Source organism: Fredinandcohnia quinoae (genome assembly GCF_022427965.1).
Taxonomy (GTDB): domain Bacteria; phylum Bacillota; class Bacilli; order Bacillales; family Bacillaceae_L; genus Ferdinandcohnia; species Ferdinandcohnia quinoae.
Window position 1 is genome coordinate 114,510 of the sequence record NZ_JAKTTI010000003.1, and the last position, 102,319, is coordinate 216,828.

Annotated in this window: 89 protein-coding genes and 3 riboswitches (1 of these 92 running past the window's edge); of the genes, 24 read left to right on the top strand and 65 right to left on the bottom strand. The window is 36.5% G+C overall.

Features of this window, described 5'->3' with window-relative positions; translation table 11 throughout:
- Window positions 1-296 carry the 5' portion of a DUF6946 family protein gene (locus MJG50_RS03875; RefSeq protein ID WP_240252878.1) on the bottom strand. 400 nt of this gene lie to the left of the window's left edge, so only the first 296 of its 696 coding nucleotides appear in the window; it begins with the start codon at window positions 294-296; the stop codon falls past the left edge of the window.
- Window positions 297-557: 261 nt separating this feature from the next.
- Between MJG50_RS03875 and MJG50_RS03880 the strand changes: the two genes are divergently transcribed.
- Window positions 558-1,166, top strand: a complete 609-nt coding sequence (locus tag MJG50_RS03880; protein WP_240252880.1) for a hypothetical protein — start codon at window positions 558-560, stop codon at window positions 1,164-1,166.
- Window positions 1,153-1,344 (top strand): hypothetical protein, encoded by a 192-nt coding sequence (locus tag MJG50_RS03885; RefSeq protein ID WP_240252882.1) that lies wholly within the window; start codon window positions 1,153-1,155, stop codon window positions 1,342-1,344. Before MJG50_RS03880 ends, MJG50_RS03885 begins: the two co-directional genes overlap by 14 nt.
- A 146-nt stretch (window positions 1,345-1,490) precedes the next feature.
- Here the strand turns inward: MJG50_RS03885 and MJG50_RS03890 are convergent, their stop codons facing one another.
- Together MJG50_RS03890 and MJG50_RS22075 are read right to left on the bottom strand one after the other, a co-directional pair.
- Entirely contained in the window at window positions 1,491-2,108 is a 618-nt protein-coding gene (locus tag MJG50_RS03890; protein ID WP_240252884.1) for a hypothetical protein, read from the bottom strand.
- A 460-nt stretch (window positions 2,109-2,568) separates the two neighbouring features.
- Window positions 2,569-2,694 (bottom strand): hypothetical protein, encoded by a 126-nt coding sequence (locus MJG50_RS22075; RefSeq protein WP_275695497.1) that lies wholly within the window; start codon window positions 2,692-2,694, stop codon window positions 2,569-2,571.
- Window positions 2,695-2,839: 145 nt separating this feature from the next.
- Here MJG50_RS22075 and MJG50_RS03895 point away from each other — a divergent pair, with 145 nt between their 5' ends.
- Window positions 2,840-3,085, top strand: a complete 246-nt coding sequence (locus tag MJG50_RS03895) for a GlsB/YeaQ/YmgE family stress response membrane protein (protein ID WP_240252886.1) — start codon at window positions 2,840-2,842, stop codon at window positions 3,083-3,085.
- Window positions 3,086-3,150: 65 nt separating this feature from the next.
- Here MJG50_RS03895 and MJG50_RS03900 read toward each other — a convergent pair whose 3' ends face one another.
- The 3 genes from MJG50_RS03900 to MJG50_RS03910 form a co-directional block, all read right to left on the bottom strand.
- The gene (locus MJG50_RS03900) at window positions 3,151-3,549 is read right to left on the bottom strand and encodes a DUF2798 domain-containing protein (RefSeq protein ID WP_240252888.1); all 399 of its coding nucleotides are present in this window, start codon (window positions 3,547-3,549) and stop codon (window positions 3,151-3,153) included.
- A gap of 120 nt (window positions 3,550-3,669) precedes the next feature.
- Window positions 3,670-4,131 carry a glycine zipper domain-containing protein gene (locus MJG50_RS03905; protein ID WP_240252890.1) on the bottom strand — a complete coding sequence of 154 codons (462 nt, stop codon included), beginning with the start codon at window positions 4,129-4,131 and terminating at the stop codon, window positions 3,670-3,672.
- 144 nt (window positions 4,132-4,275) lie between these two features.
- Window positions 4,276-4,647, bottom strand: coding sequence for a winged helix-turn-helix transcriptional regulator (locus MJG50_RS03910; RefSeq protein ID WP_240252892.1), 372 nt, complete (start codon window positions 4,645-4,647; stop codon window positions 4,276-4,278).
- Between the two features lie 205 nt (window positions 4,648-4,852).
- Here MJG50_RS03910 and MJG50_RS03915 point away from each other — a divergent pair, with 205 nt between their 5' ends.
- A complete protein-coding gene (locus tag MJG50_RS03915) occupies window positions 4,853-6,049 on the top strand; it encodes an MFS transporter (RefSeq protein ID WP_240252894.1) in 1,197 nt (398 codons plus the stop codon).
- A 22-nt stretch (window positions 6,050-6,071) separates the two neighbouring features.
- Window positions 6,072-6,914, top strand: coding sequence for an aldo/keto reductase (locus tag MJG50_RS03920; protein ID WP_240253045.1), 843 nt, complete (start codon window positions 6,072-6,074; stop codon window positions 6,912-6,914).
- A 103-nt stretch (window positions 6,915-7,017) separates the two neighbouring features.
- Here MJG50_RS03920 and MJG50_RS03925 read toward each other — a convergent pair whose 3' ends face one another.
- On the bottom strand, window positions 7,018-7,950 hold the full coding sequence (locus tag MJG50_RS03925; protein ID WP_431307256.1) for an SDR family oxidoreductase: 933 nt from the start codon (window positions 7,948-7,950) through the stop codon (window positions 7,018-7,020).
- A gap of 491 nt (window positions 7,951-8,441) precedes the next feature.
- On the opposite strand from MJG50_RS03925, the gene MJG50_RS03930 reads away from it, so the two are divergent.
- Entirely contained in the window at window positions 8,442-9,338 is an 897-nt protein-coding gene (locus tag MJG50_RS03930; RefSeq protein ID WP_240252896.1) for a cation diffusion facilitator family transporter, read from the top strand.
- 146 nt (window positions 9,339-9,484) lie between these two features.
- On the top strand, window positions 9,485-9,979 hold the full coding sequence (locus MJG50_RS22285; protein ID WP_345893199.1) for a CBO0543 family protein: 495 nt from the start codon (window positions 9,485-9,487) through the stop codon (window positions 9,977-9,979).
- Window positions 9,980-10,155: 176 nt separating this feature from the next.
- On the opposite strand, the gene MJG50_RS22080 is transcribed toward MJG50_RS22285, so the two are convergent.
- Complete coding sequence (locus MJG50_RS22080) at window positions 10,156-10,281, bottom strand: hypothetical protein (protein ID WP_275695502.1); 126 nt, start codon at window positions 10,279-10,281, stop codon at window positions 10,156-10,158.
- A 379-nt stretch (window positions 10,282-10,660) separates the two neighbouring features.
- Between MJG50_RS22080 and MJG50_RS03935 the strand changes: the two genes are divergently transcribed.
- Window positions 10,661-11,719 (top strand): phosphotransferase enzyme family protein, encoded by a 1,059-nt coding sequence (locus tag MJG50_RS03935; RefSeq protein WP_240252898.1) that lies wholly within the window; start codon window positions 10,661-10,663, stop codon window positions 11,717-11,719.
- 475 nt (window positions 11,720-12,194) lie between these two features.
- On the opposite strand, the gene MJG50_RS03940 is transcribed toward MJG50_RS03935, so the two are convergent.
- From MJG50_RS03940 to MJG50_RS04030, 19 genes are all read right to left on the bottom strand, one after another.
- Complete coding sequence (locus MJG50_RS03940; protein WP_240252900.1) at window positions 12,195-12,821, bottom strand: hypothetical protein; 627 nt, start codon at window positions 12,819-12,821, stop codon at window positions 12,195-12,197.
- Between the two features lie 118 nt (window positions 12,822-12,939).
- Complete coding sequence (locus MJG50_RS03945) at window positions 12,940-13,809, bottom strand: DnaD domain protein (RefSeq protein WP_240252901.1); 870 nt, start codon at window positions 13,807-13,809, stop codon at window positions 12,940-12,942.
- 465 nt (window positions 13,810-14,274) lie between these two features.
- On the bottom strand, window positions 14,275-14,481 hold the full coding sequence (locus tag MJG50_RS03950; RefSeq protein ID WP_240252902.1) for a transcription initiation factor TFIIIB: 207 nt from the start codon (window positions 14,479-14,481) through the stop codon (window positions 14,275-14,277).
- Between the two features lie 252 nt (window positions 14,482-14,733).
- Window positions 14,734-15,438: a GNAT family N-acetyltransferase gene (locus MJG50_RS03955; RefSeq protein ID WP_240252903.1), complete on the bottom strand. Its 705-nt coding sequence runs from the start codon at window positions 15,436-15,438 to the stop codon at window positions 14,734-14,736.
- 248 nt (window positions 15,439-15,686) lie between these two features.
- Window positions 15,687-17,102, bottom strand: coding sequence for an OmpA family protein (locus MJG50_RS03960; protein ID WP_240252904.1), 1,416 nt, complete (start codon window positions 17,100-17,102; stop codon window positions 15,687-15,689).
- A gap of 93 nt (window positions 17,103-17,195) precedes the next feature.
- A complete protein-coding gene (locus tag MJG50_RS03965) occupies window positions 17,196-18,092 on the bottom strand; it encodes a Gfo/Idh/MocA family oxidoreductase (RefSeq protein ID WP_240252905.1) in 897 nt (298 codons plus the stop codon).
- A 39-nt stretch (window positions 18,093-18,131) separates the two neighbouring features.
- The gene (locus MJG50_RS03970) at window positions 18,132-19,148 is read right to left on the bottom strand and encodes an NAD-dependent epimerase/dehydratase family protein (RefSeq protein WP_240252906.1); all 1,017 of its coding nucleotides are present in this window, start codon (window positions 19,146-19,148) and stop codon (window positions 18,132-18,134) included.
- Window positions 19,149-19,271: 123 nt separating this feature from the next.
- The gene (locus MJG50_RS03975) at window positions 19,272-20,867 is read right to left on the bottom strand and encodes an extracellular solute-binding protein (protein ID WP_240252908.1); all 1,596 of its coding nucleotides are present in this window, start codon (window positions 20,865-20,867) and stop codon (window positions 19,272-19,274) included.
- 77 nt (window positions 20,868-20,944) lie between these two features.
- On the bottom strand, window positions 20,945-21,820 hold the full coding sequence (locus tag MJG50_RS03980) for a carbohydrate ABC transporter permease (RefSeq protein ID WP_240252917.1): 876 nt from the start codon (window positions 21,818-21,820) through the stop codon (window positions 20,945-20,947).
- Window positions 21,821-21,838: 18 nt separating this feature from the next.
- Window positions 21,839-22,750 (bottom strand): ABC transporter permease, encoded by a 912-nt coding sequence (locus MJG50_RS03985; protein ID WP_240253052.1) that lies wholly within the window; start codon window positions 22,748-22,750, stop codon window positions 21,839-21,841.
- 219 nt (window positions 22,751-22,969) lie between these two features.
- Window positions 22,970-23,590, bottom strand: coding sequence for a YesL family protein (locus tag MJG50_RS03990; RefSeq protein WP_240252919.1), 621 nt, complete (start codon window positions 23,588-23,590; stop codon window positions 22,970-22,972).
- A 57-nt stretch (window positions 23,591-23,647) separates the two neighbouring features.
- A complete protein-coding gene (locus tag MJG50_RS03995) occupies window positions 23,648-25,648 on the bottom strand; it encodes a heparinase II/III domain-containing protein (RefSeq protein WP_240252922.1) in 2,001 nt (666 codons plus the stop codon).
- A gap of 32 nt (window positions 25,649-25,680) precedes the next feature.
- Window positions 25,681-27,099 (bottom strand): extracellular solute-binding protein, encoded by a 1,419-nt coding sequence (locus MJG50_RS04000; protein ID WP_240252926.1) that lies wholly within the window; start codon window positions 27,097-27,099, stop codon window positions 25,681-25,683.
- Window positions 27,100-27,193: 94 nt separating this feature from the next.
- Window positions 27,194-28,258 carry an alpha/beta hydrolase family protein gene (locus tag MJG50_RS04005; RefSeq protein WP_240252928.1) on the bottom strand — a complete coding sequence of 355 codons (1,065 nt, stop codon included), beginning with the start codon at window positions 28,256-28,258 and terminating at the stop codon, window positions 27,194-27,196.
- A gap of 18 nt (window positions 28,259-28,276) precedes the next feature.
- A complete protein-coding gene (locus tag MJG50_RS04010) occupies window positions 28,277-30,100 on the bottom strand; it encodes a hypothetical protein (RefSeq protein WP_240252930.1) in 1,824 nt (607 codons plus the stop codon).
- Window positions 30,101-30,123: 23 nt separating this feature from the next.
- Window positions 30,124-31,359 (bottom strand): DegT/DnrJ/EryC1/StrS family aminotransferase, encoded by a 1,236-nt coding sequence (locus MJG50_RS04015; protein WP_240252931.1) that lies wholly within the window; start codon window positions 31,357-31,359, stop codon window positions 30,124-30,126.
- A gap of 1 nt (window position 31,360) precedes the next feature.
- Window positions 31,361-33,079, bottom strand: a complete 1,719-nt coding sequence (locus MJG50_RS04020; RefSeq protein ID WP_240252933.1) for a polysaccharide deacetylase family protein — start codon at window positions 33,077-33,079, stop codon at window positions 31,361-31,363.
- Window positions 33,080-33,433: 354 nt separating this feature from the next.
- Window positions 33,434-36,799: a carbohydrate binding domain-containing protein gene (locus MJG50_RS04025; RefSeq protein WP_240252934.1), complete on the bottom strand. Its 3,366-nt coding sequence runs from the start codon at window positions 36,797-36,799 to the stop codon at window positions 33,434-33,436.
- A gap of 269 nt (window positions 36,800-37,068) precedes the next feature.
- The gene (locus MJG50_RS04030) at window positions 37,069-37,818 is read right to left on the bottom strand and encodes a hypothetical protein (RefSeq protein WP_240252936.1); all 750 of its coding nucleotides are present in this window, start codon (window positions 37,816-37,818) and stop codon (window positions 37,069-37,071) included.
- 169 nt (window positions 37,819-37,987) lie between these two features.
- Window positions 37,988-38,088, top strand: a riboswitch (SAM riboswitch).
- Window positions 38,089-38,179: 91 nt separating this feature from the next.
- Here MJG50_RS04030 and MJG50_RS04035 point away from each other — a divergent pair.
- Window positions 38,180-38,932, top strand: a complete 753-nt coding sequence (locus MJG50_RS04035) for a cyclase family protein (RefSeq protein ID WP_240252937.1) — start codon at window positions 38,180-38,182, stop codon at window positions 38,930-38,932.
- 267 nt (window positions 38,933-39,199) lie between these two features.
- Window positions 39,200-39,850, top strand: coding sequence for a GGDEF domain-containing protein (locus MJG50_RS04040; RefSeq protein ID WP_240252938.1), 651 nt, complete (start codon window positions 39,200-39,202; stop codon window positions 39,848-39,850).
- 340 nt (window positions 39,851-40,190) lie between these two features.
- Here the strand turns inward: MJG50_RS04040 and MJG50_RS04045 are convergent, their stop codons facing one another.
- Together MJG50_RS04045 and MJG50_RS04050 are read right to left on the bottom strand one after the other, a co-directional pair.
- A complete protein-coding gene (locus MJG50_RS04045; RefSeq protein WP_431307257.1) occupies window positions 40,191-40,652 on the bottom strand; it encodes a hypothetical protein in 462 nt (153 codons plus the stop codon).
- A 139-nt stretch (window positions 40,653-40,791) separates the two neighbouring features.
- Complete coding sequence (locus MJG50_RS04050) at window positions 40,792-41,298, bottom strand: hemerythrin domain-containing protein (protein WP_240252939.1); 507 nt, start codon at window positions 41,296-41,298, stop codon at window positions 40,792-40,794.
- 345 nt (window positions 41,299-41,643) lie between these two features.
- Between MJG50_RS04050 and MJG50_RS04055 the strand changes: the two genes are divergently transcribed.
- The gene (locus tag MJG50_RS04055) at window positions 41,644-42,096 is read left to right on the top strand and encodes a DinB family protein (protein WP_240252940.1); all 453 of its coding nucleotides are present in this window, start codon (window positions 41,644-41,646) and stop codon (window positions 42,094-42,096) included.
- Between the two features lie 146 nt (window positions 42,097-42,242).
- Window positions 42,243-42,935, top strand: coding sequence for an AIM24 family protein (locus tag MJG50_RS04060; RefSeq protein WP_240252941.1), 693 nt, complete (start codon window positions 42,243-42,245; stop codon window positions 42,933-42,935).
- Window positions 42,936-43,056: 121 nt separating this feature from the next.
- Here MJG50_RS04060 and lepB read toward each other — a convergent pair whose 3' ends face one another.
- From lepB to MJG50_RS04080, 4 genes are all read right to left on the bottom strand, one after another.
- The gene (lepB, locus tag MJG50_RS04065) at window positions 43,057-43,602 is read right to left on the bottom strand and encodes a signal peptidase I (RefSeq protein WP_240252945.1); all 546 of its coding nucleotides are present in this window, start codon (window positions 43,600-43,602) and stop codon (window positions 43,057-43,059) included.
- Window positions 43,603-43,634: 32 nt separating this feature from the next.
- Entirely contained in the window at window positions 43,635-43,823 is a 189-nt protein-coding gene (locus tag MJG50_RS04070) for a histidine kinase (protein ID WP_240252946.1), read from the bottom strand.
- A gap of 328 nt (window positions 43,824-44,151) precedes the next feature.
- On the bottom strand, window positions 44,152-44,907 hold the full coding sequence (locus tag MJG50_RS04075; RefSeq protein WP_240252952.1) for a hypothetical protein: 756 nt from the start codon (window positions 44,905-44,907) through the stop codon (window positions 44,152-44,154).
- Window positions 44,904-48,686, bottom strand: coding sequence for a DEAD/DEAH box helicase (locus tag MJG50_RS04080; protein WP_240252953.1), 3,783 nt, complete (start codon window positions 48,684-48,686; stop codon window positions 44,904-44,906). The genes MJG50_RS04075 and MJG50_RS04080 overlap by 4 nt, the downstream gene beginning before the upstream one ends.
- Before the next feature lie 404 nt (window positions 48,687-49,090).
- Here MJG50_RS04080 and MJG50_RS04085 point away from each other — a divergent pair, with 404 nt between their 5' ends.
- Window positions 49,091-51,724 carry a tetratricopeptide repeat protein gene (locus MJG50_RS04085; RefSeq protein ID WP_240252955.1) on the top strand — a complete coding sequence of 878 codons (2,634 nt, stop codon included), beginning with the start codon at window positions 49,091-49,093 and terminating at the stop codon, window positions 51,722-51,724.
- Window positions 51,725-51,838: 114 nt separating this feature from the next.
- On the opposite strand, the gene MJG50_RS04090 is transcribed toward MJG50_RS04085, so the two are convergent.
- Both MJG50_RS04090 and MJG50_RS04095 read right to left on the bottom strand, forming a co-directional pair.
- Entirely contained in the window at window positions 51,839-53,764 is a 1,926-nt protein-coding gene (locus MJG50_RS04090; protein ID WP_240252957.1) for an ABC transporter permease, read from the bottom strand.
- A complete protein-coding gene (locus MJG50_RS04095) occupies window positions 53,751-54,518 on the bottom strand; it encodes an ABC transporter ATP-binding protein (protein ID WP_240252959.1) in 768 nt (255 codons plus the stop codon). Before MJG50_RS04095 ends, MJG50_RS04090 begins: the two co-directional genes overlap by 14 nt.
- A gap of 188 nt (window positions 54,519-54,706) precedes the next feature.
- Here MJG50_RS04095 and MJG50_RS04100 point away from each other — a divergent pair, with 188 nt between their 5' ends.
- Both MJG50_RS04100 and MJG50_RS04105 read left to right on the top strand, forming a co-directional pair.
- Window positions 54,707-55,378, top strand: coding sequence for a response regulator transcription factor (locus tag MJG50_RS04100; RefSeq protein WP_240252961.1), 672 nt, complete (start codon window positions 54,707-54,709; stop codon window positions 55,376-55,378).
- Window positions 55,375-56,400: a sensor histidine kinase gene (locus MJG50_RS04105; RefSeq protein WP_240252962.1), complete on the top strand. Its 1,026-nt coding sequence runs from the start codon at window positions 55,375-55,377 to the stop codon at window positions 56,398-56,400. The genes MJG50_RS04100 and MJG50_RS04105 overlap by 4 nt, the downstream gene beginning before the upstream one ends.
- Before the next feature lie 86 nt (window positions 56,401-56,486).
- Here the strand turns inward: MJG50_RS04105 and MJG50_RS04110 are convergent, their stop codons facing one another.
- The 14 genes from MJG50_RS04110 to MJG50_RS04175 all read right to left on the bottom strand — a co-directional run bounded on the left by MJG50_RS04110 (window position 56,487) and on the right by MJG50_RS04175 (window position 72,454).
- Window positions 56,487-57,836, bottom strand: coding sequence for a DUF5667 domain-containing protein (locus MJG50_RS04110; RefSeq protein ID WP_240252964.1), 1,350 nt, complete (start codon window positions 57,834-57,836; stop codon window positions 56,487-56,489).
- A gap of 85 nt (window positions 57,837-57,921) precedes the next feature.
- Window positions 57,922-58,005: riboswitch (cyclic di-GMP riboswitch) on the bottom strand.
- A gap of 176 nt (window positions 58,006-58,181) precedes the next feature.
- Window positions 58,182-60,059 (bottom strand): beta-N-acetylhexosaminidase, encoded by a 1,878-nt coding sequence (locus MJG50_RS04115; protein WP_240252965.1) that lies wholly within the window; start codon window positions 60,057-60,059, stop codon window positions 58,182-58,184.
- Window positions 60,060-60,173: 114 nt separating this feature from the next.
- Complete coding sequence (locus MJG50_RS04120) at window positions 60,174-60,887, bottom strand: alpha/beta hydrolase (RefSeq protein WP_240252969.1); 714 nt, start codon at window positions 60,885-60,887, stop codon at window positions 60,174-60,176.
- A 69-nt stretch (window positions 60,888-60,956) separates the two neighbouring features.
- Entirely contained in the window at window positions 60,957-61,838 is an 882-nt protein-coding gene (locus MJG50_RS04125) for an ROK family protein (protein WP_240252970.1), read from the bottom strand.
- A gap of 50 nt (window positions 61,839-61,888) precedes the next feature.
- Entirely contained in the window at window positions 61,889-62,581 is a 693-nt protein-coding gene (locus MJG50_RS04130) for an N-acetylmannosamine-6-phosphate 2-epimerase (RefSeq protein WP_240252971.1), read from the bottom strand.
- 34 nt (window positions 62,582-62,615) lie between these two features.
- Window positions 62,616-63,806: an alpha amylase family protein gene (locus MJG50_RS04135; protein ID WP_240252972.1), complete on the bottom strand. Its 1,191-nt coding sequence runs from the start codon at window positions 63,804-63,806 to the stop codon at window positions 62,616-62,618.
- 38 nt (window positions 63,807-63,844) lie between these two features.
- On the bottom strand, window positions 63,845-65,422 hold the full coding sequence (locus MJG50_RS04140) for an FAD-dependent oxidoreductase (RefSeq protein WP_240252973.1): 1,578 nt from the start codon (window positions 65,420-65,422) through the stop codon (window positions 63,845-63,847).
- Between the two features lie 59 nt (window positions 65,423-65,481).
- Entirely contained in the window at window positions 65,482-67,008 is a 1,527-nt protein-coding gene (locus MJG50_RS04145; RefSeq protein ID WP_240252974.1) for a DUF4127 family protein, read from the bottom strand.
- Between the two features lie 48 nt (window positions 67,009-67,056).
- Entirely contained in the window at window positions 67,057-67,890 is an 834-nt protein-coding gene (locus tag MJG50_RS04150; protein WP_240252975.1) for a carbohydrate ABC transporter permease, read from the bottom strand.
- 10 nt (window positions 67,891-67,900) lie between these two features.
- Complete coding sequence (locus tag MJG50_RS04155) at window positions 67,901-68,800, bottom strand: carbohydrate ABC transporter permease (protein WP_240252976.1); 900 nt, start codon at window positions 68,798-68,800, stop codon at window positions 67,901-67,903.
- Window positions 68,801-68,860: 60 nt separating this feature from the next.
- Complete coding sequence (locus MJG50_RS04160) at window positions 68,861-70,144, bottom strand: ABC transporter substrate-binding protein (protein ID WP_240252978.1); 1,284 nt, start codon at window positions 70,142-70,144, stop codon at window positions 68,861-68,863.
- 197 nt (window positions 70,145-70,341) lie between these two features.
- Window positions 70,342-70,938, bottom strand: coding sequence for a DUF624 domain-containing protein (locus tag MJG50_RS04165; RefSeq protein ID WP_240252980.1), 597 nt, complete (start codon window positions 70,936-70,938; stop codon window positions 70,342-70,344).
- 18 nt (window positions 70,939-70,956) lie between these two features.
- Window positions 70,957-71,814 carry a MurR/RpiR family transcriptional regulator gene (locus MJG50_RS04170; protein WP_240252982.1) on the bottom strand — a complete coding sequence of 286 codons (858 nt, stop codon included), beginning with the start codon at window positions 71,812-71,814 and terminating at the stop codon, window positions 70,957-70,959.
- Window positions 71,815-72,049: 235 nt separating this feature from the next.
- Window positions 72,050-72,454 (bottom strand): VOC family protein, encoded by a 405-nt coding sequence (locus MJG50_RS04175; protein ID WP_240252983.1) that lies wholly within the window; start codon window positions 72,452-72,454, stop codon window positions 72,050-72,052.
- A gap of 342 nt (window positions 72,455-72,796) precedes the next feature.
- Here MJG50_RS04175 and MJG50_RS04180 point away from each other — a divergent pair, with 342 nt between their 5' ends.
- Window positions 72,797-73,627: an MBL fold metallo-hydrolase gene (locus MJG50_RS04180; RefSeq protein ID WP_240252984.1), complete on the top strand. Its 831-nt coding sequence runs from the start codon at window positions 72,797-72,799 to the stop codon at window positions 73,625-73,627.
- 73 nt (window positions 73,628-73,700) lie between these two features.
- Here MJG50_RS04180 and MJG50_RS04185 read toward each other — a convergent pair whose 3' ends face one another.
- The 5 genes from MJG50_RS04185 to MJG50_RS04205 all read right to left on the bottom strand — a co-directional run bounded on the left by MJG50_RS04185 (window position 73,701) and on the right by MJG50_RS04205 (window position 84,973).
- Window positions 73,701-80,402, bottom strand: a complete 6,702-nt coding sequence (locus MJG50_RS04185; RefSeq protein ID WP_240252985.1) for a pullulanase — start codon at window positions 80,400-80,402, stop codon at window positions 73,701-73,703.
- Between the two features lie 245 nt (window positions 80,403-80,647).
- Window positions 80,648-81,916 carry a mechanosensitive ion channel family protein gene (locus MJG50_RS04190; protein ID WP_240252986.1) on the bottom strand — a complete coding sequence of 423 codons (1,269 nt, stop codon included), beginning with the start codon at window positions 81,914-81,916 and terminating at the stop codon, window positions 80,648-80,650.
- 96 nt (window positions 81,917-82,012) lie between these two features.
- Window positions 82,013-83,179, bottom strand: a complete 1,167-nt coding sequence (locus tag MJG50_RS04195) for a DUF4317 domain-containing protein (protein ID WP_240252990.1) — start codon at window positions 83,177-83,179, stop codon at window positions 82,013-82,015.
- Window positions 83,180-83,410: 231 nt separating this feature from the next.
- Window positions 83,411-84,154, bottom strand: a complete 744-nt coding sequence (locus MJG50_RS04200; protein WP_240252991.1) for an SDR family NAD(P)-dependent oxidoreductase — start codon at window positions 84,152-84,154, stop codon at window positions 83,411-83,413.
- Between the two features lie 66 nt (window positions 84,155-84,220).
- Entirely contained in the window at window positions 84,221-84,973 is a 753-nt protein-coding gene (locus tag MJG50_RS04205; protein WP_240253054.1) for an SDR family NAD(P)-dependent oxidoreductase, read from the bottom strand.
- A 140-nt stretch (window positions 84,974-85,113) separates the two neighbouring features.
- Between MJG50_RS04205 and MJG50_RS04210 the strand changes: the two genes are divergently transcribed.
- The gene (locus MJG50_RS04210) at window positions 85,114-86,238 is read left to right on the top strand and encodes a LuxR C-terminal-related transcriptional regulator (protein WP_240252992.1); all 1,125 of its coding nucleotides are present in this window, start codon (window positions 85,114-85,116) and stop codon (window positions 86,236-86,238) included.
- Window positions 86,239-86,409: 171 nt separating this feature from the next.
- On the opposite strand, the gene MJG50_RS04215 is transcribed toward MJG50_RS04210, so the two are convergent.
- Both MJG50_RS04215 and MJG50_RS04220 read right to left on the bottom strand, forming a co-directional pair.
- The gene (locus MJG50_RS04215) at window positions 86,410-86,805 is read right to left on the bottom strand and encodes a VOC family protein (RefSeq protein WP_240252995.1); all 396 of its coding nucleotides are present in this window, start codon (window positions 86,803-86,805) and stop codon (window positions 86,410-86,412) included.
- 179 nt (window positions 86,806-86,984) lie between these two features.
- Window positions 86,985-88,496: a DHA2 family efflux MFS transporter permease subunit gene (locus MJG50_RS04220; RefSeq protein ID WP_240252996.1), complete on the bottom strand. Its 1,512-nt coding sequence runs from the start codon at window positions 88,494-88,496 to the stop codon at window positions 86,985-86,987.
- A gap of 160 nt (window positions 88,497-88,656) precedes the next feature.
- On the opposite strand from MJG50_RS04220, the gene MJG50_RS04225 reads away from it, so the two are divergent.
- The gene (locus MJG50_RS04225) at window positions 88,657-89,529 is read left to right on the top strand and encodes a TetR/AcrR family transcriptional regulator (protein ID WP_240252997.1); all 873 of its coding nucleotides are present in this window, start codon (window positions 88,657-88,659) and stop codon (window positions 89,527-89,529) included.
- A 443-nt stretch (window positions 89,530-89,972) separates the two neighbouring features.
- Here MJG50_RS04225 and MJG50_RS04230 read toward each other — a convergent pair whose 3' ends face one another.
- Window positions 89,973-91,142 (bottom strand): MFS transporter, encoded by a 1,170-nt coding sequence (locus tag MJG50_RS04230; RefSeq protein WP_240252998.1) that lies wholly within the window; start codon window positions 91,140-91,142, stop codon window positions 89,973-89,975.
- Window positions 91,143-91,218: 76 nt separating this feature from the next.
- Window positions 91,219-91,319: riboswitch (purine riboswitch) on the bottom strand.
- Window positions 91,320-91,450: 131 nt separating this feature from the next.
- Here MJG50_RS04230 and MJG50_RS04235 point away from each other — a divergent pair.
- Genes MJG50_RS04235 through uvsE (MJG50_RS04245) form a run of 3 tightly spaced genes read left to right on the top strand, consistent with a single transcriptional unit; the run spans window position 91,451 to window position 94,071 of the window.
- Window positions 91,451-92,119: a hypothetical protein gene (locus MJG50_RS04235; protein ID WP_240253004.1), complete on the top strand. Its 669-nt coding sequence runs from the start codon at window positions 91,451-91,453 to the stop codon at window positions 92,117-92,119.
- Window positions 92,116-93,069 carry a UV DNA damage repair endonuclease UvsE gene (gene uvsE / locus MJG50_RS04240; RefSeq protein WP_240253009.1) on the top strand — a complete coding sequence of 318 codons (954 nt, stop codon included), beginning with the start codon at window positions 92,116-92,118 and terminating at the stop codon, window positions 93,067-93,069. The genes MJG50_RS04235 and uvsE (MJG50_RS04240) overlap by 4 nt, the downstream gene beginning before the upstream one ends.
- A gap of 36 nt (window positions 93,070-93,105) precedes the next feature.
- Complete coding sequence (uvsE, locus tag MJG50_RS04245; RefSeq protein WP_240253010.1) at window positions 93,106-94,071, top strand: UV DNA damage repair endonuclease UvsE; 966 nt, start codon at window positions 93,106-93,108, stop codon at window positions 94,069-94,071.
- Between the two features lie 99 nt (window positions 94,072-94,170).
- Here the strand turns inward: uvsE (MJG50_RS04245) and MJG50_RS04250 are convergent, their stop codons facing one another.
- The gene (locus MJG50_RS04250) at window positions 94,171-94,599 is read right to left on the bottom strand and encodes a YugN family protein (RefSeq protein ID WP_240253011.1); all 429 of its coding nucleotides are present in this window, start codon (window positions 94,597-94,599) and stop codon (window positions 94,171-94,173) included.
- A gap of 165 nt (window positions 94,600-94,764) precedes the next feature.
- Here MJG50_RS04250 and MJG50_RS04255 point away from each other — a divergent pair, with 165 nt between their 5' ends.
- From MJG50_RS04255 to MJG50_RS04265, 3 genes are all read left to right on the top strand, one after another.
- The gene (locus MJG50_RS04255; protein ID WP_240253012.1) at window positions 94,765-95,025 is read left to right on the top strand and encodes a transcriptional regulator SplA domain-containing protein; all 261 of its coding nucleotides are present in this window, start codon (window positions 94,765-94,767) and stop codon (window positions 95,023-95,025) included.
- Window positions 95,022-96,050 (top strand): spore photoproduct lyase, encoded by a 1,029-nt coding sequence (splB, locus tag MJG50_RS04260; RefSeq protein ID WP_240253013.1) that lies wholly within the window; start codon window positions 95,022-95,024, stop codon window positions 96,048-96,050. Before MJG50_RS04255 ends, splB begins: the two co-directional genes overlap by 4 nt.
- A 94-nt stretch (window positions 96,051-96,144) precedes the next feature.
- Entirely contained in the window at window positions 96,145-96,291 is a 147-nt protein-coding gene (locus tag MJG50_RS04265; protein ID WP_240253014.1) for a hypothetical protein, read from the top strand.
- Window positions 96,292-96,361: 70 nt separating this feature from the next.
- On the opposite strand, the gene MJG50_RS04270 is transcribed toward MJG50_RS04265, so the two are convergent.
- The 7 genes from MJG50_RS04270 to MJG50_RS04300 form a co-directional block, all read right to left on the bottom strand.
- A complete protein-coding gene (locus tag MJG50_RS04270; RefSeq protein WP_240253055.1) occupies window positions 96,362-96,832 on the bottom strand; it encodes a hypothetical protein in 471 nt (156 codons plus the stop codon).
- A gap of 146 nt (window positions 96,833-96,978) precedes the next feature.
- Window positions 96,979-97,545, bottom strand: a complete 567-nt coding sequence (locus tag MJG50_RS04275; protein ID WP_240253057.1) for a cupin domain-containing protein — start codon at window positions 97,543-97,545, stop codon at window positions 96,979-96,981.
- A 157-nt stretch (window positions 97,546-97,702) separates the two neighbouring features.
- Window positions 97,703-98,107, bottom strand: coding sequence for a hypothetical protein (locus MJG50_RS04280; protein WP_240253015.1), 405 nt, complete (start codon window positions 98,105-98,107; stop codon window positions 97,703-97,705).
- Window positions 98,108-98,185: 78 nt separating this feature from the next.
- Window positions 98,186-99,676: an amidase family protein gene (locus MJG50_RS04285; RefSeq protein WP_240253016.1), complete on the bottom strand. Its 1,491-nt coding sequence runs from the start codon at window positions 99,674-99,676 to the stop codon at window positions 98,186-98,188.
- Between the two features lie 193 nt (window positions 99,677-99,869).
- Window positions 99,870-100,250 carry a hypothetical protein gene (locus tag MJG50_RS04290; RefSeq protein ID WP_240253018.1) on the bottom strand — a complete coding sequence of 127 codons (381 nt, stop codon included), beginning with the start codon at window positions 100,248-100,250 and terminating at the stop codon, window positions 99,870-99,872.
- An 11-nt stretch (window positions 100,251-100,261) separates the two neighbouring features.
- A complete protein-coding gene (locus tag MJG50_RS04295) occupies window positions 100,262-100,867 on the bottom strand; it encodes a class I SAM-dependent methyltransferase (protein ID WP_240253019.1) in 606 nt (201 codons plus the stop codon).
- Between the two features lie 379 nt (window positions 100,868-101,246).
- Window positions 101,247-101,519, bottom strand: a complete 273-nt coding sequence (locus tag MJG50_RS04300) for a DUF2277 domain-containing protein (RefSeq protein ID WP_240253021.1) — start codon at window positions 101,517-101,519, stop codon at window positions 101,247-101,249.
- Window positions 101,520-102,319 lie beyond the last annotated feature (800 nt).

A 102,319-nucleotide genomic window follows, 5' to 3' on the forward strand; every position in this document is an offset into this window, starting at 1 on the left:
GGCAATAATTCACCACCAGCATTAGCTAATAGGTAAAGATCGTTTTGAGATTTGGCACCACCACCCGGTAATGAAACCTTGTATTCTGGGAATCCATACAGGATGTTCACCTGTTGAAAAAGCGAGATATCACTGCTCTTAAATGCCTTTTCCACACAAGGTGGTAGATTTTCTGCTTCTTCCCAGCAATTTGCTAATTCATAAGCAGAATAAGCTGGTTTCCACTGTTTCTCTGGATCCGCTAGTAACTTCCTCCATGAATCTGCTCCTTTCGATGGAACAAAATATTTCCCCATAGTAACCCCACCTTTGAAAAATTTTAAAAATATTATATAAAGTCAATTCGGTATTTTGATTGTGAAGTCCTTTATATCCACCGAAAAAATAGAGCAGAAGATGTCTCTAGTCATTTCGTAGACAGGATCTTATTCATTTTTCAAATAGGACAGTAGGAACATTGCAATTATATTCCCAAAAAAGGGATTGAAACAAAAATTGTACACAAAATCCATTAAAAAAAAGAGTTTATAGTGAGACGTAAAAAAGGAGAGATTAAAATGAAAAAATTTGTTATTGATGGAACTCAATTTGTAGGCTTACAGTTAGGGGATGATTATGAAATAGTAACAGTTACCACTTGGGATCATGATTGTAACATTCTTCCGTATCGACGAGCCTTTAGGAAAAACATCATGGACATTATACATATGAATCGATCGGGTCGTTCTATTGAAGAAACTGTACAGAATACAGAAAATTCAAGTGATTTTTGGTTTATTCAAGCTACAAGGCCTTTAGATGAGAATCAACAAGTCTATCGATTAAAAGAAAATATGATTGATTTTGATACTGCAATTGATTGTGGATTTGGTATTATTCGAGTTTTAAAAGGAAAATACGAGGGAGAGTACTTTCTTTATAACTCTGAAAACGACGAGGAGGATACCGGATTTATGTTAGATATCTATCTTCAAATTGCTGTTAAAAACTACGATAACAAGAGTTTAGAGAAATATGTAAATACAAAGTATGGTAGACAATTATTAAGAATTCTACAATTAACGAGTGATAATGCATTAACTCATAAGTTGGACATGTCATTCCAACGAAAAAAAGGTGGAGACAATTTAGTGATATTGGGGAGGAAGCAGCATGGAAGTTATTAAAAAAATATCAAGTGCATATAGTGTGGTGGGCAATGGTGGTAAAGGATATTGGTTGGTTAAAGTGCTAGGAAGTTATTCATCTAGCAATGAAGCACACTCAGATATGCTAGATGTTCTCAATGAGAAGAAAACTGAAAATGAATTAGAAAGGCAGTTCAGAAGGAATAAAACATATTAATTGCAAATAATCCAGTGAAGCAAAAAAGAGAGATAAACTAAGTGATTGTCTCTCTTTTTGCTATTAGTTGTCGAGGTATTTCGTAGACACGCCTTGAAAACAGTCTATCCATTATCAGGTGACATTTGTTAACAGTCAGCACTCTTCTAAGCTAAAACCTCTGAGTTCATATTATTATGGGATAATACCTGCCATTTCAATTCATCCTTACCATCAACATAATGCGCCGATAACTCGGTAAGCTTACCTTTTGCCCACTTTTTCTGAGATTCCGTTAACCAAGAATCTCCTTCAATATTCTCATATTCTATTTCATGAATAAATGCTAGATAGTATTGTGTTTGATCGTTTGGTTGTGTCGATATATACCGTTTAATTTTCTTAACATCATCTTCAAAGGGCTTTTCATTCCCCGCTCCCTTATACTTAATTTCGATCACAGCCAAAACGGCCTCAACATCATCCTTCAAATGCTCTTTATTCCCAGGATTCTCATTTAGTTGAACAATTACAATATCTGCAATCGAATCTTTGTAATAAAATTCGGTAAAAATCCTGATATTATTTTCCTCTAATAACGTATCCGTAAGCTGGTTTCGGATGTGAAAATATAGAGCGTTCTTTAATGTATCCTCCTTCAAAAGAAAATACTTTTGATAATCTCCTTTTATTTGATTCATCCATACTTGTTTTATAGTCCTATCAATCATTTCCTGAAGGTCTTGCATTTTTATAGTCTTATTAGTTACTTTAATTGTGGTCATTTAATATTTTCCTTTCATTTCTAAAATCTATTAGATATTTATCGTGAAATATCTATATGCCTATATTCTTGAAGAGTACGACTTCAAATTAGCCTATTTTTATATTTATTTTATCAAATAATTGGAGATAAGGGTTACTTACATATTTAGTGGGATAAATATATTAAGTGTACCGACTCGTTTGAAGCTAAAAACCATACTGAATAAAGTAATGTTTAAGATTTTTTAAGGGAGTTTTACGAGTAAGCCCGTAAAACTAATAGCTCATATACGTCAAGGTGCATACTATTAGCGGACTCCACCGAATAATCCTGCTACGAAGTTCTTCACCCGGTGTTCGAAAAAGAATCGAGAACTCTCCCCTCTTTGGCCCAACATCCTGAATATCAAAAAAATGTGTGAAGTCATTGGTACGTGTTTTGTCGTGCGGAAATATATATATACTATCCCTATGAAATTCCTACGGGTTGAACTGTTCAATAACTTCTATTGCTCCTAAGCCATTTTCTACATCTTTAATTTCAATTAAAAATTCCACCTTCACGTTTACTAGTGGTATAACCGCTAGTCGAAAAAGTTGAACCATTTTTTAATTACTAAAAAAGTGAAGCCCTAATATAGGGGATCTATTTAGAATAAACTGCTGCATGAGAATATTTCGAGCTAGCTTTTCCAAAAATTGGATAGATCCATAGATAAGAAGAAATTAATAACTGAAAGGAGTGAAGAACATGGGAATTATTTGGACATTAATTATCGGAGGTATTATCGGCTGGCTAGCTGGGCTTATTCTTGGACGTGATGTACCAGGAGGCATTATCGGAAATATTATCGCTGGTTTTATTGGGGCATGGCTCGGTACCCTCATTCTTGGAAGTTGGGGGCCAGTAATTGGTGGATTCTTTTTTATTCCGGCATTAATCGGAGCAATTATTCTAGTCTTCATCCTCAGCTTCTTACGTAAAAGTATAAAATAAAACGTAACCAATACAGGTAAAAAGAGGCAATGTAAAACAAATTGTTTTTCGTTGCCTCTTTCTGATTAGTGACTTTCTTCAAAACTCTCACTTCTAGTTGATTTAATATACTTCGTAAATATAAAACGTACAAGCGGACCCATTATAATAATTTGCAAAGGTAATGCCAATATAAAATTTTTACCAAACACTGATAAATAATCTGTCAATATTGAGCTAGAATTAAATCCATTGTGGAAATTGGATGTAATTACACCGTACATTGACATAAAAAATGCCATTCCAATCACCATACATGACGATATGGCTAGGACTATATATAGCTTGTTTTTAGTATTAGCCGTTAATTTCAACGCTATTTTTTTAGCATTAGGTCCGACGATGAATAGGTCCAGTATAAATGCAATGATAAATCCTATAAGAAAATCTGAGATCCCTTCTATGAACGTCATTTTCCCTAACATTCCATTAAGATAAAAATTATAGATGGTCATAACTACTACCATCCCGAAACAACGAGGATATCGATATAAAAATGAAAGAAGCGGGATTCGTTCCTCCCGCTTCTTTGTCTTGAGTATAGATTAAATTATTTTGCCTTTTTTCTTAGCATCTGCATCCAAGCTAGCTCCGATAGCGATACCAATGCACATTCCAATTGGCAATCCAAGAGCGATATTATCAAAAATCGTTAATCCAAATACGAGCCCCAAGCTCATCCCCACGGACATGTATATGGAAAGGTAAAATCCCTCAGTCACCAACTTATGCTCCTTTTGCAGATGAGAAATAATGTCATTCATCAATTTTTTATATGGTTTAATTTCAAGTTTTTCTATCCGGTCTGCATTCGATTCTAGTTGTTTGATTGTATCCTTTACTTCGAGTAGATATTGTTGGCATTTCTTGCAGCTCACTGACAAGGAACCAAGCCTATCAATCATTCGTTCACATTTATCCAAATCAAGTCTTTTTGAACTGTTTATACTGATGTTGCTTCTAAGCGTCCTTATCATTGCTTTTATTTCATCTATCTGTTTTTCCAACAGAGCACCTCCTATTGAGAAAACCTCGAATTTTTTATACCTATATTTTTGCTTCGGGATACAGTAGGGCTTCCTTCTGTTTAGGTTTGGTTTACAGTATTTGATTTAACTTTATTCAGTAGCAGTCGCCCACATCAAATTCGCTCATTTTAGCTGTTCATTCAACACACTTTCTTCTAATACGGAAAATTTGTCTCCATATACTCTCGTTAAATGTGTTTCACCCCATGCACATAGTAAGTGTAGGATACCTTCTAAGCTCTGTCCGTAATCACTCAGTTCGTACTCTACCTTTGGTGGGACTTGATTGTACACGATTCGATTGATGACACCATCCTCTTCTAGCTCGCGAAGCTGTTGGGTGAGCATTTTTTGGGTGATGTTTGGCATAAGGCGCTTCAATTCGCTTGTCCGTTTTTTTCCGTGAGTGAGATGGCAGAGAATCACACATTTCCATTTTCCACCGATTACTTCTAATGTCGCTTCAACAGATATATTGTATTTCTTCTTTTGCATGTTTGTTGTCCTCCTTATAGGTACTAAAAAGTACCTATGTTACCTTTAGGTGTCTATATAACTTTAAAGTGCGTACTTTTCATTATAGCTGATATACTCCATAATAACATTTGCCGGCCGATTCATACTACACTTTCTTTCAAAATTTATGATTCACAAAAAAGAAAGTTTCGATTTTATACAACTTAGAAAAGGAGGAAATCATATGAATTTAAATAAAAAGCAAAGCACGTTTGCATTGCTTGCATTAGCAGTTAGTGCTTTTGCAATCGGAACAACTGAATTTATCAGTGTTGGGTTGCTGCCACTTATTGCAAATGATTTAAGCGTCCCAGTTACAACGGCTGGATTAACTGTTTCTTTATATGCGTTAGGGGTAACGTTTGGAGCTCCTATTTTGACATCCTTGACATCGAGAATGTCACGTAAGACATTACTACTTTGGATTATGATTGTCTTTATTATTGGCAATACTCTCGCCGCTATTTCCACGACGATTGGGTTATTGCTAGTAGCACGTGTGGTCTCAGCATTTTCACATGGGGTCTTCATGTCAATTGGATCAACAATCGCTGCCGATTTAGTTCCGGAGAATCGCAGAGCTAGCGCGATCTCAATCATGTTTACAGGTCTTACAGTAGCTACGGTAACTGGTGTTCCATTTGGAACCTTTATTGGACAGCAGCTAGGTTGGAGAACAGCCTTTATTACCATTGTTATCATTGGGGTGATTGCCTTGATTGCCAATAGCATCCTTGTTCCCTCTCATTTACGCAAAGGGACAAAAACAAGCTTTCGCGATCAGGTTAAACTTGTGACAAATAGTCGGTTATTGCTATTATTCATCATTACTGCATTAGGATATGGCGGAACATTTGTCGTGTTTACCTTTTTATCACCACTGCTTCAAGACATCACTGGCTTTAAAGAAGGAACTGTCGCTATCATTTTATTAGCTTATGGAATTGCGATTGCGATTGGGAATATGATTGGAGGTAAGCTGTCGAATCAAAATCCAATTGGTGCATTATTCTATATGTTTATTGTACAAGCAGTTGTCTTATTTATTTTGATGTTTACAGCACCATTTAAAATAGCAGGATTAATTACGATTCTTTTGATGGGGCTGTTTGCATTTATGAATGTGCCTGGCTTACAAGTATATGTTGTAATGCTGGCAGAGCGCTTTGTTCCTAGTGCAGTTGATGTGGCATCGGCAATAAATATTGCTGCATTTAACGCCGGAATTGCAATTGGATCCTATTTAGGCGGTCTTATTACAGACTCAATCGGGCTTATCCACACGTCTTGGATCGGTGCACTGATGGTTTTAGTGGCTGCAATCTTAACTGGATTCAGCAGAGCTTTAGAAAAAAAAGATCAAGCAAGTAACAACTCATAAAAATTTGGAGGTTTTAAAGATGATGGTTAAACATTTACAAGATACAACAACTTTGCATAATGGTGTGAATATGCCTTGGCTTGGACTTGGTGTTTTTAAGGTAGAAGAAGGTCCTGAATTGGTGAACGCAGTAAAAACAGCCATTACACATGGATACCGCAGTGTCGATACAGCAGCGATTTATGGGAATGAAGAAGGTGTTGGCAAAGGAATCCAAGAAGGCTTAAAAGAGACAGGTCTTTCAAGAGAAGAGTTATTTGTAACTTCAAAGGTTTGGAACGCGGATTTAGGATATGAATCAACAATTGCAGCGTATGAAACAAGCTTAAAGAAACTTGGCTTAGAGTATCTAGATTTATATTTGATTCATTGGCCGGTTGAAGGAAAATATAAGGAAGCTTGGAGAGCATTAGAAACTCTTTATAAAGAAGGCCGAGTCAAAGCAATTGGTGTAAGTAATTTCCAAATTCATCATTTGGAAGACTTAATGAAGGATGCTGAAATAAAACCAATGGTCAATCAAGTAGAACGTCACCCACGATTGACTCAAAAAGAGCTGCAAGCATTTTGTCAAGACAATGGTATTCAGCTTGAAGCATGGTCTCCATTAATGCAAGGGCAGCTGCTAGATAATGACGTATTACAGGGAATTGCGGACAAGCATTCTAAATCTGTCGCTCAAATTATTTTGCGTTGGGATCTTCAACATGGGGTTGTTACCATTCCAAAATCAACAAAAGAGCATCGAATTGTTGAAAATGCAAATCTATTTGATTTTGAATTAACAAAAGAAGAAATGGATATCATTGATGGATTAAATCAACATCTTCGTGTAGGGCCAGACCCAGATAATTTTGATTTTTAAAAGGTAAGTACTCGGTCTCCGAGTATTCAAAGTGTAGAGAAAAGGTTATTTTCTCTACACTTTTTTTGATCGATAATTTCTTAGCAAAATACCCCTCACCTAGCTAGCTGTAGCGAATTTTCCCTCCATTAATATGGAGAACTTGACCGGTCATATAGGCTGAATCACAGGAGGCAAGGTATACATAAGCTGGAGCAATTTCAAAGGGCTGTGCAGCACGCCCCATTGGAATGTCAGCTCCAAAAGTGAGCTGGTGCTCGGCAGGATAGGTGCTTACCGTCAATGGGGTCCATGTCGGACCGGGAGCGACAGCATTCACACGAATACCTCGTTCAACAAGTGACAATGCCATGGTCCGTGTGAAGGAGATGACTGCTCCCTTAGATGCCGAGTAATCAATCACATTTTTATCCCCTTCATATGCAACCCTGGAGGTTGTGTTAATTATGCAGCTTTCTGGCTGTAAATAAGGCAATGCTGCTTTAGTCATGTAAAACAGAGGAAAGACGTTCGTTCGAAATGTATGTTCAAGCTGTTCATTCGAAACGTCCATGATACTATTTGTGTAGGGCTGTACTGCTGCATTATTCACTACAATATCCAACCGTCCAAATGCTCTAATCGTCTGTTCAACTGCTTTCAACGAAGTAGCCGGATCCTTCAAATCAGCTGACAGCAGCAAACAATGGGTGCCTAATGACTCTACATATTGTTTGGTCTCTTTCGCATCGCGGTGCTCATTCAGATAGACAATCATTACATCAGCACCTTCCTTTGCGTAAGCTGCTGCGACTGCTCGGCCGATTCCACTATCACCACCCGTAATAATTGCGACTCTGCCCTTTAATTTGTTGCTGCCGATATAACCAGGATAATCAAAAATGGGACGAGGCTTCATTGCCCATTCTAGACCAGGTTGTCTATTTTGGTGTTGAGCAGGAAAGGTAATCGGTGTTGTCACCACACGCTGCATAAATCCAATGTATGGATAGACAGGGTAATTTTGTTTCATATTGTTCCCCCTCATCGTTGCCATCGTATTCTCTTACAGTTGATTTCTTGTAAAAGACTATGACACAACTTTAACGGGTATTCTCTTTTCATTACACCATGACAGAAATCCCCATATAAAAAACCTAATTTCTCGGTGTTATCAATGAGAAATTAGGCTTTCGTTACTTCATTATTGCGCTCGTCTTAAATCAACTGCCTTTTTTAAACGTAAACAAATTAGAATATCCTCCTTCTCCATAATGCTAATCCGATCCAAAAAACAAAAATTACTGCTATACTGTTCAGAATTCTGGTATATAATTCTGTGGTCTCAATTCCTTGATTATTTTCAATTCTAAAACAGATTTTTCAAGTCAAATATAATATGAAGACACTTTTCTACTAAAATTTTTCTCTAAGTAAAAACTATTTCCACAATGCTATTTTATTGATTTTTAACAACAACGTTGCCGTAGACTAACACGAAACTGCTTTGTTACAATAAAAATCGATGCTAATTTAGGCGGTGGTTAAATGGAACAGAGATATCAAGATTTAAAGTTAGGAGAACGTGGTGCAATTTTAAGTATTGGAGTTTATATCATTTTATCGATACTTAAATTAGCTGTTGGTTATTTAACAGGGTCAGAAGCTTTAAAAGCTGATGGGTTAAACAATACTACAGATATAGTTGCTTCTATAGCCGTACTCATAGGATTACGGATTTCCCAAAAACCTGCTGATACTAATCACCCATATGGACACTGGAAAGCTGAAACGGTCTCATCTTTAATTGCTTCCTTGATAATGATACTTGTAGGTTTTCAAGTATTGTATTCGGCAATTTCTGCAATTTTAATAGGTAAATCAGAATCACCAGATATAATAGCTGCGTGGATTGGAATATGTTCTGCTTTAATAATGTTTATTGTATATCAATATAATCGTAGTCTTGCTAAAAGGGTTAAGAGCCATGCTGTAATGGCAGCTGCTAAAGATAATTTGTCAGATGCACTAGTAAGTATTGGTACTGCTATAGGAATTTTTGGTTCCCAATTTGGCATGAAATTTCTTGATCCACTAACTGCCATTATAGTTGGTTTTATAATCTGTAAAACTGGATGGGATATCTTTCGTGAATCATCTCATTTTTTAACGGATGGTGTTAATGAAGAAGAACTAGAAAAGTATAAACAAACAATCAATGATATTTATGGGGTAATTGAAGTAAAAAATATAAAAGGGCGAACATACGGAAACAGTAATATTGTAGATATTGTCATATTTGTAGAAGATAATTTAGATATAATTAAAGCTCATGAAATAGCAACAAACGTAGAGGATAAATTAATCAAACAACATAATATCCACGATGTCCATGTTCATGTAGAGCCAATTAGTACGAAAAGTATTAATCCAAATTTCAGTTAGTATTTAAGCTTCAACTAACAAACCAGTTTCGTTTGTTGAACTATACAATTTACATTGGAATTCCGATATAAAATTCTCTTATTTTACATAAATAATTATGCTTTGGTAAAAATTAATTATCATTCCGAATAAGGACTGATAACACAATGGCACATAAAAAAGAAAAAACTATACTTATTTCCGCATTGATTATTACGTGCGTTTTGTTAGTACGCTTTGTACCAAAAGGAAGAATACGTGAAGCACAGGTTATATTTCTTTTTAAACAAGTATTAACTTGGTTATTTGGTCTAATAGTAGTCGAAAAAGGACTGATAAAATATCCTTATCGCCTTTTTTTTAATAAAGGGATTAAATCAAGTTTTGAATTCGAGTACTTTATTTATCCAGCTCTGTGTGTTTTGTATAATCTACATTACCCAGAAAAAAGTAAATTTATTATAAGGATTTTATATAACTCTTTATATCCATCAATATTAACTTTGCTAGAAGTGATCGCTTTAAAATATACTAGGCTGATCAAATATAAAAAATGGTCCTGGTATTGGAGTTTTATCACTATTTTTATAACTAACTACATTTCACATCTGCACTTCAAATGGTTCTACAAATACCAACATATTGAAAATACAAATAAGTAATCCACTCTTACAGAAGAGATGCGCCCAATAATGGAATATGAAATATAAAGAGATTCATGCTGTAGCTTTAAAATAAAGTTTGATCAAAATGCCACAAAAACCCAGATTTTACAATAAATAAAAAGAATCCATTTTGAAAAAAGATTGATCAAAATGGATTCTTACTCATTTAGTTTTTATAAATACGCTTCTGCAATAGAAGGTAATGATGGGCTAAAAATAGTTTCACTAATTTGTGGGAAGCCAACTAATACAATTAGTAATAATAAGCTAGGTGTTTTGTTTCCGATGTTTGTCTTCAAATTAATCCTCTCCTAGATCATTATAGGTTTGAAAGAAAAACATCGTAGCTTGGGAAATGGTGGCTTCACGAGTTTAATTTTTTCTAATTCACTCATGAACTCACTTCCTTCTAATTTAAATTAAACGAATCGGCTCATTCATAAAACGAACTACGCTTCGTTTCTTTTTATTTTTAACATGACGAAAACTTATTGAGAAAGTAATAAATTAGTGTGGAAGTACAGTAGGTAGTGTGACATAATGGGTTCATATAAGGTAAACTTATATACTATTAATTTTGACAAAAGGGTGATTTTATGAAGAATACAGTATCGGTTACTCATAAAGCAAATAGGAGGGCAACTATACTTTAACCCTCCTAAAAACAAGGAGGAAAATATGACTCGGAATGAAGCTATTAAAATCTGTGATGAATTTTTGCGTTCAACCATTTCAACATTATATGGATTGGAAGACTATCAAATTGAACTGATTTCCCCACACGAGGGAGGGCGAAATATAGTTTATATTTGTGAAAAAGAAGGATCAAAATCAAAAATACTAAGGATTTCTTACTTAAACGACAGGCATCTAGAGGATTATCTCGGTGAATTAGAATATATAAGATACCTATTCAATCATGGTGGCAGTGTTTCAAATGTAATCAGTTCATTAAACGGGAATACTCTAGAAAAAATTTCCTATAACGGCCATACATTTTTTGTCAGCCTATTTGAAAAAGCTATAGGAAAAAAGCTTGTGGAAAACCATTATCAATACCGCGAAGGCGTTGAAATAACTGAATATTATTACAATGTCGGCAAGGTTCTTGGTAAGCTGCATCAATTATCAAAAGACTATACTCCTGTTCATAGTAGATATAATTTTTTCGACAAATATCATGAAAACTACATCGATGAGTTAATACCCGATAATCTGCCTTTACTTAAAACAAAAATGAAAGAACTTATTAAAAAGCTGAGAAGCTTCAATAGAAGTAAAGCAAATTTCGGTATGATCCATTTTGATTACAATGACGGGAATTATTCGATAGACTTTGATAATGGTCAAATTACGGTATATGATTTTGATAATTCTTGTTTTGGCCATTATATGTATGACCTTGCTGATCTCTGGACACAAGGGGTTGGCTGGATTCAATTCGATCCAGATCCTAAAAAACGTAGAGAGTTTATGAAAGATTACTTTACTATCATTCTTGATGGTTATAGGTCCGAAACTGAAATTGATGATAATATGCTAAATCAATTACCAGTATTTATTAACGCGACTATTATGGAAAATATCGTAGACAGGTATGAGGTAATGAAGAATAACGAAATCGATCCAGTATGTGACGAGGAGTTAATGTATCTTATAAAGTGTTTGGAGGATGACATTCCATATAAGGGATTCTTCCATGACATGTACTCAAGCGATGCACCATTTGAAATGTAAGTAGCTGCTTCATCCACAAATGTAACATTTAATAGCATTCAAGCGAGCTAAGCACAAATTGCTTTAGCTCGCTTGATAATTTAATGAAGTTCAAACTAATATTGAGCAAAGCAAAATAAGCGGAAATTGTTCCGTTAAATGCAAAATGGAGCTCATTTCGGGGTAAATAAGAGAAGATTTTCCGCTTATGTGAAGTAAATCCACCAATTTTCATGTTTTTCAAGTCAATAGGCGGAATTTTTCCTGCTATTTTAACTATTTTTAAATCTATTTGCTAATTAGGGGAACTTTTTTCCGCTATTTATCTTATCGGTGCTTAATCCGATTCCCCTTCCAATAAGAGCGTACCCTCTCGATTCCGGATGCGGGAAATCGATTAGTTGGGAATGGAAGGACTATTTCTCTGTAGATAGCTTTCATTATAATGAAGCATTAGAATTTCGCAAATTTAATTTACAATCATTTTTCCATCTTTCTATAGTCCAAGTATTTTATAAATCTTTTTTATACGCTTAGCTTGTGGTTCAGTTAGTTGTGGTTCCCGCTTTCTTAACACTTGTAAAAACGCCTCTTTATTGTCATCGGTCACAGCGATTAGAGTACTTTCTGAATGCTGCGGAACCTCCTTTGATCGACAGGTTTCCAGGTGATTTAATAAAAAGGGGAAAATACGCTCACTGTTTTCCTTATTAATAGACGCTACTTTTGCTAAAGTTAAGACACCTTTATCAATGGTAATGACAGACCCTATCTTCATAGCTGAGAAAAGGACCTCGATATGCTCCATAATCACTTCAGAGGTTAGATGAGCAATCTTAGACAATGCTGTCATTGCTCCCCAAACTAAACGATTGTAACGACTTTTTAATAAGTCGATGAAATGCAAGGTGTATTCACTAATCAGTTCTGGTTTGATTTCACCAATCTCATAGGCTACTTTTATACAATCTTGCTGTATTTTTTTATCCTTCACCGTTAAATGTTCGATGACCTCTTTTATTCCTTCAAGATTATTGTCACTCACTAACTCCCGGGCAAGCTCAATATTTGGTTCCTCATCATTCCGGTTAAGCTGTGTTACTAACTTATTTAAAATCGACATCATAATCACCTTACCATTTTGACATTATCCAATATAGAGTGAATAGTAAACCTTTAGACGCATACTTTTTCGTTCTTTATACGGATTATATTTTTACCTATATGGTTGATGTCCATTCTCACCAATCCTCACCAGCCGTTATATCTAGCACACAATCAGTCGGAATGTCCCTACCTCGATTCATTAATTTGCTTTTTACGGAATCTGGCTTCTTGTCCGGGTTATACAAGTCAATTTCCGCCACAGTCATTAATGACTCGTTTGCCCAGTTATTCAGTATCCCAACCACATAGTTTAATTTCCGCTTATTATTACTACATGCTATACCCATTGCCTTCAAAATTACATCCTTTGGATTCATGAATTCCGAGTCCTCTAACCAACCTAACAGCTGATCCTTCGCACTTATATTCGACAAACCAAACCCATTCTGATCCCAAAACTCAATAATTTCACTGACATCATCCGGATTATTCTCTATTTGTGGCAAGTGTGCTTCTTGTTGTAATGCTTCGTTTTGTTCACCAACTAACTTTTGGTCTTCTATTAATTCATTATGTACGTCCTTTTTGCAGAAGGATTTATAAATCTCAAGAATATCATCATTTCTAATATTTCCCGCCACATATTGAATATGCGAGAGATCTTCAACTTCCTCTAACTCTGTTAAAATACAATTTATCATTGGTTTTCCAGCTCTTTTTAGATTATACTTCCCCCAGTTCTTAATTGCGAGCTCCCTTGTCTCTGGGTTATAACGAATTAACCCGAAATGCTCGATGAACCGATTCATTAATGCTTGAACACTTTCAATGGAATAGCCTAAATCAAATGCCATTTTTTTCTTCGTAATTTTGTAAATCCCACATTGAGTTGTATGGGGATTTGTTAGTAGATATAAGTAAAAATACTTGTCCTCTGGTGACATCTCCTCAGAAATTTCCGGATTCATCCAAAAATCAGTTGGTACCATTCTAAACTTTGCCATCTTTATCCACTTTCCTTTCATCGCTAAATTAATCTACCATTCCAATAAGGTTATAGGGATGTATAAGGAAAAAAGGGGCAACTTCCTGCGATGTGACAAGGTTTTCCATACATTTTTTTATTTCATCGCTCCTAATCATTATGTTAAACACATTCCAATTTACCCTCACTCTGCTAGTTATTCGGTAAATTTGGAACGTATAAATATTTTTACACATAAAAAAAAACAACAACCACTATTACATCGGTTACTGTTTTGTCTTTATCTGATATTTTAATTTACAGCGATTACCAAATCAGAAACACCATTTGCAGTTTATACTCTATATCTGGATACAGAGCTTTTGTTGTTGTTGTTTTTATTTTTATTATTCTTTTTCTTATTGTCCACGTTATGTTGAATGACTTGCTGACGTATCGTGGATTCTAGTAACTTGTATTTACTCATGATAATATGCATGTACAACTAAAAAAGTGTATCCTTAAATTTCCCCGGCTTTTTTACATACCCTTCAATGATATATCCACATTCCGTACAAATGATGTATTCAATATCTGAACCGATACTCATCTTGCCTCGAGGATACATCACTCCATATCCACTATGCCTCCCTACCCCTAATTCTTTCGTACCACACTTTGGGCATTCTGTGATTTTCATAGAATCGTTCATTTGAGCAACCTCCTTTACTATATGAATACGTAAGGCTTGCGAAATAGTTTCAGTTTAATCAAATGCGCCTTGGCGTATTTGCGCCCAGATTTTTTCGAGCTTGCTCGAAAAGCTTCCTTTAAAAATCTGAGGCATCCGCCGGAGGCTTTAACATTATTCAGTCGGGGGTCGAACCCCCATTGAATTGGAAACTGATTTACATTCATCACTCCACTTATAGAAGTGGAGACTTCTGCTGAATAAAGTTAAATTTCAAAGGATTTTCACCATATAATCATAAGGGTGTGCATTTATTTGGATGACTTTCTCTTCCTTATAGCCGATATGCTTGTACAGCTTCTTGGCAATCGGATTGTCTTGTGCAACATTTAATGAAACCCGAGGGTAACCCCTTTGTAATGCGATTGCTTCCCCTTCTTTTAGAAGCATTGTTCCAATACCGTAGCCTCGAAACCGCTCATCAACACATACTGTGTCTATATAAAAGTCCCCTTCGTCAGCCTCTTTATCTAAAAAGGCCTCTTCATTCCCTATTTTCTTTCTTAACCTTTTTAAAATAGGCTCGTCCAAACGAGGAGCATCTTCTCCCAAATAGACAATCACAATTCCAATTACCTCATCTAAAATTTCTGCAACAATGATATTTTCATAGCTTAATCGATTATTCTCTTCGCGAATGAAATCCGCGAGCGTATCACGAATATCTTTCGTTCGATTGTATCCCGTCAGCTGCTCAGCTATATCATCAATTGCGATATGAATAAGTTCAGCAGCTTTACTGGCATCTTTTTTGACAGCAGCCCTAAATCTCAATTCTTGAGTAACGAATTCCTCCCAAGTAATGCCATAGGGTTCGCCACCATCTGTGTAACCCGCTATAAAATAAAAATTTTCATCTGAATCTTCCCCGTAAATACCGTTTGGGCTTTGATGTTTTGTTTTAACTGTACTCCCCAATTATTCTTCTCTCCGATCTTCCTTAACACTTTATCTTTTTTGTTATATTCACGTACAACAGCATACCATATGACATTTCATTTTTCATTTTTCTAATAACAAGGAACCAATTTCTATTGTATGGCAATTTTTCCTGCCAACAAGTTTTTACATTTCAATAGACTCCTATGTATCATTTTGATAAATGAAAAGCACCTCCTTTTGTTGATACGTCACAATCGTACCAGGAGGTGCTTTTCATTAGTTTATTATCTCGGATTTATAACAATCTCAACCCGACGGTTTTTGGCTTTCCCATCCTCTGTTTCATTTGATGATATCGGCATTGTTTCACCGTAGCCTGTTGTACTTATCTTGATATGATCAACTTTTCCACTTTGTCGCAAATAAGTGTCAACCGATTTTGCTCTTTTTTCTGATAACGTCATATTATATTGATCATCACCATTATTATCGGTATGTCCATTAATTTGAATCACAGTATCTGCTTTCAATTTTTCTAAGGATTGAATCAACTCATTTAATGTTTTTTGTGCATCAGGCTTCAAATCGCTTTGATCATGATCAAATAAGATGTCATTAGGCAGTTGAATCTTTGTTTCTTCACCATCTGTCGTAAGCCTGGTTTTTTCCGGTGCTTTAACGATTGGTGGTTTCGGATGAAGGACAAATTGAATCATCTTCCCGCCTTCTTCATTTGGAACAATCTGCTCGCCACTCAGTTTTTCGAATTGTTCTCCGTATATTTCCTTCATTTTCGTTTTTAATACATGTGAATGATTTCCTTTTGACGTAATCACAATGCTGCCATTTTCTGTGATCGTATCGTATGGAATCTGTAATAAAAACGTACCGTCGCTCTCGACATTTGCACTCGAGCTGACCCAATTTTGTGCAATTACAGCGTCATCTGAAGAATAATAGGAAGCCGTTAAAGATGTTCCCTCTAATAAGTTTGATTTCCCTTTTACATAGAAATAGTCATGATCATTCGTTAAATCGGTTTCGATCCATACATTCGGGCTTCCATAATCATCTGGAACCTTTTCCCTTTTTGGTGTTTTAATTGGATACACTTTCTGCTCTCCACTAGGTAATACAAGGATGGATGTAGATATTTTTTGATATTCTTCACCTAATATTTCATGTTTGGAGACAAAAGGTCCTTTTAAGTTCTCTCCATGTTCCCCAAAGACAGCCTCAATCTCTTCTGTCTGCCCCAATCCACCTACAACAACTTCAATCTTTACTAAAATATGCCCCCAGCTTTTTAAATCTGTAGGGATTTCATATGTAAAATTCCCATTCTTATCGACAACCGCCACCTTATCACAAAGAAGGCAAACCGGATTTCGAATTGAAAATGGTCGATCAAGCCAATCAATACTTACACTTGTACCTTCCATTAAATTACTTTTCCCTTTGACTACAAGCTTTCCATTTTTGTTTAGTATCTCTCCACTTAATTTGATTTTCGTTGAATCAGCTTTAACTTTTTTATTTTTCGAATCTTCTTTTTGCTTTTTGTCTGCTTCGTTTGTATTTTTAACAGTAATCGAACTATTTTCTTCTCCGCTTGACTCTTTATCCCGATTACTCTCGCATCCAACTAAGAAACAGATTGTCATAAGAATAAATGTAAACCAAATTGCTTTTCTACCCATATTCTCCTCCTAAGTATCCAATCCCTTATATAAATTTATATGTTTTTCGACAAATAGGGAATAAGTGTATAGTCCTAGGAGGAATATCATAGATTAATAATTACTTTTTTCATTAGGATAAAGGCTTCCATTTATTGCATCAACTAATTGGATTACGGCTTTCATTTCCTCGATGGAAACAGGGCTCTTCCTCGTTTGAAAAAATTGAATAATCTCTTCTAGTAGACTTGCATAAAAAGGTTTTACCCCTTCCCCAATATTTACCGGTATCGTTTCCTGCTTCGTATGTATCAGTGCACCAAACTGGGAGAAATTAGTGCGATCTCCTCTAATGGCTGCAGTTCGGCCATCATCCCATTCAACGACCACCCATTCAAAATGATCATTTTTTTCACAAATCACCTTTTTTATGTTCACCCCAAGCACTGTAATCAACACTTCAACCATATGAATACCATACCAATAATAACCCGGAAACCCCTCTTCAAACGGCAACGGGCCGTACACATATATACCTTGAATTTCAGTTCCACATTGTTTAACAGCCTTCGTAAGTTCAGTGTCATATCTTAATGCAGAAGCACTCATAAAAGGTGTTCCTGATTCTTCACACACTCTTATCATTGCATCCACTTCTTCAACTGAAAGTGCCAGCGGTTTATCAATAAAAATAGGCTTTCTGTATAAAGAAAGCTCCTTAAACACTTTCAAACGATTCTTTGCATCAACAGATGTTAATAGAATCGCATCACTGTCCACCATAACTTCATGAATAGATGATTTTATTTGAATTTCTTTACATTTCGTAATCTCTTTAGTGAATGTATCTATACGTGTGTAGCTTAATGGTAAATCTGGTGCAGGAAAAGGAAGAGCAGCCGTCACTTTAGCTCCTTTTATATGAAAGGGATGGTTCTGATCATGTAAAATTTTCGTGAACTCAAGTGCATGTGAGCTATCTAAACCAATGATCCCAATTTTGATTTCCACGATAATACCACCTTTAAATCACTATTTTTCCTTACCCATTTAGAAGGCTCCTTCCCTTTCTTGAAAATGCGTTGGCTTATTAAGGGTTGCGCCATCATTTTTAATCCATTCTGCCGTCCAATCAATCATTTGTCGTAGGGTTACTTTCGGATAACCAAATAATTGATGTGCCTTTGCAGCATTATTTAATAATGCAGTTGGCTCTTCTTCATTAATAAAATATGCTTTCTTATCAAATCTCTTCGCAAATTCTTCAGCAATCCATCTTGAAGAAATAGTCTCTGGACCTGTCACATTTATGATTTGTGGCGGTGAATCACAATGCAGTAAAGAACGAACTGCATATTCATTTGCATCACCTTGCCAAATCACATTAAAATGCCCCATTCTTAGATCAATTGTTTTTTCATCATATACTTGTTTCGCAAGTTCATGTAATACACCGTATCTTAAGTCAATCGCATAATTTAAGCGGTAGATCACGATTGGTGTGCCATTTTCATGTGAGAAATGAGTAAAGATTCGTTCTCTCCCTAAGCATGATTGCGCATATTCACCGATTGGGCTAACCGCTCTCTCCTCAGTACAAGTACCATTTAATACATTTGTTAATGGATAAACATTACCAGTTGAAAAAACGACGATTCGTGAGCTAGCAAATTTTTCAGCGACTCTGCCAGATAAATATGAATTCATTGCCCAAGTGAAATGTTCATTACCAGTCGTTCCAAATTTCGTTCCGGCCATATAGATGACATTTTTTACATTTGGAAGCTTATGTAGCTCGTCATCCTTAAGTAAGTCTGCTGCAATGGTTTCAACGCCAAATTCATTAAGTTCCTCTTGTAAATGGCCAGAAGAAAAACGTGAAACTCCTATTACCTTTTTACTCAAACCTGCTTTATTGATTCCTCTGTGGATGAGCTTCGCTAGTGTAGGACCCATTTTCCCACCGACACCAAGGATAAGAATATCTCCTTCGATTTTTTTCAAATCTTCTATAAGTTCTGCTGAAGGCGTGGTCAGAATATCTTCAAGTTGTTCAATGGTTTGCATCAATTATTTCCCCCTATTAATCTATTCAAAATATGTAAAAACCTACGGAACTTCATCGTATGAATTCTGTAGGCTTTTACATGTACGTAGGATTAGTAGACTACCATTAATAGCAGGTATCCATTATTCCCAAACTCTATCCGTGTAACCCTTTTCCTTAATACCTTCATTCATTTCCTTAATAAGATCAGCACCACCGCGTTGTAAGTATTCTTCTACAAGTTGATCCCAGTCAGAAACAGATCGTTGACCAGCAATCATTTTTGCTTGTTCATTCATTACAAATTGAGTTAAATCTGTACCTTTTTCTTGGTTTACTTGAGAGATGACACCATTTGCAGGATCAACATACATTTTATTTGATTCAAACATTTGTTGTAATGAATCTACTAGCGCTTTCATTGCAGGTAAGGAATAATCATCTGCATATTTGATTGCAGCATCTGATGGAACATGTTCTCTGTTGTCTAGAAAATAGGTGGATGGTGATAATCCATCAGATGAGAAGTTAGAGACATATACAGGACTTCCATCCTCCATGTTGTAGCCAACTCCTTCTTTCCCCCACATCCAATCAAAGTCAGCATTATCTGGATTTCTTTCTTCTTTCGCGAAATATGTCTTACCAAAGTCTACGAGCTCAAGGGCACGATAGATTTTCCCTGGATCATCAGCCAATTTTGCATTTAATGCTAGAATACCAGAGTTACCTGAGCCCCTTGTAAAGCCAACAGATCCGTCTGGAGCTTCAAATGGTGGGATTGCCACAAATTCTGCCTCTGGATCGATATCTAGTAGACCACTCATATAATCTTCGGACATTCCTGAGACACCACCGATGAAGATACCAGCTTTACCTGAATAGAATTCTCCATTCGTATCTGCCCAGTTTAATACGGCAAAGTCTTTAGTCATCGCATTAGCTGCATATAAATCAGCAAAGAATTGAACTAATTCCTTACGTCCTTCAGAGATAATACCTGGAATATATTGACCCTCATCATTTTGGTGATACCAAGAATTAAAGTCCCAATACGCTCCCATATTAAAGTTCGGGTTAATATTCTCTCCAATTGCTACACCATACGTATCTTTTTCTCCATTTTGATCTGGATCATCATTTGTAAAGGCAATCGCAATTTCTTTCAGCTCTTCATAATTTGTTGGTAGCTCCAAACCTAAGTTCTCAAGCCAGTCTTTACGGACAATCGGAGTTAATGGATATGGATTTGTATATCTTGGAATACCATAAATATGACCATTTACTTTGAATGCATTATAAATAGAGTCTGGAATACCACCTAATGTTTTATAATGTTTTAAGTAATCATCTAGTGGCAAAAATGCTCCTTCTTCCGCCCATTGATAAAAGCGAGAATCACCTGCTTGGAAACCAACTAAGTCTGGCATACTTCCACCCGCAACAATAGCGGATGACTTTTCCGTATAGTCACCCTGTGGAATGATTTCAGGCTTATAGTCGATATTGAATCTTTCATTGATCATATCAAGACCAGGACTTTTCAATGGCGGTGGATCCCCAAAACGGAATGTCATCCCAGTAATTGTATATTTTTCAGTATGATCAAAAGGATCGATATTTGCTGTATCTTTGTCACCATCTTTATCTTTTCCACCGGTATCCTTTGATGTACAAGCAATCACACTAATTGACAAAATACTAATAACGAATATCAGCAAAAGCTTTCTAAGTTTCAAGTTTATCCCCCCGTTTTTTTATTTTAAAGCGTTTTCAATTTCCGAAAACAAGTGGCAAAGGGCACTTTCTGACTTGCTTATCCTTTAACTGAACCAAGCATCACCCCTTTGGCAAAATGTTTTTGTAAGAATGGATAAACGACTAATATTGGCAATGTTGCTAGTAAAATCGCAGCCATTTGAATCGTTTCAGGTGGTGGAAGAGCCTCTAACATCATTTCATGTCCTCCAAGTGCCGCATTTGGTTCATTTACGATTACGATTTGACGTAAAATAACCTGGATTGGCCATTTTGCAGGATCATTTAAATATAGAACTCCAGTGAAATAACTGTTCCAATGACTAACAGCATAGAATAAGCCAAATGCTGCTAATGCTGGCTTAGATAGAGGTAGGATAATCTTAGTGAAGATTTGCAGATCATTTGCCCCATCAATTAATGCTGCTTCATTTAACTCATCAGGAATACTTAGAAAAAACTGCCTCATGATAATTAGATTAAATGGACTAATTGCAACTGGTATAATTAATGACCAAAGACTATTGATTAATCCCGTTTCTTTGACAACGATATATGTCGGTATCATTCCTGCAGAGAATAATAATGTAAATAGGACCAAAAATAATATTGTCCGTTGACCAATAACGGATCTCGTTAATGCATACGCCATTGTAGAAGTGAAAAATAAATTGACAGCTGTCCCTACTACAGTAATGTAAATGGTGACAAAGATTGAACGAATGAATTGGTCAGAGCCTAAAATATATGTGTAAGCATCTGTTACCCATTCCTTCGGCCATAGGATGATTTCATTCTCTAAAAAGTCACTAAGCGATGAAAAGGATACTGCAAATACATAGAAGAATGGAAATAACATGATTAAAGCAATGATGAGTAATATGATGCTATTAAATGAATCAAAAACAACAGAACCTCTTGACCTCTTAATCATATCGGCCCCCCTTTTTAGTTAATATAAGCCTTCCTCACCAAATTTCTTAGCTAAACGATTCGCTCCGACAACTAGTAAGAGACCAACCAATCCTTTAAAAAGACCAACAGCGGTTGCAAAGCTATAATTTGCTTGTTGAATACCTTTAAAATACACAAATGTATCTAACACATTTCCTGTGTCCATATTAAAGGGATTTAGCATTAAGAAAATTTGTTCAAACCCAGAATCCATGACATTGCCTAAACGTAGGATTAGCAAAATGATAATCGTGCTTTTAATGGCTGGTAATGTAATATGCCACATCTGTCGAAAGCGATTAGCCCCATCCATTATCGCTGCTTCATATAGATTTGGATTAACACCCGCTAAAGCCGCCAAAAAGATAATCGTTCCCCAACCAGATTCTTTCCAAATCACTTGCAAGATGATGATTGGTTTAAATAAAGCTGGATCTGTTAAAAATGGGATTGTGTTCGTACCAAACATCGACCCAAGAAATCCATTCACCAATCCTTCACTTCGTAAAAAGATGACTGTAATCCCTACTACAACAACCCAGGATAAAAAATGTGGTAAATAAACAATTGATTGTACAAACCTTTTATAATATTGATTTCTTAACTCATTTAGCATAAGGGCTAATACAATCGATATTGGGAAGGCAAAGAAAATTTGTAGAAATGAGAGCTGTAAGGTATTCCAGATTACTCTAATAACCTCTGAATCTTCGAATATTAATTTGAAGTATTTTAACCCTACCCACGGGCTATCCACAAATCCTCTAAACGGACTATAATCCTTAAACGCAATCACAATTCCTACCATTGGTAAATAACGATAAATAAGAAAATATAAGATGCCAGGAAGAAGCAATAAAAATAAATAGCGATCCTTCCACATCTTCCTGCCAATTTTCGACCAATTCATCCTTCGCCGAAGTTTCTTTTGTCCTTCTATGTAAAATTCCGTTATTTTTTGTTCCTGTTTCTCTATTTCCATTTTGCCCCCCCTTTTTCAGTAAGGATTTTCCATCAATTTAATTGTATTGATTACATGTATATGACATGTATATAAGTATAAGGATAATATATTATTACGTAATTTTCAATAAGTTTAAAAAATATTTAGAATTCTTTTCTTAAATATCTATTGGGCTTTTTTCTCCAATTTATTAAACAGCTTCATTGCGATCATCATTAAACAGAAAGCAATTAAACTGCCACAAAAAAATGGTAGTAAACCAGGGATCTTGATCATGAGGTAATATGGAAAATAGAATGCTAATGCCATGATGACGGAAACAATGGGCTGAGATAAAACAAGTAGAATCGTATTCTTTATATACTGTAATGGTCTCAGTTGGAAGTGAACATAGACAGGGAATGCAAATAATAAACACAATACATAGATCACACCGATCATAAAAGTGAAATATGTAAGTAAAAGGCTCCATAGACTAGTGAACTGGCGAAAAAATTGCAAATCAAAATACAAAATGAAGCCGAGAATAGCCCAAATATATCCATACAGATTACTCCCTAAAAATTCCTTTTGATATACCTGTCTAAAATACATAAATGTACTGAAATCATCTTCACCCTGAAGCCATTTTCTTATTACTGCAAACATCGCAATGGTTGACGGAAAAATCCCTGTAACAAATAATCCTAATACACTTCCAAATAGCCATAGTATATTTACATATACTAGTTTCAAAGCCCAATCCGCATAGTATACAAGACTTCTTTTCCATCCTGAAACTTCCATTGTTGTAATCCTCCCTATGTGATATTGTAATTTTTTGTTTATTTATAGTTTACATGATTACAACGGATTCTTAAAATAATATTTTACGATATATTTCTCACTATGAAGTTTTATTTCATTTTCATTTATTTGTATATGGTCTATTATTTCTTGATCACATCTATCGATTTCAAGCTGCCATTCAGAACCATTTTTTACTACCTTGTAAGTGAGTTTCATATCCTTTTTATCCTTCATTTTCGGATAAAGAATGGTAATAACATCTTGCTCCATACTATCTTCTTTAGGCTTGATTTCAATGTAAGAACCATACTTTTCAGCCCCTGGATATATGGCGACCTTCTTTGTCATTTCAGGAGGATAAACTGTGTAGAGACTTACCATAGCTTTTTCACCAACAATATCAATTTGGTCCCCTGTACATTCATCACCTTGCTTCTTGAATGATGAATCTGATTTGATCTTCGAGTTAGTATGATAGAGAAAGGTTAACTCGTCTTCCTCAGACTTTTTCTTAACACGGTCTATTACTACAAAATAAGTTTTATCAATATGGAGGACCATCCTCTTCCATAAGGAAATCATGCTATCATATGGCTTTGTTGCATCACCAACAAGAATATCAAGGTGATCAGATGTATGCCAAACCGTTAGTTCACTTCTTCCTCGATGAATCTGGCCATTCCCATTTACTAACATTGCATTATGGCCAATCGTTCCTAATGTAAATTCTCTTTTTGGACCCTCGACATAGTCTTGGTAACCTGGATTTGTGAGTAACCATTCACCTGCTACATGTAGTATGAAATTATTTTGGTCAAAATGATTATGGTCTTTAGCCGATTTACTTGCTGTAAATGCCAGTAAATGGTCGCTAGAACCCCATCCACTTCGGAATGAGGCCCAGCCAATACTAGGAAAAATCTTTGATGTTTGTTTGTAATATTGATCTGGTGGTAGAGGTGGTATGACGGCTTTCATATGCATCATGATGTCAGGACTGGAAGGAGTAAATTCATGGACATACCAGCTTGCAACATGGTTTCTGTTATTGTAAGCTAGCATTCCCAAGATGTAGGCGAGATCAAGGCTATAAAAGGAATCAGAGAAATTAGCAAAACTTGCTTTCTCATCTGTTCCAAGCATATAGAAAAATAAATCAGGTAAAAATGTTTCAAAATATTGGTGGTTTATCAATCGATCTATTCCCGTAGATCGATGTAAAATGTCTGCAGCCATCAATACATGTCTTGCTGCAACATTCGTATACAATAAACCTTCTATTTCTGGGCTCGTAAGGCGATTATGTAAATACATCGATAAATAGGAATAAGAATTCGTATAGTAAGCCTCAACATCAACTTCATCCATGATCGCTAAAGAACCAATTAACATAGCAACTTGCTTTGAGGCAATAATATTATGATTATTGAAGTTTTGAAAATCAATTTCTAATGGGTGTAAACCATTTAGTAAAATAGCTTCTTGGACGATCTTTTTTTCATCATTTGATAGGTACTGATAGATGGCATCATAGCCAATTGCCATCGCCAGTATAAAATGGGCATTGCTTAAATTCCCTTCTGCACCACGATGTGGAAACTCATACCATCTCTCAAAATGGCTCAAGGCAATCACATATTCCTTAATTTTCATTGCGTACTTTTCGTTATTCGTCATTCCATAAGCAAATGATAGAATCTTAATTCGTTCCTCAATTGCTCTTGAATACATTGTCCAATACGGGAAATCTACATAACCATCTGGTTCTGGAATAGGTAACAATTGTGTTAAAGGCAAGTCGATGGTTAAGGTTACCTCAATACTAGGATAGGTGACATGGAATTTCTCTTCTGTGGCATACGAATCTGCACGCTTATATAATTCATCTGCCATTTTATCGAAATGGAGAACTTGGCGATCACCTTTTTGCGTGACCCTTTTTTTCGTATCTTCGATTTCACTTTTAGTCAATAAGATTCGAGGGTGTGGATGAATCGTTTTTACAATCCCATTGTATTCCATATGATCAATCCTTTCTTTTGAGATACCTGTCAATTACTTGTCTATTTTTGTTAAATCGAAGGCTTTTACTTCACCTTCTCATTTAGTAAATTTTCGATTCGACTACATACGTCCCCTGTTCGTTCCATATTTGCCCATAGAAGCTGTAATTCATTTTCGACTAGTTCTATTTCAGATGTTGTTAATTGAAGATCTCTAATTGTTTTTGCAAAAGGCATCATTTCTTTAAATGCGTTGTAATTATCAGGATGGATTCCAGGCTGCAATAGATAATTATCTTCCGCAACAAAACGCAGAATAGGGATCGTACAGCCATTTCGCTTCAGCATCGTTTGCGCTTCCGTACTAACCATATAATCGATAAGTGCTTTTGCTGTTTCCTTCATTTGACTATTTGCATTTATTCCGAGCGCCCCACCTAATAAAAGCGTTGCCTTTGTTTCCTTAGCTGGTACAGGAAGGACATCCCATTTAATTTTATGGTCCCTAAACTCATTCATAAAATAATAGGTTGTGAGGATCATCGCTGCCCGTTCACGCATAAAGAGATTTTCAGCTAATTCATTACTTCCATGTGAAAAAATCGGTGAAACCTTATGCTTATACATCATGTCAACACAGAAACTTAATGCATCAATATTCTCAGATGAATTCATCACAGACTTTGAACGATCTTCTGCCATGAAGTCGCCATTATTTTGGAGAATAAATACCGGCCAACGATTTGATGAGGAGGAGAAACAGAAACCATACTGATCTACTAGTCCATTTTCATCCATATCCTTCGTGCATGTCTTCGCAATTTTAAGCAAATCATTCCAATTGTCCATTTGAAATGAAGCAGGAATATTTGCCTCCTGGAACATTGTTTTGTTATAACAGATCATAACTGGAGAAAAGACAAAAGGTGTGACCATCGTTTTACCATCAACGGCAAACATATCAAATACTTTCTCATAACTATCCTTCTCGGCATTTAAATGTTCTGGAACATATTGCTCAAGTAAATCTAAGCGATTTGATTCAATAAGCTCCCGAAAATGGTAATCTGAAACGATAAAAAGGTCAGGACCTGCACCATGTTCAATCAATTGCATCACATTATACATATAATCCGTGACAGGTAAAAGCTGTAGATTAATTTTAATAAAAGGGTTCAACTGCTCGAATCTTTCAATAATTTCTTCAACAATTTCTCTCTCATATGAATCTGAGAACCACGCAAGAGTAAGTGTTTGTTTTGTTGTTTCTTGTGGCAATGTCACGCGATTGCCCTTACCAGGGATTTTTTCAATTAATCCTTCTTCGACTAACTGGGCTAACACTTTCCGAACGGACACTCTACTTAAATCGTATTGTTTGCTTAATGTATTTTCCGGGAGGATAAATTCCCCTGGTTTAATACGACCCGTTAGTATTTCATCCTTTAATTCTGTTAAAAATTTTTTATAGCGTTCTTCAAAATCATTTACTTTCCTCAGCACCGTATACAGCTCCTATACAACTTATTGACGACCTCATTATATCAAATGTTGTAAAATTAAAACTACTATTTCGAACAGATTGTCTAAAAATGATTTAGGATAGCCATTTATCAAGGAAAGCATATGCGAGTTGGCGTATTTCATGTGGAAAATCATGACCAGTATTCCCGATATATGATGTGAATTTATTCCCTTCCCCTAACCAATTGTATAAATTAGCAAGTTCACTTACTCCGTTTGCAGCAGGCTGCCAATGCGGAAAAATATGATCTGTTTGGCCCATCCATAAGAAAAAGGGAGTTGGTGCCACTAATGCAGCAATTTCATTGAACTCAAACGGAACCTTACCATGATCTATATCTTCGGTAAGCTTTGGAATATGTGAGAACCAATCCCTCTTTCCCCACCGATATGTTTCTGGATCTTCAGCAAATGTCGCAAAGCCACAGCTACAGACCACGGCTTTTACTCGTCTATCCACTCCAGCAAGAAAATACCCATTATAACCACCTAGTGAATGGCCGATCACACCGATTCTTTCATGATTTACAAAGTCGAAGTCACATAGAAGATTGATGCCATGAACATGATCAATCAACATCTTCGAAACAGCTGACCAATTTGGGTAATTTTCATAAAATGGTCCTGTATAAAAATAATTTGCCCCATCGTTCACACGTTCTCCCGCAGTTATCGTATCAGGTGCTAACACAATATATCCTTTTTGCACTAATTCGAGTGCATACTTTCGATTTTCCCTGCCAGCTTCAAGTGAAATATCATTTTTCCCCTCATTACTTGTTGGATGTAGTGCTAATATAGCCGGAAGCTTCTTCTCGGTTGGAACATTCTTTTGGAAGAGGAAACTCTCCATATTGTTAAAAGAATCATCCATGTCATCCATAATCGGAACGAGAATATAAGCAGGAACAACATCATCATACACAGAATGGTATTCTATTTTTACTCGATAATGATCGTTTTCCTTTTGTAACGATACAATTCTACATACATTTTTTTCACAAGGAGGAAGCTCACCAATATACTCAATCCATGTTTGATAAATCATTGAACGTTTCTTATTCCATTGCTCCATTGATTCAATCCCGTCAAGTAATGGTGGTATGCCATTTTTCCTTAACCATTCCAAATCGTACAAGCACATAACCTCCTTGTATCATTCATAAGCATCGATACTGCAAAGATGACTACCTGAGCCATAATAAATTCGTTGATTATACAGGACGATCCCACTTGTCGCTGTTCGAGAGAGTAATCTTACTCCCTTAACTGCTATCTCCTCGTTTACACTTATCTTTACAATTGCATTGCTTAATAAGCATAACAATCTATTCCTAGACTCGTCATAAACAAAGCCATTCCGAACCATTTTTCCGTATTTCGAAAAATCCTCTGAATAGATGACCGCTTTTGATTGTGGATCAAAAACAAAATAGAGGCTTTCATTTGTTAAACAATGTGCATGATCATTCTTGTCGATATAGATTTGTGAGATTTCTTGAATTCCACGTATTGGTTGGGTTATATCTTCTACTTGTCTTTTTTCCAAGTTAAATAAATAGAGACAGGCTTCGCTTTCCTTTGGCATAGCACCACCCGGCGTTTCGATGCTTGTGCCTGCTAGAATTAACCCAGATGCTAATTGACCGAGAGAGAAGGTACTTTGGTTCGGAATAATGTCTGTATGTGGAATGATTGTGTTCGTCTTCGTTGGAACATGATAGATTCCTAATCCCCCACCTACCATGCCATACCCTGGAAACCCTCCCCACACAATATGAACACCATCTTTATGGGCAAGGGCACATCTTGGTCGGTGTATTTCCTGATGTTCAAACAGGAGCTTAGGGTTCTTTTCTGGATGGAATGGTTTCTCTGTATCGAATTCATATAGCTTCCCACCTGCATAAGCTACACCAATCATGAATGTACCTTGGGAAGCATAAGCAGCAATATTACCGCCACCACCTTGATCAATTGGACCAAAATTATGAATCTCATTTTTTGAAAAATCAAACGTATAGAATTGCAGAGGATGCATAGAAGTCCCGTATAAAGCATGATCAGGACCTACATATAAGGTAGACAGATCCGCTCCATTCGATTGATAGTCTAGTTGTACTTTTTTCTTGGAACCATCACTATGTTTAAATATGACATACTTTTCCGAGAGACTATACTTTTCCACAAGATATGTACCCGCATGATTACGATGTATTTTTTGAAATCCTTGCCCTGAATATGGAGACAAAGACCGAGCCGATTCTTGAATAGGAACGGCATCTCCATCATGAAGCATCCGCCAATTATCAGATTCGTAAGTGTTTTTTAAATCGATTGCATCCCAATGGCCATATACGTAGCCATCGACTCCCTTATATACAAATCCTACACCTTTTGACCTTTGTTCTTCAGCTACGAACGATTTCATCTTATTATCGATCGGATGGAAAGCGATTATATTTTTTCTTTCCGTCCCAACCCCAACATATATCCAACCCTTATTGTCAATGGCAATGCTGCCAGGGTATTTTTCCGTTTGTTCAATTGAACCAAAATCCGTTATTTTATTCGTTTTTGGACAATACGAAAGAACATGGACATTTGGGTATGTGGTAAAATAGACCATTCCTTTGTCATCTTCTGCAAAGCTAAAGCCAATAATATCCTCACCATTTTCAATATACTGCGAGAAGATAAATGTTTCTCTAAAAGGGTCTAGCACCATAAAAAGCTGCCCTGCTCCTGTATAAAACAATCCATTGCTACTGAATGAAGCAAATGGATACTCCACATACTTTTCTGGGAAAAACATTTGCGATGATTGAGAAGTGTCGGGGTCGACGATGACAACAAATCCTTTGGCAGCAATCACAAATCGGGATTCCCCTTTTTCATTGATACAAAAGGCTGCTGTTCGTGCTTCATCGTACTGTACTGGTATCCCATGGTCAGTCGCCTCAATGACGTTGTCACTCATTTTCATCTCCCCCTTTTCCATAACTACTTTTTTCTCTGAAAATAGCTTGATACCTTCTTAATTCCTTCTATTATTTCCTCAATGTCACCTATTTTGTAAAATTCACTTATATTTATTCGAATCGCTGTATTCAAAATATCCTCTGCTTCAGGACAAGAGCCGGCCTCATAATTTTGGTCTGATAAATCAAATGGGAATTGACTATCTACATATGCCTGTTTTTTCTGTAATAAAGGGATTTGATATAGCACCTTTGGGATATATCCTGCCTGATTTGGGATCCCCTCTGCCGCCAACGCTTGAGAGAACTCTGCTCTCGAACAGGTAAATTTGCTTTCATCAAGTCTGAACATATAGAACCAGTATGTACACCAGCCTCCTGGTGTGATTTTCATCGGTTCTATTCCTTCAATTCCACTCATTCCTTTTGTCAGCAGCTCCCCATATGTGTTTCGCGTTTGGCAAATCCATTGTAATTTTTTTAGCTGGGCAATCCCGACAGCTCCTTGTAACTCTGTCATTCGATAATTTGGTGCCAAATATTCGATATCTCTTGCAACAGAATCAGCTAATCTTTGATAGTTTTTATCGGCAAAGGCATGTGCTTTGAAATAGTCTTCTTGATGAGTAGAATTGACTGTGACAATTCCGCCATCACCTGTTGAAATATGCTTGAAATCATTTGTACTAAAACAACCATAATCACCAATCGTTCCAACAAGTCGGCCATTATATGTTGTTAAATAGCTTTGAGCACAATCTTCAATGACTTTAATATTATACTTTTTCGCAATTTCCATAATTGGATCCATATTACAAGGATTTCCCGCTAGATGAACAACGATTATTGCTTTTGTTTTCGGAGTGATTTTTTCCTCAATTGATTTCGGATCCAAATTATAGGTGTTCGGCTCTAAATCAGCGAAGACAGGAATGGCATTTTGGTATAAGACCCCAACAATCGTTCCTTGGTCAGTTATCGGACTTGTGATGACCTCATCTCCAACCGTAACCCCAGCAGCACCTAAGGCCACATGGATCGCAGCTGTACCTGATGATGTAGCAACACTATATTTCACACCGTACATCTTGTTAAAATCCGCAAGAAATTGCTTCACCTTCTGGCCAAAATGATAAAAAAGTGTATTTTGATTCAATGCCTCTAGTAGTTCTTTTGCCTCTTCTATCCCAAATCTTTCCCCGGTTGAAAATGGAGTTGTTTTAACTTTTGATCCACCATGAATCGCTAATTTCGTCATTTTACGCCATCTCTTTTCCGATTTTTTTAACTGATTGCCGCAAAATCTTTTTCTCAATACATGGAATACCAAAGCGTTCTACTATCTTTTCATTGCACGTATTGTTTGAATTTGGAATAGGTATATAGGCTACTGCATCTTCAACATTCACATCATCCAAAGTAAGGACATGATGATTATGATCGACTCCAATTATTGAAATTTTGCGTCGTTTCCGTTCCCATTCATTAATTTGTCTAGATGTCCAGAATGTGAAGCCTTCTTGTTTCGCCTGCACAATCAGCTGTTGAATCGCCTCATAGACATCCTCTTGATGATGAATGTGGTACTGATGAAATAGGAAATGAGCTACCCCATTCACAAGCTTGACATGATTCAAGAATGGATCGATTACACTTGTGTCAGCTAAGGCATGATGATTTAAATCTTGCGTTAAAAAACCAAGCTCAAGGACATTATAAAAGCGATTATTTTCATCTGCTGAGGCAATCGGGAAGAACGGATGGCATGTTCCAAAGAGAAAACCGATATTCCCTTTTTTACTTGGTCCACGTGATTGGTCAACCTCAATTCCACATTTCTCACACCATGTAAAAAACTCTCCCCAGCCTTCAAACCGAGTATAATGATTTTTATTCGAAACAATATCATTTGTATTGGATGCTTTTTTTAGAATATTTAACTGTTCACGGAAGGCTTCTTCTCCCCAAATACCTTCCTCCGCTTTTAACGCATTATAGTGAAAGGCCAATTCATGACCATCATTCTTTACCTGCTCGTAAATGGATTGGTCATATCCGGGCATAATCATACACCATGTCGAATGAATTCCATGTTTCCGCAAGACATCCAATGTGGTTATCGCCGAGGCATCTTCATTTAAATCACTATCATGAGAAATCATCGCCATATGCTCTACATCTGCTGGCCAATAAGCTAAGAATGGAAGAGTTACATTCTTCTCTATGACTCTATTTAAAAGATGTTCAATCATTACTTCACGCCAAAGGTCTGCATATGGTAGTGAAAAATATGGTATACCCGTTCCTGTTTGCTCTCTATCTAAATTCCAATCGAGTTCAAACCCATCATCCGCTTTCAAAATCCCCTCATCGAGATTGGCTGATCCATCCGGGGCAGGTACTCCATCCTTTGAAACTGGCTGTGTTCCTTGTTGGATACCGACAATTGTTTTAGGAATCGAAATGGCCCAACGATCAATATGGCCTTTCCCAACTTTAATTTGATGTAAGGCCACTACTTCAGAATCATTTTGGACTTTATTTGTTATATAGATTTTTCCCTTTTCGGATACATTGTCGGAGGGTGTCACCTGCTCCCATGGTTCTGCTTGTAAGAAACGTAATGGTTTATCTTGGTTAAAATCATCATTTAAAAATGCGTATCCCCTCTGTACTTCAGATGCTTTTCGGAAACCGAGCCAATCAGCCAATCTATTTAAACCACCGTAGCTAATGACAGTTCCACCCGCTTCAGCATATTCTACAATTCGTGACATCGCCTTTGGATTTTCCTCCATAACGCCGATAACCAATGCGTCATAGCTTTGAAGATTAGAGAGATCCTCTACCATTTGAAAGGGCAATCGTAAATGTTCAAAGACCTCCAAAATATATAATTCAAACACATTCATCCCATTTGACCATCTGTTTTCTACCTCTTTTTGATCAATATAAATACCGACTTTTCCGATTTTCAACCTACTTCACCTACCCGTCTTTATGAACATGTATATGACATGTATATCGCTAATATCAATACTATAATATAAAACTAATGATCTTTCAATGTTTTTAAGAATATTTTGACATATCAAAATGCGCCTTAGCGTATTTGCGCCAAGATTTTTTCGAGCTTGCTCGAAAAGCTTCCTTTAAAAAATCTGAGGCATCCGCCGGAGGCTTTACCTTTATTCAGTCGGGGTTTGAACCCCCACTGAAATGAAAACTGATTTGCATTCATCTCACCACTTATAGAAGTGGGAGACTTCTGATGAATAAAGTTAAAAGCCCGAGAACGAAGTGAGGTCACTTCTTCCCGGGCTTGCTTCTTATTATTTACCGCTATTGCCATGTTTGTTATGAACTTGTATTTTTATCGTGTTTGTTTCAATTGTCTTTCCATTAAGTGTAACGATTGCCGTAATTTTCGCAGCACCACTTTTTAGAGCCTTGACGTTTCCATTTTCAATAGTCACTATTTTTTTATTGCTAATTCGATACTCAATTTCGGCCCCTGATAATTCATGTGTACTTCTTTCTTTTTCAAGTTGGACATGAAATTTTAATGGTATCGTTTCTCCCGCTCTTATTTTTGTTTCATCCACAGAAATATGGGCATCCGTGATCTTTACTAATAGGGATTCATCAGTGTACTTATAGAGACGATTTCCGTTTGACAAATAAAATGCACCAAAATCATCTTGGGTCATATGCTCTACCTTGCTAGCAAGTAAGGTTACTTCCTTCGTCGTTACATTAAATGTAAAGAATTTCCCTGCAGCAATTCCACAAATATTTCCATCTGTTCCAATTTCTAATTTTGCCTCTCTCCAACGGTTACTAGCTTCAGGATAAATATCCTTCGTAAAAGTCACTTCATTCGTTTCCGTGTCAAATGTGAATATGGTACCATTTGCCATTCCCCACACATTTCCATCAGAACCGATTGTTAAAGCTGTAATTGCTTGCCTATTTGGTACAGGAACGATTTCAAATGTTTTTTCACCTTTTTCAATATCCCAAATGAATAATTTTGCTTCTGTTGTCGTTGGAGTAGATCCTTGTCCGCCCGCAACAGTTGTTCCACCATATACTTTTCCATCCTTATATGTTAATGAAACAATACTTTGGTCAGGCATGACATTCCAATGAACCTCTGGCTCACCTTTTTTTATAACATCATAAATTGTAAATGCTCCACCTAAATGTCCATTTTTCGGAACGGTTCCAATAAATAACTTGTCATAATCCTCTACACCAAGCATTGCAAATGGACGATCCTGTGGTGTGTAACCTTCAATCTCATCATTTTTCTCAATACTAAATAATAAATCAGGATTTAGTTGATTCGAATCGGTGCGATTCCATGGCTTACTTAAGTCATACTCATATATACGTGCATTTGGATATACACCAATATAGAGATTACCTTTCAAGCTTGCCATCCCTTCCCCTTGGCCGATATCATTCAAGCGGATGTTTTTATTTGAAGACGGTAAATATGCACCCATATTTCCTGGTAAATAACCTGTACTGTATATCTTTCCATCTGGTCCCTTACTTAATTCGTGAATTAGAACGGGCTCAGCCGGAAGCTCTAAATCTACTAATTTTAGCTTTCCAGTTTCCAAATTGTATTTATATAGCTTTCCACCATTACCTGAGAGGCCAACAAGTGTGTAGCCTGGGAAGCCTTCTTCCTCTAATTGAAGGAACTTATAACTAATCGCACTTCCTTGAATGTCTACTTGTAAGGATTTAAATGTATTTGTATCTAAGTCATACTCATGAAGAATACCAAAATGTGTGAAATAAATTTTGTTGGCAACTGGTGATTTACCTGATACCCCTCTTGAGGACTCTGGAATACTTTCTACAACCTCACCAGTATCACCATTTATTGCTTTAATGACTTCTTTTGTTTCGGTGTCTAGGACAAACATTTCATATACTGACTCTTTTTGAGCAAAAAGTTTTCCATCCACTAAATCAAGGTCATAGACGGAAATACTATCAGAAAACTGCTCTGGTAATATATTCGTCTTCTCACCTGTATTCATATCATATTCAATTAAGTGTGCAACACTTCCGATACCTGCATAGACCTTATTTGTACGTTCATCATAGGCAACACTTCTCACCCAGCTTTGACCATCAACCATCGTTCCAAAGTTTGTGAACGTTTCTGTATGAGGGTCATACTGATACACACTTCCCGTGCCATAGGTTCCGCCAATGATTCGCCCGTCACTTGCAGTATCGATTGGATATAGGACTGGATCTGTGTCTGACACAGGATAGCCTAAGTTTTCTAGTGTGTCGGTATCTGGGAAGTAACGGTATAAATACCCTTTATTATAGGCCCCGAGATATACAGTGCCATCAGAAGCAACAGTAACAGCCCATGCACCTGAAGTATCAGCTAATGAATGGCTTTTCAGAAGCTTCTCTGTTTCAATATCAACAATGGCAAGCTTAGACGGTGCGCCTGCAACGACTGTATACAATACATCCCGGCCATTTGCATCCTTACCGATATCCCCTAACATAACCGTTGTTTTAGACACTTGAACACCTAAATCAGTGGCCACCTCTTCAATCGGATTCACAATTTCCTCCTCCGGTGCTTCGACAACACCTTTTACAACACGAACCTCATCCACATAATGTTTATATGTTTTTGAATTACTTCCTGCAAATAAGACTGCTAGTTTTGTAGCATTTTTTGGTGCTGTTGCCGTCACATAGTTTTTCGTCCATTCATTCGTAGGAGTTGTTAATTTATTCCACTCAAATTCACCCGTATATGCCCCGTTCTTATCGTAGAAACGAACATACATATCAACCGAACCATACTCTAGAAACACATCAGCTATAGCTGTGTATGTTTCACCGGGATTAATCTCAATAAAATCACTGCGAACAAGCATATATTTGTCTGGTTCGTTAACAATTTTCAAGCTCTTAGTTCCTTTGGAGGCTTTTTCATCCGTTACTTCAAAATGATCACTATTCGTTTCGGAATCCTTTGACCAACCAGGAATTACACCCTCTTCAACTTCTTCTTCAAATCCAGCATTCACAACTGGAAAATCTGTCAAATCGGGCGGATTTACTTCTACACCCTTTTCAAAAAGCATGACGTTATCGAAGTTAAATGTTCCCACATTACCTTTTCCTGAGTAAAATAAAATCGCGACGAAAGCAGTATTATCAGGGGCAGTCGCGTTTACAGAAATATCCTCCCACGAAGAAGTTGGCCCTGTTTTAACGCCGTTATATCCTGTAATATACTTCCCAGTATTATCAAAAAATCGCAAGTAGATTTCAGCATTTCCACCCGTTTCGATGGAAGTCTTCGCAGTAGCCCGATATTCCTTACCAGGAATAGCCGGGATATTACTGCTAATCATTCCTATATTGGCTGAACTACTACTATCCACTAATTTCAGGCTATTTTCTCCACTAAAGGATTTTATATGATCTACCGTAATTCCATCAGTACCAAATATTTGTGACCATTCCTGGATACTTCCATCCTCATATAAAGCTGCCTCAAAATCATGATTGCTAACTTCCAAGCTCACTTCATCTGAAGATTCAGTTGTTGCAAATGTGGTGATTGGAACTAAAAGATTAACCAATAACATAAGGCTGGCAAAAATGGATAGCCTCTTCTTCATGATTTTCTGTTTCATGATACTTCCTCCTTCGTCATTTAGATCATTAAAAACTATTATCCCACCTCCCTTTGTATACAGGTATATATCCTGTATATTCATCAGCAAAAAAAATCTAGGCTTCAGCAGTACGTTCAAAAAATCTAGTTGTATTTCAAGAATAATCTGACTCCTTTAAAAAATAAATAATCCTTTCTACCTATATTTGGGCAAACCATAGGGACGGTTCTTTTGGTTTGTTTTCTGATAATTTGAATAACATACCATGAGAACCGTCCCCCTGGATCCTAATGAAATCCCTTCTCCATGTACCTTTGCTCCATCCATACGATTAGTTCTTCAACGCTCATTTCCTTAACTACCTTTCTAGTACTCTTTCGATTTGCACCAAATAGCTCTCTTTTCAACTCGGAAATTCGCTTGCTATTTTGTAGGAGTACAGAAGCCATTCTTTGCGTGTCCTCTACTACTAATCGGAGATCCCATTTTCCTGTATTACTGTTGGCAATTATATGAGGGTCTGAAAATCCTTTATCTTCTATTCGCCAATTATAATTTAGATCGAGATCACTTAATAAATTCTTATACAATACCATGAACCAACAGGCATTATAAAGCCCGAAGAAAGAAATGTATGGTGATTTTTTTCCATGACCATCACAGCTTGATATCGTTCTTACTCCTGCTGCACTCAGCGATTTAATAAAAAGCGCCACTCCGGTTTCTAACGTAATCGTTCTAACTTTCGGTCCGTACATGCCATTAATGAAATATTTCCAGCTACGCCAACCACCATCTCCTCCAGCCTCATGGTTTCTTGCGGGGTACCAAATAATCTCATGAATTTTTCGATCATCTAATTCTCCCGTCATTATTACCTTCTCGCCTTGAAACGTAACGGAGATATTTAATCTGTCTAGCATTTGTTTGAGATCCATAAGATCCTTAGGATGACTACCTTTTCCTAACGTAAAATAGTCATCCTCTTCTACTATGAAAAAACCTCGCTTTTGTAAAGCTTTCACTAAGTCACTCATTGGTCCCCTCCACAAAAAGTTCATATTTATTTAAAAACCCGTTACCCTAGATTACGGTCTATCCTGTATTCTACCTGTGCAATCGCAAACATATCAATGGTTAATTTACTGTTGACAATTTACTTTTTCAGGTCTATAGTAAAGCTCATAACTTAATATTCGAAATTTTTTCTTATCCAGAGAGGTGGAGGGACTGGCCCTTTGATACCTCGGCAACAGACTTAAATAGTACTGTGCCAATTCCAGTAGCTTGAAGCTAGAAGATAAGAAGAGCAGGTCATTTTATTCGTCTTTTTAACCCCTCTTCTTATTTCTAGAAGAGGGGTTTTTGTTTTAAAAAATAATTTTAGAGGTGATTTTAATGTCAACAGTAAAAAATGAAAGTGAACTATTGCATGCTATTGAGGTATTACAAAGAAAGGAATGGGTTGATCTGACACATACATTCGGCCCTGATTCTCCACATTTCTCAGCGTTTGAGGATGCTGAGTTTAAAACACTGTTCACACATGATGATGGCTTTTTCGCTCAACGTTTTACGTTTCCAGGACAATACGGAACACATATTGATGCGCCTATTCATTTCGTTCGTAACAAGCGTTTCTTGGAGGAACTAGAGTTAAAGGAACTTGTATTACCACTAGTTGTGATTGATAAGTCGAAGGAAGCACAAGAAAATCATGACTTTATTCTCTCTGTTGATGATATTCTTACATTTGAAGAAGAGCATGGAAAAATAGAAGCTGGTACTTTTGTGGCATTACGCACCGACTGGAGTAAACGCTGGCCTAACAAAGAAGCATTCGAGAATAAAGATGCAGAAGGAAATAGTCATAGCCCTGGTTGGGGAATTGATGCTTTAACATTTTTATTTAATGAACGAAAGATTAAGGCTGTAGGTCATGAAACATTTGACACTGATGCAGCAGTTGATGTCCGCAAAAACGGATCATTAATTGGCGAATATTATGTGCTTGAGCAGGATACGTATCAGGTTGAATTATTAACAAACCTTGATAAGGTACCAGCAAAAGGTGCTGTCATCTTCAATATTAGTCCAAAACCCGAAAAAGCAACAGGATTCCCTGTTCGTTCTTTTGCTATTTTGCCATAAGCCCAACATTTTAAATAGCAACACATATGCAGAGGGACTGTCCCCTCTGCTGTCCTTTCGTTTTGAGACACACTTCATTTCATTACTACTTTCATTAATTTGGGACTTACAACAATCCCTTATAATGGAATAAATAATTATATAAATATAATTATTTTATTTGGTTATATTCTATATTGATTAGATTATATGCACGAATGCAAATCCGTGATATTATTGTGATAAGCGCTAACTAGGTCTTTATAACTACATATGGTGGGATTTGAAATGAAGCATTCTGGAAGATTTTTCGCAGTAGGTATTATCTTGTCTTTACACACGATTTATTTGGTCTATTACTATTTTCGTGATGGACAAATTGATATTATCGATTTACTTGGATACCCATTGTTTTATTTTATTGCTTATTGGTGTGGCAAGCAATATGATAAAGCTCAATACTTTTCGGAGAAGGATACCCTTACTAACCTTTACAATCGCCGTTTTATAATGGGTGCATTTGATAAAATTATATCATTCGCTGATCGTACAAATAGCAAGCTATTCGTATTAATCATTGATTGTGACAACTTCAAAGAAATTAATGATTCATGTGGTCATACGAAAGGTGATTTGGTTCTATCCAATATTGCTAACATCCTTTTACAATCGATAAGAAAAAGTGATGTTGTTGCTCGTTGGGGAGGAGACGAATTTCTAATTATCGGGCATTACAAGGATGATGCAGGCCTACAAACCCTTATTCAACGGCTAGATGACCAATTAGAAAGTCTTTCACAGCAAATGAGCTTAAATATAAAAATCTCAATTGGTTCAACTATTTATCCAGATGATAGCAACAACTTAGAAGAATTAATTAAATCCGCCGATCAAAATATGTACAAGCAGAAAGCTCAAAATAGAGAAAAGGGGGAATAGAACAGGATCTATTCCCTCTTTTTTTTGACCTTACGAATAGAAACAGCCGAACTAATTCAGACTTACTATCTGAATTATAATACAGGGATTCGCCCGTTTTAATATCGATGGATTTCCATTAATTAGGGGTATTGGCCGAATTAATTAGAAAGCCCGCCGGATTATTGTGTAAATCGGCCGAATTATTCCTAAAACTCGCCGGATTAACTACTGAATCGGCCGGATTATCTTCAAATCCCGCCGAATACCATATTTTGAAGGCTGCTGGTTACTCAAGAATGCACAGAATGACTAGAATATACCTCGAATTCACTTTCCGCGAACACAGCAGTCGACATCCTTACACACATGTAAACGATGAAATGCGTCGTAGGTCGATTCCGAAAAACAACCATCTAAAGCCATTCCAGCGGTACCCTGAAATAGAACTTCTACCAACAAAGGTTGGATAAAACCAGAATTGCTGACGATTTTGCAGCCAGACATACGTAAATCTGAATAAGCATCTACGAATACTGCCAGGATCTACAGCAAACGTACTGATTTCTTGTGATTGCATAGGTACGAATGATGGGGGTGGACTATTTGGCGGCCCCACATCCTGCCCTTGCTGCCCAAACGGTGGTCCAAAGTTTGGTGGGCCTGGTGGAGGACCAGATGGTGGCCCCATCAAACCACCCGTGATAATTGGAAACAAAAATTGTCGATCATCATACGTTTCATAGTCATAAGGAACAGGATTTCTATAGGCTTGATAGCCATTTACATCATGAGAATAATAAGGTGTACAATACTGACACATAATATAACTCCTTTTGTGTTGTGACCTACAACATCATATTCACTAGTTACTCGCCTATCAACTTGTACCTTAAAAATGGGTGTTTACCTATTCATTAAGACGCAAAAAAGCAGGTAAATCCTTTTCAATATTTTACAATTCATACTTGAAAAAGTCGTTCAAGTTCCTCCTTTTCAACGATCGATAGAATATTCTCTGCCAGTGGGAACAGCACTTTTTCTTCCTTAGCAAAGTGCTGGGTTAGTGTGGTATAGGCCTGGACTGCATACACTGTAATTGCTAGTGCTTCGTTTTCATTGATAGAAGAACCCGCTTTCCCTGCTTCGGTCAAAAAATCATACAGATGCTGCTCTGCCTTTTCATGTTCAAATTCCATCGTATTAATTGTTCTGTCATTATCTCCAAGGTGGCGAGCCATCATTGGGAACAATCCATCATCCTCACGTCTGGAATGTGCCTTTAGCTTATTGTTGAATATCGAAATATGCTCATATAATTTTCCAAACAATCCAATCACTGCAGAACCTGACTCATATTCGATCTCTTCAGCCATCTCATAGAAAAGATCCATTTCTGCCCTTAGTGCCACATGTTCATCCTTTAATTGTTGTAGTGGCCTACATAATACAATACTCGAATCATCCATCATAATTTCACCCTCTTCTGCGATTCTTAAGCTCCAAAATGGCTAAATCATAGCTTATTAACTCTTCTTAAAGAATACTCCAAAATTATCAAAAATATCGTGATGATAATCACGCCAAACATAATCCGCATCACAGAGATGAGCCTTGTTGTTTATGCTTCAAGAGAATCGTCCTTATGGTTTCGTGACAAGCATTCACTTGGACATTTGATACCCTATCGTGGTTTTCTATGTATTCCAATGGAGCCACCCTTAAGGTTTGCTTTCCAAATTCCAAAACCAATCATTTGCTTTTCACCTTCTTATATCCGATAATTTTAGTGATAAAAGAACGGAGGGATTATGATGAGTGAAATAGTTAAAAAGCAATTCGAGATAGCTCGTGCAGGAATTTTCAAGGATGTTGAAGGTGTATCACCAGAAATTTTTGATATTCAACCAGATGGCTTATCTAATACAATCCATTGGCAGCTTGGCCATATTTTAGCTTCTGCTGAAGGGTTCCTATTTGGAAAAAATGGGAAATTACCTTCCAACTACAAAGATTTCTTTGGCTATGGTTCTAAGCCTTCAGAGTGGGGGAATGATGTTCCATCTGTTGAAACACTTTTAGAGCAATTAAAGGAACAACTGGAACGAATTAAAAATATTCCCGCTGAATCATTTCAAACTCAATTTCCAGAACCAGTTCTAGGAAATCGTACATATGGAGAACTTGTTCATTTTACCGCAATCCATGAAGCCACACATGCAGGACAAATTCATGTGATGAAAAGACTTGTTGAAGCTTCGAAATAATCGTAAAGGCCGAAATTCATCTGAATTTCGGCTTTTTTTAATGTGATTTATTCTACCTAACTAGGAGGTTTAGGCTATTTTTCAAATTTTTTGAAACATATTTGTTCACACAGACGTAAATGTAGTAATTGAAAGGATGTGTTGGAATGAACAAATATTCAATCTCTGAGTTTATTAAAAATACAGCGCAAGAGGACAAAGGCGAAGGCTTCTTTGAATTAGAAACTCCTAGAATGCTTGAGGTCAATTTAAATGGGCTTGTGTGGGCAAAGGCAGGATCGATGGTCGCGTACAATGGAGGCATTAAATTTGAACGAGAAGGAGTTCTCGAGCATGGCCTTGGGTCAATGTTCAAAAAAGCGTTAACTGGCGAAGGTGCTTCATTGATGAAAGCAAATGGCCAAGGGAAATTATATCTTGCCGATAGCGGAAAAAAAATTATCATCCTTCATCTACAAAATGAAGCAATCTTTGTGAATGGAAATGATCTTCTTGCATTTGAACCTTCGATCAAGCATAAAATTAAGCTTATGAAACGTGTTGCAGGTATGATGGCAGGTGGATTATTTAATGTACGCTGTGAAGGAACTGGAATGATTGCGATTACCTCTCATTATGAACCACTTACTTTACGGGTAACACCAGGGAAGCCAATCATTACCGACCCAAATGCTACTGTTGCATGGTCTGGAAACCTTCAACCAGAATTCCAAACTGATATTTCATTTAAAACGTTCATTGGAAGAGGAAGTGGCGAATCGATTCAAATGAGATTTGAAGGTGATGGCTTTGTCATTGTTCAACCATACGAAGAAGTGTATATGCAGGCACAGAGTTAAAAACTGAAATAAATGTACTTTGTACATATGATAAGGAACGAAACAAGGGAGACGGCTCTTATGTTCATTCATTTTCGAACCGAATGGATTAGTGACCGCTCCCTTGCTTTTACACATTTTTTTAATTATCAATTATTTTCATCTCAGAAAATGGGTAAAAAACAATATTCGTTGTTCCTACTACCTTGTTCATTGGAATTGCTCCAATATGACGACTATCCTTACTAACCCTTCTGTTATCCCCTAAAACAAACAAATGTCCTTCAGGTACTACGTCACTTCTTACTGGAGTCTCTTGTAATGTAAATGAATTGGTAAGTGGTCCATCTATCACACCTTTTTTATATTCCTCCAAATACGGTTCATCATAAGGTATTCCATTTATATATAAAATGTCATCCTTATACTTAATACGGTCTCCTGGCAATCCAATTACACGCTTGATATAATCTTTATTTCCAGATTCATGAAACACGATAATATCAAATCTCTTCGGTTCACCTATTTTCATTACAATCATATGGGTTTGATCTTGTAAAGTAGGATTCATCGATGCACCTTCAACTATAGTAGGTGTAAAGACAAATATACGGATAATAATAAATAATAAAATAGCGATTAGAAGGGCCTTCAACCATTCCAAAATTTCTTCTCTATTTTTAGCCACGCTTTTCACCTAATCTCAACAAAATATTATTTTTATTGATTCCCTTCCCCTTTTGGAAAAAGAAAATAGGTTATAACTCCAGACAGTAAGGTAGCTCCCATTGCAATCAATAATCTGATGCTCAGGTCGATTTCAGCAAAGTCTTTATTAAGCATCCACATCGCAATCAATCCGACCATAATTGAAACCGGAATAACAACTGAAAACCTCTTAGAATTCATCTTCTAACTCCCCCAATCAAATGCGCCTTGGCGTATTTGCGCCCAGATTTTTTCGAGCTTGCTCGAAAAGCTTCCTTTAAAAATCTGAGGCATCCGCCGGAGGCTTTAACTTTATTCAGCTAAGAGTTTTACTCCAACTGAATTGGAAACTGATTTGCATTTAACTCACCACTTATAGAAGTGAGAGACTTCTGCTGAATAAAGTTGAAATATATGTATTGTATTCTATTATACACAGTAATCAATCTGAGTAGCTCATGAGTTTCCCATCAGCAAAAAAACACCTGCTCCCAGCGATGCTTTCATTCACTGGGAGTCAGGAGTTCGCTCATTCTTCTATCGGAACCCAAAGTTTCCGCCATTCCAGTCTTTCCTTTTCTTCAATACGTTTTTCAAGTACATCGTCCCAACGCCCAAGCCATGTATTCCAGACACGGGCATAGAACATGTCCTGTTCTTTATTGTAGATTTGAAATTCCAGGCATGGTATATGTTCGCCCTTCTGTTGTTCGAAGCTTTTTACTTCTGACACTACAATTTGAAAGCCGTCTTCTTCGATTTCAACTTCTCTTTCAGCGAGCACTTGCAAGATTCGATCAGCATTGATAAGGTTCTGATTGTCTGCATATCGGAAAAGCTCCAATTCTTCGTTTACTTCTAGCAGTGTTTCCGTCAGATCTGGCCAAAATTCATCATGAACAGGGCTATATGAAAGCATTGTTAACTCTTCGTCCATTTCCTCTACAATGATTCCAGTTAACAGCTGCTCATGCCCTTTTGAAGTTAGCTTGTAGATTTCCTTTTCCAGTCGGATCAGGCCCATGCGTTCCATTTTTGTTAGCAAATCTGCAATGAATAACTCCTCAACTAGTAATAACTCGGATAAATTAGCTGCCCGCCGGATTTCAGTTTGTTCAAATGTGAGAAGCATCATTTTTATAAGGATATCCATCTTGGATCGCTTTACCCGTGTAAATGCTACATCATAAGTGATTACCGGTAAATTCCACATCACAGTCTTCTTAATTTGGATGTCTGGATTTTCTTGTAGGCTTGATTGTAACTTCTTTGTTAATTTATTCATGCCAAACTCACCTCTTCAAGCATTCGCAGGCCTTGTTGTTTTTTCACTGTTTCAAGTACACTTGAGTACATATGTCTCGTGTCCTTATGTTTCGTCCTCTCGGTAAACATCTTCGTACTACCAATTAACACTAGCAGCTCTCTTGCTCTTGATAAGGCAACATTTAGCCTTCTGTAATCCTTCGCAAATCCGATATCATCTTGCTTATTATCATGATTTCGCACCATACTTAGTAGAATCACATCCATTTCCATGCCTTGGAATCTATCCACTGTTCCTGTACGAATCGTTAAGTGAGGCAAGTGAAGCTCCTGATGAATCATGCGATCGAGCCTTTTCACCTGTTCTCCATAAAAGCTAATGACACCAATGCTTTTTGTCTCATCAGTGACCATTCTTCCGGCTTGCTTTGCTAGTCCCACCGCTTCATTCAATTCCGTAAGCATCTCACCAATCCTACTCAATTCCGCCGGGTTATAGAGGCTTTTTCCACCTTTCATTCTTTCTTCAAAAAACGCAGGCTCGTTCGGCATATCTACCCACAATAAGTGATTGTGTCGCTGAATGTGAGTCGATTCTAGCATATGATCTCTCACCAAATCAGAGTCAGTCAAGCCACATTGAAGTCGATCGTCTTCCTGCTCATAAAATTGAGTAATGGTTTCCATAATGCTTTCGTGCATTCGATATTGGATTGCGAGCATCGTTTTATTACTTTTTGGCAGATTTTTAAACAATCGTTCAAACAACGACTCTTTTAATAGCTTTTCTAATTCAGCTTTTCCTTCAAAATTATCACTGTCTTCCGCCATTTCCTGTAGCGTTTCCTCCAAAGTATCATTTCCTAATAGAGGTGGTAGCTGATGGTGATCACCGACTAAAATGATTTTTTTCCCCTTAAGCATCGGCAACAGCAACTCTGGCGGGGTTGCTTTTGATACTTCATCAATAATGACCACATCAAATACAGGATAGCTTTCAATAAAATCCTTGCGAGCAGATGCCACACAAGTTGTTCCAATGACATTGGAATGCTTTACGTAAAGCTTGCGAATTTCGTTCAAGTCATGATCATTGGCTTCTTCCAGTAAGGAAAGCCACTTCCCTTGGATTGATTGGAATAGGGGCAACTTTTGTCTTTCCTGTTTTAATGACTCTCGTGTAAATGAGATACTCGCTAATTTCGTTAACACTTTTTCATGCTCAGCTTCTGGCACAGTCGAAAGGATTTCCTGTAAAGGTTCTAGTTCTTCTTCCTTTTCCTTAAGCAGCTTAGTCATTTGTTCTAAGCTGGATTCAATTTCTGCCCGTTTCTGTTCCACTTCTTGAAGCTGAAGCTCTTCCTTTGCTCGTTTTTGAACATTCATTTCAACCCGAAGCTTCGCTTGCTCGAGCTGTTCCTTCTTTTTTTGTAGGTCAAGCACTTGCTCTTCTCTTTGATACAGCAATTCCCTCCCATTTGGAATGAACTCAACGGATTGGGACATTTGCTTTTGCTTGTCTTGTAATCTCGTAAGCTTATTGCCCTGCTCCACCTTTTCCCTTTCATACTTTTGATAGATTAGTTTATTATCATTCTGAATAGGCTGGAGTTGATCAATCAGTTCCTGCTTCAATTGTTGGAGTGCTTCCTTCGCCATCTGGATATATGTTTTAAATGGCTTCAAACGTTTTGCTTTTTGCCAAACAAATAGTCTTCTCCCATATAATCCTTCAAGAAATGCAACTAGCCTTTGTGAGTGTATTGGTTGGTTTCCTTTCAACTCATTTCTAAGCTTGTCTAAAAACTGATCAATCTCCACAGCAGAAGTCCGATTGATCAATCGCTGTTGGATCTGGTCGCTTGAGATGTGCTGACGCTTCAAAAGCTGTTCAACATATAAAATTGCTCGATTGATCGTACCATTATAATTCTTCAATTTATCCAATTGGTCAATGTTTCCGCGTATGTCATCGAACTGATCAATTAATTGTTGAATTCGTAAAGTTCGATTAATATTTCTCTCGAGGATGATCCATTTTAAGCTATCGATTTTTTTGACAGCTATAATTCTTTCTATTAATGAATTGGCCTGTTCTACTTCCTTATTCCATTTTTCATATGCAGATAAAATCTGTTCCATCTTTTGGTTATTTTCATTCAATTCGCCTTCAAGATCCTGTAATTCAACACTTTTTTGCAATCGTACTATTTCTTGCTGATGCGTTTCCCACTCCGTTTGAATTGCTTCTATATGTGGCTCGCCTGCAAGAAATGTTTCATCTTCTTCAATATTGTCATTCAATAAAACAAGTGTTTCCTTGGACTCCTCTATCTTACTTAAAGCAGCCTGCTTTTCCTGCTCTGCAGCATTTATATCCTTATTATACGTATCAATGATTGATTGAATATCTTGATGCTGCTGCTCTGCTTTCTTCTTCGCTTCAAGCTCTGTCTTCACTCGTACAAGCATCTGCTGGAGCTGCTCATACTCCTGTTCATTCTCCATCCATTCAACCTCTAATTCAGATTCTCGTTGTTTACGAGCTTCGAATTGAGTTGAAACTTCCTGTAGTGTATGGTCTTTCCAATATTGACCGACATTTTCCTCAATAAACTTTTTTCCTTCTTCTTCAATACTTTCCGTTCGACCTACTCTTAGAATGCGGATGTCTTTATTTGCTAGCAATCGGCCAAGGGCGTTATCGACCGCTAAATTTGACTGTGAAGCAACCAAAGTACGCAGTCCCGCTCTTGCATTTTGGAGACAAATTTCAGAAATTACGGTTGTTTTTCCGGTTCCAGGTGGTCCTTGAATGACGTATAGGTCTTCCGCAGACATAGCCCCTATGACCGCCTCTTGCTGAAACTCGTTCAATCGATTATGGAATTGTAATGTTGCTTGTTTTTTAATCTCTTTGACAGGGGGCTTGTTTTCAAATAAAAGGCGTTCAAGCTCTGGATTTGCAGCAAGTCCGTTCTCTAATTGCTTAAACCCTTGCCGTAATCTTTTTACCTGGCTTAAGGTTGCAAAATTACTAAAGATGACTTCCTTAGGATGGTTATTAAGACGCTGCTTCCGAGCCTGTTCCTCCATATAACCGTGTAATTCAACTTCTACGCTAGAAGTAGATCGATTTGCCTTTAGCACCTTACCGATATCCTTGTCAATTCCTTTAAGTTTAACGCTCAAATCCTTGAGCAACTTCCATTCCTTTTCATTCAACTGACAGCCGATAATGGTTACTCGGGTGAAATCATCATTGTAGACCAACTTCGAATAACGAGTGGTCATATCAGGAATATCAGCAGTTCGCTCCTGAATTTTCAAATACCCTTCCCAGCTTGCAATCCGTTTTTTCACATACATGGAGCTATCCTGTGCAACCGGCATGTTATGAATTACATCCAACAAATCAAGTGAAACCGGTTCACTACGCTGATTATTGAAATCAAACATGATATTGGCTGGTCGTCGCCAATTAGATTGTAATGGAAAATGTGCTGCTCTCGTCGTCACATTCGTCACAATAAATCGATCAGGCTGCACGACACAATGAAGAACAACAACAAGCCCTTTACATGCAGCTGCTAGACTAACATTCGATGCATTGTCTAGAAACAATGCAGCCGATATAATTCGATCAGCTGATTTCGGATATTTTTCAATATAAACGTGATACGATTTTTCCAATAAAAAAAACGTTCGCTCATCTAAGCCGAGCTCCCGTATCTTTTCCTTTGCCGTATTGGTCAAAGTTATCAGACACCGAAATGTCATATTCTGTGTCTTCACCATGTGTCCACCTACTTTTAACACGAAAACGTAATTTTTATATAAGAATTATAGCATACTCGACAGGTGCTTATGGGGTGTAAACAATTGCCACAAATAAAAATAGTGCCTAATCTCCGTTGTAATTACGATTTAAAAAACTGGATACCTCTCATTCGAATAGTCTTTTTACTGACAAACCCACAACTAGACTTTCCAACAACCGACATTAACTGAACCGTTGTTACGTATTTATTTATAATAGGGATGAAAATGAAACATCACACATTGCGGATTTGACGCATAGGACGTGCTAATGCAAAAGCATTCCTTGCAACAGACGCTTATCCTTGAAGTGGGAGTAATACTGCATATTAAGTAGGATAGACATGCAGTGGACTCCAGTAAGAAAGTTTGGAGGTTTGTGTATGACATCTGAGAATGAATTTATAACGAAGACGTATTATCAGGCTTTTATTTTAGAAAATGACAAGAGGCATCCAATTGAGATTCTTGGTGGGGCTTACTTAGCTGAACAGGAGAAGGAGCTATACGACCTGTCTTATATACGTTTTGCACAAGGTGAAGTTTATTTTCACCATAAGGATTATGAAGCAGCCATATATAAATGGGAGAATATCGATAACGACCTGGCACCATGGGCTAAAAAGAATATTGCCGATGCTTACTATGAGCTTGGGTTACTATCATCTGCGGAAGAGGTTTATAGCTCTATTTTATCAAACAATAAGATTCTTAACAGTGAGGTTTCATTAAATCTTTTCACACTATACATCGAGGGAAATAAGCTAGATTCCGCTTATCGTGTATTGCAGGAAACGATTAATGAAAATCCCGATTATCCTAATGTAACAACAATTGCAAAGCGTTTTTATGAGGAGCAGGAGGACTGGAAAAACGCAGTTGAGCTAGCAATCAATGAAGCTATGCGAACTGAATCCATTGAATGGTTTGATAACCTAATTCATTACAGCGAGGCCTGCCACAATCGTTCATTTTCACCGGATATTTTTATTCCCGTCTTACGGATGCTATATGAACTTGACCAGCCAAAATTTAAACAGCTTACAGCTTTCATTTGGCAAAGTTATCAAAATTCATCCGATTATTTAAACTGGTTAGACTCCATCAATCAAATTATGAAAGATTTAGAGATTGACCCTTATGATTCTTGGCATAAGATTTCAAACCTGTTTGAAGAATCATATATTGAATTAACGACGGGAGAATATCTATTAAGTGATATCGGGACAATCATGCCAAAGTTAATGATAAATTGGTTTAATACGACCACAACATCGAATGGATTGGCCGCAGCTTCTGCCATCGTTGCGTGGAACGATATTTTCCCTTCAACAATCAAATCTGTCATCGTCAAAGAAGCAGCAATCATCCTAGAAAATGTACATAATGATGCATTAACCTTCGATGAATGCTACCATTTTATGAGAACAATGATTGAATGGGCAGGGAAAAATAATATCGAAACAAGTAGTCGTTTATTATGGGGCTTTCAGCAGCTTTTTGATATCGATGCTACAAACATTCTCGTACTTGGTAAAGGAAAAACTACTTTTCTTAACTCCATTTTAGGTGAGGAAGTCGTTAATTCTTCACTTACTAATTTTATGAGCATTCAATTTGGTGTTGAGAAGGAAATTTCGATGGTGACCGATAGCGAACGCTTTCCACTAACTACATTGGATAATGTCACAAATCAAGACTCAATCATAGAAATCAAGCTACCTTCTTCACTTCTCCAAAGATCAGGATTGAAGTTAAAAACAACCGGTGCATACGAGTACTTTACGGAGAAAAGGAGTACATTTGGTTATTTACCTGTGGTTGATGGTGTTTTAATTGTAAGTAGTGGCGAAACCCTAAACGGGAATGATTTTGACTATTTTGCACAAATTCAGCATTCTGTAAAAGAAACTCCTATTTATTTTGTATTACCAAATATATTTGACGTTGAGAAAGTAAAAGAATACTTCCCTCACGCTGTTATTTTAGATTCCCGTGCTGCAAGAAATAATGAGATACTCAGTACGATATCGTCAAGCCTTGTTCAGGAAAAAAATAGCAATCGAATTGAAAAACTCCTGTTTTTACTTAGAAAAATGATTACTAGTTTACTAAAAAAACGGGTCGAAGCAGAAAGCAAACTTCAAGAGTCAATCTCACATAATGAAGAGTTCATTGCTAGACTTTCTGGTTTTGTAAATAGTCTAAGCGATAAAGAAATTGAGCAAGGTCAAGAGATTATTGAATCATTCGACGCGGTAAAAACGGAGGTCAACAAGGTACTATCTGAAAAAATACCGAAAATACTTAAAAACTGCTCAAATTATATAAAAGAAGATAGTAATTTTAACCTGATACACATTGAATTAAATGAAAGAATGAATGAGGAGATTCAGAACCTTATAGATCAAGAGATAGGACCAAGTCTCTCTACATCTCTTCAATCTTGGATCGGAAATTCGAATCAGAAGCTATCAGAAACCCAAGCCTATCTTGATGAAATGAAGAATTCACTCGCTGAGGGTTATCCGGATCAGGAACTTCACTTACAATGTGACTTTAAAGTGGTTGAGGACTGGCATCGAGACATCAATCGAATGACATACGGTATTCAAATCGAAAAGGAAAATATCATGCTTCGCCACAATCCTGTTCAAGTATTGCTGAAGAGTGCCGGAAAAGTGTTAAGCTTACTCCCTCAAAAACAGCAAGTATATCTATATAATCAGTATAAGAAATATGTTGAAAATGAGTCATATGATGATATTAGCGAATCCATCCAAAGGAAATTTTGGCTGCAATTCGACTTTTTCAAAAAATCACTAAAACAAGACGTCAATCTGTTCTATCAAGAGCCACTCAACGAATTATCTCAAACAATTGCAGAAACAATGGTTCGTGTAGAACAAAACCAACAATCCCTAGCTAAAATGAAATCAAACCCAGAAATCTACTACGATCCATTAAAACTATTCGAAACACGTCTCGTTCAATACGAAAGAATGAATGTAAGATGATTGGAAAACCGCAGGGCAGTCCCTGCGGTTTTTCCATTGGTTTCTGATTTTAACCTGAAGAACCGTCCCTTTGGTTTGAATTGGAGATCAGGCACTGAATTGAGTTATCTTACACTACTTATTCACGATACCGTTATACGTGTTTACTGTTAATAGATAATATCCGATATATATGCCGATAAAGGCGACCATAGCAGTTATCATAGGTACTAGCATATTTGTTCCAATGAGGTTCGACATGAAATTGCTAGTAAAATATAAAATCGCACTGCCGTGTAAGATACCTACAGTTAGGGGTAAACCAAAAACAAAAAGAGTCTGTTTTTTTATTGATTTTCGAATATCCTTTTTACTAACACCAATTTTACGTAAGATTTCATAATTTGGTTTTACTTCATTGGCCTCTGTTAACTGTTTAAAATAAATGATACTACCTGTTGCAGCTAAAAATACTAGACCTAAAAATCCAAAAATAAAGAGATTTAGTGCATTGCCTTCTTTTCCAGACTTATAATCCAAATAATAGGCAGAAGGTACTTGAAAATCCTCACCAATGAGTGCACGTAGTTTCATTGAGGTTACTTCTGTCGTCTTCTCATCCTCTACCTCGTAGGCTTTATAGACGAGAGGAGTCCTCTGCTTAGCAGCCTCATTAAAGATTTCATCATCCACGATTACAAAAAAATCTGGATAATCAAAAGGGAGAATGCTTCCTTCGACCATATCAACAAAGGTTAGTTTACTTGTATCTTCTATATTCGGTATGGTTATTTCTTTTCCGTAAAAATCTGAATCCGTAAATTCTGTTAGTCTTGGTTTTACAACAGCTACCTCATCTTGCGACAGGGAAACATTCTGATCCCTATTTAAAGCATCTGACACTTGATTATAGGTACTCTCAGATATGAGTTTGAAGGGCTGTGCTTCATATCCTAATTCAAAAGAAAGTTCACCATCGACTTCGATTACGGGAATTGTAACCTTAGCCATTACAGGATGTTTTTCATCTTCTTTAATTATTTCCTCTATGGTCGTATCGAATTCTTCCCCTTTAGACAAATGAGAATAGCTGAATGGAACCTCTTCCTCCGAAGCTTTTTCATTTCCATAATAGCCACTATATGTTGCACCGAACAAACTAATTGTAAAGGAACTTAGCAATGCGATGATTGTAAAAGTACGAGCACTTCCTCTCACTCGATGCATAAGCTGTGAGGTTTCGATTAAGTTTGTTCCTCTGTAATAACGGGCCTTATTCTTTTTCGCTACTTTTAGTAAAAATACGGTTACCGAACTGAAAAATAAATGTGTTCCAATGATAAGAATAAGTAAGGCAGAACCATAATTGGTAAAAACATAGGTACCTGTAAGCTCTTCAGGAAAAGGTCTTAAAATTAACCAATAGCTTACTGTAAGTAGGATGATACCAATGATCGTTGAGACGAGAGACGTCTTTGGCTCTACTTCTCCTTTTTTCTCTGCATGAAATAATTCAATTAACTTAAATTTATAGATTAAGCGATATCCTTGAATCGATGTAAATAAAATAATGACCATAAATACAAGAACTGTCTGAAGGATGGCTTCAAAGGATATACCGAAGTCAACTTCAGCCGTTGCACCCATTAGCTTAATTAATACCATTGAAAACAATTTTGATAGTAATGTCCCAAAAAGAATTCCAATCACTAATGCAAGCAATCCCATTAATAAATTTTCATAAAACAGCATTCTTCCAATCGTTTTCTTACGTAAACCAAGCATCGAATACAATCCGACCTCTCGTTTCCTTTTCCTTGTAAAAAATGCACTCGAATATAAAATAAAAATGGCTACAAATATAAGTAGTACGATCGATGATGCTAGAAACAAAAATGCCATTGTTGCAGACTCAAGGATATTGTCTAGAATTTTTTCATTATATTGCAAAGATACAAATGTGTAGTAAATAACAATACTAAAAACGAATGAAACAAAGTATACGAGATAATTTTTGAAGTTTCCTTTCATATTCTTTGTTGCCAAACTAAATAACGTCATTTGCCCCACCTCCAAGTGCAGACAACACATCTAATACCTTTTGGAAAAATTCCTTTCGTGTTGATTTACCTTTTACAAGCTCGGTAAATAGTTTTCCATCTTTTATGAAGATCACTCTCTGACAATAGCTCGCTGCAAATGCATCATGTGTAACCATTAGAATGGTTGCATGATCTTGTTCACTTAAATTCTTTAAGCTTTCTAATAGATCTGTCGCAGATTTTGAATCAAGTGCACCTGTTGGTTCATCAGCTAACAAAAGACTTGGTTGGGCAATAATCGCACGTGATGCTGCTGTTCGTTGTTTTTGACCACCTGAAATTTGATAAGGATATTTATCTAAAATAGGACGGATTCCAAATCTATCGGCAACTTCATCAACCCTCCGCTCTAGTTCCTGAACATTCATTTTTGCTAGAGCTAGTGGTAGTATTATATTTTCCTTAACGGTCAACGTATCTAACAAGTTATAGTCTTGAAAAATAAAGCCTAGTTTATCCCTACGAAAGAATGATAGCTCATCTTCATTCATTTTGATTATATTTGTACCGTCAATCCAAATATCACCTGATGAAGGTTCGTCAATTGTCGCGAGAACATTTAATAACGTTGATTTCCCAGCACCTGAAGGTCCCATTATCCCGACAAATTCACCTTCTTGAACGGTAAGATCTATCTTATCCAATGCTGTAAACACATGCCCTTTTGCCCCATATACTTTTTTTACTTGTTTTGCTTCTACAATTCTTTTCATCTATTTCATTCCTCCATTTAGGATGCTTTCATTTGGTATGCTTCTATCATATAATAAGCAACCATTATCCAAACTTACGATTTTGATGGCTAACCTTACAATTTTGTCACCACGATGCAAATATCTTTGTAATAAAGTAAGATTAGTTTGATAACGTACTACATTTTTTAATAATCTGGAGGTACGCAATGAAAATAATGATCATAGAAGATGAAGTAACAATTAGAGATATGTTAGCAGAAACGATCGCCAAATGGGGATTTGAAATACATACACTAGGTAAATTTGACAACGTATTACAGGAATTCCTTAATGAGCAACCACACCTACTATTATTGGATATTAACTTACCCTTTTTTGATGGGTTCTATTGGTGCAATAAAATAAGAGAAGTTTCCAAAGTACCGATAATTTTCATATCCTCACGTAATACTCCTATGGATATGATTATGGCTATGAACATGGGCGGCGATGATTTTGTTCAAAAACCATTTGATACGGATGTTCTCATGGCTAAAGTCAATGCTCTTTTACGACGTTCCTATTCATATATTGATGCACAGCCCAATGTTCTCGAGCATGACGGTATTGTTTTAAATCTTAAGGACTGGGACGTATTGTATGGAGAGCAAAAAGCAGATCTGACAAAAACAGAATTTATCATTTTGCGGCTTTTGATGCAACAAAAGGGGACAATAGTAAGTCGAAATAAAATTATGCGAACCCTTTGGAAGGATGAAAGCTTTGTCGATGATAATACTTTGACAGTTAACATTAACCGACTTCGCAAAAAGCTTTCTGAGCTTGGAAAGGAAAACTTCATTACGACCAAAAAAGGGGAAGGGTACTTGATACAATGAGTTTTACAGAATATATAAAAGATAAACGTTTTTTCTTAGCCTTCTTCCTTCTGATCATGGTGTTTGTATCTTTGATCATGCTAGTAAGTGTAGAACAAGATAATATCATGAACCATATACTTTATACTAATATTAGCTGTTTCTTTTTTATGGGTTTGTACATCATAATCGGTTATTATTATCGCAGGAAATTTTATCAAGAATTCACCACACTTATTGATAGTGGACAAGAAGAGGTTATGGCACTCATGCCAACTGCTCAAAATTATGAACAAGCACTATTCCTTAGCCTTTTTAAAAAGGTAATTGAGAATAACGCACATCAATTTCAAAAGCTATATGATGAAAAAAGAGAACAACACGAGTTCATTCTCTCTTGGATACATGAGGTAAAGCTACCCATTGCCGCAAACCGCCTTCTCTTGGAAAATAGTGAAGGAAAAACAGTGGATTACCTGGTTGATAAATTCGAGGACGAGCTTGATAAGATTGATCAATACGTTGAGCAGGCCCTTTATTATTCTCGTATAGATTCATTTTCTAAGGACTATTTCATTACGGAGATCCGTATCAATCAAATTATTAAAAACAGTGTTAAAAAATATTCTAAGCTATTTATCAATAAGAGGGTTCGAATCGAAATGGATGAAACCGAACAACTCGTCCAAAGTGACAGCAAATGGTTAGGCTTTGTCATCGACCAAATCCTTGCGAACTCATTAAAATACACAAATGATGGTGGGAAAATTTCATTTCAATTTGAGGAAGATTTAAAAGAAAAAAAGCTTCATATTGAAGATAATGGAATTGGTATTACACCCGAAGACATCAATCGCGTATTTGAAAGAGGTTTCACTGGTTCGATTGGTAGAAGTCATGCGAAATCTACTGGGATGGGACTATACCTTGCTAAACAACTAGCAACTAAGCTAGGACATAATTTAACAATTGAATCTAAAAAAGGGGTGTATACAAAGACTACCATTCACTTTCCTAAAATAAGAAATTATTATGATTTATGAAAATGGGGGACCCGGGTGCTAAATACGTTTCATTTGGATTAAAAGTAAAATAAAAAGAGTAGGATTTTTACCTACTCTTTTAATCATTACTTGTCTTCTTTATCCTTTTTCTTTTCCTCTTGTTCTTTATTAGCCTTTTCTCGTTTTTGCTCTTCGGCTTTCTTTAATGCTTCTTGTTGTTTTTCTTCAGCTTTTTTTAATTCTTCCTTAGCTTTCTCTTCTTTCTTCTTTACTTCTTCACGCTCTTTTTCAGCACGTTTCTCTGCTTCTACAAGTTTACGCTCTTCTTGTTTCTTTACTTCTTCACGCTTACGCTCATCAGCCTTTTTAGCCGATTCCTCTTGTTTTTTTAATGCCTCACTCTGTTTTTCTTCAGCTTTTATACTTGCTTCTTTTGCTTTATTTTCATTATCCGTAACTTCAGCAAGTTCTTCGATTTTACCCTTATCTTTACCTTTTTCAAGAGCATCCTTGACCACTTCATCTGCCTCTTCATTGATTTCTTCAAGTAGTTCTTCTTGCTTTTCAGCTACGTTTTCATTAAGTTCAGCAAGTTCTTTTTGATATTCTTCTTCATCAATGTCACCAGAAGACAGTTTTGATTCTAATTCCGCGCGTTTTTCGGATGCTTCATTTTCTTTTTCTTGAAGTTTAGCTAATTTCTTATTAATTTTCTTCTCTAACTTTTCTTGAGCTTTTACAATGTTCTTTTGTAAAGCTTCTTTTGCTTGAGGGTTTTCTATTTTATCAAGAGCAGCTGTTAGAGCCAAAATGTTGGCAGAGAATTTGTCCTCAAGTTCAGCTCGAACAGGATCTTTTGAAGCCTGTTCTTCATCAACTTCACCATCAACAGTTTCTGTTTCAGTTGTTTCTTCTGTTGGCTCTGCATTTTCATAATTTGCTAGAGCTTCTTCTTGTTGTTCAATGGCCTGTTGAAGTGCCTCTTCAGCTAGGTCTTCTTCACCCGCAGCAATTAACGCCTCTGCTTCTTTAATACGCTCTTCAACAAAAGATGCAAGTAATTCAGCCTCTTTTACATCATCAAATGTTAAAGCAAGTTGCACATTTTCGCGAAGAGTTTTAAAGAAATAGAAGAAATCGCCAGGAAGTAGGGATGGCTCTTCTGTTTCTTCCTCAGTTGACTCCTCTGCTTCTGGTTCTTCTGTAACCACTTCATCTGTCCCTTCAATTGCACCCTCTTCAGGAGTCGACTCTATTGCATCACCCTCCGGAATTGGTTCAACTGTTGGTTCTATTGTATTTTCAACTGTTTCGTCTTGTTGAACAGTCTCCTCTACCTGAGTATCTACTGGTTGGTCAATATCTTCTGCAAAAGCTTGTCCATTTCCTAACGTAAAAGCAAAAGTCGTTACAACAACACTAGACACAATTACATTACGCATGTTTTTGTTAAATGAAAAATATTTTTTTGACATTAAAATTCCCCTCCAAAACAAGTTTATTTGTAAAGGAAGAATCTTGAATTAACTCTATTAACTGGAGTCTTTTCTCCATTCTTCATTTGGTAGCCCAGCCATCTTAGTAAATTACCGTAGACCTGTAACTTTGCGTCTTTACCTTTCGATAAATTTGCCCTTTTCAAATGAGGAACGTTATTTTTTATTTCCGTTCACCATTCGTATGATAAATATACTGTATAAAGTGGAAAAGGTGTATAAGTAATTATTTCCAATGGATAATGTTTTGGAACAATCTTATAGAAAGAATAAAAAAACCATCCTCAGAGTAAAACTTTTTCAAGGATGATTTAACTTATTAAGTTAAAAATTACTTGCAGTTACAATTCGATTGTAAAATTCCCTGCCGAGTGTTACCTTATCTGGAAATTGTTCTGGACCATCAAAATAAAGCCGATTTTCTTCGAGTTCTTCTATTTTAGGAATATTTCCATCTAACCAATCGCTAAGTCTATGGATAGCTGTCTCAATACGTGTCAATACCCCACCATAGCGAATATCCAAAACCTCCCACCCGAAGGCTTTATTAGTAGAAAACCACAGGTTTCGATGGCTCTTACGAAGTTTTTCAACCTGCTCCACAAGGGAATCTAATAATACAAGATATTGCTTAACTTCACTTTTATCTTCCTTATCATAGGCTGCTTTTATCTTGATGCCAATTTCAGCTTTCGTACTTAATACTCGTGCAAGTCCCTCATAAAAGGTAAATAAATATTTCATGTCATGTTCATTTTCTTTTGCCAACTCCAGTGGCTTTATTAAGCTATTGTAATGCTCTTCCATAGGTAATCCATGAATGTTCTTGTCATACAAACCTATTAAGATATCTTGCCATAGTAGAAACTTTGAGGGATTAGAAGAATAAAGATTATCCTTCATTACACCTGGTGTTTCATCAAATGCATTTAAAAGTAGAAAATCATCAAGTCGATATCCTGTACAAAAGTGGAATCTTTCCTCTAAATCCTTCCGATTTACTTCTTTATGATACGTATATTCGGCATATAATTGAAGGCCAGGAAGAGCAGTTTGAATTGGTGTCTCCGCTCCATTGTCACCCCACATTGTGGCGATAACTTCCTTTATTCCAGCTTTTCTACATGCTTTTAACGCTGATTCTGTAGTTACAAACATCCTCCCATAATTCGGTGATATCCCATTCCAAGTCCACAGTCCGCCCGCAAAAATCGGATCAGACACCAGCTGTTTATGACTATGAAGCATCTTCTCATAAAAATTCTCATCTGGATGATAATAATCCCAATAAACCATTTGAACATCAGGTATCGATTGAATTACGTCTTCGGGTATCCCTGAATCTAAGTCGTAATAATTACCTTCTTTCGATGCTAGGCGGAAGTACATATCACTCCAAATCATCGGTTGTAAACCAAATTTCTCAGTAATCGAGAGTACATTTCGAAGATGCATATTCATAATTTCAAATCTATTATGATATCCATTCTCTTCTATATATTTACCTAGACCGAGCTGTAATGCTTCATCCATTCCTATATGGATCCTTTTTGATCGGTATGGTTTCGTTGCAGATTCGATTATCTTACTTAAAAATTCATAGGTTTTTGACTCACCCACTAATAAAATATCATCAGTATCCTTAATATCGTTAGCATATCCCCATTTTAGGGCTTCTTTTAAGTGAGCTAATGTTTGGATACAAGGTATCATTTCGATTCCTATTTGATAGGCATATTCATCACATTCCCTAATTTCTTTTTCTGTATATCTTCCACGCATATAGCCAAAATAGGGTAGATCTGGCACTTCATACGTTTCTTCAGTGTATACCATTAACATATTTAGACCCATAACCGACATTTTACGAAGCAGCATTTTAATCCCTTCTACGGTTAAAACTGCGTTTCTAGAAACATCGACCATTGCACCACTAGTTTCAAATTGAGGTTCTTCAATTAAATTAAATTCTTTCTTTTTTTCAAAGTTTTGTAGCCACAAACCCAAAGCACGAAAAAAATGAATCCTTTTTTCAAAGATAATTTGTCCTTGTCCTTCACTGTTCTTAATTATTAACGGTCCTTTGCGTTTCAGGACCTCAATTGGATACCCATCCTCTGCTAACTGCATTCCAAGTTCATTAGAAAGAATGGATATTCCTTCTAAAACATCTGTTATCTCACCTATCAAATGTATTTTCAAAATGGAACCTCCTTTATCATGCCTCATTCGTTGGCTATCATCTTTTTTCTTATAATTACGATAAAGTAACTACGAAAGATTTTCCGCCATCAAACTTTAAAAGAATTCATAATACTATGTCTCGATGAAAAATCGCAACGCATTTGGTAAATCCTCTTCCCAAACTCGCCATAAATGATGTTCCTCTACTTCTTTATACTGAAGATTTACATCTTTTAGCGATAAGCTCTCATACAGTTGACGATTTCTTGTTAATATATATAATTTTTCATTTGAAATCGAAGATATAAAGTCATCCTCGTGTAATCCTACTGTTTGATAGACATTCCATTTTGGTTGTACTTTTTCTAACTGTAAAATATCATCTACCGAAATAGCTGCCGATTGAAGTAATAAATGAGTCCATATTTCAGGCTTTTCCATTGCAATGTTTAAACATATATTTCCTGCTAAGGAATCTCCTAGAAGTCCCCTTTTTGATATTTTCATATGTAAATTTTCAATTGTTTTCTCAAATTTAGGAATAAATTCGTCATTCATAAAGTGTATGTAATTTATAAAAGAATTCCCTTTCCTGCTAAAGGATTCCCATCTTTCAATTGAACTCCCGGGATGGATCAGTACAAAAACTAGATGATTAGTTAATTGCGGATTCATTTTTATCAAATCTTTTATCGCAATTTCAATTCCTCCAAGTTCTATATAATCCATTCCATCTTGAACATATAATACATACGCATCCTTAATATTTTCGCTTGCAGTCAATACAGTGTACTTAATTGATTTGTTCAATTTAGTACTATAAAAAATTTGATCTATTTTATTCAATTTACTTAGCCCCTATATGCTTGAGGATTAATAAGCATAATCATATTTTTATAGATAAAACACGTCTGACTAGCTAAAGCTATGTAATGAAATAGCACCAAACAATCCCGCTTTGTTACCAAGTTTTGATTTCAATATTTTTACGTCTGAAAAACTATCCATAATTAATTGATGAACTTTTTCGGATACTAGTTTCACAGATAACTCTTGCTCCATAATTCCTCCTCCTATAATTACACAAGGAGGATTGAAGATATGAACTAAACTGGCGATTCCAAGAGCAACTTCATTTGTCCATTTATCAAATAGATTACATATACTTTCATCTCCACTTTCAATCATGTTGAAGAGCGCTCTACCATTCGTACAATTTGAATTTATCTTTTGAGCTTCCAAGATTAAAGCGGTAGTGGAACCGTAGCATTCATAACATCCCAATTTTCCACAATTACATTGAAGCCCATAAGGATGAACAATCATATGACCGAATTCACCTGCAACTCCATTAAAGCCCCGGTGCAGCTTTGAATCTATAACAATTGCCCCACCTATACCTGTACCAAATGTTAAAAAGATAAAATCCTGATAATCCTTGCCCGCTCCATAAAATTTTTCACCAAGTGCAGCGGCATTAACATCGTTTTCGACTTTTACAGCAACATTAAACCGCTCTTCTAATATGTCTTTTATTCTTGTGCCAGTATAACCTGGTATATTTTCATTTGCATAAACGATATAGCCCTCTTTACTATTTACCTGCCCAGCAGTACTAATGCTTATTGCATCAATACCCGGATATTGGGCAATGATATGCACCAACTTTTGGATTATATATTGCCCTCCTTTTAGACTCTCCGTTTCAATCTCTCTAAATAATTCAATATTCCCATTTTCATCAGATATACTGATTTTTATTGCCGTTCCCCCAATATCTGCTGCAAATATTTTCAAGAGTCTCACCTTCTACTATTTTTACAAGTTTTCTTCCCCAAAAATTAGATTCAGTCTTGTATTGCTTGTAAAAATCTTTTTGTAATTTCTCTTGGGCGTGTTATCGCTGAGCCAACGACTGCTGAATGAACGCCTGTATCAAATACCTTTTTTAATTCCTCGGGAGTTGATATTCCGCCCTCAGCAATCACGGGTACTTTTAAAGTATCAACAAATTGTTTTATAAGTTCAAAATTGGGTAATTCAACATCCTTTGTATAGGATGTATAGCCCGCTAAGGTTGTACCGATAGCATCAAATCCTAACTTTTCTGCCTTGATTCCTTCATCAAGTGTCGAGCAATCAGCCATAAAAAGTTGATCTGGATACTTTTCCCTAATCATAGGGAAAATTTCAGAAATAGTTGTACCATCTGGTCTTACTCTCCCTGTTGCATCTAATGCAATCATATCTACTCCTTCATTAATAAGGAGTTCAATTTCATTCAATGTTGGAGTAATAAATACATCCGAATCTTTATATTCTTGTTTTATAATACCAATTATTGGAAGATTGGTGACTTTTTTAATTTCATTTATGTCTTCAACACTGTTCGCTCTTATACCACTTGCACCAGCTTCCACTACAGCTAAAGCCATTTTACTCATTATAAAAGGACTATGCAGTGGCTCATCAGGTAAGGCTTGGCAGGAAACGATTAGTTTTCTATTTACTTTTTCAAAAAAATCCCGGTTTTTCGCCATTAAAAACACTCCAGTTAGTTACTAATCTTTGATACTATTTACTATATTTTAGAAGAATGTCTTCTAAGTCATTCCACCATTTATAATCCTCTACATACACCGTATCAAAAAGCATTACTCCGCTAGTACGTTCTTTACAAAGTTCTACCGCTTTCCTAAATTGTCCAACATTATTGGTATAATCTTTTAAATATAAACTAGCAATGACGGGTATTTGTCCTTGAATAGCTTCATTACTCATTTCAATTGCACCTTCAACACTATACCAATTGGCTGGTCGATTATTTTGGATTGCCTCTTCAATATAAACTTCTGGATAGTAGCAACCCGTCATAATAAAATCAAACTCCTCTGCATATGCTGAAGTGTGATAATCCTCCGAAGTCCAAGCAAGTGATGGATGGTACATCTTGCTTGCCCAGTTTACCCCTTCGTTATAATAAAGTGGGTACCAAGAACCAACATAGATGCTAAAAATTAAATCAGAATTAACATGTTTAACAATATTTTTTGCTTTGTGAACGAAATTTTTTATATTTTTCGCACGCCACTCTGCCCATTTTGGAAATAATGGCCCAAAGTTGGGTTTCATATTATGAACTGTAAATATATCCTCCGGCCAATTTTCAATTACATGTCCGGTATATTTTTCAAATTCTGTTCGGCTTAAATTACTGAAGTCCCCAAAAATGTTAGGATATCTACATCTATCTAAGACAATCCCATCAACCTCATATTTTCCTATAACCTCTTTAATAATATTTAATTCATGTGCCTCAACTTCCGGATGAATTGGATTTACAAAGACAGTTGGATCATACTTATTTTCTGCAGCGGTAGGCATATTAGATAGTGCCTGGTCATAATGGACAACCTGCCAGTGTGGTCGATCATATACGATTCCTTCTCTTGTTAAACCATTTCCTTCGGCAAATATATCGACATTTGCGATAATTTTTAGTTCTGTACCCTTTGCAATGTCAATAAACTCTTGGAGAAAATCCCGGTCCTTCCATCCATGGTACTGTTCATCCTTCATTTCACTTACATGATATGCGTATTTACTTGGGAAAGTAGAAAAGCCATATGGGATTTTCGCGTCAATGACAATATGAGTAATATTTGCTTTTACTGCATTATTTATCAATTCTTCCATTTTTTCTTTCTTTAATAGCCTGTTACCATTTGCAAGGAAATCAACCCATAATATATTTGATTGCTCCATCTCTTTTCCTCCCTTAAACTAATTTGTTCAATTCATTTTTAAAGATCAATATCTTCGGGCCAATGTAATTGAACACCATTATTCAGTAGTAAACTTTGGTATTCATGTAAGTGACTCCGATCTTCACGGATTTGATGTGGAGTAACATTATTTAAAATTGAATAAGCAACTAAGTAACCTGCGGATTCCCCAATATTCCATTCGGTTGGATGAAGTCGATAACACCCGTTTGTAATTTGTGTAGTTCCAATATTTTTACAAGAAGGAATCAGATTCTTCACACGTACTGGCAATAATGCTCCAAGTGGAATTTCATATGGATAATTTGGAATATAAAAGCTTCGATTTGAAACAGTTGTATGATGCAAATCTAAGTGATAGCTCCCAACACCGACACTATCAAAATATTCACAAATCCCTTCATTCCCCCTTATTTCTTTGCTGACATCCTTCTCTGTGATTGTATATACGGCTTTTATTCTTCTTGATTCCCGAATATAAGGATACTTAGCAAGACCATCTTCTGTATCTAGAACATCTTTTCGTAGTCTTAATCCTGGGAACCCTTTCCCTCCATCTAGTCTTGGAGCTTCGGTTTGTAACCAATATAATAGAGATAGGCTTTGCTGTTTCGCATTATATAAATTTCTTTCTCTTTCCTCTTCTGACACTTCATAGATTGGACCTAGAAAATAATCATTTTGTGCCCAGTTGATTAATGAAATATCGCCATCATATATATTCCCTTCGATATTTTCTGTATCTACTATTCTTCTATATGTAAATAACGAAGGAATTCCTTGGTCATTAGGCAGCAATGTAAATTGTTTTAATTTAGATGTGTCATCAGCATCTGTTGCATACCAGCTTAACAGAGGTAAATGAGAGAAATTAGGAATAAGTTCACGCCAGAATTCATACTGCTCTGGTTTTTCAATTACAAAATTTCCATCTTCAATATAATCAACAGCAAATACAAATGTGAATGATTGCATATCAATCGGATTTGCAACCTCTAACGCATGTGGCTCCCCAGTTTCTTTGATTGACTCTGCTCCTGATACATATTCAACACCTGCAATAGGGAGGACGTCACCGCACTCTGTTGCATCTAAAAAGTACTTACCAGTTAATTCAATTTTATCTATCCCATTCAAATGGGAAGCAATCACTGAATTAATAACATCTTCTTCAGTAGAAGCCTTTTCAATACTGTAGTTATACAGAATCTTGATTTTCCCGCTATTAATATATGGACTAAGCATGTCCTCGATAACTTGGAGAGCTACCTTTGGTTCATGTGCCAAACGGCTCACCCATCCATTACCTGGATTTAAGATTTCATTTTCCATCGCCTCTTTAGTAAGAGGATAATTATCTTTATAATATTGACGAACTCTATTTCGGAACTCCCGATAGGTTTGAGTACATCCATATTTTTCAATCCATTTATGTTCATCTGGAGGTACTGCCTGACTTGTAAGCTGTCCTCCCAACCAATCTGTTTCTTCCGTCATTATTACCTTTAAACCCATTTTGGCAATTGCTAAGGAGGCTATACATCCACCCAAACCTCCACCTAACACAACAACATCAGTAGCTTCTTGCTTTATCATTGGCAGTAACTCCTTTATATTTCCTACTCATATAGAGAAAATCTTGCTCTTATGATTTATTACTTTCTTATCGAAAGGTGTTCAACCTTTAATCCCACTTCAAACATTCGACTCCAAGGCATGTAGCAATCGGTAATGACAATATCGTTTTCCTCATCCTTAATATAATCATTAATAAAATCAGTCAACCGCTGTTTTACATTTCTAGCGATTTCTCCTCTTTTTCCATCAATTTTAAAATAATCATATCCGTACTCCGGCAAGACCTGTGTTGTCACTTGATTTCTTACAACACTGCAATATCCAGCATCCTCTATAAAACGTAATGCCAGAAAATTATGGTGTGTTTGCGTATTTCCATACAAACTGTAGATGATCCCTTGTGCAATACAGGTACCTAACGTATTAGAGCTTGTATTCCATCCTGCATATCCTGCTAACGAAAAAAGTAGCCCCTTCTTTTTCATTAATTTTAAAAGACCTAAATCTGAGCCATTAGCAAAAGCTACATCTGCAATTACACACGGAATATTCAAGTTTTCTAATATGTACTCAAGTTGTTCAACAAGTTCAATCAAATTTCTGTCTACCTGGTATTTTGTACTCTGATTTTGCTGGTTAACAGCTTCCATCATCGGCTCAACCGGTGAGTTCAAAAGCAAGGCCAAATCAGCATCTTTTAAGCTTGGCGACAATAATCCGCCAGCAGCTAAAATTTGATATTTAAGACTCTCCATTAATGGCCGATCTTCATAAAGGGGTGTTACAAATGGGCCTTGAATACTAGAAAAAAGTGGATAGATTAACGGTCGTTTCCCTTTAAATTTATTTAGCATTCTTGCTAAAAGGGTACATCCAACTTCATCTGCACCAGGATACATATATGCTTTTAACTCGAGATTAAGTGAGGAAATTGCACCACGAACCTTCTGTTGATCAAGAGCTGTCCATCCATATGGAGCAGAATCATCCTGTGGAATAATTAGAAAGTCTATAATTCCCTTGTTGACATATTCGAGTACTAGCTTGTTAACTTCTACATTTACATTTCTTCTAGATAAATAATCTTCAAGTACATCGTTCGGTACCAATTTTTTTAGATTTTGATAGTTTGATACATCTTCATCTGTGGCTAGTCCAGCAGAATGCAAATGATGCAACTTTCCATATTCAAAAATTTCTTTACCCCACACATCATAATAATCAGGTTCTTCATCACTACTTGAATACTTTGGACATCTCATAATTAAGTTAAATGCGTACAATTTCACTTTCGGATTCAATTCTTTGATTCGGGAAAGCCGTTTCAACGAGTTTTTACAATCATCCAATGATAAATGGTGTAATCTCGATGGAATAATTCCTCCATATAGAAGTGTGTCCAATGAAAGAATAATACCGTCAGCATCTATTGATTCCTGATATAACCACTCCCAGATTTTTTCGGTATGACCTGGTACCTTTTTATCACCCATGATGTTCATATCTGGTTTTACTAGATTTACTTCCGATTGTTCTACGAGAAAGCCTGGAAATGAATAATTACATGGGCGCTCATCTAAAGGAATATAAGCAATTTTATACATGAGTAAATCTCCTTTTCATTCCTTCACACATTTCAGGTGAAGAAGGAATTAACCTTTTACTGCACCAGAAATACCTTCCATATAATACTTTTGTGTAAACAGGAATACGATAATAATTGGAATAACAGAGATAACAGTTCCTGCTGCAATCCATCCAAAGTTATATGAAAACTGACCATTTAAGAAACTTAATGCAGAAGCTAGAGGATACTTATCCGTATTTAATACAATAATTGGCCAGAGAAAGCTATTCCAATTCCCCATGAATTCAAATAGAGCAACTACAGCAACAGCTGGTTTTATCATTGGCATCATCAGCTGTGCCCAAATACGAAATTCTGAAGCGCCATCCATCTTTCCAGAATCTCTTATATCGAGAGGAACTCCCATAAATGCTTGCCTTAATAGAAAGACATTAAATACGGTAACAATTGAAGGAAGCACCACACCTATAAAACTATTAATAAGCCCTAACTTATTAATTGTTAAATAATTTACAACTAGCGCAGCTGCTGCTGGAATAATCATCGTTGCGATTAGTAATAAAAAGATGGTGTTTCTCCCTCTAAATTTAAATATTGCTAATGGATAAGCTGTTAAAGCACAGAATAAAATACTTAACGTTAAACCTAAAAAGGTGATTATTACCGTATTCCAAATATATTTTAGGAAGTCCATATACTGCCAAACTTCAATATAATTTTTGAAATCAATAAAAGTTGGCAAAATTGCAGGAGGAAAAGCAAAGATATTTTTCCCAGGCATAAGTGACACACTTAATAGCCACAAGAATGGTCCCATCATAAATAGGGCAAATATAATCAGCAGAACATATATAACCGTTTTATTAACAGCATTTTTTAATCGTTTCGTATTTTTCATAGTTCATCCATTAATATGGATTTACACCACCCTTCTTGTTAAAGACGAAGATGAAAATACTCATTAACATAATAATTAAACTAATAATTAAACCTAAAGCTGATGAATAACCAAATTCGAATTGTTCGAAACCTTGTTGATAAATATACACACTACTTGTTAGTGTTGCATTACCTGGTCCTCCAGAGGTTAATACGAATACTTCATCAAAGACACGAATGGCTGACATTAAGGAAATTAATGTACAGAAGAATACATATGGCTTAAGTAATGGAACAGTAATCTTTGTGATGATTTGGAAGGTACTTGCTCCATCTATTCTTGCAGCCTCGATACAGTCAGTAGGGACTGATTGTAAGCCCGCAAGATAGATCATCATATAATAGCCCAAGCCTTTCCATAACGTAATAAACATTAGTGCCCAAAGAGCCGTATCTTTATCAGACAACCAACTGATTTTTTCACTTAGGACTCCCGTTGACATTAGCAAGTAGTTTAAGACTCCATTTTGGCTCATTAACCAGCCCCATATAATGGATACAGCTACCATTGAGGTGACAACTGGGATATAATAAGCAGCTCTGAAGAATTTTATACCTGCAATATTTCTATTAACTAGAATTGCCATTAGGATTGAGATAATTTGTATGAAAGGTACAATTATCATGTATAATAGTGAGTTTTTTATTGAGGCAATAAAATCTATATCTGAAAATGCCCTTGTAAAATTGTCAAAGCCAACAAATTTCGTTTCACCTATAACAGAATAGTTGGTAAATGCTAAAGGTATACTATAAATAATTGGCCAGAATGTGAAAAGAGCAAGTAAGATTAGCCCTGGTGCCATAAATAACCATGCTGTTCTCGCTTCAGAATAGCGTTTAAAGAAATTTGCTTTTTTCGCTTGCATAAGGTGTTACCTCCTATCAAAAAAGGGCAGATTAACCTCTGCCCTTTCAATTTTCTTATGTTAACGACTTAGAATATCATTAATTTCTTTTTCTGCAGCCTCTAGTTCAGCATCAAGATCTTGATCATTAATATAGATATTTTGAAGATGCTTATTTAGAGTTTTATTAACGTCGTTAGCATTTTCAATACCAAGGTAGAAGTCAGTTGCTTTATCTAAGCTTTCAACAGATGCAGTAAGAGCCTGTCCTTCTAAAGTTCCATCATTTTTATAGAAGAATTCATCTTTAGCAGAATCCTTTGTAGAAGGAAGTGTACTTGCTACTTTTGAAAATGCTAATTGATTTGCTGCATTTGTTACATAATGTGCAAATTCTGTTGCAGCATCAACATTATTAGATGCTTGTGGAACTACTAGGTTCATTGAATTTGTAAAACGAATTCCAGCTTTTCCAAGTGGAGCAGGAACTGCAATTGTTTTTGCATATACATCTGGTGAAGCTGTTTTTAACTGGTTAATAAATGAAGAACTTGAGATTATCATTGAAACCTGTTCACTACCAAAAAGCTGAACTTGTTTATCAAAAGCTGGAATATCCTTTGGAATAACACCTTGTGAAATTAAATCGATATTTCCGTTAATATAATCCTTTACTTCGTCATTATTGAAAACAGCTTTATTATCTTCTACAATTTTAAATCCTTCTTCGAGAATAGATCTAGTTTCCATTGTGAATACGTAGCCATATGCATCAGTTTTTTCTTTAATTTGTTTACCCCAATTAGCTAAATCTTCTTTTGTTTGTGGAGGATTATTTATATCTAAACCAGCTTTCTCAGCTAATTCAGTATTAATATATAAGACTGGGATTCCTGTATACCATGGAAGTGCATAAGCACCATTATCAATTACAGTAGAATTATAGATTCCTTCAAAGTAAATACCTTTTTGCTCGTCAGTAAGTTCTTTATTAAAATCTACTAAAGCACCTTTAGACGCCATTTGGTTTGCTAACTCCGTGTTTAAATTTACAACATCAGGAGCTTTTTTACTCGCAATACTAGTTAATAATTTATTTTGAACTGCATCATAAGGGAAGTCCTTCCAATCAATCTTTACATTTGGATGGTCTGCTTCATATTTCGCTATAATATCATTAAAATAATCATTAAATGTTGGCTGAAGGGAAATTGTCCAGAATTCAACTGAAACTTCTTTGTCTTTATCTTTATCCTTTGAACCCTCTGATCCACCTGAACTGTCTGAACTACATGCTGCTAGAATACCAAAAGTTAGTAAAAAAGCCATTCCTACTGAAAGAATTTTCTTTAGATTCTCTTTCATTACTTTCACCCCTATTATTTGTTTTATCAATTCGGTTTAAGATATTCTTTTTACACCTCCGCCCATTTGTAAGAATTAGATTCTCGTTTTAAGCGCTTACATCAAGGAAATATCTCCCTGTCTGAAATATATCACTTTCTGGAGATTAAATCCACCTATTTTTAAAAAAATAAAAAAAATATCCAATTTTCCCGATTTTAATTACTTTTCAACCTTTTATCTTCAGCAAACATTATAAAATACTGTGTAAACGCCAGAAGGCTAAATGTCATCAAAAACGGAAGAAACTTAAGGTATACCGAAAAAATAATGATAGTACTATTAATAACAATGATGATCATCAGTTTAATTGGATTTTTTATTACTAGCCTAAAACTACTAGCAAATATTCTTTTAATATTATATTCTCCTAATATAAGAAGTTTTGTTATATAGGTATATATACAAAAGAATAAAAGTATGACAACTACTATAAACGGCAGAAAAAAGTTCTGCAGTTCATTCGGAAAATAAAAAGTAGCAATAACATCCCCAATAATGAGTATTGAAATTGACAAGAGAATAAGCCAGATTTTTATCCCTTTTCTACTATATTTACTAAATAGAATGAAATAGGATTTCCAGGCTGGAATTGGTTCTTCCTCTGCTGTCATTTTGACTGATCCAACTAATGCAGCATAAGCAGGAAAAATCGTGAATAATGGTAATGAACATATTATGAATAAAAAGTTTAAAATAATTAAATCTAATATATATTCAAGAACCTCAAAAAATTTATTATTGGATGAATTCATCACCTTCACCTATTTCTCTCAATAAAGTTTATCCAAGACAGATTCAGCTGTATTTTTTATTGCTTTAGATGATTGTTCTTTTTTCTGAAGAGCTGCGTTAGTTGCCAAAACATCTAAAAGTAAAAGTTGAGCAATTTTGGATGAAAATATACTCCCTTCAAAAGGCGATTCCTTATTAGCAGCAAGTAGGATTAAGTCAGCATATTTTGTAATTGGTGATCTTGCTTGATTGGTAATGCAAATGATATATGCATTGTTTTTTTTAGCAATTTTTATTGCATCTACAACATCCTTTGTACTACCTGATGAAGATATTGCGATGATTACGTCCCCTGCTCCTAATAAAGAAGAGGTCATGGACATGATATGAGAGTCAGAAACATGCTCTGCATTATACCCCAACCTCATTAATCGATGTTGTCCATCTAATGCAGTAAATCCAGATGATCCTACACCAAAGAAGAATATTTTTTTCGCACCATTAATCTTCTCTATAGCGATCTGTAAAGTTTGTTCCTTAAGTAATGCAAGGGTATCATTTAGCGCACTAATATTTTGATTAGCAATCTTTTTTGAAACGATTTCTAGCGAATCACCTTCATCGATTTTTCCATATACATGTTCGTCATTTTCCATTAAGTTTTGTGCAACTGCTAATTTAAAGTCCTGAAATCCCCTATAACCTAATTTTCTGCAAAAGCGAATAACTGTTGTATCACCTACACCAACCATTTCTGCCAAATCAGTTACCGAGGAATATACTGCTTCAGCATGATGAACAATTATATAGTCAGCTACTTTTTGTTCTGTTTTAGTAAGTGAGTTGTAAACAGATTGAATCATTAGAAGAGGATTAACTTTCTCCGTTCTGGACATTGCCGACACTCCTTTTTAGTATATTTATATATATTTTACATGAAATAATAATCCAATATAATTTTAAAAGGTGGATTATTCCTCCTCTTCAGAATATAGAATACTTCAATATTCGTCAATATCCGTCTATTCTTTCTATTTGATAGATAAATAAATACAAAGAAAAAAAACCATCCAACATCGGACGGTTAAGGATCCATTTTATTATTTTTTAACAGGCAATAACATTTCTTGCTTATTGTATATAACTTTGATCCATGTACAATATTTCCCAATTATGTCCATCAATATCTTGAAAACTCCTTTGGTACATAAAGCCATGGTCCTGCGGGTCGCTTGAATGATTTCCGCCTGCCTCAATTGCTTTGTTAACAAGTTCATCAACTTTTTCCCTACTATCTACAGCTAGGGCAAAAATAGCTTCCGTACTTTTGCTCGTATCTGTAATTTCCTTATTCGTAAATCTCTTAAAGTGTTCTTCAACTAATAGCATCGCATAGATTGTATCACTGATGACCATACATGCTGCATCCTCATTCGTAAAATGTGGATTAAATTCAAATCCTAAGGTAGAGAAAAATTCCTTTGTTTTATTTAAATCTTTAACTGGTAAGTTTACAAATATACTTTTATAATCCATAACATCCCTCTTCCTTTTTTTAAGTATGTTTTACTGCTAATTTCACTAGCTTTACGGAACTCATTTTAAGCATATTCACTGTATTCCTTTGTAATCACCTCCTATTTTTAACAATCTGCAGATTATATATACATAATATTTTGTAAATTCATATTTATCAAGTTATTTTTATAAAGAACTACTCATGCAGGATTAGTTAGATTCCAGCAATAGAAGACCCTGCATTAATTACCTCATTAATCTATTTAGACGAAAATGTATGTTGAAAGGGATAATCAAATAATGAATGACCATTCATTTTGTGTTAAAATTTAGCCAAGAGGAATGAGTGGGGGGATTATCATGCTATTTAAGAAAGGTTTTTCAGAAAAGGTCGTAAACGGGGTACGCTTGGGAAACGGAACCGTTTCGTTTCAACGTGTTAAATTAAATGTTCATTGCTTCTTCCTGGATGGTGTATTACTTGATACTGGTGCCCAGTCGTTAGAAAAGGAATTTAAACCATTTTTTCAAGATCTAGATATCGATCAAGTTGTGATCACACATTTTCATGAAGATCATACAGGTTGCGCTAGATTCCTCCAGCATGAACGGCAAATACCACTATTTATGAATGATCAGATGATTGAATACTGCCGGAATAAAGCTGATTATCCATTGTATCGTAAGCTGTTTTGGGGAAAACGAAAACCATTTCAAGCTATGGCAATCGGGAAAACCTTTCAGTCCACCAATGCAACATGGGATGTGATTGAATCACCTGGACATGCAATTGATCATGTTGCTTTTTTAAATCGTGAAACAGGGCAGTTATTTACTGGTGATTTATACTGTCAGGAGCGGACTAAGGTCGTTCTACGGGAAGAAAAGATACCAACAATTATTGAATCATTAAAAAGGGTATTAACCTATGATTTTGATGAGGTCTTTTGCAGTCACGCAGGTTTCTTGAAGAACGGACGTGTTGCTTTACAACGGAAACTAGCATATTTGCAGGAATTGCAAGGAAAAATCATTGACCTTCATGATAAGGGCTTAACACCAATAGAAATAAACACTGCCTTGTTTCCGAAAAAATATCCCATTATGTTTTTTTCATCAGGAGAGTGGGACTCCATCCACATCGTGAATTCTGTTCTTAAGGAACATACTCATAGATCCTTAACATTATAGGAATATACCAGGATTTTATGAAAAAAAAGAAACCACAAGAACCGTCCCTATGGTTCCTGTGATTCCATTTTCACTATAATTCGTTTAATACGTTAAGGGCTCTGTATAGCATTACTGCGGCTTCTGCTCGAGTTGCGTTGTCTTTTGGAGCAAATTTGTTTCCTTGTCTTCCGAAGATGATTCCAAGGGCAGTCGCTTTCTTGACTGATGGTTTTGCATATTTACCTATTTGTGCTTCATCTGCAAATGGCTTCTGTTTTGATAATTCCTTAGTTAGATCAGCATTAGCATATTCTACTGCACGAATTATCATGGCTGCTATTTGTTCGCGCGTAATGAATGCATTTGGATCAAACGTATCTGCAGACGTTCCATTGACAATTCCTGCATGATAAGCAGCTTCAATTCCTGGATAAGACCACGTGCTTTTATCGGTTACGTCCTTAAACACACCTTCATATTTGGTCTTTGGCAGGTTCAATGCTCTTGCAAGTAAAACAGCAAATTGTGCACGAGTAATTTTCCCTTCAGGATTAAAAGTAGTCGGAGAAGTACCATATGTTATCGAACGAGAAGCAAGTACTTCTAGCTCATCCTTTGCCCAATGATTTTTGATATCATCAAAGGTAATATCATCTCCAACGATTACAAATTTTGAAAAGTGATTTGTTTTAAATGTCACTTTACCCTCTGAATACGTACCACCTACATACTCTAATTTATTGCCATTGATATAGTATGCTGCCACTTTACGTTTATCATCGATCGTAGACACCGACACTGGAACAGATATTTCTACCGGTTCACTGAAAGTAGAGAGTGTTGTTGTTTTACCGCCTTTTTCAGTTGTTATTGAAAATTCAAATACATCCGAAATAGCGGTTCCATTTCCAGGGATTCCTGTGTTTTTAGCCAATCCAATCTTAATTCGAATTTTATCTTGTGACGTCTTCACAAGATTTTTTACAACCTCGGATGGTAGCGTTACTTGAACCTTCCCAGCTTTTATCACTAGTGGTTTAGACGATTCTGCAATTTTTTCTAAAATAGCATTCGTAAATTCTACTGCTACTTCAGGTTTTTCTTTCGTCAACTCTGAAACCTCTACTTGGATAACAGAAGCATTTGAATCATTAATCTGGCTTGCGATGTTATTTTCATCGACGACATATACATTGCTAGTTGGTGGAGCTGGGGAAACACCTCCGCCACCATTACCTGGATTCTCTCCTGGCTTCGCATTCGCAACTTTAATCACAATTGTTGTTAACGGATCTATTGTTAATATATCCTTTGTTAAGGTAAAACCAGACTTTTCTTTGACAGGATTAGTACCAGCCTCGTCATTATCTACAACGACACTTCCATTTGTAATATCATTGTCTCCTAGTGTTAACGTACGAGCTGTGTGATCAGCATTGACAAATACATAGTATATGCCTGTACCGTCTGTTGATTGGTTTTTATACGCAATCAGTAAATCCGATGATTTGATTTCAGGAGCTTCAAGTAATGTTACATTTTTATTCACAAGCTCTTGCTCACCTAATCGGAAAGCATTCGTTGATTTACGTAACTCGATTAACCCCTTTGTGTAAGCCTGAGTTGTTGTATTAACTGGGTACAATTCTTCATTTGTCGCTTTTTCCCAGTCAAATTTATTGATGGCATCAGATGAATCATACGAGTCATGGATGAAGTAAGGATTTGTAAATGGCTTTCCATTTTCATCTACTAATGCATGATACTTTTGCTCTGGTACCCCTTCGCTTAACCATTGTTTCGTTCGACCATATTCTTGACCTGCATGGATAAATGCTGTACCTTGTGACGTTAAAATCATAGCATTACCAAGGCGAATTCGTTTGTGTATTTCCAGATCATTCGCTGGAATAGCTGGGTCCTTCTTAATTGATTGTGCGATGACATCATATAATGGTAAGTTATCATGTGCTTCGATATATTGAACCATATCACCGGGATCATCTTCAGCTGTATTCGATGGCTGTCCTTTGAGATTATTGAAAATAACCTGAATATCACGGGCACCACCTGTTAAGAATCGCGGTTCTCCTTCAGAACCGAAACCAGATTTTAATTCATTGCGAATTTCATCTGAGAATACGCCAACATGATCAGTTTTATCCATCCAATCCTGGTCTGCACCCATTCCCGCAAGTGTTGGATCAGATAGATCGCCAGCAAATGTTCGCCATCCTTCACCAATAAATAATGCATCTGGATTGATTTTAGCTGCAGCATCATATGCATTTTGAATTGCTGGATAAGTCGCATCCCCCATCATATCAAAACGCATTCCGTCTATTTTATATTCATCAAACCAATATTTCACAGAATCTATTAATAATTTTTCAGACATTTGATGATTCGTTGCTAGGTTATTCCCAAAGCCACCAAGGAAGTTCCCCTCTGTATCCTGGAAGAAATAATAATTCGGTACAATATCATTTAATTGACTCGTTTGTGCCATATGCGTATATACAACATCAAATACGACACCCATACCAGCATCATGAATGGCATCAATTAATTTTTTCATTTCCTTGATTCGCAATTCTGGGTCTGTCGGGTCTGCTGAATAAGCTCCATCAGGTGAGAAGTAATTATGCGGGTCATAGCCCCAGTTGTATTCATTTCCACCTGCTGAATAGGCAAGCTCCCTTTCGCCCATCCTCGTCTCATCACCGTAGTACCATGACATGACAGGAAGTAATTGAACATGGGTTACACCAAGTGATTTAAGGTAATCTAGCTTATCGATAAAGGACTCATATGAACCCCATCTTCCGTTTAAATCACCTTCAATTGAAGGATCGGATGTAAAATCACGAACATGTACTTCGTATATAATGGCATCCTCTCGTTTTTTATAGCCGTCGATCGATGCATGGCTAAACCCTGCTGGGTTTGTACCTTCCAAATCTACAATCGCCGCTTTACCAACCATATCGCCATCTGGTCCTGCTTCACCATTTGTATTAACAGTGAATGCAGCCATTGATTTTGCATAAGGGTCTAAGACTGTTTTTTCAACACCATCGTTAGTTACTTCATATTGATAGTAGTAGCCTCTTAAGTCTGTCACACCTATTTCAGATGCAGTAATATCTGCGGACCAAACGCCCTTTTCCCCAAGCGTTAACTCAACAGTCCCAATTTGAGTTGCCGCATCTGCTTTATCAAAAAATGTTGCAACAACCTTACTTGCCTTTGGTGCCCATAATTTCAAAGTTGCATTGCCATCGCGATATGTTGCACCTAGATCATCACCTTCATATGCATACTTCGAATCAATTAATCTCCAACTAGAATTTGCTGTAACCGTTCTGCTAGCAAATGATATCGTTAGCGGTAATTTTTCTAAATCAATTTTTGCTTTAATCTCGACAGTCATATCACCGGTTACTTCTGCACTAGTTGCAGTTATCTCAGTTCCCGCTGCATCCTTAATCTTTAAATCTGCTAAAATACTTTCTGATGTTAATCCTTCTGTCATCGTAAAGTTTAGGAGAATCGTATCCTCTGAAATCACTTCAGCTGACGTAATACCAGAAGCCGAATCCCAGTAAGGTGTAACATAGACATTATTATCTCCCTGTCTTACCCATAGGCGATTATATCTATCTAATAAATTGAAGGTTTTATCACCGCCATCTTTACCTGCGTCGCCTTTTGACTCATCCATTACGATAAAACCAATTTGTTTTGCACCTTCATTTAAAGCAATATCCACATAGGCACCGTATTGGTCTCTTCCTGCAAAATCTTCAGCGCCAGTTGGCCAGTTATCAGTAGGGGTTTCCACATCACCCCACGTCCATGCACCGTAATGATCATAATCCGCATTGTCACGAACATAATGAATCCGAACGGTATTTTCCGGCAATTCTACTGGTTCAAATGTGAATACTTCATCCGAACCTTGCTTGATCCAAAGCTCATTGATTTCAGGATTCGTAATTGTAAAAGCTTTGTCACCGCCGTCTTTTCCTGCATCTCCTTTCGTAACATCCATCACGAGGAATCCGATGCTTTTCGCGCCTTCTTTAAGCTCTACATCAACATAGGCACCATAACGATCTTCTTTTTCAAACATGGTTGCACCAGTTGGCCAATTTGCAGATGGTGAGGCAACGTCATTCCATAGCCATGCACCGTAGTTTTCATAATTTCCATCTGTTCGATTATAGTGAATACGGATGTGATTATCTGGGATTTCACCATCATCAGTTCCACCTTCTGAAGTCACACCTGTAATCGAACCGCCATCCACTGTTAACAGTACCGTTCCGCCGTCTGTATTGGAAGGGATTGTTAGTGAAACCTCTCCTGCTTCATTTGCACTAAACGATTCACCACTATAATGGTCAGTCACAACAGCAGCTTCCCCGTCAAGCTTTAAGGTAACAGTTGTTGCTTGTTTGGAGACGTTCAGTCCAACGTATACTGATTGATCATCGTAGTTGCGTTCAAATAATAAATACTTTTCACCATTGGAACCACCAATTTTGGTTCGGTTTCCTTTTGCAAATACTTCAGAGTGATCGCCTCTGAAATTTAATATCTTCGTATAATGAGCTAAAATGTCATTCCCTTCGGTAATTCCCCAATCGAGGTCCTTACGATTATCGTAAAATGGATAATTATTAGCACCACTTTGTCCAAGCTCTTCCCCGTAATAAATAATGGGTTGTCCTTTTGCAGTTGCTTGAAGAGAGGCAGCTACCTTCAGTTTACCTTCATCCCCACCAACTGAATTAAGGAATCCATCCTCGTCATGACTTCCTAAAAATTGACCGAGGGTTGCTGTATTGTCAATTTTTCCATTACGAGCTATTAAACGATCATTAGCCCCTGTAAGATCACCATTCACGAAGGTTTTTGCAATTTCTTTAAAACCAAAATCAAGTAGTGAATCCATCATACCTGTTTCCAGATAGCCAAGATCATCCGTATCGCTGGCACCCCAAGCCTCACCAATCATCTTATGCTCAGGCATTTTTTCTGTAATTGCATTTTTGAATGCCATCCATGTTGCATCTTCTACGTGTTTCACCGTATCCACCCGGAAATAGTCGATACTGTTTCCATTTGCAGTCCTTGACTTGTCAATCCAATCTGTTTGCCATTGAATGATTTGTTCACGAACGGCTGGGTCTTCTGTACGAATATCAGGAAGTCCAGATAACTCGCCAACTACATCATCCGAGCCAACATTTTCACCCTGACGTATTATATTACTAAATCCTGCTCGTTCCTCATCTGTCGGATACCCTGCTGGAGGATTCTCTCTTTCTCCGTCAAGCTCCTTCAATCCATATCCAGTATGGTTTAACACGACGTCCACCATCATTTTCATTCCGCGTGCATGGGCTTCATCAATCAATGTATGGAATTCTTCCATTGTGCCAAAATGTGGATTTAACTCACCGAAGTTGCTAGCCCAATATCCATGGTTCGCATAATATGGTTCACCTTCTACATCTGTCCCGACATCATATTTAATATTTTCGACGATAGGACTAATCCAAATCGTATTCACACCAAGCTTGTCCAAATAATCTAGTTTCTCTGTAATCCCTTTAAAATCTCCGCCATGATAGGTTCCGCTCTTTTTTGTATCATAATCCATGTTGTACGGATCGTCATTGGCTTTGTTACCATTAAAGAATCTGTCGGTAAACATGAAATAAATAATCGCTTCATCCCAATCGAAATCACTCCCCGATTGTCTTGTCTCTATTTCAATCTCTGTTGTACCAACATGTTTATTTCCATATGAATCTATTACTGTAATAGGAATTGATTTCACACCAGCTGGTATATGATCAGCTACTGAAATCGTAATCTCTTTTAATATAGGGTCAATTTGTAATGCTTCTGAGCCTCCTAAGGCTGATACATCTGCATACATTTTGGCAATCGAAAGTCCTTCTGTTATGCCATCTATGTCAACTTTTAGTACTGCATTATCATTATAATCAATCACATTCGGTGACACAGTGCCAGTAACAGTTAATTCGGTTTTGTGAAAACTTATTTTCGATACACCATCAACCGTATTATATGGGTCATTCACCTCAGTTGTTTCACCGTCAATCGTTACAAGAAAACTATAGGCAGTTTCTCCATTCGGTACATCCTGATACTCAGCTACAAATCTTTCATTTGAAGGCTCATACGTCATTTCATGAGTTTCACCATTCATCTTTAACTCTACTTTTTCAATTGTATCCATCTTATCATTACGGAATAGTTCCGGATCACGATAATAGAAAGTCGCATCCCCATCATTCATGACAGGAGCAGACCCGTCTGGTACAATTCTTATTTCCTCAACACCACTCGTTATGTAGGCTTTTGTAAGTGAATCATTTTTATTCACCGGAATAAAGCGATCACCAAATTCTTTTTCAGCCGTATTCCAATCCTCCGTACTGCGGAGAACAAAACCAAATTGTTTTGTTTCGGGTGCAACGGCTATATTGGCAATTGCTTTTTCTTGTTCATACGTTTCAAAATCAATCTGATCTTCTTTCACACCCGTATTCCATACCCAAATGTTCCACTCACCAAAATCTTGATCCTCACGAATATACGTAAAGCGCACAGTACGTTGATTCGGATCAGATTCATTGATAACGGTTACATTTTCAGCCGATGCTTGTTGAATAGGCACATAGGGGGCCCACAAACTTAACATCATAACCGCAATCATTAAAATAGAAAATTTCCGTCTTGAATCCTTTTTCATGGCTACTCATTCCCTTCTTAATAAATTTTTTATTGGCAGGAAGTCTTTTTTCACGAAAACCTTTGCACTATTTTTTCATATACTATATCAATACTATATTTCTTACTTGAATAATATTTACGCAAACGTTTTCGCAATTATTTTTCATTCTATTATATATAATTTGAATTTTCAAGCAAATCAATGAACTTTTTTGAATTTAATAAAAAAGTGGTCCCTACCCCATGTAGGAACCACATAAAATTTTAATGCTCTACTTCTCTAATCATTCCATCTTCTTTTGCCCCATCCACAATACTTTTCAAATCATGTCCAGATGGGTTCTGGAATAAGCGAAGCCCGAACTCCGGTGCTACGGCAAAAAGGTGGTCAAAAATGTCAGCTTGAACCGATTCATACACGGCCCAGCTTATATCACTTGTGAAAACATATATTTCCAATGGTAACCCATGTTCGTTCGGTGCTAGCTGTCTAACCATTAGAGTCATTTCCTGATTGATTCCAGGATGCTTTTGAAGGTAGTTGTTAATATAGGACCTAAAAACTCCGATATTTGTAAGAGCTCTACCATTCACCGGATTGCTTCGGTTTATTTCGTTCTTAGTATTATACTCTTCAATCTCTTGTTCCTTTATAACAATATAGTCCGATAGATAAAGGATATTTTTAAACTTCTCAATCATCTCCTCCGTACAAAACGTAATGCTCGTTGTATCGATGAATAAAGACCGTTTAATCCTTCGCCCTCCAGAGTTTTGCATCCCACGCCAATTCTTAAAAGAATCGGAAATCAATGCATAGCTCGGAATCATTGTAATCGTCTTATCCCAATTTTGCACCTTAACTGTATTTAATGAGATTTCAATAATATCTCCATCAGCCCCATATTTCGGCATTTCAATCCAGTCACCAACCCGTACCATATCATTGGCAGCCAATTGAACACCTGCAACCAGTCCTAATAACGAATCCTTGAAAACTAACAGAAGTACGGCAGAGAGAGCTCCAAATCCACTTAGAAGAATAAGGGGGCTCTTACCGATTAGGTTCGCAATAACCACAATAGCTCCAAGCGTGATTACGATAATTTTAATAACCTGAATATAGCCTTTAATCGGCTTAATCTTTGATATTTCAAAGGTGTCATAAATATCATTGAACGCATTTAATAAACTATTGATTACCATTAATCCTGCAATAATGATATAGGTAATCGCCAGCTTTTCAATCAAGCTCTCATAGGTTTCAAAGGATCCAGAAAATGAATAGATAATAATCGCAGGAACGATATGGGATAACTTCCGGAAGACCTGTCTCTCCAAAATGATATTACCCCACTCTAATTGATTAGCTCTTACGATATGTGTGATAATCCTAATTACAATCTTTTTCGTGATTAAATTCGCTACGAAACAGATGATTGCAATAAAAAGAATCATAATAACAATCGAAAGATACCTTGCTAAGTCAGGATCTAATTCATATTTTAAAAGTTGGTTGTTGATGAAATTCATATTCTCCTCCTTTGAACCACAGGGACGGTTCTTCTGGTTCTTTCATTTTGTGAAAAGAAATAGATGAATCGACCCGCTTTTGATGATTCCTCTGCTTTAAAGTGTTCCCGGTTCTAGTCGAAATCCTTCTAGAACTATATCTTCGTCAATTTCCAATAAAAGGCATTTTTTTCCTTGATACATGATATACTTTACATTTTTCATTTCCTTCGGGTTAATCGATAGCTTGGCAACCTTTGTATCGATTTTTATCGATTTAGGCACTAAACTTTTCGCTTTGAATTCGTGATTTTCATCATCTATTACATTTTTGAACGCATGTTCAACTTTCGCAGTATCTACGTTTTCAACCCCACTGACCGTTAAAATCCGTTCGATGTCTTTGTAGTCCAACATCGGGGTAGGAGAGTCACTCTCTTCATCTTCTTCATTCTCCTGCACTATCTTATCAATTTCTTCATATACATTCGAAATCACCCGGGTATCGACTTCATCACCCATGACATTTTTCAAAACTAGTTCGAAGCTTACTTTTTCTTCCTCAACCGTGATAATATCTTCACACATAAGCACATCTTCAATAAATGTTACATGCGGTTCATTTGCTTTTCCAGCATAGTATAAAATATGATTCACATCTGCAGCGTTATCAATAAATGCCGGAAACATAAAGCCAGACAACGGAGAAGCTAGGTTAATAACTGGATCAACAGCATTATTTGCTCTGAATTCTTTTTGAATATAATCAAACACCAAGGCTTTTTTCTGCTGATCCGTTTTATTTAGGCTGCAAAGGATAAATTCGCCAGAATAAACCTCATCATCGCCACCTTCTTCGGATTCCATATCCCTCTTTCTTGTCGGTTTTCGGTATTCCCCACGGATAAATGTGACCATCGTATCGAAATCATATACCGTATGAGCGAACATTTTTCCAACGATTTTTAGCATACTCTCTTTCCAATCTTCTGTTGTAGCAGCTTGTAAGCCTTCAAAGAGAATCGTTTGCGTACTGCCTTCTACATCCCGTTTGAATTTTAAATCAAACAGCTTCGCATCAAGCTCACCTGTTAAAACCTTTTTGAAGTTAGCTAAAAATAGCTCTTGTTCTTCTAAGTCTAACATTTGAAAAGGCATACTAACATGATGATAAATCTCAGCGGATTCTTTTTTTACATATACATTGAAAATTTCTCTAATTTTCAAAAGATCATTGTTCACCTTAAATTGCTTCCGAATATTCGCTATGTCTTTCTTATTCATATCTCTCAACTCCCATTCTTCGATTATACTGTTCATCTAAAAAAATAGTAATACTTGAAATTTTTTTAGCCTTGCTTGCACGATTAACCTCATTTGAACTAGTTTTTCCCACAAAGGCCCTTTGTCAATAAAAAAAGCAGCCTAAATTGGCTGCTTCACTTTGCTTCGTTTTCACATTGATGCTATTCAATTAATTAAAAATTCTTTTTTATGGAAGCAGCTTCCATTCCATTATTGAGCTGTATAGCCACCATCTACAAGTAGGCTTGTCCCATTTACAAAGGATGAATCATCACTCGCCAAGAATAATACAGCTTTTGCCACCTCTTCTGGTTTTCCAAGACGTCCTTGTGGATGTAGTGAAATTAGATGTTTTTTCCCTTCATCACCAGCACCAGCAATTAATGGAGTATCAATATATCCAGGGCAGACCGCATTTACTCGAATACCATTTTTGGCATAGGTTGCTCCCAATGTCTGCGTTAATAGCTTAACTCCACCTTTAGCTGAAGAATAGGCTGTTACCCCTACCTTACCAACATGGCTGTGAATTGAGCCTGCATTTACAATAACTCCGCCGCTCTCTTGCTTCAACATTTGATCAATCGCATATTTATCAGAAAGAAATAAGCCAGAAAGATTAATGTCTATCGTTCTTTTCCAATTTTCATATGTTAATTCATGAGCAACTGCATCATTCGCGATTCCAGCATTTGCATACATAATATCAAGTTTTCCATATTTATTAATTGTCTCAGCTATCATATTTTTAACATCATCTTCGTTTGTTACGTCTGTTTTCACAAATAATGTATCAAAACCAGCAGCATTCAGTTGTTCTGATAATTCTTTTCCACGCTCAGAGAAATCAGCAATCACGACCTTTGCTCCCTCTTTTACAAAAAGACGTACTGTTGCTTCACCAATTCCACTTGCTCCACCTGTAACGATCGCTACCTTGTTTACTAGTTTCATATTTCTTCTCTCCATTTCATCCATTTACTTTCCAGTTCAACGATGGTTTCTGCAATTTTACATAGCTTATCTTGCTGTGGCTCCACCATCAATCACTAGTTCAGATCCGGTTGTAAAAGCTGATTCATCAGATGCAAGGAATAGTACAGTTTGAGCAACCTCTTTTACCGATCCGAGGCGACCTAATGGGAAGATATTACTTAATTCTTCTTTTGAATTCCCAGTTACTTCAGAAGCATATTCAGCCATACCTGTATTAATATATCCAGGGTGGATTGAGTTTACTCGAACTCCCATTGGTGCGTACTCCATTGCGGCATCTTTTGTCATAATGCGAACAGCCCCTTTACTTGCCCCATAAAGAACATGACCTGGTGCACCTGTTAAACCAGCGATAGAAGAAGCGTTAATCACTGATCCTTTATGTTGTTTCGCCATAAGTGGCATAATATGCTTCATTCCTAAAAATACACCAGTCACATTAATAGACATCAAGCGATTCCATTCTTCTAATTCAAGTTGAGTAAGAGGTTTGATGATATAAATACCAGCATTATTAAATAGAACATCTACTTTACCAAATGTCTTGATGGTTTCATCAGCGACTTTTTTCCAATCTTCCTCTTTACTAACATCATGCTGAATAAATAATGCTTCCCCACCGTTTGCTTGAATATCTTTAACTACTTGTTCACCAGACTCTATATTAATATCAGTAATAACGATTTTTGCTCCCTCTTTGGCAAACAATATCGCTGTTTCCTTTCCAATTCCAGTACCACCACCAGTGATAATTGCTACTTTGCTGTCAAGTCTCATCATGCATCACTACTCCTTTTTTGATATACCTTTATTTTACTCCTCTCATATTTAAATCCCATCCTACAAAATACTGTATAATAAGAGCATTCCACCCCCTCATTTATAGGGGTATTTTGTTCTAAGGAGAAGAAACACCAATGACTCATCCTTTACATCCATATGAAGAAATAACATTTCAACAATTTATCTTGTTCATCAAAAGCCATAACAAACAGATTGATGATAATATAAATATCTATTTAAACAACGAACCCAACCTTACTGATACAGATCGAAAAATGGTTGAAGCATTGCTAAAATCATTTTTCCGTTTATTAACCTCCCCTTCTGTTAGCGAGATAAATGAGCAATATGAACAATATTTAGACACATGGGTACAATCCCAATTGGCATTTTTAAATGTAAAAAGCTTTAATCTTTTCCATTTAATTTTTGAAAAATCAATCGTTACATTAATGGTCAACATGAAACATGCCCAAAATATATCTATTCTTATGTTTCTACAGTCGATTTTTTCTCATCTTGTTCACAGCTATGACAATTGTCGAGAGGTAGAAAACAAAACAGATATGAATCAAGTTGAACGTAATAGATTTCAAGTAATTGACAAATTAAACGAACTATTAATTAGCTCTGCGGGAACAAAAGACTTTGCACATATTTTGAAAAAATGTGAGGAATTCTTTCAGTATAAACGCTGTGTTTTCTACGCTTATATCCCTTGGTCACATGAATTTTACGGTGTAATTGGATCTGAATTATCAAAGGTTCAAAGCATGCGCGGAAATATTGGATTTTTAAATACAATCTTTCATACAAAGAAACCAATCTTTTTAAAAAAACCGCAGAACTATGTCCAAGAGAAACACATTAAATTGTTCAATCTATCCTCAGTCATATTTGTACCAATCTTTCATCTCGATCAAGTATTTGGATGGATGACCTTTGATCAAGAAGGTGAGGAATTTGATTGCTCGGTGGAAGAATTAGCCTTACTTGAACTAGTTGGAAAAAGGCTTGGCTTATTTTTATCAAGGGATAATACTGAGGTTCCATTAAACTCCGGCCTTCAACTAACCGAAAGAGAAGCCGAAATCCTCGACCTACTTGCGGAAGGATATGACAATAAGAAAATGGCCGAATTACTGTATTTAAGCGAACACACTATCAGAGACTATGTAAGTAACCTAATGACAAAACTAAAAGCAAAAAATCGCACACAAGTCGTCGCCTCAGCCTTTCGATTAGGTCTGTTAAGGTAAACCAGGGGTACGGTTCTCCCGGTTCCTTCATTTTGCGAAACGAAAGAACCAAGAGAACCGTCCCTATTGCCCACAGAAAAAAGCAGCCTAAATTGGCTGCTTCACTTCGCTTCTTTTTCACAATGATGCTATTTGATTCATTGAAACTGAGAATCTTTTTTCTATAAGTATTTACTTTGCATTCTCATCTGGTTGATGAATTCCAAATACATTTCCTTCTGTATCCATATAGTATCCTTGCCACGCCATTCCAGGCAGAGCATATTTTGGCATTGCCACCTGGCCACCGGCACTCAGGATTTTTGCTTCGGCTGAATCGTAATCCTCGACACCCATCGTACATGAATATCCATTCAATGCCTGTCCCTGTGTAGGTGGTGGGCTTTGACGTTGCATCAACGCACCATCAATGCCAGGTTCATTTGCATCACCTGTCACAGCTCCAAAATAAGGCATGCCAGCAAAGTCGCTCCAATCTTCAAAAGTCCATCCAAATACCTCTCCATAAAACTTCTTTGCACGTTCCATATCATCCACATGAATTTCGAAATGAATTAATCTTCCCATCTAATCGATACCCTCCTAAATTTTTTTCGTAACGTTTATCTAATTATTCTGTCTACACTTAAAAACTCCTTCTTCATTATGGAAATAAGTATTGAAATTTATACATGTAAAAAGCCGCCTTCCATTAAGAAAGCGGCTCTTGCTAGTAAGACTATAACCAGTCACAAGGAATGCCTCATCTAGACCGTTGCAGGCTTAGATGAAGTGTTGTTTTGTTGTTCTAATTTGCTTACTGCTTCTGCACTTGTGTCCACACGTTTTACAAATAGCGCCATAACAAGGACTACGATATTGATTACTAGCGTTACATAGAATGAATATTGAATTCCCGCTAATAATGCATGTTGCGTTAAAGAAGCTGTCGAAGCCTCAGTTAATGTTGCAGGATCAACTCCAGCCATTAAGTCTTTAGCTTCTGATTTCGTTACAGAGTTCATGATGGTAATCAGAATCGCTGTACCAATTGAACCTGATACTTGTTGGGCTGTATTGTTAATAGCAGTACCATGTGGGTTCAAACGAGTTGGCAATTGGTTTAAACCATTTGTCATGATTGGCATCATTACCATAGACATCCCGAACATACGTAAAGAATAGATAAAGATGATATACGTATAGCTTGAATCGATTTGTAGCTTTGCAAGCATATAGGTTGATATCGCTGTAACTGCAAGCCCAACAACTGCTAACAGACGCGGACCAAATTTATCAAATAGTTTCCCAGTAATTGGTGACATAATTCCCATAATAATCGCACCTGGTAACATCATTAACCCGGAATCAAGCGGTGAAATACCTCGTACGTCTTGAACATACGCTGGTGTTAAAATCATCCCAGAGAACATTGCGACCGCATTAACAATCGCAATTACTGAAGCAAGTGCAAACATTGGATGTTTGTAAACTCGTAAATCTAATAATGGTTCATCCATTTTTAACTGGCGAACAATGAATGCTATTAGTGCAATTCCACCAACGATTAACGTTGTTAAGACGACTCCATCAGACCAGCCATCTGCACTTGCTGAACTTACTCCATACAATAATCCACCAAAACCAATACTTGATAATACAACTGATAAATAATCAAGAGTTGCATTTTTATTCTGTTCCATTACATTAGTAGATTTCCAAATAGCTAGTAATAAACTGATAACAGCTAATGGTAAAATCATTTCAAAAAGAACGCGCCAATCATAGTATTGGACGATATATCCTGAAAGTGTAGGTCCGATTGCAGGTGCAGTAATCATAACGAGACCAAAAACTCCCATTGCCGCACCACGTTTTTCACGTGGGAAGCTTACTAACATAATGTTCATTAATAAAGGTCCCATTACCGAAGAACCTGCCGCTTGAATCATACGTCCAGAAAGTAGTACTTCAAAGTTTGGAGCATACGCTGCTAATGCAGTACCTAACGTGAAGATTGCCATTGAGGTAATAAATAAACTACGGTTTGAGAAACGTGTCATTAAAAACGCGGATGCCGGAATTAATACACCACTGACGAGCATATATCCTGTCGCCAACCATTGTACAGTTGAGTAATCTTTAATACCTAAGTCGACCATAATCGTTGGTAGAGCAACGTTTAATAGCGAATTGTTGAGAAATGAAACAAATGCGCCAATGAATAAAACAACTAACATTACATAAGGTGTTTTTTTAGTTTGTAAAACTGAATCCATATATTCTCTCCTCTTATCTTTTATAAATTCTTTCTACACTCGAATGATTTTATACTAAAAGTTCAAAATCTGCAACACTTTTGTACTAATGGTATAAATTGATTGTATTTCCGGTAAAAGAAAATTATACTTATTACATAGAAATGACAGGAGAGACGGCATGAATAATCGAAAAAGAAAAGTCGCAGATATCGCCTTAAAATTATTTATTGAAAAAGGCTTTCAACAAACCTCTATCCAAGAAATTATTGAAAAAGCGAATATTTCCAAAGGAACATTTTACAATTATTTCACCTCAAAGAATGATTGTATTGCAGATATATTGGAATTTCTTCGTTATGATGCGAGCCAAAAGCGAGTTGCCATTCAAATCGGTAAAGATCCACAGGATCGTAAAGTTTTTATCGAACAAATTACGATCTTAATTCAATTGAATGATGAACGGAATTTACATGCACTATTTGATGCGATCTTACATTCCAATGAAACCGAGCTAAAAAAATTAGTGCTGCAGCATCGAGTTATCGAAATGGAATGGCTGTCTAATCGTATGATTGAAGTCATGGGGGAAGAAATTCGCGAATATGCATTCGAAGGGGTCGTGTTATTTTATGGCATGTTACAACATATGTTATTTACATTGCGGCTCACGAATAGCCCGTATTCTTTACATCATTTAGCTGATGTCATTCTGTCATATATGGAAATGATTATTCCAAATATGATGAAGAATGGCAGTTTTATGTTAAATTATTCAGCAATTGATTTACTTCGTACACATGTTGATAAAAATGTTGTATCGAAACCAGAATTAATCGAATTAGCTGAACAACTCCAGCAGCATTATACGTTTAACGAAGATCAGCAAGATTTTTTCGATGTGATCATGTACGAATTGCAACGTGAGCGCATCCGAAAAAGTGTCCTAGTGAAATTATTGAAACCGTTTCAACAAATATTTAACGAAACTCCAATTGAATCTCAAGTCCACCGTTTCACTAATATGGTCTGGTATTATTTGAAGTCCATTTAAAACAGAGAAATGGGAATGAGGGGCATTACCTATTTTCATTCACAAAAAGAACTACAGACCTGATATCGCCGCTGATTCCGTATCTAGAATTAAGTAGGTCCGCACTTTTCGATAGGAGAATCAGTTTGAGCATCCGGGCTGATAAATAGAGGAAAAAATTCCTCTTAATTCATAATTATTATTAAAAAAGGCTTAAATAACGGGAGAAATTCCGCCTATCGACTTGAAAAATTCAAAAATAGGAGATTTTACTCTTCATAACAGGAAATTTTCCCCTTATTCCCCCAAAAACGAGTGCCATTCTGCATTTAACAGGAAAATCTCCGCTTAATTAACTAAAAAAAGCAGAGGATCCTAAAACCTCTGCTTTTTCTGTATGTGTTGATCTTGTGAATTTGTTTTTTCTACTTTTCAACCGAACGAGTGTGACCAGTCCCACATCACTAGGCTACAGCCTTCTTTTCCCTTGATATACTCGGTCTTGTCAATGAAAAGACTGCACATAGTAAAGCGATAATCACAATGGCACTTCCAAACCAAGCCGTACTCGTAACTGTGCCGGTTTGGTTTAACACAATCCCACCAATCCCCGAGCCAAGTGAAATGCCGATTTGCAATGCTGAATTATTAAAGCTTTGCTGTATATCCGATGAAGCTGGGTCGGTTTGAATCAAATAGCTTTGCTGTGGCGGTGCCAAACTCCAACTTAAAGCCCCCCAAAGCATCATCACAGGGATGAATAATACAAGCGAAAAAGTCGTGAACGGCAATAAGCTAAGTACAATTGCAAATGCACTGATTACGATAATAATACTTTTTCGAGCACCAATCCAATCCGAAAGTGCCCCACCGAATGCTCCTCCACCAACAGCAGCAATACCAAATACAAAATAGCAGATACTGATCCAATTAGAATTCAGGCCAAGATTCGTTTCTAAAAACGGAGTAAAATAAGCGTATAGCGTATAATGTCCCGCTAGCATGAACAAGGTAGCAAGATGGGCACTACCTATTTTCGCACTGGCTACTGCTTTTAATTGTTGTGAAAGTGGAATTGTTCGTTCCCCAGGAATACGCTCCAAAAATAGTGAAATCAGCACCATTGATCCAATTGATAACACAGCGATTCCAAGGAATATGACACGCCATCCAAAAGTATCTGAAATCAGGATTCCTAATGGAACGCCCAACACAAGTGACGAACTAATCCCCATATAAATAAGACCTAAAGCCTTTGCTCGGTGAGCAGGGGCAACAATTTTTGCTGCAATTGTCAAGGAAAGGACAACAATGAGTGCAGTACTCGCTGCTGTTAACACCCTTGCAATCATCATAAAGGTAAAATTCGGACTGAAATACGTCATAATATTACCTAGGAAAAAAATAAATAGTGATGTTAGATATAATTTCTTGCGTTCAATTTTGCTCGTTAATACAAGCAATACAGGTCCAGCAATGGCATAAATCAGCGCAAATACCGTAATTAGCTGTCCTGCAGAGCCTAAAGAAATGTTAAAATCCTCAGCTATGGTCGGCAATATCCCACCTACAATTAATTCAACCAATCCAACCGCAATAGTCGCTAATGCAAGTATAAAAATTTTGAAATTCATAATTTATATTTCCAATCCTTTCTACATGAATTGAGAAGGCCTTTTTCAGAAAAATAAAAAAATCCTGATTACAAAAAATGAATAATTCACTTTCTGTAATCAGGATTTTTAAGGTTCCTGGTAGAAACCCTCAAGCCATATTCTCGAGGTTATACAGGTTCTATTTAGTTTAATAGTGATCACTTTGCAAATTTTACTACGTTTTAAGCTATTTATCAAGGGGAAATTTATTCTGTAGATTTTCCTCTCAGAAAAAAAAGATTAGCTCATAAAAATTAGGTGACAATAGGAAAAAAGGATGTGGTCTTATGGTTGTCGTTCTTTACTTCTTACTTGGATTTGGTTATCTTGGTCTATTAACATGGGGAATACTTCTTGCTAGAAAAGATCGATTTTTTAATCTCACCAATGTACTTTTACTCGTTATTATTGGACTTGTATACGACAACTTTATCATAGCATTAGGACGATTTATAGGTGAAGGGAACAAACTGGAGAATTTAAGCTATGCACGATTTTGGTTACATGCTTTATTCACCCCCACTTTAATTCTTTTTGCTTGGAGCTTCTGTAATGGAATTGGACTATTATGGGCCAAAAAAGTTTTTTGGAGGATCCTTTCTTGCCTCTTGACCATCGGGGTAATTCTTTATGAACTGCTAACTTCTGTAAAGGGGCTTGAACTTGAACCAAAATGGAAGAATGGTGTATTAACCTATGAACGTGCGGTAGGTTCAGATAGTTTGATTATGGTAACCGTCGTAACCTTGGTTATCGCGATTGTTGGCTTTATTTTAATAAAGAATTTTCACTTTCCCTGGCTCTTTATCGGTACAATGATCATGATATTAGGTGGTTTACTAACTATTTGGCTCAAAAGCTTCCCGATTATGAATGTATTAGAATTTCTATTCATGATCTCTTTACTCATGACAAAACAATTTCAGGTCAAGTACATCAAGGAGAATACTAGATGAAAGTTCGTTTTGGTTATGTCGCAAATGCACTCGGCTTATGGAATGCAAGTCCGTCTAAGACTTTAACCTTTGCCAGATACTCTGCACTTCCTAAAAGTGAGCGAATCGATAAACTCAAAATGATAACGGCACAAAATCTACTGCACTCGAAAAGAATTTTGCACTATAATATCGCGCATGAAATTGAATTATATCGGTTCTCAAGCTCCCTTGTCCCCTTAGCAACCCATCCAGAGGTGATGTGGGATTTCCTAACTCCATTTAAAAATGAATGGGCAGAGCTTGGAGACCTGATTCAACGCTATAAGCTTCGAATTAGCTTTCACCCGAATCAATTTACTCTTTTTACAAGCTCAAGAGAAGAAGTGACACTGAATGCGGTGAAGGATATGGAGTATCACTTTCAGATGCTCCAAGCGATGGATGCTCTTGAATCAGGGATTATCAATATTCATATTGGTGGGGCTTACGGAGATAAAATCACATCCTTACAGCGTTTTCATAACAATCTACAAGAGCTGCCATCCAAAATTAAGCGATTTATGACACTCGAAAATGATGATAAAACCTACAATGTTCAGGAGACATTGCTCACCTGTGAGAAAGAAAACATTCCAATGATCCTTGATTATCATCACCATATGGCAAATATGGAGGATATTGACCTTTCTCAAAATTTGGAACGTATTTTCAACACATGGAACAGGCGGAATCTTGTACCCAAAGTACATATTTCTTCACCAAAATCAGATCATGCCTTTCGATCACACGCTGATTTTGTATCGCTTGATTTCGTTCTACCCTTTTTGAAAATGGCAAAGACACTTAATCAAGACTTTGACATTATGATTGAAGCTAAACAAAAGAATCTTGCTATGCACAAACTGATTGAAGATATAAGCGCGTTACGGGGAATCAAACGCATATCAGGTTCGTCCATACAATGGTAAAACAATAATGGCATGATGTTGAGAGGTGGAAAAAAGATGACGATTATACGTCTAGGTTATGTTGCAATGAGTATGGAGCTTAAGAACGCATCCCCATCGAAGACAATGACCTTCGCCCAATTCCAGAAAATTGATGATCGCGATGCTGCGTTTCGTAAACTAGAACGAATCGCACTTTTAAATTTACAAAATACATTGAGGCTTTTGAAGCATAATGCGGCATCTAATATCCATTTTTACCGCTTAACCTCTCGTCTCATTCCATTAGCAAACCATGAAGAGCTTTTTGATTGGAATTATTTTGCCCCATTAAAAGCATCACTGCGTGAAATTGGTGATTTCGCAAAAAAGCACGACATCAGAATTGACTTTCATCCAGATCACTTCGTTCTTATTAATTCAGCGCAAAAACATATTTTGAAAAATTCAATCAAGACCTTGAAGCTTCATTACTTATTACTAAAAGAGATGGGGATTGATCCAATCCATCGCTGTGTTATGCATGTGGGTGGTAATTATAAAGAAACCGTAGCATCACTTGAACGGTTCATCGAAAATTGGATGAACGTCCCTCGACCCATTCAAAAAATGATCATGCTCGAGAACGACGATACGTCTTTTACACTAGAAGATACATTGTATCTATGTGAGAAACTAGACATCCCTCTCGTTTTCGATTATCATCATCACCTTGCCCACCACGAAAATGCGAACTGGCAAGATAACTGGGAACGAGTTATCCAAACTTGGAAACACTCCCCACTCCCAATAAAAATGCATATATCAAGTCCAAAAAATCAACAGGAATTTCGGCACCACTCCGATTATATTGATTGTGAAATGTTTTTCGACTTTCTTAAAGTCGCCAAAGGCAGTGTTCCCCAAATCGACTGTATGATTGAGGCAAAGAAAAAAGATGAAGCACTTTTTCGATTAATGGATAAGGTCAAGGCTCGGGAAGATGTCGAAATAATTGATGGCTCTTCTTTTTACCTGAAATAATTCTTACACATAAAGAGGACATGAACCAAAATGCCTCATGCCCTCTCTATAATCATTATTAATGTGTCTTAAGAGTCATCGAGCGGTTCCAGCGCTTCATTAAGAGCTTAATAAGCCAGCCATGGAATGGTAAATTTGTTCTACTGTATCTTCACCCGCTTTTACCCATCTACTTTTATCCCTTATTTGTCCATCCTCATCCAATGGATTTTGGAACTGAGCAAGTCCTGTTGTTGCAGTCAAAAGTGAGTTTTCGTCGTAATCTAATCCAATATTGACTACATGTTTAATAACAAAAGGTGTTCCGAATTCAATTTCTGCATTTGAATGGTCCAGTTCCCCTTTAACAACATTAATAGGAACTCTTAAATAAATGGTTTCCCCACCTTCTCTCCATAAAACAGCATCAAACTTTCCCTGATGATAATCAAAATTACTGCAGAAGCTACACCCTTGAGAATGAAATATATCTCGAGCGCGTCCAAAATTAGCACGTTTTCCTTCTATTGATGTATTTAATTGAATCATCGTCATCCACCTCTACCTATTTGATATTGCTATTATTTTCCTTAATACGAAGGAACATACATCAAAAAGTACAGTTATCAATACTCATTTCCATAAATAAGAAATCATAAATATCGCCTCTTAAGGAAAAATCTTAATAGTGAACGAATGAATGAAGGTGATGAAATGGAACTTTATAGTGAAGAACATTCTTACCAGGCTGGAGACATTGTCTATGTCTTTTATCGAAACCCACATACTCAAGACGTTGCAAATATTCAAGCTGCAGCAGTTGTTAACAGCCCGGAAACTCCAAATGAGTTAGCTTTATTTTTATATGAAACCTATTACCCACTTTCCAACGACATGGCTATATATTTGACTGAAGAGGATGCATTGCGTGCATACAATTATTATTATGGTGATTCGGAGGGCAAATTAGAATGAATCAACCATTTAATCCCAGGCTCGTATACTTCGAGCCAAAGGCATTAGAATATCCTTTAGGAAAAGAGCTTCACAAAAAATTCGAGGCTACCGATGTAGAAATTCGATATACAACCTCTCACAATCAAGTAAGGAACTTACCCGGTGAAAATGACTTTCAAAGATATAGGGTGGCAAAGTCAACACTTGTGGTTGGAATTAGAAAAACACTAAAATTCGATACCTCTAAACCATCAGCTGAATACGCTATTCCTTTTGCGACTGGATGCATGGGACATTGTCATTACTGTTATTTACAAACAACGATGGGTAGTAAACCTTACATCCGTACGTATGTGAATGTAGATGAAATTCTTGAAGCGGCTGACAAGTATATGGAAGAACGAGCACCAGAGTTTACAAGATTTGAAGCATCTTGTACATCCGATATTGTTGGGATTGATCACATAACCCATAGTCTAAAAAGAGCAATCGAACATTTTGGAAAATCAGAGCTTGGAAAATTACGATTTGTAACGAAATTCCATCATGTCGATCACTTACTCGATGCCAAGCATAATGGAAAAACAAGGTTTCGATTCAGTGTTAATGCTGATTATATCGTTAAAAATTTTGAGCCGGGAACTTCTTCGTTAGAGAAGAGAATAGAAGCTGCTGGAAAGATTGCCAGAGCCGGATACCCACTTGGATTTATCGTCGCACCCATTTATCTTCATGAAGGTTGGGAAGAAGGCTATTATCACATGTTTGAGCGTTTGGACGCAGAGCTGCCACCAGAGGCGAAGAAGGACTTAACCTTTGAGTTTATTCAACATCGGTTTACAAAGCCTGCGAAAAAGGTAATCGAGAAAAACTATCCTATGACAAAGCTAGAGTTAGATGAAGACAAAAGAAGATATAAATGGGGTAAATATGGGATTGGAAAGTATATTTATCAAAAAGAAGAAGAAGAGGACATCAAAAAGCATTTGTACTCTTATATGGAGAAATTTTTCCCTGATGCAAAGCTAGAATATTTCACATAGAACGGTTAATCTATCGTTTGAAATAAGCACATATTTGCATTGATAAAGGCAACAATAATGGAGTAGAAAACTCATTGATTAAGAGGTGAATATCATGCCAAATCATAATAAAAAACAAGCAGGTAACTATGCACAAGGTTCTGGATCAAAATATCACCAAGAACATGCCAGTCATGTTCCAGATTACGGTGCTAATATCGTTGACCCGAATACGAATATGAGTGAGAAGAGCAACAAATAATGATATGGTTTAATATGTGGGACGAGTTTCGCATGTCCCACATATTAAGGAATGTGACTAATTTCCTATATTAGCTGATTTTCCTTATTCTCTGCTCATACAAATACTGTACGCCATATAATAAATAGGCTTTATAGTGTAAGTAGATGAAAAACTGAAAATGATTTAAGCGATTTAGACGGATGATTTTTATCCTTTTTAGAACATCAATGAAAAAAAATGCAAAAAGACCATCAGCAATCATATTCAGCAATACAAACTTCTTAAAGTTACCATATGACATTTTAAGTATCCACATTGAAAAAGGCATATAAAGACCAACGCTAAAAGGCAGTTCATCCTTAATAAATGATTTTGGTTTATCATAAAACTTCCACCAATTCCGCTTATGCCCATACAAATGATTAATGATTTCAAAAATAACAATAAAAATCCCAGCAAAGGAATAACGTTTCATGCTTTGCTTTCCTATGAAAAATAATGATAACCATGGAATGACTAATAAAGATATGTTAAAGATTAAATGCCTTCTTGATATCATCGTTGCCATCTCCCTCCTCTACTTTTTTAAAGTATCCAATTATATGAAAAAAAACCGCCATGTGAGCGATTTTTAGTAAGGGATTTTGCTAAAAAAAATTGGTCAATCACATAATGAGATTGACCTTATGTTTCCATACTATTCAATTAACGACCGTGAGTACTCTCTGCAGCTTGCGCCTCTGCTTTTGTAACTTGGACTGTACCACGAGGATGATGTGGTGGTGCATAGATGGAGTAGAGTTTTAATGGTGTCCTGCCAGTATTGATAACATTATGCCATGTTCCAGCAGGCACCATTATCGCTGAATCATCACTGAGTTTTCTTTCAAAGGTTAAGTGATTTTTCCTTCTTCCCATCCGGACAATCCCATGGCCTTCTTCAATCCGTAAAAATTGATCAGTGCTTGGATGGATTTCTAAGCCGATATCCTCCCCAGGGTTCAAACTCATTAAGGTAACCTGTAAATGTTGTCCTGTCCAAATCGCAGTACGAAAAGTTTTATTATGCTCAGCCGCTTCATTAATATCAACTACAAAGGGATTAGGACCATGGTCTTTGCTTATAATCTTATTTCTTCCCCAATCTGACTGATAATAGCCAAAATGTGCAGCTTCATAAGGATTCACCCAATAGTAGTACTGTCTCCCATCTTGATAAATCGGTGCATTCGCGTAATAAGGATATGGATACCCATAAGGATCATTGTACATTTTACTCATTCCCTTTCTTAGATTATCAAAGTATCTTATGCCCTTTGATTAGGGAATGTAACTAAGCGCCAAGAAATCTATTCATATAGTTCCCAAATTCTATTCATATAGCAAACTTTAAAGATTTCACCCAGTACTTCATTTTCAATAGAAACTTTTATGGTTTTCCGGTAATTGCAGGATCTAAATCTTTAAACATAGCTTTCATTTCATCAGGTACAAGCATTACATTTTCTATTTTTATTTCTGTATTATTATCAGAAGGGGCAAGCCTTACTAATAACATTTGCCCATTTTCAAAGGTCAATAACTCGTACCTTTTATAATCAGTACCAGCTGTTGTAATATCTTGAAGTTCGTTAAATTCACTTTCGGAAATACTACCTTTTCTTCCTTCAGAAAACAATGCGTCAAAACTTTCATAATCATTGTTGTCGATTGCCAATTTCATTAACCAAGAAGTATTATCTGAACTATCAGGCTTCAACGTTTTGTTGCTACAACCAACCAATATCACAATAAAAATTGTAAAGATTATGAGATACTTACATTTAACATTCATTGGATCCCCCCTGATTTTCTATTAAGAATACCAATATACCAACTAATCCTCGATCCTACTTAGCTAGCTAAAACTATGCTATTTGCTCATATTCATTTTTTCAATTCTGAGGTTTGGGCTTTTTCGAAAATTAGTAGCCTGTTCAAAAGCATATGCTAACATAATTAATTGCCCTTCACTATAAGCTGTTCCTGCAAAGGTAACTCCAAATGGCCGACCGTTTTGCTTATAGCCAGCAGGTATGGCAATGGATGGGTACCCTGCTTTCGCACTGATGGTTGAACCTATATAAGATGGGAATAGAATTGCATCAAGATTGTATTTTTCCAAAGCAAGGTCGATGCCTTGATCCTGGGAAAAGTACAAATCCTCCAATTTGTTTAATATATAATTAGGATTCCTTAATGTGTTTGAAAGGAGTGCTCTTTGTTCCAATTTATCCTGTCCATATTTTAACTTCGCTTCTTTGTTGATTTGATTATAGTGAATTAACTCTTTAATTGAATGAATAGGGATGTTTGTAGGAAGCTGTGAAAGAAAATTATCTAAGCTATGTTTCAATTCATATAGATTTACTCCCCAATTCCACTCTCTATGAAAGGTAGGAATCTCGATCTCTTCAGTAAAAGCTCCTTCATCTTTTAGAACCTGGATAGCTTGTTGGAACAAGACCTCATCATACTCGTCCGAATTTAGAAAGTCATCAGATCCATTTTTAAATATGCCAATTCTCGCTCCTTTTAAGCCATCGGAGTTAAGGAATATCGAATAATCCCGCTCTATTCTACCTTCACTTTTAAATGTCGCAGCATCCTCCTTATCAAGACCAGCCATAGCTCCCAGCAAAAGGGCAGCATCCGTAACATTCCTTGCCATTGGCCCAGCAGTATCCTGTGAATATGTAAAAGGAATGATACCCCTTCTGCTAATTAAACCTACAGTCGGCTTGATCCCAACTACCGAATTTTGAATGGCAGGACTAAGAATGGATGCATCTGTTTCCGTTCCAACAGATAAAACAGTGAAATTGGCAGCAACTGCCACAGCCGAACCAGAACTAGATCCACCTACAAAAAGATCAGGATCTCCATAAGGATTTAATACTTGCCCTCCTCTTGAGCTATACCCAGCCCACATTGTCGTGGACATTGCATTAGCTAGCTCGGTCATATTTGCCTTACCTAAAATAACCGCACCTGCTTTACGAAGCTTTTCCACAAGAAACGCATCCTGATCAGCCAAATAATTCTCCAATGCAATCGTACCCGCACTTGTATGCATGGAATCTGCAGTTTCAATATTATCTTTTAAAAGGACAGGAATTCCATGTAATGGTCCTCTAACACCTTTTAAACTTCTTTCATTATCAAGTGCCTCTGCTAAAAAGATAGCATCAGGATTTATTTCAAGAACGGAATTTACTTTCGGTCCATCTTGATCATATTTCGCTATCCGATATAAGTAGTACATCACCAATTCTTTGGAAGTTACTAACCCTTTTTCCATGGCATCTTGAATCTCGTAAATCGTTAATTCTTCTCTAAAAAACTCATTAAATGTAATCGTCATAATCCTACCTCGTTAATTCTGAATTTATATACCTGACCGTAAATAAAACAGCGTTTCTATTTGTTACAGAAAATCATTTATTATTGTTTCGTAGCGTCAATAATAAGTGAAGGATTAGGAACATTATCATTGTAGGTGTACTTGGTGTGTTTGGTGGCTAATGGGATCAAGATGATACCCCAGAAGAGTGACATCATTCAAAGCTATTTTCATATATATCGAGGAACTTTGTAATGTCCACGCCCTGTTGTTGAATATTTTTATCCATAACTGTAATTTGCCAACCATATGTCTTATATTCCTGAAAATTGTCATGACTGATAGGTTCTAATTCAAATTCTTCTGCTACTGCTTTAAAGCCCTCTACATAGTCTGATTTTGCTTGTTTTAATGCTGCTTTAGCATCTTTAAAAATAGGCATTCCTTCTGAGTTGGCTCCAATTTCATATGCTTCATTGTTACCAAAGTCAACACTTAATTTACTAACATCATATTTATCAACAACAGTTGCTAAGGATTGGTTGTCACAAGCAGTTAACAACATGATTGAAATCAAAATAAATAAAATCCTCATAAATCCTCCTCTTATTTTTGGACTACCCCACGTATTAAAAATACCGATTGTAGCATCAACTTTTCCAATTGCTTAATTTCGATTCCCGCATTACTGACCATCTTCAGAATATCCCTATTTTGGTGACAACCGACGAATCTTACAGATAAAGCATCGAACCGATTTTGAAGCCAAGCGTATACAGAATTCGTACTTTTTCCATGTTCGAAAAGTAGTATCCTTCCGCCAGGCTTCACCCAGTACTTCATTTTCTCGAGAACCTTTTCTGGTTTCTCGTAGGCGCATAATGATAAAGTGGATACAATCGTATCAAAGTGGTTTTCCGGTAACTCGATGCCCTCCACATCAGAAACCACAAATTCACAATCGATCCCATATTCCTCCGCTGCTTCCTTCGCCTTCTCTATCATCTTTGGGCTGAAGTCCACGGCTGTCACATGAACCCCGCTTGGATAAAATGGAAAGTTATTTCCGGCTCCTACAGATAATTCAAGAATACTCCCTTTTGCATCTTTCAATAATCTACTTCGTTCCCGGGCTAACTGTAATTTCCTTCTACGTTTCTCGTACGATTTTGCTTGTCGATCAAAAATACGTATCGATTTAGGATTTGTCATTTTCTCGCTCCTTTTGTTTAAGAACACTCTTTCATAATAATGAACTACTTCCATCAACTACTCACTACATTCTACAAAACCACCACCCAACAAGGGTGATACTCACTACACCCCAACCCGCGGATATTCCAAAATACTAGCATCATCACCATAATTCCCAGTTAAAGCTCTATCATTTGACGATTTTCTTGATTGATTTCTCAATCAATTTCTCATTGTTATTTTCAAACTGAACACTAACATATTTGTTCCATATTAGTTTACTTCTATAAAAAAAGGCGATAATCCTTCTTCTTGGATTGTCGCACCTGATTGATAAATTTAACTCATACTTACTATATGCTATTCATACTCTTTCTCTCTGTTCAGTAGGTTTAATTTACTTCGCTCCAAATCTTTCTGCTGCTCTAATGCGTGCACGCTCAGCTTCCACCTCACGATTACGAGGCTCCGCACTAGTCTCCAGTGAGTCCAATAAATTCCTTGTAACCATAGCTATCTCATTGATTGCTTGATTAAATGCCTCTTCGTTTACTTTTGAAGGCTTGTTGAAGCCTGTAATCTTTCTAACGTATTGTAAAGATGCAGCAAGAATCTCCTCATCCGTGGCTGGCGGGTCGAAATTAAATAATGTTCTAATGTTTCTACACATAGTTACTCCTCCTTGTGTTCATTTATTATCATCAGAAAATAGTCTATTACCTTTGATTTCAGCAAACCTTTTATATTTAATTATTTGAATATACATTTATAGCCCTTTTTTCAATAACCATCCAATTTAATAAAAGAACTTAAGGGCCAAAATAATGACTTCCAAAAAACTAAATAAATAGCAATCCCAATTAAAGCAGACACTATACCAGAATAAAATAAATAACAGATATACACGGAATTACGATTGATAAAAATTTTTTCAAATATTGTTTAACAGTCAATTTTGAATGATTTTTATAAATATAATCACAATAATAAGGAATGATTATTAATGATACAATAATCATTAATGGATGTAGAAAGCTTATATTAGTAGTAGTGATAATGGAATCCGATGTAGAAAATGCCTTTTATTGTAAATACTCTATTCCCTCGATGAACCCAAAAGCCGTACCTACCCCAAATGCAATATAAAGTATACTTAGAAAAAAACTTTCTTTAAGCTCTTTTTCTCTTCTTTCTCTTCTTGTTCTAATGTGATGTTCTCCATTTTTATTTTCCTTTCCATTCTTTCGCCCTTTGCAATATCATATACGATTTATTTCTCTCCAAAGTTTCTAGGTAATAGGTCCTATTGAAATCAAAACCACTTGAGTCGGATAGTACCATCCGAACTCAAACCGCTTCTTCTGCCTTCACAGTTCGGGACTTTCACCACCAAGTTATAGCCCATGCCGAGCGGAAATCGAGTAGGAGGGGGTGACTAACCCCCGACCTCTCACACCACCGTACGTACGG

Excerpts from the sequence above, each read along its gene's own strand:
- MJG50_RS22285 (WP_345893199.1), top strand. The coding sequence starts at position 9,485 with ATGGCACATAAAAAAGAAAAAACTATACTTATTTCCGCATTGATTATT.
- MJG50_RS04100 (WP_240252961.1), top strand. The coding sequence starts at position 54,707 with ATGAAAATAATGATCATAGAAGATGAAGTAACAATTAGAGATATGTTA.
- MJG50_RS04015 (WP_240252931.1), bottom strand. The coding sequence starts at position 31,359 with ATGACGAAATTAGCGATTCATGGTGGATCAAAAGTTAAAACAACTCCA.
- MJG50_RS04140 (WP_240252973.1), bottom strand. The coding sequence starts at position 65,422 with ATGATAAAGCAAGAAGCTACTGATGTTGTTGTGTTAGGTGGAGGTTTG.
- MJG50_RS04180 (WP_240252984.1), top strand. The coding sequence starts at position 72,797 with ATGCTATTTAAGAAAGGTTTTTCAGAAAAGGTCGTAAACGGGGTACGC.
- MJG50_RS03970 (WP_240252906.1), bottom strand. The coding sequence starts at position 19,148 with ATGCAAACCATTGAACAACTTGAAGATATTCTGACCACGCCTTCAGCA.
- MJG50_RS04185 (WP_240252985.1), bottom strand. The coding sequence starts at position 80,402 with ATGAAAAAGGATTCAAGACGGAAATTTTCTATTTTAATGATTGCGGTT.
- MJG50_RS04070 (WP_240252946.1), bottom strand. The coding sequence starts at position 43,823 with ATGAATTCTAAGAGGTTTTCAGTTGTTATTCCGGTTTCAATTATGGTC.
- MJG50_RS04095 (WP_240252959.1), bottom strand. The coding sequence starts at position 54,518 with ATGAAAAGAATTGTAGAAGCAAAACAAGTAAAAAAAGTATATGGGGCA.
- MJG50_RS03885 (WP_240252882.1), top strand. The coding sequence starts at position 1,153 with ATGGAAGTTATTAAAAAAATATCAAGTGCATATAGTGTGGTGGGCAAT.
- MJG50_RS04225 (WP_240252997.1), top strand. The coding sequence starts at position 88,657 with ATGAATAATCGAAAAAGAAAAGTCGCAGATATCGCCTTAAAATTATTT.
- MJG50_RS03910 (WP_240252892.1), bottom strand. The coding sequence starts at position 4,647 with ATGCAAAAGAAGAAATACAATATATCTGTTGAAGCGACATTAGAAGTA.
- MJG50_RS04085 (WP_240252955.1), top strand. The coding sequence starts at position 49,091 with ATGACATCTGAGAATGAATTTATAACGAAGACGTATTATCAGGCTTTT.
- MJG50_RS04090 (WP_240252957.1), bottom strand. The coding sequence starts at position 53,764 with ATGACGTTATTTAGTTTGGCAACAAAGAATATGAAAGGAAACTTCAAA.
- MJG50_RS03930 (WP_240252896.1), top strand. The coding sequence starts at position 8,442 with ATGGAACAGAGATATCAAGATTTAAAGTTAGGAGAACGTGGTGCAATT.
- MJG50_RS04285 (WP_240253016.1), bottom strand. The coding sequence starts at position 99,676 with ATGACGATTACATTTAATGAGTTTTTTAGAGAAGAATTAACGATTTAC.
- MJG50_RS04040 (WP_240252938.1), top strand. The coding sequence starts at position 39,200 with ATGAAGCATTCTGGAAGATTTTTCGCAGTAGGTATTATCTTGTCTTTA.
- MJG50_RS04255 (WP_240253012.1), top strand. The coding sequence starts at position 94,765 with ATGGAACTTTATAGTGAAGAACATTCTTACCAGGCTGGAGACATTGTC.
- MJG50_RS04230 (WP_240252998.1), bottom strand. The coding sequence starts at position 91,142 with ATGAATTTCAAAATTTTTATACTTGCATTAGCGACTATTGCGGTTGGA.
- MJG50_RS04210 (WP_240252992.1), top strand. The coding sequence starts at position 85,114 with ATGACTCATCCTTTACATCCATATGAAGAAATAACATTTCAACAATTT.
- MJG50_RS04010 (WP_240252930.1), bottom strand. The coding sequence starts at position 30,100 with ATGAGTGACAACGTCATTGAGGCGACTGACCATGGGATACCAGTACAG.
- MJG50_RS04300 (WP_240253021.1), bottom strand. The coding sequence starts at position 101,519 with ATGTGTAGAAACATTAGAACATTATTTAATTTCGACCCGCCAGCCACG.
- MJG50_RS04055 (WP_240252940.1), top strand. The coding sequence starts at position 41,644 with ATGAGTGAAATAGTTAAAAAGCAATTCGAGATAGCTCGTGCAGGAATT.
- MJG50_RS04035 (WP_240252937.1), top strand. The coding sequence starts at position 38,180 with ATGTCAACAGTAAAAAATGAAAGTGAACTATTGCATGCTATTGAGGTA.
- MJG50_RS04170 (WP_240252982.1), bottom strand. The coding sequence starts at position 71,814 with ATGTCCAGAACGGAGAAAGTTAATCCTCTTCTAATGATTCAATCTGTT.
- MJG50_RS03915 (WP_240252894.1), top strand. The coding sequence starts at position 4,853 with ATGAATTTAAATAAAAAGCAAAGCACGTTTGCATTGCTTGCATTAGCA.
- MJG50_RS04130 (WP_240252971.1), bottom strand. The coding sequence starts at position 62,581 with ATGGCGAAAAACCGGGATTTTTTTGAAAAAGTAAATAGAAAACTAATC.
- MJG50_RS04135 (WP_240252972.1), bottom strand. The coding sequence starts at position 63,806 with ATGGAGCAATCAAATATATTATGGGTTGATTTCCTTGCAAATGGTAAC.
- MJG50_RS04155 (WP_240252976.1), bottom strand. The coding sequence starts at position 68,800 with ATGCAAGCGAAAAAAGCAAATTTCTTTAAACGCTATTCTGAAGCGAGA.
- MJG50_RS04110 (WP_240252964.1), bottom strand. The coding sequence starts at position 57,836 with ATGTCAAAAAAATATTTTTCATTTAACAAAAACATGCGTAATGTAATT.
- MJG50_RS04250 (WP_240253011.1), bottom strand. The coding sequence starts at position 94,599 with ATGATTCAATTAAATACATCAATAGAAGGAAAACGTGCTAATTTTGGA.
- MJG50_RS22075 (WP_275695497.1), bottom strand. The coding sequence starts at position 2,694 with ATGGTTCAACTTTTTCGACTAGCGGTTATACCACTAGTAAACGTGAAG.
- MJG50_RS04145 (WP_240252974.1), bottom strand. The coding sequence starts at position 67,008 with ATGTATAAAATTGCTTATATTCCTTTAGATGAGCGCCCATGTAATTAT.
- MJG50_RS04175 (WP_240252983.1), bottom strand. The coding sequence starts at position 72,454 with ATGGATTATAAAAGTATATTTGTAAACTTACCAGTTAAAGATTTAAAT.
- MJG50_RS04080 (WP_240252953.1), bottom strand. The coding sequence starts at position 48,686 with ATGGTGAAGACACAGAATATGACATTTCGGTGTCTGATAACTTTGACC.
- MJG50_RS04025 (WP_240252934.1), bottom strand. The coding sequence starts at position 36,799 with ATGAAACAGAAAATCATGAAGAAGAGGCTATCCATTTTTGCCAGCCTT.
- MJG50_RS04215 (WP_240252995.1), bottom strand. The coding sequence starts at position 86,805 with ATGGGAAGATTAATTCATTTCGAAATTCATGTGGATGATATGGAACGT.
- MJG50_RS04075 (WP_240252952.1), bottom strand. The coding sequence starts at position 44,907 with ATGAATAAATTAACAAAGAAGTTACAATCAAGCCTACAAGAAAATCCA.
- MJG50_RS04165 (WP_240252980.1), bottom strand. The coding sequence starts at position 70,938 with ATGAATTCATCCAATAATAAATTTTTTGAGGTTCTTGAATATATATTA.
- MJG50_RS04275 (WP_240253057.1), bottom strand. The coding sequence starts at position 97,545 with ATGTACAATGATCCTTATGGGTATCCATATCCTTATTACGCGAATGCA.
- uvsE (WP_240253009.1), top strand. The coding sequence starts at position 92,116 with ATGAAAGTTCGTTTTGGTTATGTCGCAAATGCACTCGGCTTATGGAAT.
- MJG50_RS03985 (WP_240253052.1), bottom strand. The coding sequence starts at position 22,750 with ATGAATTGGTCGAAAATTGGCAGGAAGATGTGGAAGGATCGCTATTTA.
- MJG50_RS03890 (WP_240252884.1), bottom strand. The coding sequence starts at position 2,108 with ATGACCACAATTAAAGTAACTAATAAGACTATAAAAATGCAAGACCTT.
- MJG50_RS03945 (WP_240252901.1), bottom strand. The coding sequence starts at position 13,809 with ATGGCAAAGTTTAGAATGGTACCAACTGATTTTTGGATGAATCCGGAA.
- MJG50_RS04205 (WP_240253054.1), bottom strand. The coding sequence starts at position 84,973 with ATGAGACTTGACAGCAAAGTAGCAATTATCACTGGTGGTGGTACTGGA.
- MJG50_RS03960 (WP_240252904.1), bottom strand. The coding sequence starts at position 17,102 with ATGGGTAGAAAAGCAATTTGGTTTACATTTATTCTTATGACAATCTGT.
- MJG50_RS04220 (WP_240252996.1), bottom strand. The coding sequence starts at position 88,496 with ATGGATTCAGTTTTACAAACTAAAAAAACACCTTATGTAATGTTAGTT.
- MJG50_RS04030 (WP_240252936.1), bottom strand. The coding sequence starts at position 37,818 with ATGAGTGACTTAGTGAAAGCTTTACAAAAGCGAGGTTTTTTCATAGTA.
- MJG50_RS03920 (WP_240253045.1), top strand. The coding sequence starts at position 6,072 with ATGGTTAAACATTTACAAGATACAACAACTTTGCATAATGGTGTGAAT.
- MJG50_RS04290 (WP_240253018.1), bottom strand. The coding sequence starts at position 100,250 with ATGAGGATTTTATTTATTTTGATTTCAATCATGTTGTTAACTGCTTGT.
- MJG50_RS03950 (WP_240252902.1), bottom strand. The coding sequence starts at position 14,481 with ATGAACGATTCTATGAAAATCACAGAATGCCCAAAGTGTGGTACGAAA.
- MJG50_RS04270 (WP_240253055.1), bottom strand. The coding sequence starts at position 96,832 with ATGATATCAAGAAGGCATTTAATCTTTAACATATCTTTATTAGTCATT.
- MJG50_RS04195 (WP_240252990.1), bottom strand. The coding sequence starts at position 83,179 with ATGAATAAGAAAGACATAGCGAATATTCGGAAGCAATTTAAGGTGAAC.
- MJG50_RS04050 (WP_240252939.1), bottom strand. The coding sequence starts at position 41,298 with ATGGATGATTCGAGTATTGTATTATGTAGGCCACTACAACAATTAAAG.
- MJG50_RS04045 (WP_431307257.1), bottom strand. The coding sequence starts at position 40,652 with ATGTGTCAGTATTGTACACCTTATTATTCTCATGATGTAAATGGCTAT.
- MJG50_RS04200 (WP_240252991.1), bottom strand. The coding sequence starts at position 84,154 with ATGAAACTAGTAAACAAGGTAGCGATCGTTACAGGTGGAGCAAGTGGA.
- MJG50_RS03935 (WP_240252898.1), top strand. The coding sequence starts at position 10,661 with ATGACTCGGAATGAAGCTATTAAAATCTGTGATGAATTTTTGCGTTCA.
- MJG50_RS04060 (WP_240252941.1), top strand. The coding sequence starts at position 42,243 with ATGAACAAATATTCAATCTCTGAGTTTATTAAAAATACAGCGCAAGAG.
- MJG50_RS03900 (WP_240252888.1), bottom strand. The coding sequence starts at position 3,549 with ATGTTAGGGAAAATGACGTTCATAGAAGGGATCTCAGATTTTCTTATA.
- MJG50_RS04105 (WP_240252962.1), top strand. The coding sequence starts at position 55,375 with ATGAGTTTTACAGAATATATAAAAGATAAACGTTTTTTCTTAGCCTTC.
- MJG50_RS04190 (WP_240252986.1), bottom strand. The coding sequence starts at position 81,916 with ATGAATTTCATCAACAACCAACTTTTAAAATATGAATTAGATCCTGAC.
- MJG50_RS04150 (WP_240252975.1), bottom strand. The coding sequence starts at position 67,890 with ATGAAAAATACGAAACGATTAAAAAATGCTGTTAATAAAACGGTTATA.
- MJG50_RS03895 (WP_240252886.1), top strand. The coding sequence starts at position 2,840 with ATGGGAATTATTTGGACATTAATTATCGGAGGTATTATCGGCTGGCTA.
- MJG50_RS04235 (WP_240253004.1), top strand. The coding sequence starts at position 91,451 with ATGGTTGTCGTTCTTTACTTCTTACTTGGATTTGGTTATCTTGGTCTA.
- MJG50_RS04160 (WP_240252978.1), bottom strand. The coding sequence starts at position 70,144 with ATGAAAGAGAATCTAAAGAAAATTCTTTCAGTAGGAATGGCTTTTTTA.
- MJG50_RS03940 (WP_240252900.1), bottom strand. The coding sequence starts at position 12,821 with ATGTCGATTTTAAATAAGTTAGTAACACAGCTTAACCGGAATGATGAG.
- MJG50_RS04295 (WP_240253019.1), bottom strand. The coding sequence starts at position 100,867 with ATGACAAATCCTAAATCGATACGTATTTTTGATCGACAAGCAAAATCG.
- MJG50_RS03880 (WP_240252880.1), top strand. The coding sequence starts at position 558 with ATGAAAAAATTTGTTATTGATGGAACTCAATTTGTAGGCTTACAGTTA.
- MJG50_RS04280 (WP_240253015.1), bottom strand. The coding sequence starts at position 98,107 with ATGAATGTTAAATGTAAGTATCTCATAATCTTTACAATTTTTATTGTG.
- splB (WP_240253013.1), top strand. The coding sequence starts at position 95,022 with ATGAATCAACCATTTAATCCCAGGCTCGTATACTTCGAGCCAAAGGCA.
- MJG50_RS03925 (WP_431307256.1), bottom strand. The coding sequence starts at position 7,950 with ATGGCAACGATGAGGGGGAACAATATGAAACAAAATTACCCTGTCTAT.
- uvsE (WP_240253010.1), top strand. The coding sequence starts at position 93,106 with ATGACGATTATACGTCTAGGTTATGTTGCAATGAGTATGGAGCTTAAG.
- MJG50_RS03980 (WP_240252917.1), bottom strand. The coding sequence starts at position 21,820 with ATGATTAAGAGGTCAAGAGGTTCTGTTGTTTTTGATTCATTTAATAGC.
- MJG50_RS04265 (WP_240253014.1), top strand. The coding sequence starts at position 96,145 with ATGCCAAATCATAATAAAAAACAAGCAGGTAACTATGCACAAGGTTCT.
- MJG50_RS03990 (WP_240252919.1), bottom strand. The coding sequence starts at position 23,590 with ATGGAAGTTTCAGGATGGAAAAGAAGTCTTGTATACTATGCGGATTGG.